The organism is Planctomycetaceae bacterium, from assembly GCA_041398825.1.
Taxonomy (GTDB): Bacteria; Planctomycetota; Planctomycetia; order Planctomycetales; family Planctomycetaceae; genus F1-80-MAGs062.
Genome location: JAWKTX010000011.1, coordinates 173014 through 268492 on the forward strand (window position 1 = coordinate 173014; position 95479 = coordinate 268492).

Annotated in this window: 64 protein-coding genes (1 of these 64 cut by a window edge); 40 read left to right on the forward strand and 24 right to left on the reverse strand. The window is 54.0% G+C overall.

The window, feature by feature from the left end; all coding sequences use genetic code 11:
* On the reverse strand, positions 1-814 hold the start of the coding sequence (locus R3C20_19555) for an FtsX-like permease family protein (protein ID MEZ6042700.1). The gene continues 2852 nt to the left of window position 1, outside the view; only the first 814 of its 3666 coding nucleotides appear in the window; the start codon lies at positions 812-814; its stop codon lies beyond the left edge, outside the window.
* A gap of 387 nt (positions 815-1201) precedes the next feature.
* Between R3C20_19555 and R3C20_19560 the strand changes: the two genes are divergently transcribed.
* Complete coding sequence (locus R3C20_19560) at positions 1202-2314, forward strand: alpha/beta hydrolase fold domain-containing protein (protein MEZ6042701.1); 1113 nt, start codon at positions 1202-1204, stop codon at positions 2312-2314.
* A gap of 21 nt (positions 2315-2335) precedes the next feature.
* Positions 2336-3811: a sulfatase gene (locus R3C20_19565; GenBank protein ID MEZ6042702.1), complete on the forward strand. Its 1476-nt coding sequence runs from the start codon at positions 2336-2338 to the stop codon at positions 3809-3811.
* 18 nt (positions 3812-3829) lie between these two features.
* Here the strand turns inward: R3C20_19565 and R3C20_19570 are convergent, their stop codons facing one another.
* On the reverse strand, positions 3830-5011 hold the full coding sequence (locus R3C20_19570; GenBank protein MEZ6042703.1) for a Gfo/Idh/MocA family oxidoreductase: 1182 nt from the start codon (positions 5009-5011) through the stop codon (positions 3830-3832).
* 280 nt (positions 5012-5291) lie between these two features.
* On the opposite strand from R3C20_19570, the gene R3C20_19575 reads away from it, so the two are divergent.
* The 3 genes from R3C20_19575 (at position 5292) to R3C20_19585 (ending at position 9408) form a co-directional block, all read left to right on the forward strand.
* Positions 5292-6611: a radical SAM protein gene (locus R3C20_19575; GenBank protein MEZ6042704.1), complete on the forward strand. Its 1320-nt coding sequence runs from the start codon at positions 5292-5294 to the stop codon at positions 6609-6611.
* 358 nt (positions 6612-6969) lie between these two features.
* A complete protein-coding gene (locus R3C20_19580) occupies positions 6970-8499 on the forward strand; it encodes a 2-isopropylmalate synthase (GenBank protein ID MEZ6042705.1) in 1530 nt (509 codons plus the stop codon).
* Positions 8500-8865: 366 nt separating this feature from the next.
* On the forward strand, positions 8866-9408 hold the full coding sequence (locus R3C20_19585) for a DUF4870 domain-containing protein (GenBank protein ID MEZ6042706.1): 543 nt from the start codon (positions 8866-8868) through the stop codon (positions 9406-9408).
* Positions 9409-9426: 18 nt separating this feature from the next.
* On the opposite strand, the gene R3C20_19590 is transcribed toward R3C20_19585, so the two are convergent.
* The 5 genes from R3C20_19590 to R3C20_19610 form a co-directional block, all read right to left on the reverse strand.
* Entirely contained in the window at positions 9427-10665 is a 1239-nt protein-coding gene (locus R3C20_19590) for a pitrilysin family protein (protein ID MEZ6042707.1), read from the reverse strand.
* 145 nt (positions 10666-10810) lie between these two features.
* Entirely contained in the window at positions 10811-12172 is a 1362-nt protein-coding gene (locus R3C20_19595; protein MEZ6042708.1) for an enolase C-terminal domain-like protein, read from the reverse strand.
* Positions 12173-12418: 246 nt separating this feature from the next.
* Positions 12419-12820, reverse strand: a complete 402-nt coding sequence (locus R3C20_19600; GenBank protein MEZ6042709.1) for a CbiX/SirB N-terminal domain-containing protein — start codon at positions 12818-12820, stop codon at positions 12419-12421.
* A gap of 43 nt (positions 12821-12863) precedes the next feature.
* Positions 12864-14768 carry an RDD family protein gene (locus R3C20_19605; GenBank protein ID MEZ6042710.1) on the reverse strand — a complete coding sequence of 635 codons (1905 nt, stop codon included), beginning with the start codon at positions 14766-14768 and terminating at the stop codon, positions 12864-12866.
* Between the two features lie 135 nt (positions 14769-14903).
* Positions 14904-15851, reverse strand: coding sequence for a hypothetical protein (locus R3C20_19610; protein ID MEZ6042711.1), 948 nt, complete (start codon positions 15849-15851; stop codon positions 14904-14906).
* A 370-nt stretch (positions 15852-16221) separates the two neighbouring features.
* On the opposite strand from R3C20_19610, the gene R3C20_19615 reads away from it, so the two are divergent.
* The 3 genes from R3C20_19615 (at position 16222) to R3C20_19625 (ending at position 19683) form a co-directional block, all read left to right on the forward strand.
* The gene (locus R3C20_19615) at positions 16222-17499 is read left to right on the forward strand and encodes a HEAT repeat domain-containing protein (protein ID MEZ6042712.1); all 1278 of its coding nucleotides are present in this window, start codon (positions 16222-16224) and stop codon (positions 17497-17499) included.
* Between the two features lie 194 nt (positions 17500-17693).
* Positions 17694-18209 carry a hypothetical protein gene (locus R3C20_19620; protein ID MEZ6042713.1) on the forward strand — a complete coding sequence of 172 codons (516 nt, stop codon included), beginning with the start codon at positions 17694-17696 and terminating at the stop codon, positions 18207-18209.
* Positions 18210-18324: 115 nt separating this feature from the next.
* Positions 18325-19683 (forward strand): polysaccharide biosynthesis/export family protein, encoded by a 1359-nt coding sequence (locus R3C20_19625; GenBank protein MEZ6042714.1) that lies wholly within the window; start codon positions 18325-18327, stop codon positions 19681-19683.
* A gap of 48 nt (positions 19684-19731) precedes the next feature.
* On the opposite strand, the gene R3C20_19630 is transcribed toward R3C20_19625, so the two are convergent.
* Together R3C20_19630 and R3C20_19635 are read right to left on the reverse strand one after the other, a co-directional pair.
* Positions 19732-20538 (reverse strand): N-formylglutamate amidohydrolase, encoded by an 807-nt coding sequence (locus R3C20_19630; GenBank protein ID MEZ6042715.1) that lies wholly within the window; start codon positions 20536-20538, stop codon positions 19732-19734.
* Positions 20528-21220, reverse strand: coding sequence for an NAD(P)H-hydrate epimerase (locus R3C20_19635; GenBank protein MEZ6042716.1), 693 nt, complete (start codon positions 21218-21220; stop codon positions 20528-20530). Before R3C20_19635 ends, R3C20_19630 begins: the two co-directional genes overlap by 11 nt.
* A gap of 214 nt (positions 21221-21434) precedes the next feature.
* On the opposite strand from R3C20_19635, the gene R3C20_19640 reads away from it, so the two are divergent.
* On the forward strand, positions 21435-25625 hold the full coding sequence (locus R3C20_19640) for an FtsK/SpoIIIE domain-containing protein (protein MEZ6042717.1): 4191 nt from the start codon (positions 21435-21437) through the stop codon (positions 25623-25625).
* A gap of 111 nt (positions 25626-25736) precedes the next feature.
* On the opposite strand, the gene R3C20_19645 is transcribed toward R3C20_19640, so the two are convergent.
* A complete protein-coding gene (locus tag R3C20_19645; protein MEZ6042718.1) occupies positions 25737-26735 on the reverse strand; it encodes a 2-hydroxyacid dehydrogenase in 999 nt (332 codons plus the stop codon).
* A 240-nt stretch (positions 26736-26975) separates the two neighbouring features.
* On the opposite strand from R3C20_19645, the gene R3C20_19650 reads away from it, so the two are divergent.
* From R3C20_19650 to R3C20_19665, 4 genes are all read left to right on the forward strand, one after another.
* On the forward strand, positions 26976-29600 hold the full coding sequence (locus R3C20_19650) for an AAA family ATPase (protein MEZ6042719.1): 2625 nt from the start codon (positions 26976-26978) through the stop codon (positions 29598-29600).
* Positions 29601-29771: 171 nt separating this feature from the next.
* Positions 29772-31712, forward strand: coding sequence for a 1,4-alpha-glucan branching protein GlgB (glgB, locus tag R3C20_19655; GenBank protein MEZ6042720.1), 1941 nt, complete (start codon positions 29772-29774; stop codon positions 31710-31712).
* A 356-nt stretch (positions 31713-32068) separates the two neighbouring features.
* Entirely contained in the window at positions 32069-32581 is a 513-nt protein-coding gene (gene tpx / locus R3C20_19660; protein MEZ6042721.1) for a thiol peroxidase, read from the forward strand.
* Between the two features lie 146 nt (positions 32582-32727).
* The gene (locus tag R3C20_19665) at positions 32728-33981 is read left to right on the forward strand and encodes an SO_0444 family Cu/Zn efflux transporter (GenBank protein ID MEZ6042722.1); all 1254 of its coding nucleotides are present in this window, start codon (positions 32728-32730) and stop codon (positions 33979-33981) included.
* Positions 33982-34002: 21 nt separating this feature from the next.
* On the opposite strand, the gene R3C20_19670 is transcribed toward R3C20_19665, so the two are convergent.
* The 3 genes from R3C20_19670 to coaD all read right to left on the reverse strand — a co-directional run bounded on the left by R3C20_19670 (position 34003) and on the right by coaD (position 36119).
* Positions 34003-34719, reverse strand: coding sequence for a pyridoxine 5'-phosphate synthase (locus R3C20_19670; GenBank protein ID MEZ6042723.1), 717 nt, complete (start codon positions 34717-34719; stop codon positions 34003-34005).
* A 126-nt stretch (positions 34720-34845) separates the two neighbouring features.
* Positions 34846-35436 (reverse strand): thioredoxin family protein, encoded by a 591-nt coding sequence (locus tag R3C20_19675; GenBank protein ID MEZ6042724.1) that lies wholly within the window; start codon positions 35434-35436, stop codon positions 34846-34848.
* A 155-nt stretch (positions 35437-35591) separates the two neighbouring features.
* Positions 35592-36119, reverse strand: coding sequence for a pantetheine-phosphate adenylyltransferase (gene coaD, locus R3C20_19680; GenBank protein ID MEZ6042725.1), 528 nt, complete (start codon positions 36117-36119; stop codon positions 35592-35594).
* Between the two features lie 378 nt (positions 36120-36497).
* Between coaD and R3C20_19685 the strand changes: the two genes are divergently transcribed.
* From R3C20_19685 to rsfS, 9 genes are all read left to right on the forward strand, one after another.
* Positions 36498-36938, forward strand: coding sequence for an Hsp20/alpha crystallin family protein (locus R3C20_19685; GenBank protein MEZ6042726.1), 441 nt, complete (start codon positions 36498-36500; stop codon positions 36936-36938).
* On the forward strand, positions 36935-37348 hold the full coding sequence (locus R3C20_19690) for an Hsp20/alpha crystallin family protein (protein ID MEZ6042727.1): 414 nt from the start codon (positions 36935-36937) through the stop codon (positions 37346-37348). Before R3C20_19685 ends, R3C20_19690 begins: the two co-directional genes overlap by 4 nt.
* Before the next feature lie 364 nt (positions 37349-37712).
* Complete coding sequence (locus tag R3C20_19695) at positions 37713-39515, forward strand: 30S ribosomal protein S1 (GenBank protein ID MEZ6042728.1); 1803 nt, start codon at positions 37713-37715, stop codon at positions 39513-39515.
* A gap of 394 nt (positions 39516-39909) precedes the next feature.
* Positions 39910-41148, forward strand: a complete 1239-nt coding sequence (locus tag R3C20_19700; GenBank protein ID MEZ6042729.1) for an HlyD family efflux transporter periplasmic adaptor subunit — start codon at positions 39910-39912, stop codon at positions 41146-41148.
* 344 nt (positions 41149-41492) lie between these two features.
* A complete protein-coding gene (locus tag R3C20_19705) occupies positions 41493-42545 on the forward strand; it encodes a response regulator (protein MEZ6042730.1) in 1053 nt (350 codons plus the stop codon).
* 55 nt (positions 42546-42600) lie between these two features.
* Positions 42601-43548: a GGDEF domain-containing protein gene (locus tag R3C20_19710; GenBank protein ID MEZ6042731.1), complete on the forward strand. Its 948-nt coding sequence runs from the start codon at positions 42601-42603 to the stop codon at positions 43546-43548.
* 213 nt (positions 43549-43761) lie between these two features.
* Positions 43762-44169: a glycosyltransferase gene (locus R3C20_19715; GenBank protein ID MEZ6042732.1), complete on the forward strand. Its 408-nt coding sequence runs from the start codon at positions 43762-43764 to the stop codon at positions 44167-44169.
* Positions 44100-45044 (forward strand): glycosyltransferase family 2 protein, encoded by a 945-nt coding sequence (locus tag R3C20_19720; GenBank protein MEZ6042733.1) that lies wholly within the window; start codon positions 44100-44102, stop codon positions 45042-45044. The genes R3C20_19715 and R3C20_19720 overlap by 70 nt, the downstream gene beginning before the upstream one ends.
* A gap of 258 nt (positions 45045-45302) precedes the next feature.
* Positions 45303-45830, forward strand: a complete 528-nt coding sequence (gene rsfS, locus R3C20_19725; GenBank protein MEZ6042734.1) for a ribosome silencing factor — start codon at positions 45303-45305, stop codon at positions 45828-45830.
* Positions 45831-45833: 3 nt separating this feature from the next.
* Here rsfS and R3C20_19730 read toward each other — a convergent pair whose 3' ends face one another.
* Complete coding sequence (locus tag R3C20_19730; protein MEZ6042735.1) at positions 45834-48728, reverse strand: serine hydrolase; 2895 nt, start codon at positions 48726-48728, stop codon at positions 45834-45836.
* Positions 48729-48896: 168 nt separating this feature from the next.
* On the opposite strand from R3C20_19730, the gene R3C20_19735 reads away from it, so the two are divergent.
* The 4 genes from R3C20_19735 to R3C20_19750 all read left to right on the forward strand — a co-directional run bounded on the left by R3C20_19735 (position 48897) and on the right by R3C20_19750 (position 53902).
* On the forward strand, positions 48897-50957 hold the full coding sequence (locus R3C20_19735; protein MEZ6042736.1) for a hypothetical protein: 2061 nt from the start codon (positions 48897-48899) through the stop codon (positions 50955-50957).
* The gene (locus R3C20_19740; GenBank protein ID MEZ6042737.1) at positions 50938-51948 is read left to right on the forward strand and encodes an NADPH:quinone reductase; all 1011 of its coding nucleotides are present in this window, start codon (positions 50938-50940) and stop codon (positions 51946-51948) included. Before R3C20_19735 ends, R3C20_19740 begins: the two co-directional genes overlap by 20 nt.
* A gap of 354 nt (positions 51949-52302) precedes the next feature.
* Positions 52303-52947: a peptidoglycan recognition family protein gene (locus R3C20_19745; protein MEZ6042738.1), complete on the forward strand. Its 645-nt coding sequence runs from the start codon at positions 52303-52305 to the stop codon at positions 52945-52947.
* A 148-nt stretch (positions 52948-53095) separates the two neighbouring features.
* Positions 53096-53902, forward strand: coding sequence for a hypothetical protein (locus tag R3C20_19750; protein ID MEZ6042739.1), 807 nt, complete (start codon positions 53096-53098; stop codon positions 53900-53902).
* A gap of 107 nt (positions 53903-54009) precedes the next feature.
* Here R3C20_19750 and R3C20_19755 read toward each other — a convergent pair whose 3' ends face one another.
* The gene (locus R3C20_19755) at positions 54010-54462 is read right to left on the reverse strand and encodes a SpoVG family protein (GenBank protein MEZ6042740.1); all 453 of its coding nucleotides are present in this window, start codon (positions 54460-54462) and stop codon (positions 54010-54012) included.
* A gap of 498 nt (positions 54463-54960) precedes the next feature.
* On the opposite strand from R3C20_19755, the gene R3C20_19760 reads away from it, so the two are divergent.
* The 5 genes from R3C20_19760 to R3C20_19780 all read left to right on the forward strand — a co-directional run bounded on the left by R3C20_19760 (position 54961) and on the right by R3C20_19780 (position 63375).
* Complete coding sequence (locus R3C20_19760) at positions 54961-55494, forward strand: DUF2760 domain-containing protein (protein ID MEZ6042741.1); 534 nt, start codon at positions 54961-54963, stop codon at positions 55492-55494.
* Positions 55495-55534: 40 nt separating this feature from the next.
* Positions 55535-57370, forward strand: a complete 1836-nt coding sequence (locus R3C20_19765; GenBank protein MEZ6042742.1) for an Hsp70 family protein — start codon at positions 55535-55537, stop codon at positions 57368-57370.
* Positions 57330-60272, forward strand: coding sequence for an Hsp70 family protein (locus R3C20_19770; protein MEZ6042743.1), 2943 nt, complete (start codon positions 57330-57332; stop codon positions 60270-60272). Before R3C20_19765 ends, R3C20_19770 begins: the two co-directional genes overlap by 41 nt.
* Positions 60273-60314: 42 nt before the next feature.
* The gene (locus R3C20_19775; GenBank protein MEZ6042744.1) at positions 60315-61322 is read left to right on the forward strand and encodes a hypothetical protein; all 1008 of its coding nucleotides are present in this window, start codon (positions 60315-60317) and stop codon (positions 61320-61322) included.
* Positions 61323-61458: 136 nt separating this feature from the next.
* Positions 61459-63375: an HAD-IIIC family phosphatase gene (locus R3C20_19780; protein MEZ6042745.1), complete on the forward strand. Its 1917-nt coding sequence runs from the start codon at positions 61459-61461 to the stop codon at positions 63373-63375.
* A 196-nt stretch (positions 63376-63571) separates the two neighbouring features.
* Here R3C20_19780 and topA read toward each other — a convergent pair whose 3' ends face one another.
* Positions 63572-66259, reverse strand: a complete 2688-nt coding sequence (gene topA, locus R3C20_19785; protein MEZ6042746.1) for a type I DNA topoisomerase — start codon at positions 66257-66259, stop codon at positions 63572-63574.
* Positions 66260-66727: 468 nt separating this feature from the next.
* Here topA and R3C20_19790 point away from each other — a divergent pair, with 468 nt between their 5' ends.
* Positions 66728-69517: a hypothetical protein gene (locus tag R3C20_19790; GenBank protein MEZ6042747.1), complete on the forward strand. Its 2790-nt coding sequence runs from the start codon at positions 66728-66730 to the stop codon at positions 69515-69517.
* 479 nt (positions 69518-69996) lie between these two features.
* Here R3C20_19790 and R3C20_19795 read toward each other — a convergent pair whose 3' ends face one another.
* Positions 69997-70689, reverse strand: coding sequence for a DUF3179 domain-containing (seleno)protein (locus tag R3C20_19795; GenBank protein ID MEZ6042748.1), 693 nt, complete (start codon positions 70687-70689; stop codon positions 69997-69999).
* A gap of 127 nt (positions 70690-70816) precedes the next feature.
* Here R3C20_19795 and R3C20_19800 point away from each other — a divergent pair, with 127 nt between their 5' ends.
* From R3C20_19800 to R3C20_19825, 6 genes are all read left to right on the forward strand, one after another.
* Positions 70817-71923 (forward strand): prenyltransferase/squalene oxidase repeat-containing protein, encoded by a 1107-nt coding sequence (locus tag R3C20_19800; GenBank protein MEZ6042749.1) that lies wholly within the window; start codon positions 70817-70819, stop codon positions 71921-71923.
* A gap of 157 nt (positions 71924-72080) precedes the next feature.
* Complete coding sequence (locus R3C20_19805) at positions 72081-72968, forward strand: hypothetical protein (protein MEZ6042750.1); 888 nt, start codon at positions 72081-72083, stop codon at positions 72966-72968.
* Complete coding sequence (locus tag R3C20_19810) at positions 72965-73696, forward strand: hypothetical protein (GenBank protein MEZ6042751.1); 732 nt, start codon at positions 72965-72967, stop codon at positions 73694-73696. Before R3C20_19805 ends, R3C20_19810 begins: the two co-directional genes overlap by 4 nt.
* A gap of 121 nt (positions 73697-73817) precedes the next feature.
* Positions 73818-74567, forward strand: coding sequence for a PspA/IM30 family protein (locus R3C20_19815; protein ID MEZ6042752.1), 750 nt, complete (start codon positions 73818-73820; stop codon positions 74565-74567).
* 144 nt (positions 74568-74711) lie between these two features.
* Positions 74712-76544: an AAA family ATPase gene (locus R3C20_19820; protein ID MEZ6042753.1), complete on the forward strand. Its 1833-nt coding sequence runs from the start codon at positions 74712-74714 to the stop codon at positions 76542-76544.
* A gap of 130 nt (positions 76545-76674) precedes the next feature.
* On the forward strand, positions 76675-76962 hold the full coding sequence (locus tag R3C20_19825) for a hypothetical protein (GenBank protein ID MEZ6042754.1): 288 nt from the start codon (positions 76675-76677) through the stop codon (positions 76960-76962).
* 85 nt (positions 76963-77047) lie between these two features.
* On the opposite strand, the gene R3C20_19830 is transcribed toward R3C20_19825, so the two are convergent.
* The 4 genes from R3C20_19830 to pilM all read right to left on the reverse strand — a co-directional run bounded on the left by R3C20_19830 (position 77048) and on the right by pilM (position 84983).
* The gene (locus R3C20_19830) at positions 77048-78235 is read right to left on the reverse strand and encodes a glycosyltransferase family 4 protein (protein ID MEZ6042755.1); all 1188 of its coding nucleotides are present in this window, start codon (positions 78233-78235) and stop codon (positions 77048-77050) included.
* An 83-nt stretch (positions 78236-78318) separates the two neighbouring features.
* Positions 78319-80676, reverse strand: coding sequence for a hypothetical protein (locus tag R3C20_19835; protein MEZ6042756.1), 2358 nt, complete (start codon positions 80674-80676; stop codon positions 78319-78321).
* Positions 80677-80750: 74 nt separating this feature from the next.
* Positions 80751-82538, reverse strand: coding sequence for a hypothetical protein (locus R3C20_19840; GenBank protein MEZ6042757.1), 1788 nt, complete (start codon positions 82536-82538; stop codon positions 80751-80753).
* A 99-nt stretch (positions 82539-82637) separates the two neighbouring features.
* Positions 82638-84983, reverse strand: coding sequence for a type IV pilus assembly protein PilM (gene pilM, locus R3C20_19845; protein MEZ6042758.1), 2346 nt, complete (start codon positions 84981-84983; stop codon positions 82638-82640).
* 308 nt (positions 84984-85291) lie between these two features.
* Between pilM and R3C20_19850 the strand changes: the two genes are divergently transcribed.
* Positions 85292-88459, forward strand: coding sequence for a hypothetical protein (locus R3C20_19850; protein MEZ6042759.1), 3168 nt, complete (start codon positions 85292-85294; stop codon positions 88457-88459).
* Between the two features lie 59 nt (positions 88460-88518).
* Positions 88519-89193 (forward strand): (d)CMP kinase, encoded by a 675-nt coding sequence (gene cmk, locus R3C20_19855; protein MEZ6042760.1) that lies wholly within the window; start codon positions 88519-88521, stop codon positions 89191-89193.
* Here the strand turns inward: cmk and R3C20_19860 are convergent.
* The 3 genes from R3C20_19860 to R3C20_19870 all read right to left on the reverse strand — a co-directional run.
* Positions 89138-92296: a DUF6493 family protein gene (locus R3C20_19860; protein MEZ6042761.1), complete on the reverse strand. Its 3159-nt coding sequence runs from the start codon at positions 92294-92296 to the stop codon at positions 89138-89140. The genes cmk and R3C20_19860 overlap by 56 nt on opposite strands.
* A 62-nt stretch (positions 92297-92358) precedes the next feature.
* Entirely contained in the window at positions 92359-93723 is a 1365-nt protein-coding gene (locus tag R3C20_19865; protein ID MEZ6042762.1) for an SWIM zinc finger family protein, read from the reverse strand.
* Between the two features lie 125 nt (positions 93724-93848).
* On the reverse strand, positions 93849-95479 hold a 1631-nt coding region (locus R3C20_19870; GenBank protein MEZ6042763.1), incomplete at its 5' end, for a sulfatase.

Sequence of the window (95479 nt, forward strand, 5' to 3'; positions counted from 1 at the left end):
CTGAGTGCACAGATTCAATAGACGTTTGTGACCCTCTGATTCGCTGCCCGGCGAACATTGCATTCACACGAGCAGGTCGCGCGACTGGATTCCGACGCGAAGCTTCTCGTTCGTCCAGTTCAAGCCGAGACTGCAATGCCGACAACGACAGGAAGGCATTGTAAGGCAACTGCTGTCCTGGATTCAGCGAGAATCGTGAGGCGCCGTCGTCCTCCGCCAGAATGCTTTCAACAGTCAGTACCAACTCCAGGTTGACATCCTCGCGTTCCCCCAGAAGGCTGTCTCGAGGAATTGCAGACGGACGTTCAATCCAAACTGAGACATCGTCTCCAACAGACGCATGCAGTTCTTTCGCCGTTCGCGCTCCCAGCACGATACCGCGATCCGTGGGAATAGCCGCGTCGCCATGCAGCAGCATCGACCACAAGTCATCTGTGACACCAAGAATGACGGCCGATCCCGCGCGACGGATGGATGTTTCGCTGGTAGGTATGGCGTTCTCACCCCGATACTCCACACTGCCGGTCAACAGCATTCCGGAGGTGACAACCATGCCATCTACTCCGAAACGGTCGGACTCCGCAAGTAAACGGCCGACACGTTGCACCTGCTCTTCGGTGAAGAACCGAGGAGAGTGAAGAACATGCGTCAGGCCGCCGAGTCGCTGCAGCGTCATCTGCTGCAGACTCGATCGAACCGAATCTCCGACAATGAGCGATCCACCAATAACAGCCGTCGAAATGGCAACAGCCAGCATGACGACAATATTCAGTCGGCGATAATGCCAGAGACCACGCAAAATGATCGAAAACATGATTCACGGCCCACAACACTGACGGTCCACAATGATCACGAAACAGATACTGGAAGGGATGTTAGCACATAACAGCGTTTTTTGTTGACCCAGCAAGTGGAGCGGACTCAGCAACTCCGGGTTTCTATTCCCGGATGCTTACCCTGAATTCCGAAATGGTCCCTTTCGATTCTCGCTTTCATCAGCATCTCACAGCTGCAGGAAACGAGAGTGGTTGTGGCCAGCAAATGGATGCGAAAACGACACGTGTCAAACAGGTAAGGTGAGCCGACACATAATTCTTTCAAGACAGGTGTGGTCAGGCCGCAATCCGATTAAACTACGCGGACGCACAGTTCATCCCACCCTCGAACATCTTGCCAACAGGAAACAGGAGCCGCCAGGATCGTGACCAACTCTCCCCAGCACTTCCGTCAATTCCCGGCTCTGATCGTTTTGCTTTCCATCATCCTGGTGCCGGCATACGGGCAGGAACCAGCAGGCACAGGGCTGAATTTCAACACCCTTCTGGAACGTGCCGACAGAGACAACAGCAACACCATATCGAAAGCTGAATTTCGCGGACGCCCAGAACATTTTGACCGGATCGACAGCGACGGCGATGGTCAATTAACACGCGAAGAGTTCGAATCAATGCAGGCACAACGAAAACGATCGCGTGTGGGAATCGCGAACGGCCGCTTCAGAACCCAGCGAGATGTCGTCTTTGGCAAGGGTGGCGAACGTGACCTTCTCCTGCACATCGTTCTGCCGGAGAAACCAGTCTCGAAACCTTCCCCCGTTTACGTCTGGATTCACGGTGGAGGCTGGCAGGGCGGTACTAAAGACGGTGGTCTCCAGCAGGTCGCGCCACTGGTCCAGGAAGGATTCATCGGCGCAACGATTGAATATCGACTAACGGGCGAAGCCTCCTTTCCGGCTCAGATTCAGGACTGCAAATGTGCCATCCGATTTCTTCGTGCTCATGCAGCGGAATACAACATCGATCCCGATCGTATCGCCGTTGGTGGCAGCTCTGCCGGAGGTCATCTTGCTGCGTTGATGGGGACATCCGGTGAAGTAGAGGACTTTGAAGGCACAGGAGGCTGGGCGGATCAATCCAGTTCCGTTCAGGCGGTGGTCGATCTTTACGGGCCAACGGATTTCAAGTTGTTTGTAACAGAACCCGGTTTTGAAGCTCACAATCGGGATGGTTCGCCAGAATCAAAATTGTTGGGGGGCGGCGAAGTTGCCAACAATGTTGAAGGCATCAAACGGGTCAACCCCATCACGTACGTCGACGAAAATGACCCGCCTTTCCTGATTATCCACGGCGCCAGTGATCGCACCGTGCCTGTCAATCAAAGTCAGGCCATACACGATGCACTCAAGGCACATCAGGTCCCGTCCACGCTGCACGTGATTGCGGACGCTGGCCACGGGGGAACGGAATTCTCTCAACCAGAAATCCGGAAGATGATTCGTGACTTCCTGGTAAGAACACTGAAACCGGTTCAATAAGATTCTGCAGGCTCCCCATCAATGAACACACTTCTCCTGAGAATGCTTGTGGTATTTCTGTCGGCTGCGAACTCGATGGTCATTGCCGCAGAAAAGCCAAACGTTCTGCTCATCATTACCGACGAGCACAATTTTCGTACGCTCGGATGCTACAGGGAAACACTTCCACGCGAACAGGCAGAAATGTGGGGACTCGGGGCCGTTGTAGAAACGCCGAACCTTGATTTGATTGCTCAAAACGGCGTGATCTGCACGCGGGCCTATGCAACCACGCCCGTCTGCTCTCCGTGTCGAGCTGCGATGATCACGGGCCGGTTTCCCCACGCTACCGGAGTACCAACGAACGATAAGACCCTGGATCGGTCGATCCCAACTCTCGCCGATCGTCTTGCCGATGCAGGCTACCGAACAGGCTTCGTTGGGAAGTGGCACCTGGGAGGGAACGGAAAACCAGAATGGTCCCCGAAGGTCAATGGTGGGTTTCAATTCAGCAAATACATGTTTAATCGCGGTCACTGGAAGAAATTTGCGATGGAAGACGGTGAACCCCGCGTTGCAGCGGAAAAGGGGGGGCGACCAACCTACGACGTCGACAACGCCGATTCCACATCGTTTTCAACAGACTGGCTGACCGATCGCGCCATTGAGTTCATCGAAGGCGAGGATCAGGCTCAACCCTTCTTCGCGGTCATCAGCTATCCCGATCCGCATGGTCCCAACACGGTCCGGGAGCCCTACGACCATCTGTTCGACAACCTGCCATTCACACCGCCAAGAACCTATCGTTCCGGAATTCCCTCCCCGAAGTGGCTCGCCGGAGGTAACAATCATCCGATATTCCGCGGACCGGAAATGTCACGTTACTTTGGAATGGTCAAATGTATTGACGACAATGTTGGACGGCTGTTGATTCGACTTTCGATGTCCGGGCAGTTGCAGAATACGCTCATCATGATGACCAGTGATCATGGCGACCTGTGTTACGAACACGATCGACTGAACAAGGGAAATCCTTACGAAGGATCTGCTCGCGTTCCGATGCTGGTGTCATTTCCCGGTCGGATAAAAGCGGGGCAGGCATACACCAAACCTATTGGAACTGTTGACGTCACGCCCACAATCATGGGACTGCTGAATCTGCCGGCAAATGCAGACGATCAGGGACGGAACCTTGCCTCTGACCTTCGCGATGCGAAAGGCACGGAAGACTCCGTTAAAAGCGAAACGACGATCTTAAGAAGCGCCACGGCCACGGCCCATTGGATTGCAGCAGTGGACCACCGTTACAAGCTCATACTCTCCACCGATGATGTCCCGTGGCTGTTTGATGCGGCGGAGGATCCGGACGAGCTAAAGAATTTTTACCGACAACCAGGAACCGAAGCGATTACAAAATCGCTCGCCAAAGCACTGAAAACATACCGCGACAACACAAGTGATCCACAGTTCGAAAACGAACACATCGCAGCGTCGCTCAAAGCATGTCTGAGCGAATAAATATCCCCGGGGTCACCATCACGGCAGTACGTCAACCCAACTGCGAGACTGATGGCTGCTGAGAATCGATTCGCAAAGGACGACGTTACGATGCCCATCCGCAAATGTCGGGAAGGGAGGAGGCGTCGTGCGATCGCCGATGGCAATGTATTCGTAGAAGCAATGAAACAGCTGCTTGAACGTATCCGGAAATCCTTCGTTATGACCACCGGGATAATTTGACACGCTGGCGCCAGACTCGCCCATCAGCGATGGATCGCGGACAAGCAATTGATTGGCCTGAGCACGATGTCCAATCCAAAGTTCGTTGGGGGTCTCACTGTTCCAGGCGAGCGAAGATTCTGACCCGGCCATTTCCAGCCGAAGGCAGTTTTTTCGTCCGGCCGTGACCTGCGAAACCCAGAGACAGCCGTTGGCTCCATTTTGAAATCGCAGCATGACGGCCCCACAATCTTCGGTCGTAATCCGGACGGCCTCTGTACTGCCCGGTTCTGTGCTGCATGGTGAATCACTCTGTCCCCGACGCGACACCCCGGAAAACGTTTCGATGTGGCCGGAAGGTCGCCGACGTGTGTCGTGAATTGTCCTTAAATCGGCGCAGACCGAGGTCACAGGTTGCCCTGCAATGAATTGGACAAGGTCCAGCCAGTGGCTGCCAATATCCGCAACAGCCCGCAGCTCACCACCGTCTTCAGAATGTAAGCGCCAATTGTAGTCGGTCTCGTACAACAACCAGTCCTGCACGTAAGAGCCGGTCGCGCTGAAGACTGTTCCGACAAGACCACTTCTGACACGATCTGCAGCTTCATGGCACAATGGATAGAACCGAACATTGTAGGCGACACCGGCTGCGCAACCCGATCTGGAAGCGATGTCCACCAGCGTCGACGACTGGCTACTGTTCATCGCCAATGGCTTTTCACAAATCACATGCTTGCCAGCCTGCAGCACCGCCTTCGCCTGTTCAAAATGGAACCGATTGGGTGTCGTCAGGTGCACGGAATCAATTTCAGGATCCGCAAGTACATCAGCAAATGTGCGATGCGGACCGTGAATTCCAAGCTTTTTTGCAGACAACCGGGACTTTTCCGGGGTGGATCCAATGCTGGCCACCACTTCAATACCAGCCCGACGCAATCCTTCGACATGTACGGGGCCAATGAAACCCGTCCCAATTACGGCCGCACGAAACTTCCGCATCCGCCATTCTCCGTTATTCAGAAAAACGCAACATCCGCTTGCTGCCAATTCGTAATACCCGTGTACCATACTGCATGCAGCGTAGCGGTTGTGTTTGCTGAGATTCGGGGCCGTCGTCTTTCGAACAATCGAGCATGGCGAATTCCATCCGGTCGGTTTGTTCCTTATGGCTTGCGGTCCGAATCACGCTGCATTGAGTCTTGTATCCAAAACGTCCTCCAGAATCACTTCTGACAGGATGAGCGATCAGTCTGAGGCCCTGCCTCATTGAACCCCCGCGATGGGCAGTAATATGTACACGCTTCGCATGGCAAAACGAGTTCTCTTTGAGACAAACAAGCGTCTTCTGTGGAAGCTTGTGTGGACGATGGGATTCAAAGCAACAAGATCTGTCATGCTCCACAAGCGGCGAATCAGGAAAGGGCAGTTCTTTCCGCCTTTTCTTTACGTATCCGTCATTAACAGCTGTAATCTTCGATGTCAGGGCTGCTGGGTTGACGTCGCACACAAACAGCAGACCATTGACCTGCCGGCGATGAACAAACTCATTGCAGAGGCAAAGACGCAGGGCAACGTGTTCTTCGGCATTGTGGGTGGCGAGCCCTTCATGCATCCGGAACTCTTTGAAATCTTCGAAGCGAATCCGGATTGCTATTTCCAGGTCTTCACCAACGGTCAGTTCATTACCGACGAAAAAGCGCAACGCTTGTTCAAGCTCGGTAACGTAACTCCGCTCATCAGCGTGGAAGGCAACGAAATCATCAGTGATGAACGCCGCGGCAGATCCGGCGTCTTCAGCAAAACAATGGCAGGCATTGAGAATTGCCTGAAGCACAATGTGATGACGGGGGTCTGCACCAGCCTGAGCCAGTCGAATATTGACGACCTGCTGACCGAGAAATGGATCGATCGCCTGATCGAAATGGGCGTTTTGTATACATGGTTCCACGTCTATCGCCCGATGGGTCCGGATGCATGCACAGACCTTTGTCTGACACCCGAACAACAGCGGAGAGCTCGACAGTTCGTGGTCGACATGCGAGCAAAAAAACCCATTATCATTATCGATGCCTACTACGATGGCGACGGAAAGGCATTGTGCCCGGCCGCAAATGGCATCAGTCACCATATCAATCCATGGGGCGATATCGAACCCTGCCCAATCGTTCAGTTCTCTCAGGAATCGATTCATTCAGAAACAGACCAGCGTTCGCTGTTCGACAAATTCACCCAATCGGAATTCCTCGCAGACTTTCGCAGGTTATCTCAGGAAACGACACGTGGCTGCATCGTTCTTGAACGTCCGGAGTTGCTTAAGCAACTCGTCGACAAACACGGCGCCAAAGATTCCACCGCGAGGCAAACTGCTGCTGCTGAACTGGAATCGATGATTCCCAGAACTTCTCAGTTCCATCCCGGTTACGAAATCCCGGAAAAGAACCTCTACTACCGCCTGGCAAAGAAATTTCTTTTCAACGATTTTGGCGTCTACGCTGGCCACGACCATACCCAGTCCGCCGCACCCTACCTCCGGGACATGAACAAAGAAACCGGCAAACTCGAGAAAACGGAGACGGAATCGCCAGCTCCAGCGAACTAGTCTGCCCGAAACCCTGTCGTTACACAGCGAGAGTCATCGGGGCACATTCCGGATGGTTCGTTCTTTTTGCCGACTGTTGACGCTTTCCAACTCCCCCGATATCCTGCTGACGCAAACAAAGTACAAGCGATGAGAATTATGAGCAATCACCTCCTCAACCTGAGCTTCCTGCTACTTCTGGACTGAAGGTCGCCTCGGGTACGCAAAGTGTGATTGCAATCGGATACACCCTGAGGCCCCTAAAGCCTCGGGGTTTTTTCTTTTACAGACCGTCAAATCAGCATTCAAATTTGTCCCTGTCCTCCCTGAAAAAAACCATGCATGTCAGAAATGGCATGCATCTAGATGGAGCCTTTCCATGTCCGGTGACCAGATCATCATCTTCGACACAACACTTCGCGACGGGGAGCAGTCACCTGGCTGCAGTATGAACACCCGCGAGAAACTGGAAGTGGCACGGGCTCTGGTCGAACTTGGTGTTGATGTCATCGAAGCCGGGTTCCCGATTGCCTCGCCGGGAGACTTTGAGGCAGTGCAGCAGATTGCCCAGCGGTTTGGTGACCGCACCACCATCTGTGCACTCGCACGAAGTCGCGAAGAAGATATCAGCCGTGCGAAAGCGGCGCTGGCTGACGCTGCGAAACGCAGAATTCACGTCTTTCTCGCGACCAGCGCGATTCATCGGGAATTCAAGCTCAAGATGGACAAATCTCAGATCATTGAGCGTGCAGTCACTTCAGTGAAGATGGCGAAAGAATTTACCGACGACATTGAATTCTCGCCCGAAGACGCCGTCCGCACAGAACTGGACTTTCTTTGTGAAGTCGTGGAAGCCACCATCGCAGCGGGAGCCACGACTGTCAATATCCCGGATACAGTCGGATATGCGACACCCAATCACTACTTCAAAGTGATCACTCATCTGAAGAAGAATGTACCAAACATCGAGAAGGCTGTTATCAGCACGCATTGCCACAATGATCTTGGCCTGGCGGTGGCAAACAGTCTCTCGGCAATTGAGGCCGGGGCCCGACAAGTCGAATGCACTATCAACGGACTTGGGGAACGTGCCGGAAATGCTGCACTTGAAGAAGTTGTGATGGCTATCCGAACGCGAGCCGATTTTTACGGCGTGCATACAAAAATCAATACTCAGAAACTGATCCCGACCAGTCAACTGGTGTCGTCAATCACGGGGATGAAAGTCCAGCGCAATAAGGCGATTGTCGGGCAGAATGCATTTGCTCACGAAGCCGGTATTCATCAACACGGTGTTCTGCAGGAACGGTCGACCTATGAGATCATGCGTCCGGAAGACGTCGGATATGTAGGGCAGAATCTGGTTCTCGGAAAACATAGTGGTCGTCATGCATTTCGCGATCGCGTTGTGCAGTTGGGATTCAACCTTGATGAATCCTCACTGCAGCAGGCATTCGATGATTTCATTGCGCTTGCCGACAAGAAGAAGGAAATCTACGACGCTGATATCGTCGCACTGATCGACAACCGCCTGACGGTTTCAGCGGACCGGTGGAAACTTATCAGCTTCCACACCTCAGCAGGATCGGCCGCCGTTCCGACGGCAACGATTCAGCTTCAGTGCGAAGAACAACCAGTACTGACCGACGCAGCAACCGGCGACGGACCAATCGACGCAGTCTTCAAAACGCTTGAACGCATCATCGGTCTGACGGCCCGTCTGGAGGATTTTGATGTCCGAAGTGTTTCTGAGGGAAAAGACGCAATGGGCGAAGTTCGAATTGCGATCAACGTTTCCGGTCGACACTATCAGGGAAAAGCCGTGAGCACGGACATTATCGAAGCGGCGGCGATGGCCTACCTGAAAGCACTGAACAAAGCCGATCAGGATCGGACCAGTCCGTCGTAGATCTTCGCACTCGGTGACGCTCGGTCGCATTTGAACATTCGACTAATTGAACGGTCGAACAATTTCGCCGAAGCCGTCAGCTGCTGACGGCTTTGTTTTTTCGAGGGCCAGCCAGTACAAAAGATGGTGGCAGCGTCGTGTGGGGGCCGGGTGTTTCAATTGACTGAATTGGAGAGTCGATTCACACCCGAACAGCCCATGCGTAGAGCCACCGGAATGTGCCTCGAAATCAAACAGATGATTTCAAATATATGGCAAATCCAAACGAATAACCAACGTGTGCATCAAAAACAGTCACGCGTTGCTCAGATTCAGTAATCCCAAAACCGGCACTCAGACTTTTCACCAACGACGAAGGATAAAACAATGGGTCTGGCTGATGAGATTGAGAGACTGGAAAAGTTGCGTCAATCGGGTGTGCTCAGTGAAACTGAGTTCTACCAGGCGAAGTCACAGCTTTTGTCAGGTCAGACAGACCCGTCTCAATCATCCGGCGGCTTCAGTTTTCCAATCGGTCGGTCGCTGGGTATGGATGAGAACAGTTGGTGTATGCTGATGCATCTGTCCCAGCTCCTGAATTACACCGGTGCGGGAATTCTGGTCCCGATTGTTCTTTGGCTTGTGAGTAAGGATCGTTCAGAGAAAGCCAATCTGCACGGGATTGAGATCATTAACTTCACGATCAGCTGGCTGATTTACGTTCTGGCTGCTTCGATCCTGACGATGGCGATCATTGGGATCCCCATTCTGATTCTGCTTGCGATCCTCGGAGTCGCGTTCCCTGTCATCGGCGGAATTCAGGCATACAGTGGAAAGCTCTGGCGTTATCCGATGACAATTTCATTCATCAAGCCAGTTGGCACCCAGCCCACCACCTCAGAATTCGATTCCGGTACTTTCGCAGGCTGATCTCCGAAAAGAAGACCATTAGGTGCAAGGCAGGCTCAGCGGCTTTGGTCCAAGAGTCACAAGCACTGTCGATTTGGGTGAGTAATCCAAAACGAACTGGCGTACGCGTTCAACTGTCAACTCGTTGATTCTGCGGCGGATTTCATCCAGCGTCACGACACGCCCCATGTGATAAATGTCTCGTGCCATTGATGAGGCACGAGACATCGTCGACTCCTGCTGCATGACAAGTGAACTCTTTGCACGAGCTTTGCAGCGATCGAGTTCTTCGTCAGTGATGCCTTCGTGAAGACGATGGACTTCAGACATCGTGACATCCAGAGTTTCCTGAGCCCGTTCGGTCGTCGTTCCCGCGTAGGCGAAGACACGACCTTCATCTTTCAATGTGCTGAGAGATGCAGAGATGGCATAACACAGCCCGCGTTTTTCCCGCACCTCGGTGAAGAGCCGGGAGCTCATACCCCCACTCAGCAAACTCACGGCAGCCCATGCTTCAAAGTAACGATCATGGTTGTACGGGACACTTTCCCAGGACAGGCCGATATGCGTCTGAGTGCTGTCGTGCGTGATGTGGAAAGGCGACTCCGGCCGTGCTCCCGCCACCACTTCGAATTCTTCACCAGGGCCCCAGCCGGAAAAGGACTCTTCCAGGACACGTCGAATTTGATCAGGCGAAACATTTCCGGCGATCCCAAGGATGGACTTGTTGGGACGAACGAATCTGGAGAAGTGCTCGCGAACATCCGAATTCGAAATGTTTGGAAGGTCTTCGCGTGTTCCTTCCGAGGGATTTCCCCAGGGAGCAGCGTAACTGTAGCGACGAAGTTCGCGACCGAGTTGCTGTCGCGGCTCATCCTCCATGGCCATCAGGCCCTGCTCAATCATGTCTCGTGCCGGATCGAATTCCGCGTCATCCAGATGCGGCGAACACACCATCTTCGCGACCTCAGGGATGGCATCGCAAAGACGGTCGGCTGTGGTGGCAGCAGAAATCGTCAGGTGACCTGTTCCGCCGGAAATGTTTCGCTGCAGACCAAGATTATCCAATTGGGAACAATATTCACGAGGAGACAGCCCCCCAGCGCCACGCGGAAGCATTTCCGCAAGGATGGCGGCTGTTCCCTGTTTCGAAACCTGATCGTAGACGCTGCCGGCAGGAATCATCAATGTCATCGCCGCGGACTGCAGATCGGGCATTCTTTCGACAACGACGGACAATCCTGAGGATAAACGAAACGACTCAATTTGTTGTGTCATGTGACTCTTCGGGAATGGGATGAATGCGTTGATAAACTGCAACCAAATCAACTGACCTCACCATTCGCAGATGATTCAGCCAGCACTGAACCCGGGACCGTCAGAATCGATCGGGGGAACAAAATGCATGAAACCAGGTTATGGGTTACTGGAAACCCAGTCCCTGCCCATTCAGACGGCTTGTATCTACAGTGCCGGACGTAATGTTGAACAATCCTGGAAATCGCTTTCCGAGTTTAACGTTTGCCCCCGGGCAATACTGGCGGGCATTGCCTTCAATTGCAGCAATCCCGGGGATACGAGCGGCCAAACTGCACGAATGCAGGAATGAAGCCCCCGGGCAGGTGAGATCCTGCACGCAAAGGAACATTCCAAATTTCTGAGCCGCCGCGGCCATCAGCAATGATTCGGTTTGTCCTTTGCAGGCTTTTAACGCAACACCGGAATAGCCAAGTTCTCTGGCTTTCAAAAGTGCTTCGTAAGAAACCAGTGCTTCATCGATCACCACAGGTTTGATCTTTGAAACGGCATGCATCTCCGGGGCGCCCTCTGCGTCCAGATCTCGACTCGTCGGTTGTTCGATGTACTGAATCCGGTCGAATGCGGCGGAAGACGCCGCCTTGATACGGTTCAGGAATTCAATCACATAATCGGCGGAGCTGCATTTCTCATTGAAGTCGCATGAGTAGACCCAGGAGCTGCAACCGCGGGCCGTTTGTGCATCTGTTGCGACGCGGTCGATAGCAAGCACACGCTCAACATCCCAGTCAAGATCGTCACCGTTTAGTTTGATCTTCAAGTGTGTAAGACCATCGGCAGCAATCCACTCCGGCAGCGTGACAGGAAGCCCGTCCTGCGGGCGTTCCGTGACATCAGCTTCCGTCAGAGGATCGATCGCGCCAATCAAATGATAGAGCGGCAGAGTCGCGACAGGCTCCCGCAACGTGTACTGATCCAGGTACTCACCAGCAAACTGGTCATCCAGATACTCACTGAGATCAACATTACAAAACTCAGACGACAAGACGTTAAAGCTGCTGGCCTTGTGCAGTCGCCCATACGCGTCATGCATTGCGGCATCAACCGGGCTGGCAGCAACCAGTTGTGCAAGCGGTGGCAGTGGCTCATCAAGCCCCAGAGAACGAGCGATGCGATGGGCCTGATGATCGTATTCAGCTGACACTTCAAATTCGATCTCAAGCGGATGGCCGGTCCCGGGATAAGAATCGAACAATTCCACAACTTCCTGGGCGAAGGCCTTCATCGCCCGGTCGGTATCGGCTGGGTCCACATTTCCGGACGGCCACGCCCAAACGTTTCCAACAGGGATACTACCGTGGCCGATGGCATATCGCCCGTTTTGCGTCTCAACGGTCATGGTTGCATTCATCAACCAGGCGTGATCAACAATTCTTCCGCCAAACTTCAGAGCGGAACGGTAAGGAACCGATTCGAACGCCACGCTGACCTCTTTGATACGAATGTCGCTGGCTTTGCCGTGACCCATTACAAATTACCTCTGCGAAATGCACGTTGAGGAAGTGTGACTCAGTGAATGACTGCCCGAACAGCAAAGTTGTCGTTGCAGGCGATTCGCCCTGTGTGAAATTCTTTCGGACGAAGAATACAGCGAAGTTGACACACCATTCAATCGAACCCGGAGGTCAACCTTCCTTCAATCGATACCTGGTGCAGAAATTCAATCTCTGCATCAGCACAGAAGACATCAGTGTCAATGCCATGGTCGCAACATTCACGAACCTGCCGTCGGCGGCCCCACGGTGAAGTCACAATCCATAATTCGGTCGGTCATGGCCTGCAGCAGGGCAGGGTGCAACCCGAATGGCTGGGCAACGCTCCATACAATGCCCGGATGTGCCCTGGCCGCCTCAGCAACCAGATCCGGGATGTCCGTCGTCGAATGCCGTCCCGGAGAAAGGAAATACGGAAACACAACAATTCGTGCTGCTCCCTGTTGGACGCACCGAGCAAAGGCGGTGGCGATATCTGGTTGGGCCAGTTCCATGTGCGCCGGCTCCACAATTCCAAACATCGCCTGATCCCGCCAGCAGTTCACCGCGTCGAGCAGCATTTGGTTGCTGGCCTCACGACGGGAACCGTGGTCCACGACAATGACACCCGTTGTCGTATTCATTTCGAATCCAGCTCAAAATGCGATTCTGCCGCCATGCGAATAATCATTCTGTCTCATCGGAACGCCAGATCACTTTTGATTTGCTCATCAGGTCGTGCATCGCCTTTCGATCCGATCGGAATGCGCACATGATGAAGCCGATGTAAAACGTGATCGATGTAACGAATGCAGACGCAACTCGCCCAAACGCCTGTTTCGGCGTCAACGGCTTACCGTCATCACGCAATACAATTAACCCAAGGCTCCATTTTCCCAAAGTGGCCCTCGCAGCTCCGGATTCTCCTTTGGCAAAATAAATGCCCCACAATGCCAGCGCTGAAATTGCGTAAACAACATTGTTCAGCTTCTGACCGAGTTCCGGATAGCCATAGTAGACAAACATCAGTGCCCCCAGATAACCCAGCACAGAGGCGGGAATCAGCAGGACAATCATGATGATGTAATCCACCAGGAACGCCAGGAAACGAGGCCCGAATCCAACAGGCGTATTGTCCGGGAATTCATTCACCAGCGAAAGATCCGGCTTGAAGTAGAGACCGTAAAGACCGATGACCCGCATCATGAACACGGCTGGAAAAGACACCAGGCTGCACAGCAGTGCGTAGATAATGAACAACGCCCCAAACGTCAGCGGCAGCTCGTAAAACAAGAACCGCATGGAACCGTCGCCCATATCCACAAGGTTTGACGCCAGCCAGCCCAGCACTTCGCTCTGGGCATTCAGTGCCGTCGCCAGCAACCGAGCCTGCAAGGCGATACCAACTCCTGCCAGAATGATGGGAACCAGCAGCACCAGCACGATATTCAGGCCAGCGATATACAGCGATGGGGCAATTGTCTTGCCAAAATCGCGCGCCATCCAGTTGATCAACCACGCTCGGTATCCGTACTTTTGCGTGGTGTGAACCACGGCAGCCGGCAGAAACAACAACATCGGAAGCAGGAAGAGCACGCTCGCCAGAATCCCGGCCCCGATCTGCCCATTTCGGCCACCAGTCACGGCCAGAAGTGGAATGATCCAGATGAGCGGGGCCATCAACACAACCGGCCAGAAATAGAATCGAAAGCCCATGGTCAACGTCGCAAAGAAATCAAACTGGAAGCGTTTAATCTTCTTCTGCCCTTCCATCGTCAACTGGGCAATTTTTACGGCGAGGATCCAGCCCCAGCCCCCAAAGCCGAGCTGAAATACAATGGTCATCCCCAGCCAGAAGATTGCCGGCGGATCGCGAAAGGGCTGAAGATAGGGTGAGGGCAGGCGAATTGTCTGAGCCTCGGATTTTGCGGTGTAACGTTTTCCGTCGTACGTTGTGTTTCCACCTTTTTCGATGTTGATGACCAGAGTGTCACCTTCGATCACCCCGTTTGCTTCTTTCATGCTTTCCAGTAGCTCGGCAGTCCGTCCCTTGATGTACCAGTTATACGCGTAGCTACAAGTGCCAGCCATCGAAAGAGTTATGGACCAGATGACCGCGGTCAGCACAGCATAATTCATATGCTTCTTCAGGAATTTTCCGCCGTCACTCCAGATCTTCGAATAGAACTCCGCCGGTGGTGGTCCCTTGCGTTCTTTAATCAGACGTTGCCGCTCGCTCAATACCCCCGTGGCAATCGTCACTTTGCACTTCGGGCATTCGACGTCGTTAATGTGCACCGGAGACGCACACGCGGGACAGACTTTGCGGCGCGAGTCTTCAGCTCGATTGAGATCGATTCCACCAAACAAATCACCGCCAAATGCGTTTGCATCCCCGCTGTCGGTCTCCTCAGCAGGAGGGCGACGACGACGACGCGGCTCACCGGCATTTCCACCAGTCGGCGCAGATCCGGCGGGAACGGGAACCTTGACCTTCCCGCCACAACTCTTGCAGAGCACGACGCGACCAGCTGCCTTTTCAGGCACATTCAAAACGGCCTCGCAGGCACGGCAGCGAACCTTGATCGGCATGATGTCCTCTTAAACGATCTCTTCAACCGAAACTTCGAACCCCGCAAAATGGGAGAGTGGGTTCAATTTAACCGATCAAACCCCCGCGGGCACAGCGATTTCGGCAGCTTCCAGGCTGTTGGCCCCATTTTCAGCTCACACTTCGCGACATTCGTCAGATTTGGAGACATAAGAATCACCCAGCAACTCTCGACGCCAGTTTTCGCCGCCAAATCGACTTAAAAGCCATTCCAGAATAGCAATGGGACGGTCCATCTGTTCGCTGCCGACAGCCAGATCAGGCTCGACAATGTCAAACCCATCCAGGGAAAGGTGAATTCCCCACCCCTCTCGAGCGGCAAAAACGTTCATTCGATCCATCACCCGTTTCGCCCACACAATGCCGAAAAAGTCCCGAAATACAAACCAGCACCGATTTCCGGCGGAAAGTGCATCGAGCGGCTTTCTTGATCGCAGTTCGGTAAGTCGGCGAAGCCACAAATAACCTGCGACTGGGGGGAAACCTGATGCGATCCACGGCAATAGCCCAGCGTTGTGCCATCCCGCGACCGGTCCGATTCGCGCCATGATGGCAGCCGTGTAAAGAACGGCAGCCGTGGTATTTGCCGTCCCGAAGTAGTTTCCAAATGCCATCAGCAATACCAGGAGAAATCCAAGGACGGCGGGCCCCCCAAGCTCGATGGGCGATTGCCCCTTCGACTGAAATGCTTCCGAAATTGCCGGCCACAATAGCACGAGAATCATTGGAGCGACCACGAAAACGGACCATGCCCGCCCCCCGGGCATTCTGGCTCCAAGGACGCTGACCATGGGAGCCAGCATGAAAACTCCGGCGACATACCCAGCCAGATGCCGCGCAGATATCCACGCGAATGAGTTTGGGATGTGAGAATCCAGTCCATCGATGCCAAGCAAAGTCGACAGACAACAGATGAACCAGGCCGCCAGCATCCAGTTCCACGCGGCCCGCAGCGAATTCCCACTGGCTGCCCTCCGCAATCGAATCAGAAGAAGCAGTTCCCAAAATCTCATCACACATTCGAAGGCTGTCACGGGCTCAAACTCAGGGGAAAAGGCGGGCATCGTTCGGCAATTGAGGAGCAAAGGATAAGCGAATTATCGGAAACCTGTCCGTTTAGACCCCTCCCTGATCTGATGATCTTCATTGTGGGGATTTTTGCAAATTCAACCAATGTGCCCTGCAATTCACTTCCGATGATAATGCGGGGAGTGCCTTCGACGACGCTTGTTTGCTCTGTGGGGGAAAGATTGGTCCCGCACAGGTGGTTCCGAGGGCCTCACCGAGAGATCAATGAAAGTGTGGCGCTAAATCAAATTTGAATCCGAAGATGTCGGACAGGCAGTCTAACGGGATGCCAGCTGACAGGTTCTCTCAAGTCGCATGAGGAATCTAAAGGATTTCGTCAGCATCTCGAAACGTGGGGGTTAAGAAATGAATTTACGTCGACCCTGGGTCATCCTGCTCGCAGGAGTCCTGTCAGCCTCCGGCAGTGGGTGCGCCGTTTACAATGCGGTCACATCCACGTCGCATTCTTCATCGGGCCCCAACGGGACTGCGGAGCGGTTCGTATCAATCGGAAGAACGTTTGAAAACCAGAGCCGATACGATCAAGCCGAAATGATGTATCGTAAAGCTCTGCGAATCCGCCCCAATGATGAAACCATCCAGAGTCACTTGACACAGCTTGCTGACCGGCGAGCTGGCAGAGATTTCGGTGCCGACTCCATCGATCGAGCCGTCGCGATGGCAGACGCAGTCAGCGGCCGGAAAACTTCCAGCTTCCTCGCTGCCGAAGCAAAGGCCGTTGCCGTTGAAGCAGCCCTCTCCGGGATACCTGAGCAGGCCGAAAAGCTGGTTCCTTCGAATTCAGGCACTGCTTCTTTGAATTCAGTAGAACTGGAAAACCTTCCCACGATTGCTCAGGCTGCCGGGACAATTGCTGTTGAGCAATCCGCTGTCTCGACCTCCGGACGAATGAGAATCTCTGAATGGTCTGAGGAAGAGACGGATCCTGCCGGACTTGTTCTGCTCAGCGAGTCATCCGCTGACGAGACCTGGGACGATGTGGCTCCGATTCCACCACAGATCGATGCATTTGTCGATGTCCCACTGCCAGCGCCATCGGATACCAATCTCGTTTCGATGGACCAGCTCTACGCAGCAACTGATGATATTGAAGCCAACGTGACCGTGATCATCCGTGCGTTGCAACATGGAGACAGCACGGACACCAAGACCCTGGCGGCAGCACTGCTGGGAGACTGCCAATCCAATGCGGCTGAATCATCGTCGGCACTGTCTGCGGCTCTGAAAACCGAATCCGATCAGGGACTGTTGCTGGCAATTGCTGATTCCCAAACTCAACGCGGCATCGCAGACGAGTCGACGGTTCAGACTCTGTTGAGCATCAGTCGCGACGCAACATCACCTCATCAGGTTCAGGCGGTTTCCAGCCTTAGATACTTCGCAGCGTCGCCTGCCGCTCGGCAGTGCGAGCAGCATTTGGCACACCTGGTCGACACAGGCAGCGAGAATGTCAGAGCGGCAGCCGTGCTGACCCTGGCAGACTTCGAGGAGTCAGCCATTACGCTGACTGCACTGGAAGAACTTGTCTCCGATGACAACGAAGAAAGAGTGCGAGAAGCCGCGCGAGCTGCCATCGAACGAAAAAAAGTACAGACCGCACCCGCAGGCAGGTCGTCTCTCTGAGGCCGGTCTGCGTCTGATTTTCAGCGTACGTTCAAGTTTCCGACAGTAAATCTGTACAGCACAACCAGCGACACTGACGTCGCAGGATGGAGTGTTCAGGGATGATCAAGATAAATCTAAGAACCCTACTAGCGCTGATGTTTTGTGCAACAGCCGGATGCTCTGCAATTCACGACACTGTTGTGGAACAAGAGATGAGCGTGCGTAACTTTGTGCTCGCTCAAAAAGCCTGGGGGGAATGGTCGTGGTGCTACGAAGACCTCGACTACCCATTGCATTTCGCAAAGGGCTTCAAAGACGGATACCGTAACATCCTTGAGGGTGGTAATGGCTGCCAGCCGACGCTGCCGCCAAAGTGTTACTGGAAGCCCCAGTTTCAGAGCCCTGAGGGTCGCTGCAAGACGACCGCATGGTTTGACGGGTTCTCACACGGCGCACTGGCTGCACAACAAGACGGCTACGGAAGTCTGCAGGAGATTCCGATCTCTCCGACAGCCCGCGCGAACCTGATGACTCGCTTGTCGACACCGGCTGCGTTTCCATTTCAGGGCATGAGTACTCCATCGGTTCCTGCCCCTGATTCAATGATTGAAGTCCCAAGGCAGATGCCTGATACACAACTGCAGCAGGCAATTCCTCTGCCAACGATGGGCGATGGAGAGTCATTAAACGGCCCTGCGGTTCCGCCTGTGCGGAGCTACGAAGAGTAATTCAACCACTCCCGAGAGTTGATCGTCTGGTATTTTTCTTGTTCTGTGAGTCACAGAATCGCTCATGGAGAGCGAAGCGACTGGATCATTCCGGCATCGCGTTGGAGATTGTTTCATGCATAATCAACATCAGCCATGTAGTTCTCAGTCACGCTTGACTGGCCAACCGCCAAGGCCGGGAATCATCCAGACATCCCTCTTCGCTCCGATCGCGCTGCTGCTGGGGGCTGTGGCAACTTTGTCCGGCTGCCAGACAATCGACGCGGTCCCGGTTTCACGGGTGCCCAGAGCTCTTCTTCAGGGCGACCTCAAGGACAAGTACGAAGACATTTCCCTGCTCCGTCTGCGACAGGATCCTCCGGATGTTTATCTTCTGGGGCCCGGCGATGTACTTGGGATTTCCATCGACAAGATCATCGGAAGCGCAGAATCACTGCCTCCGGTTCACTATCCGGAAGATTCAAATCTGCCTCCGGCAATCGGATATCCAGTACCTGTTCGAGAAGATGGAACCGTTGCACTGCCACTCGTTGACGCAGTCAAGGTCGGTGGAATGTCGCTTGTAGAAGCAACCGCCAAAATCCGAAACGCCTACATCTACCCGAAGGCGTACATCAAGGAAGGCCAGGACGACAAAGTTATCCTGACGCTTATTCGGAAGAGGACAACCCGAGTGCTGGTGATCCGGGAAGAGTCTGGTGGAGCAGCTGATATATCCAAGCGGGGTACAGGCCACATTGTCGACCTGCCCGCGTACGAAAATGACGTCCTGACCGCCCTGAGCAAGACCGGTGGGATGCCCGGTACGGATGCAAAGAATGAAGTTCTCATCTACCGGGGAATGTATTCTGACGCAGTCAGCTACGATTCGATCATGAACAATCTGTGCCTGGATGCCTGTCAGGATCCCTGCTTCTGCAACGAAGCTCCCGTTCCTGACCCACCCAATCTGACCCGCATCCCATTGCGATATAACCCTGCAAATCCTCCGGCATTCAATCAGAATGATGTGATCCTGAGCGAAGGCGACATCCTGATCATTCGAAGTCGGGACAAGGAAACATTCTTCACGGCAGGAGTTCTGGGAGGCGGAGAGCATCCACTACCTCGAGACAAAGATCTGGACATTATCGGAGCCATTGCTCTTGCAGGTGGTCCACTTGGAAATGCCGGCACCGGAGTCATGGCGATCGGAGGCCGTGGTGGAATGGGCGGAGGAGGACGAGGTGGCTCATCCGGAACAAATTGCCAGCCATCTGAAGCCATTATCATTCGTGAACTGCCATGCGGTGACCAGATCTCAATGAAGGTGAACCTCAATCGCGCCCTGCAATATCGCTCTGAGCGAGTGCTCATCCAGCCGGGAGATGTGATCGTGCTGCGATACACACTGGCGGAAGAAGTTGGTAACGCACTGCTGAACCTTGTCCAGTTCAACTTCCTGATGAACGGTTTCGGCGGCGGCCGGTTCTAAGAGCCCTTTGCAATCCAGACAATCGACGAGCTGAGGCACGAAAGTGTCTCAGCTTTTTTCGTTGTTCCAGTCCTGAAGCCTCATCGCTTCTGTGAGTGCGCTGCGTAACCCTTTTGCAATCTGTAGTCCATGCGCCTTTCGGTCGCCTGAACAAAGCCGTTGGTTGACTTCAACTTCAATTCCACAGTACACCGCAGCGCAGGAAAGATGCTCCGTCGTTTTTCGGAGTTGAGTCGTCAATCCATCCGCGGCACCTCGATATGGCTGATTGCAGTGCAAACGCCACCCGGGAAAGACCGCGCGAAGGTTTCGCTTCCATTCACGACACAGGTCTTTTTCTGTCTTACGACGCGGATCATAAAGCAACCCGATATCTGTGGTTCTGCAGACGCCATCGAATACAGGAGTAAATGAATGCATCGAAATATGCACGACATTGTTGCCCTGATCCAGCTGGCTGCAAATGAAGTCCGTCACCCTTTTGCGGTAGGGCCGGTAGTACTTCTCCAGAATGAGTTGCCTTTCTGAGCCGCTCAGACCAACGGTAAACTCAGAGAACAACTGTTTGTGCCACGTCGATCGATTCAGTTCGACGAGCAACCGAGATATGGTCGAAAAATACAATGGAGCCTTCAGGTCACTGGCGAACGTTCTGGCAATTCCCAACGCACCAGGATCCCATCCCCGATGCGACGAAAGAACTTTCGATGCATTGGCGAACAGAGGTTGGTAGTCGGCAGGAATATGGTTTCCACCATGCTCACAGGTCACGACAACCTGAGTTTGCTGGTGAGGGCTCTCAGCAATGTTCCCTGCCGAGTCCGCAGTGCGGACCGTCGTTTTCTTAGCTGGCATTGATGTGCTGACTCAGCCACTCCAGTGGTAATCCGATATGGCAGACATGGATCCTGCCCGTGAGCGAAGTAGCCGCTGGATGATCGAAGCCTCGTTTGCGGGCCACGAAACTCACCGTTTCGTCAGCTTTCACGCACGTCTCCAGTGCCTCCCCCGTGTCGCAGTTCATCCCCGACGGAAGATCTACTGAAAGTACCCGGGCCGAACATCGATTGATCGCATGGATCACGGATCGATACGGCTCACGCGGCGGGCCGGTTAATCCCGTACCCAACAGGGCATCGACGACCCAATCCGATTCGTTGAGCTGTCCCAGAACTAAGCCGAGCTGCTCCGGCGAAGTCCGATTTGGAAAAAGGCCCGCGTTCATCAGAATCCTTTCGTTAAGCTCCGCGTCACCTTGCAGCAACTTCCCGTCGTCAACGATCACTGTGCTGGCTGACCGGCCATTCGCAGACAGTAAGCGAGCCAGCGCCAAACCATCCCCTCCGTTATTCCCGGTGCCGCAGACAATCAGAACCCTGGGGTGCGGCTCGTCGTCCAGCTTCTCCATCAGGATGTCGCACAGTCCTCGAGCTGCGTTCTCCATCAGCAGTGCTCCCGGAATCCCAAGCTCCCTGATCGCGCACGCATCAATGTTCCGGACCTGATCCCGGCTCAATGAATGATTGAGTGAAGACATCGGAGCCCTGACGTGAATACAAATTGATCCCGATTTATGCAGCGTTTTCGACCTGACACAGCGCAACAGAATGGCTTTTGGGGGGATTATACAAACCAGACTAGTATTCTCCGTAGTGTCCGCTGCAGAATTCGTTTCACAAATTCGAACAAACTTTCGTTTCTGAAAGCCCGGTTATTCAGGCCGCCAAACTCGATCAGACAGAGTCACTAAGATGAATCAGGACCAAGCTCCACTGACAACACTGGTGCCGCTTCTCGAACGACTTCGCTCCAATTGCGAACAATATGATCAGATCAATCGGACGGTATCAGATCAGCTGTTCCAAATGGATGCCGCCGAAAATGAATCGCGAGAACAGATCCTCCAGCACCACCGCACTGCTTCCGAGACCGTTCTGCGTCAAATCGAAGACGAATTCACAAGCCGATGCAGAATCATCGAAGAGACAGCAGACAGCCAGCGATCAACAACACTCACCGAACGCCAAAATCAAATCAATGAACAGTCCACGGCATTTGAACAGGCGAAAACGGCCCACGTCCGTGCGCTCGAAAGTGAACTCTGGGTCCTGCAGTCGGTCTGCGACGAGAACGGCGAAGATACTCCCGTTTCACAATATCAAAAGGCCAGAAGCATCTTTCTCAACCGGCAAACAGACAATGAGCAGGCCCTCGAGAGCATTTCCTCGCGGATGAAGGACGCAAAGGCATTTCTCGCGCGATGCCACACAGGCATGGACGACACACCATTAACTCCCAACCTGAAACCCGCCAGAGCCGACGTTAATCTGGAACATGTCGTTGTCGAATCGAATACTGCCCACGCTGCAGTCGACAAACTCTTCGGTCTGAAGTCCACAGGACTACTTATCGGTCTGCGTCCATTCGTGATGGCAATTCTGATAACGCTGGCCGTTGCGATTCCCGTTACCACCCTGAAAGCCGATTTGAGGTCCTTCGTGAATCCTGAAATCACATCGCCTGACTGGGGCTGGCTGGGAGTCAGTTTCTTAATCGGCGGCGGTGCTGCTGCGCTACTTGTGGGAACACTCGTTCTGACAACGCAATCGAAACTTCGCAGTTTCTTCGAGCAGATCCAGCAATCGGCATCTAACGCTCAGCATGCAGCAGCCACATGGAAGACTCAGACCGAACGCGAACTTATCAAGATGCGAAAGTCCGCCAAACGATGGCAAAAAGAGATGACAAACCTGAGAGACAAACACACACAGGCTCTTCATGGGGGAGCTGACAGTCAACTCGAAGAAATGCGACGGCAGCTGAATCACAACACGAACATCATTGCTCAATACTACGACCAGCAGATTGTCGACATTGAGGCCCGGCGAGACCGAGATCAGCAGATGATGAATCAATGGAAACAGACAGAAACAGCTCGAATGACTGAGCATCTCAGGGGAGAATTGACGGCCGCACTTCAGAAACTCGAAAGCGACATCCAGCACCAATCCGAAACTCTGAAGACTCATCGGGAACAGGTACTTCAGCGATGGGAACACGAATCGAAAATGGCCATTGCAATTGCGAATGGCAGTACCGCAGCTGTCGGTGAATTAAACGAATGGCCGCACCTGCGAGACGGCACCTGGACCGCACCGGAATATCTGCCCGAAGCAATCCCGGCCGGCCGGATCGATTTCACAATATCGCTGCCGCCTCAGGACAACGCCACCCCGGTGAAGTCCTCGATCAGTCTGCCCGCCGTGCTTCGATTCCCTTCTGATACTTCCATTCTTGTCCAGCATGATGCCGCTTCTCGAGAGACCGCCCTGGAATTTGTACGTGCCATTCTTCTCAAACTGCTGACAACAATTACTCCCGGGCGCGTGCAGTTTACTCTGATTGACCCGGTTGGACTCGGACAGAGTTTTTCCGCGATGATGCATATGGCCGACTTTGACGAACTCTTAATTGGAAGTCGCATCTGGACCGACGCAACTCAGATCAGGGATCGCCTGCAAAAAGTGACTGAGCATATGGAGAATGTCTTCCAGACCTATTTGCGAAGCGAGTTCGAAACGATCGAACAATACAACGCCTCAGCAGGTGAAGTTGCAGAACCCTATCACTTTGTTGTCGTCGCAGGTTTCCCAACGGGGATTTCCGAGGAAGCCTCCAGACATCTTTCGAGCATACTGACAAGTGGTCCGCGATGTGGCGTTCATGCAATCATCACGCACGATCCTTCAATTCCGGCTCCTCGCTTATTTGATCTGAACGTTCTCAGGAATCAGTGTCTGACATTTCGCGCGGGAAAGGGTCAGGTCGAATTTCAGACAGAAGAACCGGTCCAGCTGAAGTTCACCGCGCTGAAGCCACCCGAATCAGGCCAGTACGTCGCGATCGTACGAGCTGTTGGCGAGAAATCGAAGAATGCTCGTCGTGTTGAAGTCTCCTTTTCCCGAATTGCCCCGTCCAATGACCAGATCTGGAGTCTCTCAACGGCGGACGGAATCGACCTCCCCATCGGACGGGCCGGGGCAGCAAGATTACAATACCTGCGACTGGGGCGTGGTACGAGCCAGCACATCATGATTGCGGGGAAAACCGGATCGGGCAAATCGACCCTGCTGCATATTCTCATCACCAATCTCGCCCTTCACTACAGTCCCAACGAAATCCAGTTCTTTCTGATCGACTTCAAGAAGGGGGTAGAATTTCGAACCTACGCAGCAAACCAATTGCCACATGCAAAGGTCATTGCAATTGAGAGCGACCGGGAATTCGGTTTAAGTGTCCTCGAGCGACTGGATGAAATTCTCCAGGAAAGGGGAGAACTGTTTCGCAGCCGTGGCGTTCAGGATGTTCCATCCTTCCGGGAGAAATTCCCGAATGAAACGATGCCTCGACTGCTCCTGCTGATCGATGAATTCCAGGAATTCTTCGTCGCGGAAGACCGTGTGTCATCTCGAGCATCATTACTTCTGGACCGACTGGTACGTCAGGGACGAGCCTTCGGGGTCCATGTCATCCTGGGTTCCCAGACACTCGGTGGCGCTTATTCGCTGGCGCGAAGTACGCTGGGGCAGGTCGCCGTTCGCATCGCGCTGCAATGCAGCGAAGGTGACGCACATCTGATCCTCAGTGAGGAAAATTCAGCCGCTCGGCTGCTCACACGTCCCGGTGAAGCCATCTACAACGATGCCAACGGAATGACGGAAGGCAACCACCCATTCCAGATTGCGTGGATGACAGAACGTCGCAGAGAACAGGCAATTCAGGACATGCTCCAGTATGACCGGAAACATGCTGGCATTCAGCCACTTCAGTCAGAAAGTCGCATGATTGTCTTCGAAGGAAACGTGGCCCCTTCGGCAGAACTTTGCGGGCCTCTGAACGCCTGGCTCGCGAGCGAAACGGATGCCACTCGCCGTGTCTCCGAATATCTGCCCATCTGGATCGGCGAACCCGTAGCGATTGCGTCCCCAGTTTGCGTCGAGCTCAGGAGGGCAAGCGGACAGAATCTATTGATTGTGGGACAGGATACTGACCTTGCAGATTCCATTTTGCTGATGTCGGCGCTGGCGTGCTTTCACCCCAATCACCAGGGACAGTTCATTCTGCTGCATGACCAGCGTGACCGGGAAGCCGTCACGCGGATGACAGAAATGCTTGCCGTACTGAACTCACCCGTCTACTCGATGCGAACGGTCACGGAAACGGACGCAGTCATTTCGGAGCTGCATCAAAAACTAATCCTGCGAGAGACCACTATCGCAGACGGAGAAAAGCCGGAGATTGTCTGCGCAATTCGCAACCTGGGCCAGTTCCGCACTCTGCGCAGAGATGATGATGAATACGGTTTCGGCGGTTTCGGTGAACGCAAGCCCGAGACAACGAGCAGCCTTCTCACAGACTTAATCAAGCGTGGCCCTTTGGTTGGAATCCACCTGATCATCTGGTCGGATACATACAGCAATGCCACCCGATGGCTCGCAAACTCGATGATGCGGGAGTTCGAATATCGAATCGCCTTCCGCATGAACCAAACAGACTCTGCCAGCCTGCTGGACACGCCAGTTGCCTCCTCACTGAGTCCGGGCCGCGCCATTCTTTACCGGGATCAAACCGGAACTGCCGACAAATTTCGACCGTTCGCCTGGCCGACAACAAAATGGCTGCGTAATCAAACGGGTGCTGACGAACAGAATCGCCTTGGGACAACAACAGACGAAGTCGTCTTACCCACCAGCGAACAAACCGGCGAAATCACCCTGTCAACGGCACCGAGCCAGAGTGCACCCGACATTCAGGAAACGGCCCCCGCTCCAGCGACCCACGCAAACACAACTCCTTCCGAACACTCAGAATCCGTAATCGATTCAGGCGACATGGACGACGATTTGGAAGCCTTTGATATCAACTCCATCACCATCGAATGACCGACAACAGAAGCAGAAGGTTCAGATTTCTGTGATGTTCGACCGAACTGCCCACCCGTGGCCTGGATTCCAATCGCGCGACGGAAATTGAACACTCAGCACCATGATCGTTTACGCCCGTACAACATTGGCCGCCACCCAATTTCCATCTCGAAATGACTGCGCGTTGGCGACAGTTGTCTCTGCAATTCGAGTCAGGGCTTCACTCGTGAAGAATCCCTGATGCCCGGTAATCAGCACGTTCGGGAATGTTAACAGTCGGGCAAAGACATCATCGGGGATCGCCTGTTCGGAATGATCTGTAAAGAACAGGCTTGCCTCTTCTTCGTAGACATCCAGCGCAACTCCCCGGACGTGTTGCGTCTTGAGGCCATGTATCAGTGATCTCGTGTCGATTAATCCACCACGACTGGTATTAACAATGATCCCCCCGGGCTGCATCAGGCTAATCGTATGACGGTTGATGAGGTGTGTTGTTTCGATCGTCAGCGGGCAGTGCAGAGTGACAATTCGTGACTGCTTCAGCAATTCCGGCATTTCAACATATTCTACTCCCGCATCCACCAGCTCCGGGTTGGGGTATTTGTCGCAGGCCAGAACGCGACAACCGAAGCCTCGGAAAATATTCACTACGCAAGTACCAATTCGCCCGGTGCCGATCACACCAACGGTCTTTTCGTGAATATCAAACCCCAGTAGTCCGCTCAGCCGAAAATCACCTTCCCGCACGCGGCTCCATGCCCGATGAATCTGGCGAATCAGGCAGAGCGTCAGGGCGACGGTATGCTCTGCAACAGCATGGGGCGAATACTCAGGCACTCGCATCACGACGATGTCGAATTCGGCTGCAGCCTGAAGGTCAACATTGTTGAATCCTGCACAACGCAGCAGCACCAGCCGAATGCCCAGACCGGCAAGGGCAGATAACACTTCCCGGTCGACCTGATCATTTACGAAACAGCAAATGGCATCGCAGCCCTGGGAAATAACGACACTGTCTCGCGTTAGTCCAGCCTCAAAGTGAACGAACTCGACGGCGTTGGCGTCAGAGGCAGCGCTGTCCAGAAATCGCCGATCGTATGGCTGGCTGGAAAAGACGGCAATTCTCATCAACAGAAACCCCCAAAGCGAGATCACGAAAGTCCGGTTCCGGGCAACTTCAGTTCAAGTCTGAATACTCATGCGGTGTGTGTCTACTGAAGCGCCACTGCCTTTCAACCGGCTGGCAACAATCCCTTTCGCTTGACGAGATGGCATTGTTTATCGCCGTAAACGGTTGTCCTAAAGAATCAGGTTATGCACGTTCGATGATGTGAAGGGGGGATCGCGCTGCGCAGGGATCGGCAATGAGTGCCGAAGCCTGCTGGCTGGACAACTCTTGTTCAGGCAAACACCAGCGATTGGATGGATCTTCCACGCCACGGACTGGGGCACAGCATGTACGAAAATCATTTTGGATTCCATCGTCAGCCTTTTCAGGTTTGTGATGGCGGAAACAGCTTCTTTTTTTCTGAATCTGTCGCCGAAATTCTGCCTCCACTTCTGCATGCTCTGCGGACAGACCTTGGCGTCGCAGTACTTACCGGACCGACCGGTTGTGGCAGAACCACGCTGTTGCGACATCTCAGAAATCTCCTGGCTGCCGGTGGACGCGCTGTGATGTGTCCTGCAGCAGGACTGGACACACCCGCGGATCTGCTTTCGACGCTTTATCATGCCGCCATGCAAACGGCCGGAGCGTTGAATTCGACAGTCGCACCCGCCTCAGCGCGGCTCACCCGATGGGATGTCAAAGACCGACTCCGGAAATCGAGTGAGCTCTGGGGGCCAGTGATCCTGCTGATCGACGACGCTCACCTGCTTTCATTTGGAGTGTTGAACGAATTAAGAGCGTTCACCGAAGAACTCATTGATGGGCGGCAGTCGGTCCGTTGTCTGATTTCAGGCCCAATGGCACTGGAAGAGGAATTGGCACGGCCGTCGCATTCGGATTTTGCTAGTCATACACGATGCCATGTCTTTCTTCAGCCCCTGACAATGCGAGAATCCGTCGGCTACCTCCACAAGCAGATTCAGTCTGTCGGTGGCGATGCCACGCAGTTGTTGACATACGACGCCGTCAACTACATCACCCAGGCGGCCGATGGTTCCCCCCGGGCAATCAACCTACTGGCCGATGAAAGCCTTGTTGTCGCAGCGCAGGAGGGTAAATCGAAGGTAGATCTGAATTGTGTGCGCAGCGCTTTCAGAAGACTGCAGCATCTGCCATGTTCCTGGGGCGTCTCGCTCGACGACGGCTCGGACGCTGAGGACGACGATTGCGACGACCAGGCAACCGACTCCGGCCAGTTACGCGGCAAACTTCCATCTGCAGGTGACTCTTCCAGCGTCATCGAATTTGGCAACGCTCACACCGAAGAACCAGCCAGCTCAAAAGTGGAGACATCACGACAGAACACCGGATATGAATTTTCGGCTCCGGGCGTCATTGAGATCGGCGCGCCCTCGCCGGTTGCACGGATTCAAAAGGAAAACCCAGGCGTTGCGACAAAAATAGAATCTGAATTGGAAGAACTCCGGCTCCAGCCGGCAATCGATTTCACCATCGAATTCGCGGAAGCCCCATCACTGCTGACGGAATTTGCCGTTGAGAATGACCTACCTCTGTCAAACGACGAAGAGCAAGAAACCGCAGAGTCCTGCACCATCGAAATCAGCGAAATCCTTACGCACTCGTCGCCAGAGAAGGAGTTCTCCGATTTCTCCTGCGAATGTGGCAGTGACTGCAGCAAATGCGAGGAAAGAGAACACGAAGACGTCATCCTTGCTGTGGCAGAAGTCCCCGGCATCGAAACGGACGCATCCGACCTGGAAGAAAGCCAGATATCAAAATCTGGTCAACGACATGGAACGTACATCCATCGAGGACTATCGAGCCGGGTTCCGGTGTTTGATCGCTATACCTGGCTGGAACTCGGTCGTGACGTTCCATTCGGACAGATGAACACGGTACCGCATTACCACCAGCTGGCTGTGCAGGAACTGAAGGGGTCAGCTTCTTCATTCATCCCAGAGCCAGGCTTTCCGGAAATTGTCACTACGCAGTGCACCGATGCAGAAATTAAGGCTCTGCTTTCGGGCTCAACAGAATGTACGTTCTCTGGAACATTTGTCCCGATGCAAGTGAGCGGGAAAAGTGCATCAACGATCGAGAATGACTCCAGCGACTCGCACCGACAGACCTGTTCAGATGAACGGCCTGCCATCGAAGACAATCAGTGGCAGGATGGAAAACTGGTCCGGCTATGCAAACCGACTGAGTCAACGGACCAGGAACCGGACGAGACTCGCTTGTCGCTGGCTGAAGGAGCCGACCACCACCAGATTGCCAGTGAGTCTCCTGACCCGACGACGATTCCAATTCGGCCGGAGTTGCTCGAATCGCAAATCAATGAATCACGGGTCGAACAAGACGAGTCAGTTTCAGCCGATCGTTCATCTGAACCTGTAAAAGAACGATTGCAGTTCTTTACGCTGGAGGCTTCAGTAGAAACCGTTGGATCAGGAGTGCGATTCACTGAGGACGAGGCTGTTCCACTTGCTGAGTCGATCGCCTGTCTTCAGGCCGAAATGCAACAGTTTCGGACGGATGGAGTTCCACATCCGGAAGGTCAGAACGAAGACGAACTCCAGCGTTTTATCACGGAACAAAGACGAAACGCTCAGGACCAGCGGTCAGGCACAATCCTCAGCGAGGCGACCGAGCGACTGGCGGCCGCACACAGGATCGAAACGCGGCAGCCTCAGGCAATTCCACGTTATCAAATGACACCGTCGACGCCGGCGGCGGTGGAAAATGATCAATTAAACACCGCCCCGGGCCCTGTCGAAACCGTTTCGGAATCTGCACCCAGATTTCGCCAACTCTTCACACGACTTCGAACGCTTCGATCAAATCGGCGACACATTGGCTAGAATTACAGCCTGGATGCCCTGTAATCATGCATTCGTCCACGGCTGAGCAGAATTGAATTGGCCATGATCTGGAATCTGCGGATTGAATGCGGGCCATGGCTCGAGCCTCACGAAGTGGATCACTATGGTCATAGTTGGCAATTGTATCTCGATCATCCGACTTAGATTGGAATGAATATGTCCGGGGCCATCATTCCTCGCAACAGCGGTACTTCAAGCACGTTCGATCAGGTTGCCGACGCTCACTCACTGTACCGGTACTGGGGCGCGCATTTGGTCCCGGGAGGCGTTCGATATGCAGTCTGGGCACCGAATGCGAAGGAAGTCTCGGTCATCAGCGATGGCAATGGCTGGACAGCTGGAAGAGACTGGCTGAATTCCAGCGACACGGGAGTTTGGTCGGGTGTCGTCAAGGGTGCCATTCCGGGGACGCGTTATAAATACGCCATCCGCACACAGACCGGCCAACTGCTCGAAAAGGCGGACCCTGTTGGTTTCTACAGTGAATTCCGGCCGCAAACGGCTTCAGTTGTATGGAGTCTGCGAGATTTCGAGTGGCATGACTCCGACTGGATGCGAAACCGGGCCAGGACGAACTGGCTTGAAGCTCCGGTGTCGATCTACGAAGTACATCCCGGTTCGTGGAAGCGTCCCACTGACGGTCGCACGTTCCTGAATTATCGGGAGCTGGCTCACAAATTAGCCGAGTACGTCGGAGAGATGGGCTACACGCATATCCAGCTGATGCCGATTACCGAACACCCTTTCGATGGTTCATGGGGATATCAAACCACCGGCTATTTCGCGACGACGTCGCGATTTGGCTCTCCACATGATTTCCAGTACTTCGTCGACTACATGCACCAACAGGGCATCGGAGTATTGCTGGACTGGGTGCCCGGTCATTTCCCAACTGATGGTCATGCCCTCGCCATGTTCGATGGTACCTGCCTGTACGAACATGCCGATCCACGGCTCGGCTACCACCCGGACTGGAACACGTTGATCTTCAATTATGGTCGGCGGGAAGTCAGCGAATTCCTGATCTCCAGTGCTCGATTCTGGTGCGACGTTTACCACATTGACGGCCTTCGCGTCGATGCTGTGGCATCGATGCTGTACCTCGACTATTCCCGAGATTCCGGACAGTGGATCCCAAACCAGTTTGGTGGCAGAGAAAACCTGGAGGCCATTCAGTTTCTGCGTGACATGAACACGATGCTACACGCCGACTTTCCTGGCATTCTCACCATCGCCGAAGAATCCACCGCCTGGCCGGGAGTTTCCCGCCCCGTGTTCACCGGCGGACTCGGATTCACAATGAAATGGGACATGGGCTGGATGAACGACACGCTTCGGTTCATGCGGCGGGATCCAATACACCGTCAACATCACCTTAATGACCTGACATTCCGCGGAGTCTACGCATTCTCTGAAAACTTCGTGCTGCCGTTGTCGCACGATGAAGTGGTGCATGGGAAACAATCACTGCTGAATCAGATGGCAGGTGATGAATGGCAGAAATTCGCAAATCTCCGGTTGCTTCTTTCGATGCAGTACGCAACGCCGGGGAAGAAGCTGCAGTTTATGGGAACAGAACTCGGTCAGTGGAATGAATGGAATCACGACGCTGAAGTCGACTGGGTGTTGCGGACATTCGACCGTCATGAGGGTATTCGCCGGATGCTGTGCGACCTCAATCGCATCTACCTTTCCGAGCCAGCGCTTCACGAGTGCGATGTCCTGCCGGAAGGATTTCAATGGATTATCGGCGACGATCGCAGCAACTGCGTGGTCGCGTTCCTGCGCAAATCCAGAGATAACGCAGAGACACTGGTCGTTGTCTGCAACCTGACGCCGGTTCCGCGAGGGGACTATCAGGTAGGCGTGCCCGCGGCTGGCTTCTATCGTGAGATCTTCAACAGCGACGCCCAATGGTACGACGGGACAGGTAGCGGAAATAAAGGTGGAGTTTACTCAAAGGAAAAGGAATCACACGGGATGGAAAACAGCATCCGTATTCTTGCTCCACCACTTGGTGTCTGCATCTTTAAAGCAATCACAGGTCCGCCACCGGATGAAACGTCCGCTTCCGGCCGACCACGCATTTAGCTTACCGGCCCGTTGAAAAACGGGGCTGGATCGAGCAGGAGACCTGAAACACGCCGGTTGACAGCCGTGCAGCGTGCCTGTACCGATTTTTCAACGGACAGTTAGCCGCGTCGTTCGATCGACACGTCGGATGCAACAGTTTCGGAACTGGCCCAATGGTCAGAAGCACCGCAAGTCCGATGTGCGACAATTTGAACTGAAGCCTCCGCGGTCTATCATCGCACCAGGCATGACGTCAAAGGACGATTCCAGGGGATGCGTGCGTTTCTGCGACGCCAGACATTGCAACAGCGCTGGCAGTCTTCATACTGCCAGCAGAACATAGTTCCGTGATTCACAAGAGAAAAGGTCAGGATATGAGTAACGTTCGCTCGGGTGCCGTCACCCTTAAAGGAAACCCTGTCGATCTGGCTGGAAGTGCCCTGAGTGCAGGGTCCGCTGCACCGGAGTTTTCACTTCAGGATAATGGCCTGTCAGAAGTCACTCTGGCACAGAGCGGTGGAAAGACACGCATCATTGCCACCGTGCCATCGCTCGATACGGCCGTGTGCCACGCGGAAACCAAGAAATTCAACGATCAGGCAGCAAGCCTTCCCAATGTCGAAGTGCTGGTGGTCAGCATGGACTTGCCGTTCGGCCAGAAGCGATGGTGCGGTGCTGAAGGCGTATCCAACATCAAGACCCTGTCGGCCCACCGCTGCACAAAGTTTGGCGAAGACTACGGGGTACTCATCAAAGGTGGCCCGCTCGACAGATGCCTCGCTCGTGCTATTTTTGTAATCGATGCTGACGGCAATCTTAAGCACGTCGAATACGTCAGCGAAATTGCTGAACATCCGAATTATGATGCCGCTCTGGCAGCCTGCTGAAAAGCAATTGCCGTTAAAGTCGCATCCCTGTACGTGAAAAAATACAGCCCGATCTCAGCCTGAGATCGGGCTGATTTTTGAAATGGCGGAAACTCACGCGAACAGCGAGCATGCTGGAATTCGCATTGAGGAAAGGACCTCTGTCGATGTCCGAAACACTCTACAGAATCGCCTCTTCTGCCTGGGGAACGTGGCTGGAGCTCGCGCCCTGGCTGTGCGTTGGATTGATCTTTGCCGGGCTGATGAAAGCCCTGTTTCCGAACCACCTTGTGCGAAGGTGGCTTGGGGGTTCAGGCATCGTGACGACGATTAAGGCCGCATTGATCGGGACACCACTCCCACTCTGTTCCTGCAGCGTGCTGCCAGCTGCCATCCAGCTCCATCGATCCGGCGCATCAAAAAGTTCCACCATCGCCTTCCTGATCGCTACACCGGAGAACGGAGCCGACTCACTTTCCATGTCGTGGGGACTGCTGGGACCGGCGATGACACTGGTCCGACTCGCGAGTGCACTGATCAGCTCCGTCACTGCCGGACTACTCTGCAGTATCCTGGACAAGAGCGAATCATCAGAGGTATCAGCGTCTGAGCTGTCAGGACAATCAAATCAGGAGGTGCCAGAGGCTGGAGCGTGCTGTCATTCGGAACTCCCGACAGACAAAACTCAGGAAAAGGTACTGCAACCGACTTCCATTCCCGGCACCGGTTTACTGGCGATCATTGAACCTCCGGCAATCCCGAACAGGGTTCTCCATGCGAACGAATCCCAACTCACCGCGACAGATCACACCGCAGCCCCGGTCAGTAAGTCCTGCTGTGCTACCCAACCCGTGGAAGACCACAGTGGGGTTCTGTCCGCCACGCTTGCCGGAATTCGGTACGCCTTCGATCGCCTTCTTTCGGACATCGCCCACTGGGTATTCATTGGCGTGCTGACTGCAGCCATTGTTCAGGAACTGGTTCCTGCGAATGCATTTTCAACCTGGGGCAGTGGTCCATGGACAATGCTTGCCGTGCTTGCCATCAGCGTTCCCACTTATGTCTGTGCAACGGCTTCTACTCCGATCGGTGCTGCCATGCTGGGCGCAGGGTTGAGCCCCGGAACCGTTCTTGTTTTCCTGCTGGCTGGTCCGGCAAGTAATTTTTCAAGTGCGGGAATCGTTCGGCGGGAACTCGGTCAACGATCCATGCTGGCCTACCTGTTCGGTGTGATCGGTATCACGCTGGCACTTGGACTGACCGTCGACTGGGCATTCCCCGGGCTTGGCAATCAGGCTCGGCAGCATGTCCACACTCACGAATCATTTATCCCGCACTGGATCGCTGTTCCCATCGCGGCCGTACTGGGCATGCGAATGATCTGGGCAATTGTGATTCGTCAATTTCGTTCCATGGGATGAATCGCGGATCTGCAATCCCCCTCAGACAGTCAGTAACTTTTTCATTTCACGAACGGCTCTTTCGAGACCGACCATCATGGCATGCGACACAATGGAATGCCCGATGTTCAGTTCATGAAGGCCGTTGATTTCGGCAATTCTCCGTACATTGCGATACGTCAAACCGTGCCCCATGTTCAGCAATAGCCCCTGCGCCAGAGCGAATTGCCCCGCTTCCACCAGTTTGTCAAACTCATCATCCTGCTCTGCAATCGTCCTTGCTTCGGCATAGGCACCGGTATGCAGCTCCACGGCACGCACGCCCAGTTGAGCGGCGAGTTCCACCTGAGTGACATCCGGATCGATGAACAAACTGGTTTCAATCCCGGCATCATGCAATCGTAGAATGCAGTTCTCGATTCGAACACGATTCGCGCGAACGTCGAGGCCGCCCTCCGTCGTAATCTCCTCGCGTTTTTCCGGCACCAGCGTCGCCTGCTCTGGCCGAACCTCCACTGCAATATCTGTAATTTCCTCAGACACAGCCATTTCCAGATTCAGCTTCACACGAAGCATCTGGCGAATGACGCGTACATCACGATCCTGGATATGTCTGCGGTCTTCCCTTAAATGAAGCGTGATCCCGTCCGCGCCTCCCATTTCTGCCAGCACTGCCGCATGAACGGGATCCGGTTCGTTGGTTCTCCGGGCCTGCCGGACAGTCGCAACGTGATCAATGTTAACGCCAAGTAATGGCATAGTAGTCCATACTCCAATGTCGAGCTTTCGCTCGGATGCAACAACTGGCAAGGGCGATCGTCAAAGCGAACCGTTCAGAAGTTCGCGAGTGCGTCAACCCATGCGGGACGGAAACCGACTCACCGGCTATCCGGCAGAAACACCGGTGAAGTAATCGGGCTCCTGGCCCGCAATCCATTTGATGTTACATCCGATACTCGGCATTTGATCATACGACACTCTCCCCCCGGACAGAACTGCCTCACAAGCTGCCCGGAGATCAGCGCCATCGACGGGAAGACCATTGCCAGGCCGGCTGGAATCGAATTGACCGCGATAAACGAGCGCATGGTCGCTATCAAACAGAAAAAAGTCCGGCGTACATGCCGCTCGGTAAGCCTTCGCGGCAGCTTGATCCCCATCAAACAGGTAAGGGAATGTGTAGCCGGCCTGCGCGGCCTCTTCCTTCATCTTCTCCGGGCCATCCTGCGGATAAGCTGCGACATCGTTGCTGCTTATTCCGACAACGGCGAGCCCTCGAGCCAGAAACTCGTCGGTGAACGTTTTCAGGGCGGAGCGAAGGTGGACAACGAAAGGACAGTGGTTGCACATAAAGATTACGAGCAATGGCTTCCCGACAAACTGGGAACGAGTGACTGTTGCGCCATCAACGTTTATCAGAGAAAAGTCTGGAGCAATCGTCCCCAGTGGAAGCATTGTTGAAGCGGTTTTGACCATAGCTGCAATTCCCTTATTCCAAATATCATTCGAATCGACATCAAATCAGAGTCCTGACGACTCCCTGATCATCCCCGGTCTTTTCAAGGCAGGGGCGGAGCATCTGGTGGACCTTTCGTATGCCCCCTGCAGGCTCAATCGCACCCAGCCCCAAACTACACTGGTCTCGCGGCCTGAATCTTGTTGATGAGTGGAGTGATGATCTCGGGAGGAACAAAATCCTGCAACCGCTGCCGAGCCTGGGATCCCGCCATTCCTGCAATCTGCTTGATCAGTGAACTTGAAATGTGGGCGAATCGATCACCGGACATCAGAAAGACGGATTCAATACCCTCATCGAGAACCCGATTCGTCAGCGACATCGTGAATTCGGCGTCGATATCCGTCAGGGTCCGCACGCCCCGTAGCAGAATCCGACTACCACACTGCCGCACAAACTCCACCGCAAGGCCATCGAATGTACTCACCTCAACATTCGAAAAGTCCGCCAGTGCGGCCTGACAGAGGTCCACTCGCTCCAGAGGAGTAAACAAGGTCCTTTTGTCCGGATTCGTTCCAATCCCAACGGTGACTCTTTCGAAAACACTTGCGGCCCGTCTGACGATATCGAGGTGCCCCAGCGTCAGGGGGTCAAAACTTCCGACATACACAGCGTGCGATGCGTTCCCCTGAGTTGCAGACATTCTCAGTTCCCCTGTATCTCAGCTCGGATGAATGAATTCAGAAAGCTCACATGCCATCAGTACATCTTTCTGATGGCTTATGCCAGCGCGCACTTTAACCGGGCGCTCGTGGAAAGTGCAGCCAGTCATGTGCAGCCCCTTTCTGCCATTCCTGCAGCCAGACCAGATGACGCAGCAATTGCCGCCATCTTCACATCCAACACAACCTGTTCTGTCAAAAGACGTTACAGCCAGAACTGAAACACATTCAGGCCCAATCAAAACCTACGGATCATTGGAACATCATGTGCAGGCGGTTGATTCATCCATTGATAATTGACAACAAACGCAAGAGTTCATCCAAAGATATTCGCTCACCTGCACGCAGGACACAGATTGATGGCCGTGTTTCGCTGGGGACACAATTGGGATCCATTCCGGGATCTCGAACGAGAAATGGACCGACTCCTTCAGGGCGTGAGCCTGACGCTGCACGGCGTCCGTTTCGGGCGAAGGTTTCCGCAGCTGAATCTGATGGATGTCGGTGACTCCTACATTGTGACAGCTGAAATTCCAGGCGTTGACCCTCAGGATCTGGACATTACCACCGCATCAGGAGTGCTGACGATCCGTGGGACCCGAGTCCCGCCGGAAGAGGCCAGAGAGGAATCCTTTCGTCGGCAGGAGAGATTTCAGGGGCCGTGGCAACGTGCCATCCAGCTGCCTGAGCGAGTTGACGAAGATCAGATGGCGGCAGAATACTCTGCCGGCATTCTCCGGATAACCCTTCCCAAAGCGCCATCCGCAATGCCTCGCCAAATCAAGGTCACTGAAGAATGAGCGAGTTTCTACCAATTCCTTCAGATTCCAGTCTTCCGGATCAGGAGCAGTCAGGGCAACCTGAGTCGAACGAACGCCCCCAACTGCTCTTTAATCCTCCGATCGACATCTACGAAACCGCTGACGGACTCGTTCTTTATGCTGACCTGCCCGGGGTGACCGCCGACGATCTCGAACTTCAGGTGCAGGACAACCGGTTGACTCTGTTCGGCCGCGTGAAGCGAAAAAATCCGGACAATGCAGTCCTGCTGCATCAGGAGTACGAAATTGGCGATTTCGTCCGATCCTTCATCCTGAGCGACCATGTTGATCACGAACGCATTCATGCCAAACTGAACCATGGCGTGCTCCGCGTCGAGCTTCCCCGTGCCGAAAGAGCGCGGCCACGAAAGATCGAAGTGTCTTCCTGAGAAGCAGTTACGGCGACTATCGACACAAAACACATCCTTGTTTTGGCCTTCCGGCAAAACGACTGTCACGGGGCTCCTGGGGCACTTTCCCATTCGCACACACGCGAAATGTTCCCGAATGCAACGGATTGTAACGATTCAACGCAAGCAGTTTGCCGACAACGCGTTATGAAGATCGGGACTGACGGACGTTCGATTCCGGTCGGCTGGACTTTGACAAAGCTGTCAAATAACATGCCCTGTTCTGTCGGGATTCGCAAAGGATCGTCATCAAGGTGCTGACGAACGAGCCCGCGTACTCTGTTTTTTGGGTAACCAGCACTGGCAATAGCCAGAGTTTGGATACATTCAGGCGGTTTCCAGAATGGTCGATCGACATCTCCTCCGAGAATTTTCCGTTGAAGACAGCGAACTCGACGCGCTGATGGCAGCGTCGTTCCCCGAACTTTCTACCGATGAAGACGCAATTCATGGCGTCTACGATGACAAGGCTCAGGCCTACGGCATTAACGAAATCCTGACGGGAACCATCGTTCGCGTCGATAACGAAGAAGTCGTCGTTGACATCGGTTACAAGAGTGAAGGTGTCGTTCAGCGCGAAGAATGGGAAGAGGAAGATCCCGAGCCAGTCGTCGGCGAGCAAATTGAAGTTCTGCTGGAAGAATTTGAAGACTCGATCGGCCTGATCGTCCTGTCCATGCGGAAAGCCAAGCGCATCCGCGAATGGGAAACAATCATCCAGACGCATGCCGAAGGCGACATCGTCAAAGGCACGGTCATTCGCAAGATCAAGGGTGGTCTTCTCATCAATATCGGCGTCAATGTCTTCCTGCCAGCAAGCCAGGTTGACATTCGTCGCCCATCCGATATCGCTGACTACATTGGTCAGGAAATCGAATGCATGATTCTGAAGATCGACGAAGCTCGTCGAAATATTGTCGTTTCTCGCCGTCGCCTGATCGAAGAAGAACGCGAGAAAATGAAGAAGGCCCTCCTGTCCGATCTGGAGGTCGGTCAGACTCGCACGGGTACCGTCAAGAACATCGCCGACTTTGGTGCATTCGTCGATCTCGGCGGTATTGACGGGCTGTTGCACATTACCGACATGAGTTGGGGACGAATTAGCCACCCAACGGAAATGGTCAAGATCGATGACGAAATCGAAGTCATGGTCCTGAACATTGATTATGAAAAAGAAAAGATCGCACTGGGGCTGAAGCAAAAATCTGCAAGCCCATGGGCAAACATTGGCGACAAATATCCTGTCAACACCAAGGTATCTGGCGAAGTCGTCAACGTGCTTTCCTACGGTGCCTTCGTGAAACTGGAAGATGGCATTGAGGGTCTTGTTCACATCAGCGAAATGTCATGGACACGCCGTGTGAACCATCCAAGTGAGCTGGTTGCCATCGGTGACAAAGTGGAAGTCATGGTCCTGGGGATCAATCAGGACAAGCAGGAAATCTCGCTGGGTATGAAGCAAACCCAGCCAAACCCATGGGACGAAGTTGCCGCAAAGTACCCACCAGGCAGCCTGGTCAAAGGCACCGTTCGCAACCTCACCAACTACGGTGCGTTTGTTGAACTGCAGGAAGGCGTCGACGGACTTCTGCACATCAGCGACATGTCCTGGACCCGCAAGGTGTCGCATGCCAATGAGATGCTGAAGAAAGGCGACGTGCTGGAGTGTCAGATTCTTTCGGTCGATGAAGATCGGCGACGTATCGCTCTCGGACTGAAGCAACTGACAGAAGACCCATGGGAAACACGCATTCCCGAAAAATACGCCCCCGGCAGCCTTGTCACGGGCAAAGTCACGAAGATTACCAACTTCGGAGTCTTTGTTCAGCTGGAAGATGAACTCGAAGGCCTGCTCCACGTTTCCGAACTCGCCGATCACAAGGTCGACCATCCGGAAAACCTGGTCAGTGTCGGCGAAGATATCGAAGTGCGTATCCTGCGAGTAGATACAGCTGACCGTAAGATTGGGCTGAGCCGACGATCTGAAGCAGAAAAGGCTGAAGACGATGCCACCGGAACTGGCGAAGACGCTTCATCGGAAACAGCCGGTGGTGCAGCTAAGCCGCGTGAAGAACTGAAGGGGGGCATGGGTTCCTCTTCAGGACCACTGTTCAGCCTGGGCGGCGGGCAGCCTGAAGAAGAATAGGTTTCACGTCAGCTGACGGAAAACCATTGGTTTCGCAAGAGCCTTTACCCTCCACGGGGTAAAGGCTTTTTTATTTGATTCGAGCGAAAAAACGTCACTATTCGACGGATGTCCAGCACTGATACCTGCCACCAATTGACAGCCGAACAGTCACTACCGACTTCGCAACCGTCACAATCCATTCCTACCACCCTTACTGGTTTCTCCTTGGGAGAAGTTGCCAAGGGTAATCACCTGCAGCTTTGCAAATCAGCAGTTGCGACACATGTTTCCTTTGCACACCGAGTGAGCTCGATCGTCTGCGATTCGCGGCAACATCGGTATTCAAAAGTGAACACCTCCAATGAAGCAACACTGTTCGCGTCTTGCTTCATTTCCAAGCAATGGATCGATCATGAACGGCCCGTCCAATTCAACCGCATTCAATCATGAATACGCAGGACAAGTCGGAGCAGCGGAACGTGCCGCGTTTCGCTTCCACCATCGTACCGACTCACCTCAGGCAGCCACCAACCAGGTCGAAGGTTCCGGCCGTCCCCCCGAAGAGTCCGAATCTGCGGCCCTCAAACCAACACTGCAACGCCCGCGAGGTCGAATGCTAATCGCCATTCTTATGCTCGCGGCCTGTGCATCGGGTGTCCTGACAGTCTGGGACAATCTCTTTCGCTACAAGGCCTACGGTGTTGTCACCGGAAGAATCATTGACGTCGCGACTCCCATCGATGGTATTCTTGAATCTGTCCATGTGCGAGAGGGACAGGTCGTCCACCAGAATACATTGCTGGCAAAAGTCTCAGACCTTGAATACGAACAGAAACTCGAACGCATTGCTGATGAACTCAGAATCGTCGAAGCCACTCTGACGGCCGAGATGGCTCGAATCAAATGGCAGTCTCATGTCGACGAAACCGAAATGACTCGCGCCATTGCGGAGTTTCATGAAGCAACAGGCACGATCCACAAGGAACATGGCACCCTTGAGATTCTGCGTGATCAGCTCGAACGGACACGGATCGAACGAGAACAGCGTGCCACAACGGCTTCGGACTTGATCGAAAAAACAATTGAAGAGCGATCGCACGCCGAGAAACTCGAATCACTCCACGAATCACTCACGGTGCTGAAGGAACGAGCACAACGTGCGGAAGAGACGCCACGTCTTGGTACGGAGCAAATTGAACCAATTTCTGCCAAAGCAGATTCATTGCTCAATGAAATCGATCGGATCAGAGAGTGGATGGCGCAGGGAATGCTCAAGGCACCGGTCAATGGCATAGTACTTCGTCGCCATCATCCAGCCGGTGAATGTATCAAATCTCATGAGCAAATCTTCTCCGTGCTCGAAGAGGGCACGGTCGAGATCGAACTCTTCGTACATCAGGACATTTCCGACACATTCGAAGTCGGAGATCGAGTCAACCTGAACATCGAACCCTTCAAGTCCCCGGTGGAGTGCGAAGTCATTGCGATCGGAAGCGAACATCGGCGTCCACCAGAACACATTGAGATCTTCTATCGATCAAACGTCCGGCTGCTGCCCGTGAAACTCAGACCAACGGGTCCTGAAGCAAACGACGCGAGACTCCGTATCGGTGCAGTCGCAAGACTTCCTCATATCGGAGCACGCGGCTAGCAGCCTGTTGAAAAACGGGACGGGCTCGACCAGGAGACCTTAGAACACGATGGTTCCCAGTCGTCCTGCGTGTCTGTCCCGGTTTTTCAACGGACAGCTAGCCCTCTGATAAACGACCAAACACAGACTCGTCACGGTACTGCGAGCGTGACGCGAAACACTCCACGATCGCCGGCAATGGTAACCTAACGGTCCATTGCCGGTAACAACACGAATCAGTCTGTGGGGATGTACCCGAAATTCCCCGACTGTAAAAAACTCAAACCATGCATGGGCCAGGAGTTGGCATGGGCTGAGGCATTTCGCAGGGAATAAACTCCACCAAGTAGAAATTCTTCAGGGACATGAAACATTTCACATCAAACGCAACGTCGATACTTATCATCGAAACCGATCCCGTAAAGAGGGAGATGATCCAGAGAACGCTGGCCGAATCAGAAGCATCAATTGCCATTGCTTCAAGCACAACTGATGCTGTTGCCATTGCAGAATCGAGCAGCAGCCTTCGCCTGATTATCTGTCGCATGCACGGCGTAAACATCGATGGCCTGGAGCTTACAAGGTACCTGCGAGCACAGCCCCGCGACAACAAATTAACGATCCTGATTGTCGTTCCCGAGGAGTTGCTGAATCAGGCCGGCGAGGCCATCGAGGCCGGTGCCGATGATGTGCTCATAGAGCCATTTGAAGCTCGCGAATTGAGAATGCTGACGGACTTTTTTCCATCCCGAAGACACCGCCGTATCGATGCTGCCCACGCCGCGAACAACGGATGCCCGGAACCTGCGAAAGATTCTTTGAATGCAGCCCATTCTCCGGCGACAACGTCTTTCGTCCGTCCGTTTTTTGATACGCAGTCAATGAGGTACACCTTCCAGGCTTCGCCTGACCAGATTGAAGCATGGCTGACCGATGAACGTGTCACGCAAGTCACGCTCGACCGTATCATGACCTGTCCCGAATGCAATGCCGCACCAACATTTCGCTTCGGATGCAGCCATTGTGGTAGTGCAATGGTGACTCAGGACAATCTGATTCATCACTATGCCTGCGGACATGTCGGTCCGGAATCTCAGTTTGTGCATGGTCACTCTGACATTTCCTGTCCGAAATGTCGCCACAGCGGATTGGTTGCCGGTTCAGATTTTGAACTGACTGCTGGCGTCTTCAGATGCAATGACTGCACTCGCACGGTGAATGCGCTTTCTCTGATCGGACACTGTGTCTGCTGCAACCACAGATTTGATGCAAAGACAGCAACGATCGTTGATGTTCAGGGATTCTACGTCCACGGGATCCGCCCGATTCATCTGCGTACCGACTCCTCACCGGAGACCCGTCAAAACTGTGAGTCTGGAAAGGCTCAAACAACTTCACCACGTCGGGTCACGGTTTGATTGCCGGGATCGAAATCTGATTCCATCAAAGCAATCCCAGGAAGTACAAAGTCCCATGCAATACAACGAAGCAAAATTAACGGTTGGCCTCGAATCGGCCGGACGCAACTGTGTTGTCACCGCCCAGACTCGTCTCGCGGAGATTATGGAAGCAGCGCCGGATCTGGAGGACTACCTCCTCGTGGAAGATGAATGTGGCAATCCCATTGGAATTGTCGCACAGGAAGATCTCCGGTCACGATTGAAGTCTGCCACACCTTTAGAGAGACGGCGGTGGCTGGACATGCCCGTCGAATCAACTCTGAGCAACCGAATGCACATGCCGATTCCGGCAGGGTTCATCACGGGAACATCAAAAACGTCATCGCCGAACGAACTGAACCACGAATGCACGGCTATCATGCATGACAGGAAGCTTGTCGGGCTGGCAACCGATGAAGACTTCTTTATCAGCTGGCGTTCAGTGGAGGCATCGCTCAAACATGCAATGGATGACGCTATCACTCGCCTGCCGAACAGGGCGGCTTTTGATCGTCATCTTGTACTGGAATGTCGCAGAGCTAGGCAAACGGGCCATTCCGTTGCAGTGATCCTGTTTGACGTTGACCATTTCAAGGAAGTCAACGACCGATTCGGGCATGCAGCCGGAGACGCAATTCTGCGGGCGATCGCTGAAGCACTGAGATCGTCTCTGCGATCATACGATTTGGTCGCTCGATTCGGCGGAGATGAATTTGCCGCGATTTGCAGCGGATGTCGCCCCGGTGAAATTGATGAGACGCTCAAACGAATTGGCAGGAAACTGCAGGATCTACGATCAAACATCTCCTTGCCTTGCCCGTCACCCACCCTGTCGATTGGAGCATGTGTGGCTCACGACGAAAACGCACTCTCCGCTCCTGACCGCCTGCCAGAGGAAGCAGACAAGTGTTTGTATCTGGCAAAGCGAAATGGTCGCAATCAGGCTTACGCCACAGAACTGGGTGTAGAGTTCTCCTGTTAGCTGTCCGTTGAAAAACCGGGACAGGCACGCAGGACGACTGGAGACCGTCGTGTTTTAAGGTTTCCTGCCAGAGCCAGTCCCGTTTTTCAACAGGCTGTTAGATGGGGTATCCGGACATCAGGCGATGTTCTCAGAGCGTCATACATTCTTCAGCGCGGGTTGTCTCTCAGCGTTGGCATCAGAACGACCTTCAGGTTAATCGGGCTGTATCAAATGTTGATCGAATGGGCAAATTGGGTTCGCAGCTTGCGGCCGGACGAACTCGTTGTCGTTCTCGGCGTACTTCTGCTGGTCGATGCGCCACGGTATGCCTACAGTGCTGTCCTGATGGCGGTATGGGACTTGCTGAAAGGCATTTGGCGGCTCGACGTTCCGTACCATCGCTCGGAGAGTTTTGACTATTGCCCTGACGTTTGCGTCATTATTGCCGGCTACAACGAAGGGGAGACGATTGCGAAGACGATGATGTCCGTTTGGAACCGTTACCCAAAAATTGAGCTGGTGGTCATTGACGATGGCTCCACGGACAACATGTACGAAGAAGCAAGAAAATGCGCCGCAGGTCGAGATGGCATTACGGTGGTCCGGCGGGAAGAGAGAGGAGGAAATCGTCTGCGCTGAATCTGGGACTGCATTATGCCACCGCCGAAATCGTTGTCACAGTCGATGCCGACTCAATGCTTTCTGAGACGGCAATTTACGAATTACTTCAACCTCTGAAAGATCCAAAGGTCGCTGCCGTTTCCGCAACCGTTCTCGCCTGGAATCCCTTTGACAATTTGTGCTCGCTTCTACAGGCCTACGAGTATCGGCAAACAATCTTCATCAGCCGTATGGCGCGCGGAAGAATGGGGATGCTGGCAATCGTCTCGGGAGCATTCGGAGCATTTCGCACAAGCGTCCTCAAACAACTGGGTGGATGGGACGTTGGCCCCGGGGAAGATGGCGACCTGACACTTCGCATCCGGAAAGCGGGATACGAAGTTGGTGTCGCCCCCTACGCAAACTGTTTCACGAATGTGCCGACATCCTGGATTCGGTTGTTCTGGCAGCGTTGCCGATGGGATCGCACCGTCATCACATTTGAGTGCCGCAAACATGAAGACATGGGATATCCATGGCGCAATAACTTTCGATGGTCGAACTGCCTGATGATGATGGAACGGTGGTTCTTTAACGTCATCTGCGTGTACACATTCTGGTTGTACGGCGTTTGGTTATTACTGGCCTACCCCGGAAGCTGCATGAAACTGATTCCATTGCTCTACTGCTGTGGAATCTGCATCGAACTCATTCAGATGATGGTTCTCCTGTATTACTCCGACCGTCTGAAGCAGGATCTGTTGCTGGCAGCCGTATTGCCCTTCTACCCGCTCTATCAGGTCTTCATGAAAGCGGTGAACGTTTTCGCACTCACGCGGGAAATTTTTATCCGGGACTCAGGACGAAATAATTTCGTTCCTGTTCGCGTCCGCAATGCCACCTGGCGATGGTAGCCTGAAATATGCGGCCTCCTCGCCATACGGGCATGACCACGTCAAAACGGAGGTGAATCGCCCCTGATGGAGGTATGAATTGACTTCAACGGTCCGTTGGACAGTGAAAATCGCGTCAGTCTCAAAAATCGAACCTCCTGAACGCGACAGTGTCCCGCCAGATGCAGTAACCTGCTCAGTGAGAACAGAAGTTCGGATGCAGCCGCCGACTTACGGCGACCAAACTTCAAGAATTCAACGCAACTAGCCAGAATTGCCATGACGACCGATCCGGAAACACACCCTGAGGGAACTGACGAAGCGAGTCCACTCGATAACTCGCCCAACGCAGCCGCCAACGACTTCGTCGATGCAGAATCTGTACGCCAGGAAGCGGCGTCGCGGCCCAAAGAGTTGTACGAAGCCAGCCTGGCCAACGCCTGTGCCGCCGGACGGATAGCTGATGAGTTGCGAGGTCAGAATATTCTGGTACTTGATATGACAAAGTTGACATCTATCGTCGACTTCTTTGTCATTGCAACCGCCACGAGCAAGCGCCAGATGCACGCCATCGCGGATGAGGTCAATCGTAAACTGAAGCGCGAAGACGGTAACACACGCATCAGTATCGAGGGTTACCGGACCGAAGGAAACTGGGTACTGGCGGACTACGGCGATGTTGTCCTGCACGTCTTCACACCAGAAGGACGGTTGCTCTATCGTCTTGAGCAATTGTGGGCCGACGCCGTCCCCATTGACTGGCAGACAGGTAAACCAACTCAGGCCTCGTCCGAATCGGATTCATGACAATCAGTCAACAGGCCACCGAATTTCATTCGCTGCGCGATGCAAAGTTGCGTCAATTTCGCGCCCGAGATGGCCAGCCTTTGGGCTGACGCGTGTGTTCATCAACGCAACTAGTGTCAGACCATCATGCCGCCGAATCACGATCGTGGCCGTACCAGACAGTGATCCCGTGTGCCAATGATTAACTTTGTCTGTTCCCACCACACGGTTCTGCCACCCCATTGAATAGTAAACGTCTGCCGGCTTGCCATCCTTGTCAAATCCGGCAAGTCCATCAGGTCTTGAATACATCGTACGGATGCTGTCTTCTCCGAGAATTGGACACGCTTCGACGTTATCAAACGACGAAGCAAAGGCCGCCACATCTGACGCAGACGCAATCCATCCGCCATGTGAATCCATCGCTTCAAGAAACCATGCCCCATACGGCCAGGGAGTCTCCTGATCGAGATCAGCTGCAAACACAGACTTTCCAGTGCCAGGCTGATAATAACGCACCTCGTTTGCGGCCCGGTCACGGAGTCTGGTTGCCCCGATTCTCATGGAGGTCACGCCAATCGGTTTCAATACGTGCTCTTTCACATATTCTTCATAGGTCAGCCCGGTCCTGACTTCAATCACACGCCCCAGTAAACAGTAGCCGAAGTTCGAATACGCATATCGCTCACCAGGATCAAAATCGAGTGGATACGAAAACATCGCCTTGATAACGGCGGCCTGGTCGGCAGGAGGTGCAACGCCGGTCTGTTTCGCGAATTCAACCGACTTAAACATGGCATCGAATGACTGGCCACGATCCCATCCTCCACGATGCTGCAGCAAGTGCCTGATTGTGATGTCTCTCAGACGGCGATCGAACGCACTTCCCGCAGAAGTAATGTCAGACTCGTAGTCCAATACTTCAAAGACTTTGTCCTCCAGAGCCAGCTTTCCCTGCTCCACTAACTGCAGCACGGCGACGGCAGTGACTGGCTTCGAAATGCTGGCAATTCGAAACAAACTCTTCGTTGTCACCGGTTCTTTCGTTGCAACGTCAGCGAATCCGTAGCCACGCGCAAACTCAATTTTCCCGTGACGAGCGACAGCGACGGACACGCCGGGAACGCGGTGTTCTTCAATAAATGAATCGATGTGCTGGTCAAAGCCCGCAAACTGGAGATTAGAACGCGTATCGTTTCGATGAAGAGCCAGGTCCTTCATCTGATAGCCAGGCCCTCGCAAAACTCTGCCTGGCCGGGCATCCGTCTGCACACCATCTTTCAGGACAGCCTCACCATTCACGATGACATGCCGAATACCTGTCGAAAGCGCCTGCGGATTCACGAAATCAGCATGATCCCTGAGTCCGGAATAGTCAAAAACAACGACGTCAGCCGCAAGACCCGTCGCAATTCGGCCTCGGTCGAACGCAAGAATATTGTTGGCCGCCGCGGCACTTGCCTGAGCAATCGCGCGTTCCAAAGGGATCGCACCCAGGTCTCGAACATACTTGCTCAGCATCCTTGGAAACGACCCGAAGGCTCTCGGATGTGAGGCAATCCGATTTCCTCCTGCAGGTCCGACGTCGGTGCAGAATGAAACGAACGGTTGCTGCATGGCAGCAATTTTATTCGCATCCGTCATGGTTTCCGGCAGTGCGAACGCCCCAGCGCGAACGAGACTGAAGAACGTATCCCAGGGATCTTCGCCTTTAGCCGATGCGATCTCACTGACACTTAATCCATCCAGACCATCGTACTCAGCCGCATTTGTGCGACCAATGACAATCCTGGCCCAGTCCTTTCCAGCATGTCGAAACCAGTTTTCCCATCCGTCTGTTGTTTCCATTTCGTTGCGGATGGCAGCTCTCAACTCCGCATCTCCAAGTCGATTTCGCAGCGTATCATGACCTTCAGAAAAGTGGCGAGGGTGAATCAGGGCCGCTATGCCCAGCCCGTTATTCACATAAGGGTAGATGTCAGCGGTGACTTGCTGCCCGGCAGCGCGTGCCGCATTGATGCGGGCAATCGCCAGCGGCATCTTGCCCCAGTTCTGACGACCAGCAGCTTTCAGATGGAAAATATGGACGGCAGCATTACCAACCTCACCGATTTCCAGAGCTTCATCAATCGCCTCCAGCAGCTGATCCCCTTCATTCCGCATGTGGGTGTAGTAGCGCCCTCCAAACTCACCGGCAACAGACACCAACGCAGCAATCTCTTCCGTCTCCGCATAAACCGCGGGCGGGTAAATCAATGCTGTAGAAAGGCCGATCGCCCCCGCCTCCATCCCTTCCCGGACCAAAGCTTTCATCTGACTCAATTCATCGTCCGTTGGACGACGTTCGACATCGCCCAGAACAATTCGCCGCACCTGAGTATGGCCAACCGTTTGCACAACATTCACGGGCAGTCCTGCTGACTCAATCAGTCCAAAGTACTCCGCCATCGTGGAATACCCTTTTCTTGCCGCCTCAACTTCACCTAAAGGGGCAGCAGATGAACCTTCCCCGGCGTTAATTGTTGTTATTCCCTGCGACAACAGATTGATTGCCGATTTGGAATCTTCCATCATCGGCGACGCGGTCTGCCCCATCATGTCAATGAAGCCCGGTGCCACGACAAGCCCGCTTGCTTCAATGACCTCCGTTGCATCTTCCCGATTAATGCGCCCGATCTTTACGATCTTCCCGCCTCGAATTCCAACATCGGCGCGGTACCAGGGTGCTCCGGTCCCGTCAACGACCTGCCCGCCCAGAATGGCCAGATCCAGTTTCTCCGCCGATGCAGATTCAAAAGCGGATACCAGAATACCACAGAAGATGGCGTTCCAAACGACCTGACGGAAGGACGAATGAGCAACCGCCGCACACTTTTTGATCAGGCAAATGCACAGCTTTTCAAATTCACAGTCGCCCATTTGACGCTTCCCTTACTGTTCAATTCTTCAACGGACCCACGACGTATATCGCATCACAGAGAAATTGCTCATGAAAGCATGATGGTAGGATACGCTCGCTTTCGCAAGCACGTCACCATCGTGTATCGTTGCGGAATGAGTCATCCCAACTCCCGAACAACTGAAACGGTGACTGCACAACAATGGATGGTTGCAATCGTTGTCGGTTGCGCGCTCGCCGGTGGCGTCTGGAATACGCTGCTGATGGGAGGCGGGCTTGTCGGGGGCGACACCTATCCCTATTTCTTTCCTCAGAAACAGATGATGGCCGACGCCTTTCATCGTGGCGAGATACCCCTTTGGCATGATCGAACCGGCCTTGGATACCCACTGCATGCAGAAAGCCAGGCGGGCATATTCTATCCAACGAATCAGATCCTGTATCGCGTCTTCGATGTTAATCGCGCCTACAGCCTGAGTGTGATTCTTCACTATGCAGCCGCGTTTACTCTCGCGTGGAGATTCGCTCGCACCCAGACTTTGTCGAATTCGACAGCTCACCTCGCAGCCTTGATTTATGTCTACGGATGGTTTCCCGCGCGAGTTTCACTGGAATGGAGCATCATAGGCGGAGTCTGGTTTCCGGCAGCACTCTGGATGACGGACCGTTGCCTGCGTCTGAGAAACCGCCGATCCCTAATCTCACTTGCCGTTGTGCTGGCCATTCATTTACTTGCCGGGCACTTCGCACTTGCATTCGTGACCCAATTGACCTGCTGCGTTTACGCCCTGATCCGAACAATATCAACCCCAACGCCTCATCCCGGAAAGCGATTGCCCTCAGCTGCAGGATCCGTCGCAGGCGTGGTCACGGCCATCTTGCTGGCGCTGCTGATTTCCTCAGTACAGCTGCTACCGACAATAGAGCTCAAACGCATGAGCCAGCGCGAAGGAACAAACGAGGCTTTTGATCCGGCCTATGGCCATATGCCGCCCCTTTATATGACCCAACTCTTCGCATCGTGGTGGTACTGGCACACGCCTGAAATGGTGTTGAGTCGCGCGATTACGAATAACAGTCCGCTGAGCATTTCTTCTGCCACAAATCAGGTAGAAGCTCATCTGTATTTCGGGTTAATTCCATTTAGTCTGCTTTTGTGCCTGATTAACCCCGCAATTCGAGCGAGAGTTCCTCGAAATCAAATACTGACCTGGTGTGCATTACTTTTCTTGTCGCTGATCTACTCCACCGGATGGCTGGTCATTCTGACGAAATATCTGCCGGGGTTTGGATTCTTCATGGGCCCCGCAAGATACTCAATCGTTGCCGCGCTCGCAGGCGGCATCCTGTCCGCATCGGTGCTCGACACACTGGTCAGGAGAAGATCACCGGCCGCACGTCTTGCAGTCATCTCCATCATCGGAGCGGTGACGCTGGCTGACGTTTTGAAATCATCAGAAGCACCTGTGCGAGATGCTGTTCAGATTGAGGATGCCCCGTACAACTCAATTGAACAAAGCTGGATTCGCGATTTCATTGCGTCCAATGGCGAAGCATACGTTCGGCTGCTGGCCCCCGGGCCGAACGTTGCAAATCTGTTCGGGACAAGCTGCATCCCACAATACCTGGGAATTGGTCCCGCTGATTACTACACCGACGAAAAGACCTATCGCACCCAACCTGAATCGGGGACGTCTGCCGTCTTTCCAACCGACGAAGAACTGTCACGTCTCGAACTTCGCGGCGTAACGCATATCCTCACGACAGAATCAATCGCAGTACCGCACAGCGGCATCGAACTGCTGAACGCCGCGCCAGATGCTTTTCTGAATCGCGTCTGGGGACGAGGAATGGCGCCAGTTTACCTTTACAGGATCCGCCGCCAACCGAGTCGAATTACGACAGATCCACCTGAATCCTCCGTCGAACACAAGTGGATCAGCAGAACCCCGCAGAAAGCAGTTTTCGAATGCCGGGTTAATCAGTCATGCAGTGTCCAGTTGCTTGAATTGATGTATCCTGGCTGGAAGGTTTACGTTGACGACATCAAAGCGGAAGCTGACCAACCAAATGGATTTCGTCGGTCGGTTCGCATTGAACCAGGCACTCACAGGATTGAATGGCGGTTCGAATCAGCATCATTCACCACCGGCTGCCTGTTGAGTACTTTGGGATTGATGATCGCCATCGCAATGGGGTACCGGGATCACCAGAACACAGGAGTTTCTCTTGAAAGCCGCATACATTAATCAAACTGGACCGGCCTCTGTCATCCGGATTGGAGACTTACCAGAACCCCGGATTCAGGCAGGACAGGTATTGGTCCGCGTTGAAAGTGTCTCTGTCAATCCAATCGATATTTACATTCGAAGCGGAGCAGTCAAAGCAGAATTGCCCGATCCATATATCATCGGATGCGATCTTTGCGGCGTCATCGAAGCCGTCGGCGAAGGGACTTCCCGGTTCAAAGTGGGTGATCGAGTCTGGGGCAGCAATCAGGGATTATCCGGCCGACAAGGAACATCCGCCGAATTCTGCGCGGTGGAAGAAAAATGGCTGTATCCCCTGCCCACAAATGTGAATGCAGCCACCGCAGCAGCCGGTGCGCTGGTCGGAATTACTGCACATTTGGGACTGTTTCTTCATGCCGGTTTGACAAGCGGTGAAGTCCTTTTTGTCAACGGCGGAACCGGGGGAGTCGGATCATCGGTCGTGCAGTTTGCCAAAGCTGCAGGTGCAACGGTAATTACCACCGCGGGTTCCGCTCATAAAGCTGAGGAGTGTCTGTCCATCGGCGCCGACCACGTGATTCAGTATCAAACAGAGAATGTCGCTGCGCGGCTGGCGGATATCACGCAGACAACGGGACCAATCAACGTTTGGTTCGAAACACTAAGGAACCCATCGCTGGATCTGGCCGTCTCATGCATGGCCAAAAGAGGACGCATCATTCTGATGGCCGGACGCGATGCCCGACCGGAATTCCCCGTCGGCCCGTTCTATGTCAAAGACCTGAGAATGATGGGGTTCGCCATGTTTAATGCGTCACCCGAAGAACAGCAACTGGCCGCCATGGAGATCAATCAATGGATGTCCGCAGGCAAATTTATTCCGCGAATCAGTCGAATCCTGAGCCTCAGTCGCGCGGCAGACGCGCATGAGTTGCAGGAAGCGAATACGCTGCACGGCGCGGGCACGCTCGCTGGCAAAATCGTTCTGAACATTACAGACGAACAATGACTCACTCAGCCGGCAAACGCTCTCCACACCCGGTCGTCCATTGCGCTGGAAAACCGGAGCATTTCTGACGGATGACTCCCGGAAAACGCCAAAGTCACTGAGATTGTGACGATTGGGAGGACCGGGGTGAATGCGTACGGCATTCATGCTCAGAGAGTGCCGTCAAAGTCAGCGCAAACCGCGCCGTCTCAATCGGATTCGGGTTGCCACTATGTCGCCGGAATGCCTCAAAAGAACAGGACGTTGACACGTTTTCGAAGCACAGGTAGAGTCGATGCACAGCCGTTTCAGTTGTGTGCCAGACTGAATGAATGGTGGCTGAAACTGAAGTGCAGACAAAGTGTGAACGGAACCATGACAACCAAAAATCAGGGCGTCGCAATCCCTTCATATTCTATCTGCCCTGAGGGTTTCATTCACAGCCGCAGTTGGACGGCCCTCAAATGGACGGCCGTACTTCTGCTCACGACGCTGGCCGGAATTCAGGCTGTGTCCGCTTCAGACGGTGGGACGGAAGCGGACTGGAAACCATCTGTTAGCTCGGCCCAATGGAATTACATTGTCATTCATCATTCTGCAACGACGTCAGGTTCAGTGGAGTCCATTCATGAAAACCACCGACGCCGCAGGGACGCGATGGGAAACCCATGGCTCGGCATCGGGTACCACTTTGTCATCGGAAACGGAAATGGAATGCCGGATGGCCACATCGCTCCCACGTTTCGCTGGCAGGAACAGATACACGGAGCCCATTCGGGAAATGCAGAATTCAACATGCGTGGAATCGGAATTTGCCTGATTGGTCACTTTGAGGAAAACCAGCCAACCGCTCTGCAGCTTTCGTCAGCAAAGCGGCTGATTAAGACATTGAGTATCCGCTACAACATCGGCGGATCACAGATCGTTGGACACTCCGCAGTCCGAGCAACCTCCTGTCCGGGGAAACTATTTCCGATGCAGGAAATGCGAGAATCTGCGGCCAGGAAGAATCACGGATGATGGAGTCTGACTCCAGGATTGTTTTGGAAAAATCGTTTCGTTCCTCCCCTCACAGAACGCCGTCGTTTGAATTCTGAACCGGATTATCCGGGCGAACCTGCCAGCGTTCCTGAACTCGCAAACCGTCAATTCACGGAAGTCACAAGTTATGTTTAATCGCGTCCGCAGCTTCTCACACGCAACCACGGATTCGTCGTTGTATGGTCCCGAGTTTGACGCCGCGCAGCTACCAGTTGAATTGCGCGAGATGTACGAGAACTGGGCGCAGTCAGAAGATGCCGGCGCGTTTATGAATGACGCTGTGGCAGAATCGGACTGGCCAATCACAATCTTCGTTCCCCAGCGTTATGAAGAATGTTACGCCTACCCATTGATCATCTGGCTCCACAGCGACGATACAGACGAAGATCAGCTTGAAGACGTCATGGAAGCCATCAGCCCGCAGAATTACGTCGGCTTGTCACTGCGTGGAAATCATTTCGAACGGCGAACCGGTGGTTATCGCTGGAATATGGAATCAGCCCATTTTGGAAATGTGCCACTTCCTGAACTGCTGCATGTCACGACGTGTCGAATGCGAAAGGCATTTCATATCCACAGCGAACGAATCTTTCTGGCAGGCTCCGGCAGTGGTGCTGATGCCGCGCTTCAATTGCTGGTGCACAAGTCCGAATGGTTTGCGGGAGCGATCCTTCTGGACCCTATCGGAAAGCCGGATTCAATTCGCGGCGAACGATTGACCGGGATTTGCAGCAAGGCCATCCTTCAAACACAGTCCCGCGCAGCGAACCCGGAACAACTTGCAAGGAACCTCGAGGCTGTTCGGTTGCTCCGATCCGCGGGCGCTCGTGTCAAAGTCGAACTGACCGATACTGCCATCGACCCAACGGGCGACAATATGCGGTTCCTGGACCACTGGATCATGAATCAATTGAACGGAACTGCGCTGGTCTGAACACTCGCAGCATTTCGCAGGAGACAGCGGGGACGTGACAATGTCGCGTCCCCGTTTCGTTCCATTCAGGTTTGGTTCCATTCAGCATCGCACCATCGTGCGGAGACTCAATTTACCTTTGAGTTTTGATGGGCACCGCGGACGGAATCATCAAAATCATCGTAGCGACAAACATAGCCTGGCCTGGCCGCCAGTTCTCTTTCTTCTTCGAAGGCGGCCAGCACTGCTGTTTCAATTCGATCGCGGCATTGAGCGTTGATCGGATGGGCGATGTCAGCAAAAAGACGAGGCTTTGCGCCGTCCTGCCTGTGGTGACTTGTTTCGGGGAGGCGCGTCCCACAGTGGGAACAATGACGTGCCTTCACGTCGTTCTTTGCTGAACAACGGTTACATTTCTCCATCAACTTCCGGCTTGGCATCGCCACAAAATGCCCGCGCTGCCCCTCAATGATTTTGAGGTCGCGAACCACGAATTCTGAGTCGAAGGTCACGGAGCAGAATGCACGCAAACGATCGTCGAGATCAGTGACCAGCTTTATGCGTACCTCAGTAATTTCCACTTCAATCCCCTACCTGCACTGCAACAACGACTCTTACGTGTAACCAGCCTCAGTGAACCATTACACATGATCGACCAATACAGCCTGAATTTGAGGTGCTTTCCATTGGAAAACTCGCCCCTCACACCAGGCACATCCCAAACACCGTAATGGCCCACTTAAACATCCGCCAAAGCCACGACGGTTTCGATGAGGCTCATCACCCCAACTCCGAAATCCCGAGAGCATCGCAGTTTCTACAACATCTCCCACTCTTTCGAATGTTGATAATGCGTAAGGGCGGGAAATCCCCACCATGTTAGCCAATCACATCTCAATTCTGCGACTTGACTTTGTTGCATTGCCATCACCTTCCTGGAAGCAACAACAATACCCATCTCTGGAATGGGCGACTTCGCACACTATCAATTCTTTCACAGACATGATTCTGATGATATTCCGCAGTATAATCCCCGTCTAATCTCGATCACCAGCTTCAAAATTCAGGTCTCGAACTCCATGGGTAGATTCTCACTTGCATGGCGCATCCTTACAAATGCGGCCTTTTCTGATAACGTAACACAGCTGCTCTCAGCAGCTCCGACAACGAAACCGACCGCTGAAATACCAGAAAAACCAGCGATTCCGGTGCCTCCGAAACCCGCTCGCAGTGAAGCAATCTCGCTTTTGGCTGCGTTACAGCGAGAAGGCCGATTCCTGGATTTCCTGCAGGAACCACTCGAACAGTATACTGACGCGCAGGTAGGCGCAGCTGTTCGTGACATTCATCGAGACTGCAAGGCAGTTCTCGAACGTCAGTTCGCTCTGCGACCAGTTGTTCAGGAAAATGAGGGTGAAAAAGTTGATCTCGGAGCAAACCCTGATCCCGGTATGTACAAATTGAGTGGATCCATCAGCGAACAGGGTGTGACAAGAGGAACGCTTGTCCATCATGGTTGGGTTGCCACAAGATGTGAAGTGCCCGTCTGGAATGGCTCTCCGGAAACATCCAGCATTGTTGCCCCCGCCGAAATCGAACTCGATCGCGTCTAACTGTCTATGGCTGTCAAGTCAGCAGAAACCCGGCCTTCAAATGACCAGTGAATTTGCAATTGGAATTGACCTTGGAACCACGAATTGTGTGCTCGCCTATACACCTCTGGATTCAGAGGACTCCGGCACTCGTTTGCTTCCGTTTCCGCAAGTGACAGCACCGCAAACGACTGAAGCGAGGACGTCGTTGCCTTCGTTTCTTTATCTCGCGACACAGCCAGAAGCGGAACACAAGGCATTTTCGTTGCCATGGTCTGACTCCTCGACCTTCGCAGTGGGAGCGGTTGCCAGGGATCTATCGGCGCAGTTTCCTGATCGCACCGTAGCGGCAGCAAAGTCGTGGCTATGCCACAGCAAGGTAGACCGGCATCAGGCGTTGCTTCCGTGGAACGCACCTGCTGACGTTCCCAAAATCTCACCGGTGGTGGCTGCCCAGCGTTATCTCGAACATATTGTCTCGTCCTGGAACCAGCAGTTTCCCGGGCAACGGCTGGCAGCCCAGAAGGTTGTCCTGACTGTTCCGGCATCTTTCGATGCCAGTGCAAGAGAATTAACTCGCGAAGCAGCCGTCGCGGCCGGGCTCCCTAAAGACCTGGTTCTGCTCGAAGAACCACAGGCAGCCATGTACGCATGGCTGAATTCTGTTGGGGACAAGTGGAGGAAGCAGGTTTCTCTGGGAGACCGTATCCTTGTCTGCGATATCGGTGGAGGCACAACGGACCTGACACTGGTTGAAGTAGCGGAAGAAGAAGGGGATCTTCAGCTCAGGAGGATTGCCGTCGGGAGCCACCTGCTTGTTGGTGGCGACAACATGGATCTCGCACTTGCGTTCCGGGTCGCAGCATTGTTTGCCGAGAAGGGAGTCAACCTTGACCCATGGCAGTCCATTTCACTCTGGCACTCATGCCGAAATGCCAAGGAAGCACTTCTTGCATCAGATGGCCCGGAGACCCACACGATATCGATTCCCGGGCGAAGCAGCCGACTCATCGGGGGCCTGGTTTCTGTTGAGGTCTCTCGAAAAGAAGCAGCAGAACTGCTGCTGGCCGGCTTTTTTCCGTCGTGCCAGATGACGGATAAGCCTGTCCGACAACGGACATCAGGATTCCAGGAGATCGGACTGCCTTACGAATCAGACACGGCCGTCACGCGCCACATGGCTGCGTTTCTGCAACAACACTGTGCTGACAGTCCCGTCACGCACATCATCTTCAACGGTGGCGTTTTCAAGTCAGAACAACTTCGATCCGCGATCGTTAATCAACTGCATTCCTGGTTTCCCAAACGACCGCCGCACGTCATTGAAGGATCAGAGGACCTTGACAACGCAGTCAGTCGTGGAGCCTGTTTTTTTGGGTGGAGCCGGGCGAACGGTGGTATTCGAATCCGCGGTGGGACGGCTCGCTCCTACTACGTTGGTATTGAGACGGCAGGACTCGCGATCCCCGGAGCACCACGACCGCTGAAAGCCCTCTGCGTCGTCCCCCACGGAATGGAAGAGGGAACGGAAATTGATGTTCCATCGGGGGCCATTGGATTGATCGTGGGCGAACCAGCTCGGTTCCGTTTTTTCAGTTCGGCCACCCGATGTGCGGATGCACCGGGCAATCAGCTGGATCGATGGAACGCGGATGAAATGACAGAGACCGACTCCATGGAAGCTACCCTGCCAGCCGACCCGGATTCGCCGGATGAGTATATCCCCGTCCGTTTTCAGTCGAGGATTACCGAACTGGGTATCCTTGAACTCTGGTGCGTGAATGACGAAACAGGCCGGCAATGGAAACTGGAATTCAGCGTGCGAGACGACGCAGAATCCACTACGGCCTCATCCGGTGAACTCACGGAAGTATCTCGATCATCCAACGGTTCGTGAGGGCGCAGGCACGTTGACCACGGCTTTAAACGATACAGATCTCGTGACCCCGAATGCCGCAATGGACGATGAGCAATCACCGCCGCGTTACGTTGTTGGAATCGATCTGGGAACGACAAACTCAGCCATGTGCTGTATTGACACCCACCGGGATGACTGGCAGATCGAGTGTTTTGCCGTCACGCAGGCCATTGCACAGGGTGAATCGGAGAAACGGGAGACTCTCCCGTCATTTCATTACGAACCAACGGCCGATGAGTTAAAGGCCGGTACCTGCGAACTGCCCTGGCAACAGGAACACTCGTATTGCGTCGGCGTATTTGCGCGAGATAACGGCCGCAGCACTCCCGGCCGCATGGTGGAATCAGCCAAGTCATGGTTGTGCCATGCGGGTGTCGATCGGCGGGCAGCATTGCTTCCCTGGCATCCTGCTGAAGACGTCGAACGACTCTCACCAGTGCAGGTAAGCAGCCGTTTTCTGCGGCATTTGCGCGAAGCGTGGGATCACTCACATCCGCAATACCCTCTTTCAAAGCAGGATGTCGTCCTCACAATTCCAGCCTCGTTTGACGAAGTCGCCAGAGAACTGACTGTTACAGCTGCTCGGGAGGCCGGACTGCCTCGAATTTTCCTGATCGAAGAGCCGCAAGCCGCCTTCTACTCCTGGGTTGACGCCCATCGCGAAACGTGGGAACAGATTGTCTCACCCGGTCAAAAGATTCTTGTCTGTGATATCGGAGGAGGGACCAGCGACTTCAGCCTCATTCATGTTCGTTCGGGTGAAAACGGTAAGCTGCAATTCCATCGCGTCGCAGTGGGTGACCATTTGCTGCTTGGCGGAGACAACCTTGATCTCGCACTGGCGCATTACATCGAACAAAAACTGGCAGACGAAGGAAAACTGGGCGGTGAAAATAAACTCAGTCCGCGCCAGTGGAGTACTCTGATCTCCGCGTGCCGTCATGCCAAAGAAACGCTGCTGGATTTTCAGGCTCCGGAATCCTACACGGTGGTTCTGCCAGGTAGCGGATCGAAACTGATTGGAGGCAGCCTTCAAACCGATGTCACCCAGCAGGAACTGCACAATCTGTTTGTCGAAGGATTTCTGCCGGAAGTCGAGCTGACCGACAAGCCTGCAAAAAGACAGTCGGGCTTTCAGGAGTTTGGACTTCCCTACGCTCCAGATCCGGCGATGACAAAGTACCTGGCACACTTTCTGAACTCGCATCACCAAACGTCCGGATCCAGTTCGATTGACGAGGATCCACTGATAGCCGCACGACCTGACGTTGTGCTGTTCAATGGTGGATTCTTCGCGTCTCCCATTTTGCGAAGCCGATTGATCAACTGCCTGCAACGCTGGTTTGCCAACACTTCAGTATCGGACAAACCGTGGTCGCCTTTGGTTCTCAAGAATGATCGACTGGATCTGGCCGTTGCTCGGGGAGCGGCTTACTTTGGCATGGTCCGTCGCGGAATCGGTATTCGGATCGTCGCCGGGCTCGCGCGCAGTTACTACATCGGAGTCGAAAAAGCCGATGGTTCACCAGCGGCCATGTGCCTGATTGCAGCCGGCACGGAACCCGGGGCCGAGCCAACTGTCCTGGATCAGCATTTTCGAGTGCGTACGTCGGAACCCGTGGAATTCCCGATTTACGTCTCCGGAACCCGGCTGACGGATCAACCCGGACAATTGCTGGCAATTGATCCCGAACAGTTGACCCCGCTTCCTCCAATCCGGACCGTCCTGACGAGCAGAAGCTCCGAAGACAATACAATTGACGCTCGTGTATCGGTTCGACTCAACGAAATCGGCACTCTGGAAATGTGGTGTCAGCAGGTCGACAGCACGCGACGCTGGCAACTTCAGTTCGATGTTCGATCGGCGACGGAGACCGACCGCGAAGCACATACGGGAATTGCAGAGCGAACCGGAATCGTTGACGATTCCATCATCCGAACCGCAGAAGCATTGATTGAATCGACCTTCGCAGACGAATCCACTGCGTCACCGGATCGGATTGCAAAACAAATCGCGGCTGAACTTCAAATCAGCCGAAACGACTGGCCACCATCTCTTCTGCGGGGAATGTGGCCCGCACTGATGGCATCAGAATCTGCTCGTCGCAGGAGCCCCAAACATGAATGTCGCTGGCTGAATCTAACAGGATTCTGCTTGCGGCCCGGTTTTGGGATGGCCGCGGATGACTGGCGCGTCGAGGAAACCTGGAAAACACTGCGGGGAAAGCTTGCTCACTCCGGATCAGCAAATCTGACGGAATGGCGGATCCTTTGCCGACGCGTGGCTGGCGGTCTGAACGCAGGACGACAGAACCAACTCGCCGCACCGTTGCTGTCTGCGATCCGGCAAAAACATCGGCAAATGATGACAGGACGCGGTAAAGCGACTGATTACGCATCCAGTACGCATGAAGCAGCCGAGATTTGGCGTCTACTGGGTTCACTGGAACGAATCAGCAGCTCTGTACGAGCGGAACTCGGTGGCATCATCATCGATCTTTTGCCGCGGGCGGTCGTTCAGCCGATTAGGCCATCGATGTTGTGGGCACTCGGCCGACTGGGAGCACGCATCCCCATTTACGGCCCACTGAACCTTGTCCTGCCAGCTCAAACAATAGTTCCCTGGATCGAGCATCTCCTGCGCAATGAAGATCTGACGGATTCAGTCACACAGCTGGCCCTCATGCAGCTGGGCCGAAGAACCGATGACCGATACCGAGATATCAGTGCCGCCATGCGAGATCGGGTCGTCGCTGCGCTCAGTCAGGCTGGTGCAAAGCCGCACATCATTGAACTCGTGACAAATGTCGGCCAGCTCGAACAGGAAGAAGCGAACCAGATCTTCGGCGAATCACTGCCTGCCGGACTTCGAATCGGATAGGACTCAGACACGCATGCTCCGTTCAGGCCAAAGGAATTCGTCATGAATTGGTTTGAAACGCTGACCGGTGTTCGTGAAGAATCGCCCGAACAAGTCCGACGCAGTTTTCGGATTGAAGGCAATCGTTTGACGTCTCTTGCGAATGGCCAGTCATGGCAATTTGGCAACCTTGAAACGCCTTCACTGGAAGAACTGCGTACCCGGGCTGCGTCTATTGCCTCTGCGGGAAACCTGTCGCTGCGCGAAATTGTGGCCGACGTGCAACAGCTGCACTGTCAACCCAGGAATAGCGGTGCATTGTTTCAGGTCGCATCGCAATTCAATTTACTGGAAATGGTTTCTCCGGAAAACACTCCGGAAATGGGGATCGGCATCTACGAACGTGATTTTACACAAGGCCCCGCCTGTGCGATGGCCGCGGGAGCCGGCACGATCTATCGCAACTACTTCGTTCGCGTGAACGACCAGACGGGGCAGTCAGCAAACCTCCAGATCGATTGTGTTGCCGACCTTGGGCGGGCTTTGGGAAATACGGGCCACTCTCTCTGGAAGATGAAGAATGGCTACCTGCTTCCCACCAAAGAGGGCCTGCAGTTGATTTCGGAAAGACTTTCCAAAGCAGACGAAGAAGAACGGCGGCAGCTGCGGGGGTACTTACGAATCGGCGTGCAGTGGTCAACCGAAGTGACCCAAACTTTGCAGTCTCCATCGGAGCCTCAAATTGTCACCCAGGCCTACTGCTCAGCCCTGCCGGTCGCCTACTCTTCTCTTCGGGCCCAACAATGGGAACCATTTGCAAGACTCATCCTGGAAGCGGCTTATGAGGCCACATTGGCGGCCGCGATCCTTAACCAAAATCAAACGGGCAATTCCAGCGTCTACCTGACATTGTTGGGTGGAGGAGCATTCGGAAACGAACAGTCCTGGATTTCCGACGCCATTCTGCGAGCCGTACGCATGTACTGTCGAAATGACCTGGACATCGCTATCGTGAGTTATGGCAGCCCCAACCCAGCTGCCCAACGATTGCTGCGCGACGCAACCGATTAAGTCACAGACCGGCCAGAAAAGGGGTTTCCCTCAGAGGGATCAGGACAGGATCTGAATTGGACTCAAGTCTTCTTGATCAACCAGCCGCAACCTCCTATTCTCCCTGCTGCCAACGACTTAGAACGGATTCTTAAGCATGTATCAATTGGCCTGGAACAACGTCGCCGTCTGGAAGAAACGCTGCGGTGACGAAACCATCCCCGCTCCGCCTGCCGATCTCCACGTCACCCGGGCAGCCGTGCTGTTCTGGGAAGAACACTGTGTCGAATGCTCCGCCCCCCAGTGCTACTCCGCCTGCACTCTGTTCGAGGCGCGAAGAGATGGCCGTTGTCGACGTTTTCAATATGGGATCATGCCAAACAAGCAGGTGAGTGGGCTGTTTAGTTTCGGCGCGGACATCAGCTTCAAACGCTGGGCAAAACTGGAAACAAAATGGCCAGCTCATCCAGCCATGCGGCCGATTGGCAGCGTGCGTCTGCATGAACGATGGATGAACGCGCTGGAACAAGCTGGCAGCCGAATCGTTCCGTTTCTGCAGCAGATATTTCCGTCGCGGCGATTCAACGGCATGTGTACCCACGTCCGCCGAAATGTCATCCGAAAACTTTCATCGAGTCACCAACTGCCAGTCGCACAAAAAAAAGGACGCACCGCTGCTGATCTTGCGGGCAGCGTTCCCGATGCATTTTACGTGAAGTGTTTTTCACCCGAATCCATCGATTTCCGGATCGTAATTGAACTCGTCACCGACGCGCCCGTCTTTCGTACCAGTTTGCAGATCACCCCTGGCTGGAACGAGCACCTGATCGACGCCGCAGAGCTGTTTGAACGCGCCGATGGAAAAGCCGGACGCATTCAGGTTTCGATTGAAAACGATCAGGAGGTGCGTCTGATATTCTCCTGGCTCGATCTGGTCCACCTGAAGAACGCTTCTGCGCTGCTCCCGAAGAGCCAGGCACCAGCTTCAGACCATGAACAACCAGCGGAGAAAATCAAGTGCGTTGCCTGGGATCTGGATAATACGCTCTGGCACGGCGTCATCGGAGATGCCGGGCCGGATGGAGTGACTGTCAATGAACAGATGGTCCACCTGGTCCGTGAATTTGATAGGCGAGGCATTCTGCAAACGATTGCCAGCAAGAACAATTACGAGACAGCATGGCCCAAAATCGAGTCCATGGGTCTCGCTGATTACTTTCTTTATCCCGCCATCAACTGGAGCCCCAAGAGCCAGAATCTGAAGCAGATCGCCAGTGAACTGAACATCAACATCGATACCTTTGCATTCGTGGATGATTCCGAATTTGAACGACACGAAGTCTCTTCGGTGCTGCCACAGGTTCGTGTCTTTGATCCATTACAGGGGCCGGAATTTGCAAATCATCCGGAATTTGATCTGCCGGTTTCATCAGAATCATCATCGCGTCGACTGAGCTACCTCGCAGAATCAAAGCGGCGTCAGATCAGCCAGAGTTTTCGTGGAGACTATGATCGATTCCTGAAAAGCTGCGGTATGTCCATGACAATTCGCAAGCCAGGCCGACAGGAGCAGCCACGATGCCTGGAATTAATTCAGCGCAGCAATCAATTCAATCTCAGCGGCAGACGCCATACCGAAGAGCAGTTTGAAGCGCTCCTTCGATCCGACGACCATGACTGCTACTGCTTTGGCGTCTCCGACAACTTTGGGGCCTATGGGATCGTTGGATTTGCAGCATTCCGCAGAAGCTCAGAGGGACCATCTCTGGTTGAATTCGTGCTTTCGTGCCGCGTCGCCCAGAAAATGGTCGAAACGACATTTTTCCTCTGGTACGCCCGGCGTCAACAGCAACAGGGATGGAACCACCTGAACGCTGAGCTGATCGTCACCCCCAAAAATGCACCGTTGAGAAGTGTCCTTGAAGCACTCGAATTCCAATGCCTGCAGAAAGACGGTGACCAGCAGATCCTTCGCCGCACTTTCAACGAGACAATTGAAGTCCCCGATGTGATTGCGATCCTGGAGCCTGGACGGCAGGACGATTCGACAGAACCAAAGCAACGGGTCGCATAGCGGCGGCGTTTGTAAGCCCCGCGTACTCTGCAGCCTGACGTGGCGGTCGCTTACTCAATGAATGCCGAGCAAGTCCGCCCCGATCAGGTTCAGGGGGACTGAAGTTTCCGGGAGCCGCAAAATCCGTGAGAACCGCGAAGGCTTTCGGAGTCCTCACGAATACTACTTTCTGTCCGGAATAGCCGACGGCGAACTATTACTCGGCCGTCTTCTTCCTGGCAGCCTTCTTCTTCGTTGAGGTTTTCTTTGCAGCCTTCGTGCCTGTTGCTGCGGATTTCTTCACTGCCTTTTTGGCGCTGCCACGTGCCGGGGCCTTGCCGGTTTTGCTTGCTTTGGCATCGAGCCATTCAATGGCCTGTTCCTGAGTGACCGTGTTGATGTCGGTGTCTTTCGGGATCGTGGCATTGATCTTTCCATGCTTCACGTAAGGCCCGAATCGGCCCTCGTAAATCCCAATTGGCTTTTCATCGGCCGGATGATTCCCCAGCTCACGAAGTGCCGTCGGGGCTGCACGCTTCTTGGTGTTACGGAGCATCTCCACGGCCGCATCCATGGTGACAGTCAACACGTTGTAAACTTCGCCGTTGAACTCATACGTGTGCGTCTTGCGATCAAAGCTGGCGAAGACCTTATCGTGGGTGACATAGGGTCCAAATCGTCCCACACCTGAATTCACCACTTTATCTGTCAGTGGATGCTTACCAATTCGCCGGGGAAGAGAGAGCAATGCCAGCGCTGTTTCAAGATCCATATTCAGCACATCGAAGCAATTGGGAACACCACATCGCTTTGGCTTTGGTCCGTCTTCTGTGACTTCGCCAAGCTGAAGATAGGGACCGAACGGACCATTCAGCAGGTAAACCGGCAAACCCTCTTCCGGGTGCATTCCCAGCGCCTGCGGGCCACGAAGCTTCTCTTCAATCAGTCGCTCAGCCACTTCGTTCGTAATGTCTGCCGGAGCAATACCATCGGGGATGGAAGCGGTGACTTTTTCTTCACCATCGATCCGCTCGAAGAATGGTCCGAACTTTCCGATGCGCACAGCAGCACTCAGCCCGTCAATTTCCAGGGTGCATGCTGTCCTTGGGTCAATGTCGCCCTCCCGCTGCTTGACCTGCTCATCCAACCCGGACGGTCCGCTGTAAAATTCGCGAAGGTACGGCAATCGATCTGCCGTTCCGGTCGCGATGTCATCCAGCGTCTGCTCCATCCCGGCCGTAAAACCAAGATTGACGAGATTTGGAAAGTGGTTTTCGAGCAGCTTGGTGACGGCCATGGCCGTGAAGGTTGGGACCAGCTGAGTTCCATTCTTACGAACATACCCGCGATCCTGAATGGTGCTGATAATGCTCGCGTAGGTACTTGGCCGACCAATACCTTCTGATTCCAGGGTCCTGACAAGCGTCGCCTCTGTGTAACGAGCCGGAGGTTTCGTCTCGTGTGGAAGTGCTTCCAGCTGCTCGCATTGCAGAACATCCGCTTCCTTCATCGCAGGCAGCGTCGAATCCTGATCCTCGAGCGCTGCCTCGGGGTCATCGGATCCTTCGACGTATGCCCGAAAGAAGCCAGCAAACTCTACGGTTCGGCCGGATGCACGAAATTCGGCATCTCCTGACTGAATGGTGACCGTGTCGAAGCGGAGCAGGGCATCCGCCATCTGCGTCGCCATCGTTCGCTTCCAGATCATCTGATACAAGCGAAATTCCGGGCCGCCCAGACCCAGCTCTTCCGCCGTCTTCATTTCATGACCGGCTGGCCGAATCGCTTCGTGAGCTTCCTGGGCCCCCTTGGTCTTATTTGTAAACTGCCTTGGTGCAGGACTCAGGAAATCTTCACCATAAAGCTTATCGACACGCTTTCGCGCCGCCTGCACAGCCTCATTGCTCAGGCTGACACTGTCGGTACGCATGTAAGTGATATGACCATCTTCATACAATCTTTGAGCGACCTGCATCGTTTGCCGCGCTGACATCCCCAACTTGCGGTTGGATTCCTGCTGCAGTGTGCTTGTCGTGAACGGCGGGTAAGGCTTCCGCGTCTGCTTTTTCTCGTCGATCTTCAAGACGGTCCATGGTTCGCTGGAGAGGCGATCCTGAAGCGCCTTTGCTGCAACTTCCTCCAGAAGCAGAACATCCGACCCTTCCTTCAGACGCCCTGTGTTCTCATCAAAGTCTCTGCCACTGGCAACACGGCGGCCTCCGACCGTCTGCAGCATCGCTTCAAATGTGGCCCCGGCAGCAACTTTCAACTGAGCCTTTAAGTCCCAGAATGAACCGCTGCGAAATTTCATTCGTTCCACTTCACGCTCAACGAGAACGCGGACAGCAACGCTTTGGACTCGGCCGGCAGAAAGCTTGGGGGCAATCTTTTTCCACAGCAGCGGGCTCAGTGTGTAACCGTAAAGCCGGTCAACGACTCGACGAGTCTCCTGGGCCTGAACCAGGTTATCATCCAGCTGGCGTGTATTCGCAATCGCCTCCAGGATGGCTTCCTTCGTGATTTCTGAGAAAGTCATACGGCTGACCGGAACCTGAGGTTTGAGAACCTGCGCCAGGTGCCATCCAATACTTTCTCCTTCGCGGTCTTCGTCAGTCGCCAGAATGAGCTCGTCAACCTGCTTGAGAGCATCTTTCAGCTCGTTCACCGTCTTCTTTTTATCAGAAGGCACGACGTACAGAGGGTCGAAATCTGATTCAACGTTCACCCCCAGATTCGACCAACTTTCTTTTTTGACAGCGGCCGGAATCTCCACAGCCTTCGCGGGCAGATCGCGTACATGTCCCATACTGGCGCGGACAATGTAATCATCCCCCAAAAAGCCTGCGATTTTCTTAGCTTTCGCTGGTGATTCCACGATCACCAATGCCTTCTTCTTCCGTGCCATTAATATCGTTTCTCTGCGAATTTCGATCTGTTTTGCGTGTGCAAAGTCCGCCAACGGGTTGAGCCATTCATTATTTGCAGATTTTGTCCCGGTATGCCACCGTCCAGGGGCGACTGTTTTCAGATCCCGAGCCCGAGACAGCCTGAACTGAATGCTTTGGTGTTGTAGAAGCATTCATCGTATGACTCAAACGCAATTCTGAATTGCCCGCAGCTCACGCCGAACAAGGACCTGCGTTTCGATGCACGCGGAGAGAAAGATCATGCCGACCTAAAGTCAATCCGCAGTTGACCTTGCCTGAATTTGCCCGACGGCTAGAATCCGGCCTCCTGACCGCACCGGGTCTGATAATTCACCGATTCAATCGAGGAATCATCGCGAGGGTGCGGTTATTGAATTTCCGGGTTTTGCCTGGAAGCTCACTGATCAGAAAATTGCCCCATTCATTTTGCCCCACGAGCATGGTTCATGGCCTCACCCTTTACATTCTTCCGCAAGAACCAGCAGTCCATGATGGTCGCGCTGGTCATACTCGCAATGATGGCTTTCACGCTGGACTCTGTGTTCGCGTCGAGAGACAGCCAATTCACGATGCTTGGCGTTATGCTGGGTGCCGCTATCTGCGGAATCGCCGGAATCGGTCAGGGCAAGTGGATCCAGTACGGCATTGGGGGTGCAATTCTGGGTGGTCTTTGCGGCTGGATCATGCCCAGGTACCTTCGAAGCCCTGCCGACGGTGAGCCCATCATCGCAACCTCTCTGGGAGTCTTCGACAACAAGCGGATCTACGATCTTCAGATTCAGCGGGGGATTGCAGATCAATTTATGGCTCGGGCTTTCGAGTCGTCCTTCGGAGAAGGCACGGCTCAATTCGCGACCCGGTTTGGTTTTGGCCATCAGAATCAACGGGAAGACCTGATCTTCGGCGAAATCATGCGAAGTGAAGCTGACAAGCTTGGCATCGTTGTGACAGATGACATGGTTTCCAGCTACATCAACAGCCAGACTTCTAACAAGCTGACCGGCGAGGCATTCGCGAAGATTCGCACAAGCCTCTCCATTGAAGGCCAGAAAATCAGCGAAGACAGGCTGTTTGATATCCTGAGATCCGAAATCAAGGGCATGATGGCCTATCGGGCAACGCAGCCTCAGGTGAGCGTTATGCCGCCACCACCCGAACTCTACTACAATCTCTACAAGCGTCTAAACGTCAGCCAGCGGTTGAACACCGCGATGATTGATGTTGACGCTTTTCTCGATGCCGTTCCCGAGCCGGAAGAAGCTCAGATTGTTGACCTGTTCTCAAACGCTCGGCTCTATTACCCCAATGAAAAAGGCCCCGGAGAAGCTGGGTTCCGTCAGCCCCGAAAAGTGAAACTCGCCTATCTGGAAGTCGATTATAAGACGATTGAATCACAGACTCCGGCCGTAACTGATGCCGATGCTGAAGCCTACTACAACGAAAACAAGGAAACTCTCTACAAGCGGCCCGTAACCCCGAAACCACCGGAAGTTCCGGCTACGCCAGCTGGCGAGGATGCCAATCCGGATTCAGAAAAAGCGTCGACCGAAGCGGTTGAAAAAACGTCCACCGGCGAAAAACCGGCTGAAGTCCCGGCCACGCCCGTAACTGAGGACACCACGCCGGATTCAGAAAAAGCGTCAACCGAAGCGGTTGAGAAAACAGCCACCGAAGAAAAACCGGCTGAGGCGTCAGAGGAAGCGGCAAAAACTGACGCGGCTGCTTCAGAAAGTGCCGAAGACACTCCGGCAGAAACTGAAGAAACAGGCACCGAATGTGGCCCGACTGATGAAGCAGCCGCAAGTGATGAAGCTGCTACCAGTGATGAAGCAGCTACCATTGGTGACGCAGCAGCCGGTGGTGACGCAGCCACCAATGATGAAGCAAAACAGGCCACCCAGACCGACGCCTCAGGTACAACGGAAACAGCAGTGACCGAGGAGAAAAAGGAGGCAACCACGGAGTCCGGAGCCGAGGCTTCAACGTCCGCTGCCACAGACGAAACCTCCTCCACCCCGCTCGCTATCCCTTCAACCGGCGAAGCGGAAGCAGCCGAAGAGGCATTCCCGGAACCCGCATTCGAGTATCGTCCACTGGACGATGAGCTCAAGGCGGAAATCAAAGAACAGCTGCTGGCGAGCCGGGTCAGAGACGCACTCGCGGCCCAGGCATCCGAACTGCATGCCAAAATGCAGGCGCAGCATTCCGAACGCAGAAATAAACGTTTCGAGATTAAGAAGGAAAATCAGTCCATTACCGACGAAGAACTGGCCGAGCAAATGAAGGAATATTCCAAAGGAATCACCGAGTTTGCTCGCAGCCTCGACGACGACAAATCCACTTACGTGGAAACTCCTTTCGTCAGTTACGCAGAATTGACAGATGACGAAGATTATCCCGTGGGAGCAGCAACTCCGCCGGGCGGCAATCCTTTCGCTCCGTCCGGTGCCAGCGTCGCAGACACGACGTTTTCACTTCCTGGCGATGATCTTCAGTTCTTTAATCCTCGTCACTCCGTTCGCACTTCATTTGACCTGGATGGCGGGGAATCACACTACGTTTGGTGGATCGTAGACAACGTTGACTCGCATGTGCCAACGCTTGAGGAGCCCGGCATTCGCGATGAAGTTATCCTGACACTGAAGCGTCAAAGTGCCCGGGAACTTGCCAGGAAGCGTGCTGAAGCCCTTGCGAAGACTGTCACTGACGGACTCGCTCTTTCGGATGACGAAAAGAAGCCCATGGCAACAACTCTGGAAGACGTGACAGTCACGGGGAGTGACGAATCCGCAAAGGTTGCAGTTCGCCAGACACTCACATTCACGTGGATGCGTCAGCAAATGATGAATCAGCAAATGGCGATGTTCCAGCGACCACAGGCAGTCCTTTCACAGATTCAATTCGCGGATGCTTCCGGTGATTCGATCGAATTGGCATTCGACGACTTCATGAAGGTGGTCTTCGAAGATCTGGATAATGAGGAAGTCGGAGTCGCACCGAACGCTGACATCAGCAAGTTCTACGTTGTTCAGGTCGTTGACCGAGTGCCAACAGCAGAGGTGGGGGAAGACTCACTGCGAGAACGATTCCTGAACGAAGGCAAGCAGTTTGGTTTTAGTCAGAGCCCGCTTTTTGCGATGATGCAGCAAACCGTCGGAAACCCGACAGCAATCGAATGGGAAAAGAATCTCTGGCGAAAATACGACGTTGATCCGGACGCTCCTCGCGAAGAGTAGTCTTTGTCAGGTGTTTCCAAATAACACGACGAGCCCGGGATTCGTAATGAATGCCGGGCTCGCTCCGTTTGGGTAGAAGAACATCCTCAACCGCAGAATCCCTTTCGGATAACAGTCGATCTGAAGCGGCATGCCGATTGGCACCAACAGGGTTCGAACGCTGCTGAATGACATCCGACGAAACGAAACTTCGGGCTGCCTCTCTATCCGACCGCATGCCCCAATTCTGAAGACATCACGCGTAGTTCAACAGCTTGGTGGCACACGGGCAGGCCGCACGCATCCAGTTTGACTCTGCGTCTTTTGTCTCCATTGCAAATGCCGGAACACGGCAGGACGACACGGAGAGAGAATCAATTCACCTGCATCAACTGTAACGCCACAGGCGAATCTGAGCCGCAACGTTCACGCAGTGCCCGGGCCGAACTTCAACAAATTCTCCAGAGCCCTGAGCTGAGAGGATGCGGCATCAACAGAGTTCAGGGGGCTTGAACACCCTGATACACAACAGTCTCGGGATGTTCCACTTTCCAGGCGATCCATACAGTGCGAACATAGTCAACATCTGTAAGCGGAAGATCAGTCGCATTATGGTCGTAAATGATGCCGTCGAGATTTACCTTTAATGATCCATCCACGACGCCATTTGAGGTCATGCCAATCGTCTTTGCGAGGGATTCCGTCGAAAATACACGAACAACGTCTGATTCAGAACAATAGGCGATGGTCACAGGTGTCTCATCGACGAGGCAATTCACCACAGCACTGTTCGGCTGCTTCATCGCATCCATCAGAAATGCGACAGATTTACCATCCACAATGCAGCCGACAATCATCGCCTCTTCGGGAAGATCAGCATCCGCGGCTGCCGTCATAGGAGGATTATGAACGGCGTTATCGTTTGCCGAGATCGGCGTAGAGGCTGGGTTGGATACCGGCTCCATTGTGGCAGGAGCTGCGACCTCGCTGTTCTTCAGGACGTCGGATTCCCCGGTTTTGATTTCGCCATTCCCTTCAGAGACCGTCGTCTGAGCCGTGTCAGTCACGACGACGTCAATTGATTCATGACCTGCGTCTGCAGGTCCGGCAGGCGAATCTGAACCACCACATCCCGTTAAAAGCACAAACCCAAGAATGGCCGAAGGCACCGGACGCAGCCGTAAAGTACGCATTGTATTTGGGGCGAGGGCAAACATTTGCTAAAAGTCCCGAACTGGGTCGTCGAATCAGCAGTAGGCTTGGTCTACCCGTGAATGATACCATCAACCAAAAAATCAGAAAACCGGGGTCTGCGCAACAATGAGTCTAAACTCCGTAAGAACCGGATATTCCCCCCCGCATCGTAAGTCCGGTGCACGTCACGTTGGCATTCGGTACTTTCTGATCGTTGCGGCCGTGATCATTTGTGGTCCGCACGCAAAGGTTCCGGGCAACTCGACGGCATCTGCATCCGTCATTGATGCTGACGTCGACGCAACCGTCGAGCGCGGACTGGACTATCTGGTCTCTCTGCAAAAACGACAGGGGTACTGGGAGGCAAATCAGGGACAATACCGTGTCGCAATGACAGCCTTGTGCGGGGTCGCAATGCTCGCTGAAGGCTCCACAACCACAACCGGTAAGTATGCACAATCCATTCGACTTGCCGTGGACTATCTGCTCTCGATGAGTCGCCCCAATGGCTTGATTGGGTACCGTGAAGACTACCACTACACCTATGGGCATGGATTTTCGATGCTTTTCCTGAGCCAGGTGTACGGTGAAGAAGAAGATGCGAAACGGCGTGAAGAGATCCGTGACGTACTGATTCGCGCCGTTCAGTTTTGTGCTGATGCACAGACGAGTCGAGGTGGCTGGGGTTATGTTTCGGCCAAAGAAGGAAACGACTTCGACGAAGGGTCAACCTGCATCACTCAGGTTCAGGGGCTCAGAGCCTGTCGGAATGCAGGCATACCGGTCTCAAAAGAGATCATCGAGAATGCAAAGACCTATATCGCGGAATGCACAACAGAGCAGGGGGGCGTGCAGTACAGTATTCGCGGTGGCGGCGCCAGGCCTCCCATCACCGCCGCTGCCCTCGCCGCTTTATTCAACGCTGGCGAGTACGAGACCGACTTAACAAAACGGATGCGGAACTACTGCTCCCGAACGATCTGGCCGGATAAGTCACTGACCTCAAGCAACGGTCACTGGCACTACATGCATTTCTATTTTTCGCAGGTCGTTTACAGAACCGGCGGCGACGATTGGGAGAAATACAGAACTGAGCTGAATCAGAAGCTGATGCAGGACGCGTTGCCTACCGGAGGCTGGGCCGATCAACAGGTTGGAAACGTGTACACAACAGCTCTGAATTGCATCATGTTGCAGCTCGAAAAAGGATTCCTGCCGATCTATCAGCGTTAGATTCACCCGTCCTGATCGAATGATTTCGACAGAGGAAACTTGCATGCCTCATTTCAGTTACCCAGGTCCGATACTTCTCAGTTGCATCCTCACGGTCGCCGCGGGATGCAGTGGCGAATCTTCCCAGCAGCCTGCAGGCAGTACGCCCGCAACAGAAATGAAGTCGAGCGTTCAGAATGATGAGCGAAACACTTCAACATCGGAATCCACTCCGGACAGCAATGCTGTTGATGATAACAAAGTTGTCGACCAGGAAGTGACATTTGAACCTCTGTCCCTGAACGCACTCGGTGGTGGTTCGGTGAATGCCACCGGGGCATCGGAGACAAACGCAGAAGCCAGCATTCGGAGTATCATGCAACACCTGAAACCGCTTCAGGTCATGTTGGGAGGATGGCGAGGAACTACGCGACGCGAATATGAGGGCTTCAAGGCAGTCGACAATCACGAATGGATCTGGGATCTGCGCACAAACCCCTCCCAACCTGCATTAATCATTGAATCCGATAAGAGCCCCTATCTGCGAAAGGGACGTATCACGTGGGACGAGTCCCGGGGCCAGTTCGCACTGCAGGCGACTGATGGAGAGGGTATCACAAGGGACTTCTACGGCCGTTTTACAGAACCGGTGCAGGAAGTTGTGGGAAGCGATGACAAGCTTCACAGAGTATTCCGACTCCAATTCGATCAAGATGCAGAAACGGATGTGGATGGCAGCCAACCGAACGATTTCTGGCAAATCGCGTTTGCTCAACAAGACAACAACCGGTACCTGCTTGAAGTGGCCCACCGTCGCGCAAAAACAGATTTCCGTCGATATGACACCGTGTCGACTCAACGAGAAGGCACATCCTTTGCCATCAATGATTCCGACTACGGCGAGAAAACCTGCATCATCTCAGAGGGGCTCGGGACAATTCAGGTCAGCTACAAGGGTCGCGACTACTGGGTCTGCTGCACAGGCTGCAAGGCTGCATTTGACGAAGACCCTGAAAAGTGGATAGCCCGAGCGGCTGAACGAGACAAGGAAAAGAAGAAACAATGAAAAATGAACTGCTTTCTCCGGGCGGACTCAGAACTCGCGTGATCGACGATCTTGGAGACTCCGCGCCAAAGCTGATGGTGATCCTCTGTCACGGATTCGGAGCCTCCGGGGACGATCTTGTCCCGGTTGCTGAATGGCTGATTGATAGCAGCGATCTGATTGCATCAACATGCCAGTTTGCCTGTCCGGAAGCTCCTGTCGACTTAACAAAAATGGGTATGCCTGGCGCACGTGCCTGGTGGCCCATCAATATGGCGTTACTGGCCGAAATCAATCAGACTCGAAACTACCAACAGCTAACGGAGCTGACGCCTGACGGAATGCTGACGGCCACCGAACAGCTCAATCAGTCGATCAAAGAGCTGCTCACCGATAGAAGCCTGAGTCAGAATCAGGTGGTCCTGGGCGGCTTCTCTCAGGGAGCGATGTGTTCGACCGATGTCGTCCTGCGGCACGGATTTTCACCGGCAATGCTCGCGTTATTCTCCGGCACCATGCTTTGTCGGGAAGACTGGACAAATCTTGCAAAGGCACATCCGGGCTGTCAGGTATTCCAGTCCCATGGGCAACAGGACATGGTTCTGCCATTTCGGCCCGCTGTGGAACTCAGCCAAATGCTGTTTGACGCCGATTTCAGGACCGAATTTCATGAATTTCAGGGAGGCCACACCATACCTGCGTCGGTCCTTCATGAGTTTTCAGAGTCCCTCAGTAGTTTGCTTGGTTGAGTGAGTTGAGAAACGCAATTACTATCCCATCCTTGGTTTGTGTTTGGGCGACATACCGCCGCCGGAATTAGCATCCAATTACCGAAACAGTCGCGTCAGTTGTTGAAACAGGACCTTAGACATGATCGTTGGAAAGATCTGGAGTGCCTTCAAGGCTCAGATGAACAAACTGGCCAACTTCTTCTGGACTGCCGATCCCATAGCGCAGATGCAATATGAATACGATCAGGCTGTTGAGCAACTGAAAGGTGGAAAAGACGGACTCGCTCAGTATCGAGCCCTCGTGGAACGCGTCAGCCAGCAGGTTGCCAATGACAAACGCCACGTGGCTAAACTTGAAGGCCAGGTGAAAGCGTACCTGCAGGCGGGTGACCGACAAACGGCAGCAAAGTTTGCGCTGGAGATGCAGAAGGCAAAAGACCAGCTCGCAGAAAACATTTCCCAGCTGGAAATGCACGAGAAAGCTTACGAAAACAACCTGCTGAAAATTAAGAATGCCACGAAGAAAGTCGGCGAGATCAAAGAGAAGATGCACAAGTACGATGCGGAATTGAAGATGAGCCGGGCGGAAGCAGAGCTGTCCGAAATTGCAGGCTCCTTCAACTTCGATGTCACGACGGATCTGGGACAAATTGAAAACGTACTGCAGGACCAAATCAACAAGAACAGGGCAAAGGCTCGTGTCGCCTCCGACCTGTCGGAACAAGGCATCGAACAAATCGAGCGAGAAACCGCTGCGGAAGCTGCCATGGCTGAGGATGCCCTGAAACAGTTCGAACTGGAACTCGGCATGATTTCACCACAGACCGTTAATATCGGACAGGAGGAAAAAGACCTGGGACCTTCGCAGAAGACAACGGAGCTCAACTAAGCTCTTCCGAAAACGGCAGGAAAAGCCCGGCAGACACTGTCGGGCTTTTTTCACATGCATGTCGTTCGTCATCCAATCAGATCACGACAGAAGGTCCAGAAAGAAGGCGACGGAATTCTGCCGACCCATGCGAAAGCGCGAATCATGTCTGACGTCATTGAGAATGCATCCCCAACTGTAACTGAACTGGCTCTGCCGGAATGGTACCCATCGTGGGCCGTCCGACTTTCACAAGCCTATTTTGCGGGGACGTCCTGCTTCTTCGTTCTTCATGGAAACATCCACGACCTCGTCCCGTGCGAACGTGATGGAAACACCGAATTCCTGAGTGTTTCCGAGTTCCTTGGAGAGTTCATCTTTGGCCGCTGGGATTTGGTGCTGAAACACAACCTGAGTACGGGACTTCAGGCACTCTCCGGTTCAGATAACGCACGTCACCAGGAAATGATGCGAGAACTGACGGCACTATTCGGCCCGTACAGAAACTGGTCGCGCGACCCAGACAATATTCTCCTGACTCTGGACCAGATGATTGAGCGATACCTGGTAGAAAGTGACCCACGCAAACGCAAACGAATGGCAGTCCTCTTCGACTTTGGACAATACCTCGTCCCGCCAGGTGACCCGGTGCAAATCTCAGGGCGAATTGCCTCCAGAGTCGTTCGATTCGTTGACTGGGCTCGCAACCCATACATCCGCAGAGTGAACATGGCTTTCTGCCTGATCGCCGAAAGTCTGTCCGAGGTCAATGAGCGACTGACGGCCAGCCCGTATGTCGCTGCGATTGAAATCCCGATGCCTGACCGAACGGCCCGCGACAGATTTGTCAGACACAGACTCTCAAATCCATCTGAGACAAAGTCGGACTCCCCGGCGCTCCTTCCATCTGCTCCCGACCCGACCAGACCACAAGAGGAGCCATTGGACGCCACGCAGTTGATTGCAGGGTCAAATGGCCTGAGCCTGCTGAGTCTCGAACATCTGCTGGCAGATTCAGCCCGCGCTGGAGGTGTTTCCGCGAAACAGTTTCGCGAAATGAAAAAGACAGCGATCGAGCGACAATGTGGTGGGTACCTCGAGTTCGTGGAACCTCGACATACTCTGGACCTGGTCGTTGGCCATGAAGCAGCCTGTCGTCGGCTCAGAGAAGATGCAGAGTTGATCTCAAACGGCTACGCCGAAGCATCCCCCATGGGATACTTGTTCTGTGGAGCAGTGGGCACGGGAAAGACGTTCCTTGCGGAATGCTATGCTGGCTCAATTGGAATCCCGTGTGTGAAACTGAAGAACTTCCGGTCGAAGTACGTGGGCGAGACGGAAGGGAACCTCCAGAGAGTGCTGACTGTACTCAGAAGTCTGGGACCGGTCGTCGTCATTATCGATGAAGCTGATGCGTCGCTTGGCGACAGAAACCAGAATGGCGACTCAGGCACAGGGAGCCGCGTATTCTCAATGATTGCCCAGCAGATGGGAGACACACGCTATCGTGGCCGCATCATCTGGATGCTGCTGACATGTCGTCCGGATCTTTTGCCCATCGACCTGAAACGTCAGGGACGAGCAGAAGTGCATATCCCTCTCTTCTATCCGGACAATGACGAAGAAATCCGGGAAATGTTTCGGGTGATGTGTCGCAAGAACAACATCTCCATCGACCCCTCGGCACTGACATTTCCTCAGAAACATGGTCAGCTAAGTGGTGCAGATATCGAAAGCATCGTCCTGACTGCAAAAAGAAAGGCACTCCTCGCCCGTCGTGATATCGTGACTGCCCAGGACATACTGGATACTGTGGCTGAATTTATCCCCTCCGCTCAGGGTATGGAGAAAGAAATGCAGGAGCTGGCTGCTGTTCTGGAATGCACGCAGCTCGACTTTCTGAATGACTCATGGAGAGAATCGATCGAGTCTCAGGATGGACGATCACGGATGCAGCAAAGAATGACGCACCTGCGAAATCTGATTGAGAGTATGTAGCAAATGACCTACCCCCGGGCGGAATCAAATTCCTGATTTCAAAGCGATTCACGTGCAGAGCACGTGCAACACAGATAACATCCACCTCTACAACTCCACGTAGAAAACTTCTCATTAAGGTTCTTGAACAATGGCACGAAAAAGCTGGGTCGATCCGGACACAAATGAACCATTGATCGACGACTATGCAAAGAAGCTTCAGACTTTCGCGACGGCGTTTTCGGACGGCGTCATTTCAGAACAGGAAATCAGCGATCAGGAGGCCAGACTTGTTGACCTGATGAAGGAAATCGAACCACTGCTGGATGACCAAACGCACGCCAAAGTCACGCGTTTGCTCTGCGAACTCACCGCCTATGACATCATGCAGTTCGTTTTTGAGATGCAACAAACGAGAGCCGCGGCATTTCGCGGATAACGTCGCTGTACCACTGTCGCACTCCCGCACAACGGGAGTGCGAGAGCACCAACGCGGACCGCCCGTTTATCTGACAGTGCCGCGTTTATCTGACAGCGCTGCGTAGTACCTCTTCGTAGACCAGGCGTATCTGCTCGGTCATGTGCCGATGGCAGAATCGAGTGCTGCAGTGCGTTCTGCCGTTTTGCCCAAGGCGAATTCTTAGCGCGGGGTCTGAGGCTAACCGAATGACAGCCTCTTCCAGTTTTTTTGTATTTCGAACGGGAACCAGAAGACCCGTCTGCTCGTGAATACAAACTTCAGGCGCTCCATCGTTATCGAAACTGATGATCGGTTTGCCCGCAAGCGATCCCTGCGGCAACACCCTCGCAAGCCCCTCCCAGACACTGGTATGCACAACCATATCAGAGGCATGGATGTAGCTGCCAACGTCTTCAGGGGAAATCAGTCCCGTGAAAATGAAGTGCTGATCCAACCCCATTCCCCGAATTCTTTGCTGAAACTCGTCCCGCAGTACTCCATCTCCAACCAGTACAAATCGGACATTCGGGACAGCGTTCACAATGGCCGGGGCAGCGTCAAGCAGGTATTCGTGCCCTTTCAGGTGAAAGAGTCGAGCCACTTTGGTGACGACGACATGTTCCGGATGCAAACCCAGTTCCCGGCGAAACTCCAACGGATCTCGCGTTGAATTAAGAAAATTCTGTGTCTCCATTCCACTGTAGATCGTCGTGAATTTGTCAGCGCTCGCAATACCCGCCTGCACATACTGATTCGACATCGCATCGCAAACACTGATGAATCGCTGGCACCAGCGCGCCGCCATCCGCTCAGCCTGTCGATAACACCAATGCAGGACGGCCGGTTGTCCGTAATGAAAAGACGCACCATGAATCGTATGCACCGCAGGAATTCCAAGTCGGTGAGCCGCATAGCGTCCAAGAATTCCCGCCTTCGAACTGTGCGTGTGGACCACATCCGGCGCGAATTCTTTCAACTGCCGGATGATCGCCCGAAGAGCTCTCATATCTTTTGCAGGAGACAGAGACCGATGAAGGTCTTGCAGGACTCGCACGTCCAATTCCCTGGCCATTGCGCGAGGTATCAGAGTTCCCTCCGGCCCCAACCCCGGGCCCGTGATCAGGCAAACCTGATCACCGTGAAGGTGGTGCTGGTCGTCCACGCTGTAAAGCGTGTTCTCCTGAGCGCCTCCGAGAATCAGGCGGGTAATAATATGGGCCACACGCATCAAATAACGCTCATCGATATTCATGAAAAAAGCGAGCTGCAGCTTTCTGGGCTACGGCTCGCTAAGAAATCAAACCAGAGAATTCACGAAGCGAAGTCAGAGCAAGTCTATTCGCCCCCGGACATGCCACCCATACCTCCGCTGCGGCCACCACGCCCTCGGCCTCGGCGATTGTCTCGGCGACTGCCACCACTGAGTGGATCACCATATCCCATTCCGCCGTCGTAGCCTCCGCTTCCCATTTCGCCACCATAATCGCCAAATGGATCGTTACCGGGATCCGGCATGTCACTCTTTCGCCAGCCGATTTTCTCGTACTCCTTGATCAGGAATTCGATATCCCCTTTGTCCTCATTGCGTTCCCGGTCAGCATCTCCCACGGACCGAGTCGCGAGTGAACCATTCGGCGTCAGAACGGTGATTTGATCAGCCATTCTGTATGAACTTCGACCGAGAAATGCTTTCAGGTCCGGATGCTCACTGCCATTCAAAACTCCCCCTTCGCTCACGCCGCACAGGATATCGCGAGATTTAACTTCGACAGGCACTCGATCCAGAACGCTCTTCGAAAGGTCGACAGCATCTGTTTCTTTGTGACCACCAATTCTCACGCCAACCGGTACCTGAAGATCGACCATCACTGGCGTACCCAGTGATTGCGCTTCGTAGTAAACAGATACGTCCGCTCTTTCACCAGTTTGCCCTGCGACCTTATTCACGTAATAGCGATACTCAGACGGCACAAACACAGGAGCAGTTGGCACACTCCATTCCGACATAATCGTCTTCTGTGAAGAAAGCTCTGGCTGTTCGAGTTGATCAACGGGGACGTTGAAGTTTGGATTATTCAGTTCTAATCGAATGCGATAGATGTACTGTTGACCGCGTTCGACAGTGAAGTCCATGAACCGCACAAGCAGCAGTCGACCAGCCGGCGTCTCGAACAGTTTCCGCCGCATTTCTTTGAGTTTTTCCTCGTCGACCTTCCCACCCTTGCCGGGTTGGATGCCAGGTGCTGAGCCCATCATCCCTGCGCCCATCATATCTGACCCGTACTCGCCCATCACATCGTTGTAGAAATCTTCGCCGCCGCCGTTTCCATAGAGATCCCCAAACAATTCGTTCGCGTTCCCTTTGTAGCCGGAGAAACCCTTCTTTTCAGCTCGGGCTGGAGGCATCTTCGCCTTACGCTCAGCGGCTTCCTGAGCCAGTTTCTCATCACGTTTACGGACGAGCTCCTTCTCTTCCTCACTCAGTTCAAAGTCCGAAATCAGTTTGTGGGAAGCCTGTGAATTACTCCAGCGGCCCTGAGCAAGTCGAGGCAGTGGCATCGTAATTACCGGGCGGGTGACCCGCGGATCGACAATCTCCAGGTCAAATCCCAGCGATTCCTCCAGAATTTCTGCCAGGTCCTCAACCAATACTGGTTCCCATTCGCCCGCCCATGGATCCAATGATGCCAGGGCCTGCTTCCGCTCGACATGAATTTCCACAAAATCTTCTGCGTATCGGGCAGCACGAGGGTCTGACGCAGGAATGTGCAGGGCGTCTGCTATTTTCTTGGTTTGCTCTCGCAGATCAAAAACGTACCGGACCGAAACGCCTGCAGCAAATCGGATGCGTTTTTCCTTGATGTTCGTCCCGAGCATTCCTCCATACATGCCGCCTTCACCGTACATGTCTCCATACATTTCACCACCACCATAACCGTCTCCGTACATGTCGCCACCGGAGCCTGGGTCTCCCATGCCCATGCCAGGACCACCCATGCCCATACCCGGTCCGCCAAGTCCTGGTCCGCCAAGGCCTGGACCGCCTAATCCGGCACCACCCAATCCGGGTCCACCGCCAAGCCCAAGTCCCGGGCCACCCAGACCGCTGCCGTATTCTGAGCCCATTCCTGCACCGCCAGTGCCTGTTCCTGCCAGCGCACCGAAACGTTCTCTGCGGCGTTTATCTTCGTCACTTTCTTCGTCAACGGGTTTTCCATCCGAGCCTTCCGGATCTGCTGGATTATCCAGAGCTTCTTCCTCGTCTTCGTCCACGTCAACCAGAGCGATCGGCTGGGAAATAGCGGTCTGTTCAGGACTCACCGGTGACAGAACCAGGACCGCACCTCGCTTCTCTCTGACCGGGTTCAACGGCGGATTGAAAGCAATGGACGGTGCAAACTGATCCACGTCTTTGTTGGGGGCAGACATACGAGCCACCAGTTCAGAGACGTTCGGCGTCTGATTAAACGATTCCTGGTCTGTCTCTGGCCAGGTATTCTGGGGACTTTCCATCGCCCGCTTCGTGTCATCGGCAATTTTCTGCATCTCACCAACGGTTCGATCTGCCCCGAACCAACTGGCCGATGCCAGCCCCATGAGCGACAGCAGTGCAATTAAGCCCGCGCCAAGTTTTTCACCATGATTCAGGAAGAAAACCTTGGCATCGAAGCCTTTTCCTTTGGACTTTTTCATCTTCTCGTTCCCATCACCTTTGAGGCCGCCAGATTTCGTATACCTGATTTGCAATCACTCTGATCCAGATGCCGCTATTGGTTTCCGTCTACTGCGTCGCCGGGCGTGGACTCCACCGATCCGTCAGATGGCGAACCAGCATCGGCCGCATTTCCTGGATCAGTTGAACTTCCGGAATTCTCTGTCGCTGCATCAGGCAAGGTCTCTGCCGGTGGGCTCGAATCACCCGTTCCATCTGAAGATTCCGAACCATCGGTCACTTCAGGAACGGCGGTATTGCCGCCAGCTTCCATCGACTCCTCACCCGCAGCAGCTTCTGTTTCCGATTGAGCTTCGCGTTCTTCCGGAGTTTCATAGATGGTCATCAACCCCCCAACCCGCAATTCCACAAGAGCGGGATCCTGCATCGCCGCCGACAACACCTGCTGGCCAGTCTTTGCTTCCGCACCGCCTGCGAATCCGGCACCGTAGCCATCACTGCCGTAGCCTTCTCCGCCAAAGCCATCACTTCCAAAGCCAGGATCTTCGCCGAACTGGCCAGCTCCGGGAACACCACCGAGTGGATCACCCATTTCACCAGCGTACCCGCTGCCGTACATATCCGACCCCATGCCGGATCCCATATCGGAACCCATATCAGGTCCGCCGAGCCCTTCCATACCACCACCACCGCCGAAACCACCACCACTCATCGCGGGGCCCGTGGTCGTTTTCAGATCAACACGTACGATTTCGACGGGAAAGTCAGAAGTCGTCAATTCTGCCAGAAGTCGCGCGATCTGGTCTTCCCGAATCTTGACGTGCAAAAAGAACGCCCGTGTTTTGTATCCAAGATTCTCAGCATCATGCACGTACCTTTTCTCTTCCGCCTTGGCTCCGCCGATGCCACCGCTTCCTCCGAACCCACCGCCGCCGTACATGTCGGAGTTCATTTCACCGAGCCCCATTTCCATACCGCCCATGCCACCCATGCCGGCTCCCGCACCACCACTTGAATCCGGTCCGAATTCTTCGGACAGGAAATCCATTCCGAAACTGCCTTCGAAAGCAGCCCAGGGGCCTGATCCTGTACGAGCAGATCCGTACATGTCACCCTCGCCACCTTCGCCACCACCAGTGGAGAGGCCAAATCCTCCGCTGGATCCGCCGAAGCCGCCAGGCATTCCCATACCGCCTGCGGCACCACCGACAGGAGCAGGAGAGGCCTCAGGGTCGCCACCACGCAATCGCAATGCCACGATTTGGCGAAGGGATGATTCTGTGATTCGATTGGCGCCACTATTGACGCGGGACAGCGAAGACAGCAGCGACTTCAACAGCCACAGGTCTTCCTGATTCTTCCAGATCTCATCAGACAACGGTTTCTTATTTCGCCAGGTGTTGTACGGCTTGTGAGTGATCGCCTGCTTATTGACCAGCACCAGCCCGCTACCATCCTTCATGTCAAACGGATCAACGATCTCCAGCAGTTCATCAAACTGCTTTCCGTAACCGACTCCCCACTTACCGCGAGTGACCACATTGGGGATCTTCTCGCCGAACGCGATTCCCTTCATGTCGGCCGCGATCGTTTCCGGCCACACACGAACCTCCTTCTGTCGTTGCCAAAGACTGCGAGACGATTTTTCGTACGCAGTCACGTCCTGATCATTCTTTGCCTTCGCGGCTTCAATCCACTTCTGATTCGGCGCATTCGCGCCTTCTTTTGCTTTCGTGAATGAAGCCTCAATGGAAGATTTCCGGGCCGTTGTCGCTTCGGCAAGACTCCCGCTCGCCATCCACCAGCCGACGACCACAAAAATGACAGACAATACAAAGCAAATCCAGTAATGGTGCTTTATGAGTGGCTTGAGTTGGTCCATGTTCACATTTCCTGAAGAAGGCCACGTCAGTTCTGGCCAAAACGAGGAGAAACCTCGAGAGAAACAATATGCGAGAGCGGCAACCTGAATCCTGGCAGACTAACCGGCACTCGTCGCAGCAGACTCGTCTCCGGATGGGTCCGCCGGAGACTCTACACCACCCTCTTCGGACGCTGTTTCGCCGGAAACCGCCGGATCCGAATCGACTCGGTCACGTTCCACCGTTGGTTTCCAGACGAACTGAAGAATGAAATCTGTTCGTTCGAGCTGTTGCAGATCTTCCTTCGACTTCTCTTCAAACACGACATTGCCGCCACCCGCAGCCCCTTGCCCGCCATACATGTTTGAACCCATGCCAGGCCCGCCCATTCCCGGGCCACCCAAACCGGGTCCTCCGAGACCAAGTCCGCCCATTGCCGGGCCCCCCAGACCAGGACCGCCTAAATCCGACCCACCAAAACCTCCCAGAGCACCCGGGGTTTCACCGCCTGTTTCTCCATACATATCACCACTACCACCCGGATAGCCGCCTCCCATTCCTGGATAGCCCCCTCCCATCCCGGGACCGCCCGTCATGGCACCATTTTCGCCAAAGCGAGCATTCGGGTCGTAGATAAACTTGTTATCGATACTGCTGACCACAATTGGATGTGAGATACCAAGCTTGGCCACCGGCACTTCCCAGCCACCCCGATCAATGGTCCACTTCGAGAGATTATCGTTCAAAGTTGACAGGACAAAGTACTCGCCTTTTTCCTCAAACTTCAACGACTCATTGTTGTAGAAGTGATAGCCACGCAGCGTCACGATGTACCCCGCTCCTTCCGGAGCCGGAAGTTCGCTGGCCGAAGCTTCAGCACCATCAGCAGCATCACCATCGTCGCTATCAATCACCCGACCGTCTTTCAAAGCCTGGTACCAGGCACCAACGTCTTCCACCTTCTTGGAGGTAATCGTGTCGAGGTGAATCCGTCGCTGCAGCGATATATCAGACTGATCCAGTGCGTTTCCTTCATCACGCGGCAGGCACTCATTGACCGCCTTCAGCAATTCAGCCCACAGGACCCGCTTCTCCAGCGGAGCCACCAATTGGTTAATGCTGGTGATTCGTTCTTCGTGCCGGGTTTTCTCTGCTGAATAAGCATTCTGATTGGCACTCACCGCAGACTGCAGTGCGGTAACGGCATCCTGTGCAGGCTTCCATTTTTCTTCGCCATACGTGCCGAGAACATGGGCACTTGCCATGGTGCCAATGCCCATAGCCAGCATCAGCCCGGCGGCAGCGGCCACTGCGACCGGCTTCTTGCTGCGAATCTTTCGCTCGACAGCAATTTCGGGCGGAAGAAGTGAAGTGCGAATTCGAGTCTGACCCACGGCCTGAAGCGCGAGCCCGTAGGGAACGGCAAACGTCATGATGTTGTCGACAAACAGCGGATCAGCCAGGACGGAGTCACCAGTCGCACCGCTCAGATGCTCGAGACGCTCCACGTCGTATTGCAGATTCTGTTGGAGAAACTTCTGGAGCCCCGCAAGACGGAATCCATTTCCAACGCCAATCACCTTCTTAATTTTCGCCCCGCGATTGACGCTGCCGAAGAAGCCAATCGACTTTTGAATTTCAGAGACATAGTCGTTGAAGACAGGCCGCATCGCCTGAAACACCGACTTGGGATCCGGACTCTTTGTCGCATTAATCTTGAGATGCTCTGCCTTGGCAAAGGTCAGTTTCATTTCGCGAGTCAACGACCGTGTGAAATGGTTCCCACCGATCGGCACGTTTCGAATCCAGATACTGCGACCGTTCGACACCAGCAATGTGGTGTTGTCCGCCCCCATATCCAGCATCACGTAGTATTCGTCAGTCGAAGGAGGTTCGGGCGTATCAGCAGTCTTGCGAAATCCCAGAACGTCGTACGACAGGTAGTTGTAGACCGCCAAAGGCGCGAGTTGAATGATTTCGACTTCTTTACCATTCGACATGAATGGCCGCATCGCTTCGTAAACCAGGTCGCGTTTCATCGCGAACAGGCCCACCTCGGCCTCCAGCATGAAACCGCTCTCTTCTTCTCCACCGCCAATTGGCTGGTAATCCCAAATCACTTCATTCAGATCAAACGGAATCTGCTGGCGGGCTTCGTACTTGACGATTTCCGCCACCTTGCTGGGCTCAACCGGTGGCAACTTGATGAACTTCGCCAGCGAACTCTGGCCTGGCACGCTGATCGCAATCAGATCACCATCGACGCTGTTCCGTTCCAGAAATGTCGTCATCGACTGACGAATCAGCTCTTCAGGAATGGCATCCGGCTGGCTCAGAATCTTCGCATGAGGAATAAAATCAAATGCGGTGGCGGCAACTTTGTCACTGCCGGTCGCACGAAGACGAATTGCCTTCAAGCCTGCCTGGCCAATTTCAATGCCCCATGCACTGCTGGAATCTGCCATTATCCTGCCTCAATAATTCGCGAATCAGGGTCTGAAAACGACCAAAGCGAGCCGATTACCGGAATACGCAAGTCAAAGGTATCAGCCAATTTCCGGTCTCGTCAACCAATTTCGGAGAATGCTCACGATTGCAGCCCGTCTACCCGGCATTTTCAGGATGTTGTACCGGCTGCAACCATCGATTCGACGTTAATTTCGATCTCGATGTTCCGGAAAACTCGGATTTCCGCCCTCAAGCAGCAAAAATAGAGCACCGGACCCTCTGTCTGGATTCTGCCGCCCACGTCCCCCTTCGTGAAAAGAACAGTATGTCGGAGTTTACCGATTCTCCTGAAGTGTTGTTTGATGAAATCAGCATTATCGTTCCCTGTTATTCAATCGAAGACCTCCCCACCGATCTCGAAGAAGACGCCGCGGAAGGGCTGCTGAACGCATTTCTCATTGGCTGGCACCCGAATGCCCTGCTGGCTTCACACGGTATACCCACAGTTCGACAGGCAGATGCCGTCCGGCATTTCACCGGACGTCATCTGATTATCATTCCCAAAGCCACCGAAGACTGGATGCCCCACGACTGGCAAAATGACACCGCCCAGTACCTGCACGCGGCTATTGCGGACTGCCAGACCCGTGAATCGTACCTGAAACAACTCACAGAAACGCTGAACGAAGCAACACCCGATTCGTCTTCCACTTCCGATGCTGCGGCACCCGCATTGCCAGACGAACTATCCGCGCCATTTCTGGCATTCGGGCTGACATGGCTGATGACCGTCCTCACCGCTCGCAGAATGCACCACTTTGTCGATCCCGATGCACACGTCATCGGCTCCGAAATTCGACTGGCAGCCGAGGCCGCCATCGCGAACCAACCGGAAACCGCGAGAACACATCTGAATCGTTGCTACGAACAACTGCTCGAAACCCGTGAACGCTTCTACCCAACACCCATGTGGCTTGTCGACATCTGCATCCCTCCTCGGGACACAGATGCCGACCAACTGACCGAAACCATCCAGACGTCCGGCCCATTGAACATCGTCGCTGCCGCCAATGAGATTGCGGCATGGCTGAAGTCTTCTGAAAAACTGAGAACCACCCTGGCATCGAAAACGCCGGAACAGATTCAGCTACTGACTGGTCATGCATCCGAAATTCGCCCCTCACTTGGACCATTGACAGCAACGCTGGCCGACATCGATCAGGGACGTCTCATTCTGAACGCGCTAACGAAACTTCCTGTTGAACACTGGGCTCGTAAACGTTTTGGATTAATCTCATCGCTGCCGATGCTGCTGGCACATACGGGATTCAGGACCGCAGCGCATGTTGCACTGGACGACGGTCTTTACCCGGATAAGGAACGATCGCAGTTTGAATGGCAGGCCCCCTCGGGAGACAACATCACGGCAACGTCCCGCATTCCACTCGCGATCGACAGCGCTGCCTCCATTCTGCGGATGCCGGATCGCCTGCAGGAATGCATGCAGGATGACCACATGGCGGTTCTGTACCTGGCGAGACTGCCCATGCTGAATACACCGTGGCTTGGGGACCTGCGTCTGGCCGCAACATTCGCACCTGTCCTCGGCGAATTCACAACCCCTTCCAAACTTGCCGAATTCACCGAAGGCCAGCGCGATCGACTGAAATTCGACCATGCCGAATACCTGAGCCCAACGCTCATTCAGTCGGCTGTCCTCAAGACGGAACCACCCATCAGTGGTCCCGCCACGATATCAAAACTCTGGGCTGCTATTGAAACCTCCCGAACCCTCGACGCACTCTGCACGATGCTGGGACTGCAAAATCCCGGGCAAGTCGGCTCTTCCGAAAGCCAGTCCCCCAATCTTTCTCCGAACGCCCGCAGCGCAAAACTCCTGCCGCCACTTCCTGGACAGGCACTTCAAATACAAGCTGCCGCTGCACAACTGCTGGACATCGAAAACGATCACGCAGAAATCCATCGAAAGGATGGACTGTCATCCAGTGATGCACGCGTGATGCAAACGTCTGCTGAATCGAGGCTGAAGAAACGCGTCGAACAAATGATTCGGGAGTCCGCAGCAAAACTCGCAGAAAAAACCGGAAGCCCTTCGAAGGATGTTGGTCGAGCCCGATCGATCCTGCTGATCAACAGTCTTCCATTTGCACGCACCCGCATGGTGCCATGGCCCCGCGACTGGAATTTGCCGAAAACGCAACGCAACCTGGTTGCAATCTCCAACCACTCACCGGTCGATTCCGCATTGTGGGCAGAAGAGCAGGACGCCACTGATCCTTCACGAGCATGTGTCGTCGAATTGCCCCCCGGTGGCTTCGTTTGGCTTTCGGAAGCGACCGACAGCCAGAGTTCAGCAACTATCTTTCAGGGAGAGAAACGCGAAGCCCCACTCGCCGAATCCCTGACGCTCCGGAATCGACACTTCGAAGTCACGCTCAGTGAACGGCACGGTGGAATCGAATCAGTCATCTTCCATGGCACCCGGTCAAATCGGTTGAGCCAGCATGTCACGTGGCGATACGAACGCGAGCAACGCATTGAAACGCCGGATGGATTTCAAAGCACATGGTATGCGCACGCTCGCAGAACAGACCAGCGAATTGTCACGTGCGATCCCGTGCAGGCCGCTCTCGAAACAACAATCGACATTCTTTCTCCGATCGACGGAAGTCCGCTGCTGACCTGTAAACAGACAGTCGCCATCGATCGCTTTCGCCCCCAATTGACAATCACAGTCTCAATCGAACAGATCGACCGACCGCTGAAAGGCAATCCGTGGATGGAGTATCTGGCCAGCCGCTTTGCATGGGAAAATGAATCAGCCTCCATTACACGAGGAGTCTGGGGACAGGCCGCTGGATTTAAAAACGAACGCTTTGAATCCCCCGACTACATCGAAGTCGCCGACCAGGATCACCGACTGACGATCATCCCTCATGGTCGGCCCTACCATCGACGAAGCGGTCCACGAATGATTGACAGTCTGATACTGTGCGAAGGAGAAACACAACGCTCGTTTCAATTCACAGTTGTTTTCGATCAGCCATTTCCAATGCGCCAATGCCTCGATGCCACTGTCCCACCCGCCAGAGTTCAGCCTTCGCCCGGATTTGCCGGCAAAGCGGAAGCAGCGTGGCTGTGGGGCTTGTCCGCAAAGAATGTGATGGCAGTCCGTGTTGGAACGTCCAGCCCCTGCAGTCACAATTCGAATGGAGATTTGGACGAGGATGTCTGCGCGAGCGATTCGCAGCCATCATCTGCCGAAACGTCCGCTCCCTTATCAGTTCGCCTCCTCCTGATTGAAACAGAAGGCATGATCTGCGAGTGCACTATTCGAACAGCCGTCTTACCGCGAACCGCGGCATTGATTCGGCATGACGGTAGCATCACCGAATCTCTTCCCATCAGCGATCAGGGCGTACTTGTTCGGTTTGCCCCCTTTGAACTGCGGGAAGTTGAGCTACAGTTCTGATCTTTTCACCTCCCCCCAAAGCGTTTTGAGCTTCACGTTCAGTCCCAATCAGGTTTCCAATGATCATTACAATTGATGGACCGGCAGGCTCAGGCAAAAGCACTGTCGCCAAACTTCTCGCGAAGGATCTGAACGTTCGCTTTCTCGACACAGGTGCGATGTACAGAGCTGTTGCATTTGCGGTTCTGCAGGCCGGCATCGACGAATCCAGAACAGAAGAGGTCGCTTCGGTCGCCGAAGGTGTTCAGATCGCCTTCCAGGATTCCAGGTTATTGCTCAACAACAAAGATGTCACCACCCAAATTCGAATGCCGGACGTGACGGCCGTTTCGTCCATCATTGCATCAAATCCGCGCGTGCGTGCCCGCATGGTGGAATTGCAGCGAATGATTGGGCAACAGGGCAGTCTCGTGACCGAAGGACGAGATCAGGGCACCGTTGTATTCCCTCACGCAGAATTTAAGTTCTTTCTCACTGCCAGCCTGGACGCCCGCGCCTGGCGTCGTCATCAGGAACTCCATGCAAAGGGCTCGCAACTTCCATTGCACATCGTGCGGGATCAGTTGCGTCAAAGAGACGACCGGGACGAAAACCGAATCCATGCCCCGATGAAACCGGCAGAAGATGCCATCACCATCGATACATCGGATCACACAATTGCCGAAGTGGTTGAAATACTCATTCGGCGGATACAGACACCCACCGATCAAGGTGCTCCACCCGCCCGCGAATAGCAGACTCCAGCACCTCGGACACATCAAATTCGTTGTCGAATTCGGCCAACTGTTTCGCTGACTTCGCCACTTTTCCGGAACCGGTAATGGACTGCAGGAAGGTCCGGCAGGCAGCAAGGGTGATCCCGCAACCGAGCCGTGCGGCAATCTCCACCAGCATCTCGAAAATATCGCCCATGCCGCGAGGCGTATCCGGTAATTGACTGCTGGCCTTCAAAGACGCACTCGCCACGCCACTCTGGTTCCGTGAAACGCACTCGGCAATTGCGCGCTCCCAGGATCGAAACACGACCCAGGAATGCAGATCGGACGCTGCAGCAATGTCCCCAAAGCGTTTGGCCAGTCGACTGAAATTGAAGGCCTGCCACGGCAGATGCTCTGCCAACGCTTCTCCCAGGCAATCCGTTCCCACACGTCCATCGGAAATGGCCTGAATCAGGATGTCGACCGCCAGACCATGTTCACCAGGTTCCTTTGCAGCCAGACCGCACAGCAACATAAACAACCCAATGGCACGCGGCGGCGTGCCCGGATCCAGCAGCGGTTCCATGAAACATTTGTTGCCCCATTCCGCTTCCCACCAGTCGAGATTGCTGAACAGGAGTTGAGCCCCTCCAGCAAAGAACATTTCGCAACACCCCGGCCAAAGCGTCTTCAGCCAATGGACTGAGTTCTCATCCGCATAGAGCGCGATTGAATTATCATCTCCATTCAGATTGACTTGCGTTATCAGCGTCGGCAGCATGACATCACCGACTTTCGGCATGACTTCAGGCGTTGAAATGCAGGCACTGTATTCCAGCTTTCGGGCATGCTTATTCACCCGATAGGTAACAACAAATTCTGCTGCTGTCGCACAACCAGTGCCCAGTTGCGGGAATGCCTTCTGCACAAACGCATCGTCATCAAAAGGTGCTCTCGACCTTGCCGCCGCTGCCCACAAATGTGGAGAACTTCCGGCGCGTCGAACCCGTCCGCCGAGTGCATGTCTGACCGCATCCAGCCACTCGCCCCTGACTGCTGGCTTCAATCTCTTCAATGCGGTGCCCCGGTTTTCAGGAGCAAGTCGAAGCATCGCCAGAATCACATCACACTCGTCCGGGTCTGTCCGAAGTTCATTGATGCGATCCACAAATTCCACGGGATCGATCCATCCACCTTTATGCGTCGGCGCACTGAGCAAGATCCAGGGTTCTGAATTCAGCCGATCCGCAATTTCCAGAGATCGCTTCGACAGGAACTGCATCTGCACGCAGTTTTCGTTGTCCCAGGTTTCAAACGGTTCGTCCATCAGGCCATGGATGATAAGGCGACCACCACTGAATCGGGACGCCGGCTTCTTCCGCTCAAGACGAACCTTGCCACCGTATGACCACGCCAGAATGAGACCTGTCAGGTCACCTCTTAAACTGTAGCCGCTGAATGGAACGACCGTTCGTTTCAGGAGTCCCCTGGCACGCTTCACAAGCGGCCCAACCAATGCCTGAAAGTCATCAGGTTTATCATTCGATAAACGGGCCAGACCGGCCAGAGCGCGTTCCCCTTCATCGACCAGCGTTGCGTCTTCAATGGCAAGGCCAAGGACTTCCAGAAGTTCCTCCAAATCCGCGACAGGCTCGATTCGCTGGCCCGGGTCAAGACGAGGAATCTCAGTGCCGTTAAAGATCGTCGCCGGAATATCCACACCCTCACCAGCCGACTGACGATCCTCCCGAAGCGACTGAACCAGATCAGGGATACGCAGAAGAGACAACTGCTGCGTCGAGTAACCCGAGAGCTGCCGTGCATCAAAAGTCACTCGCTTCGTCCCTGTTTTTTTCTTCGGTGCAACCAACGCGGCGTTACGAACTGCCGAGGACGAATTTGCTGCATCGACGCCTGACGATGCAAGCCATGCGGAAATCTGCTTCCGTACAACAGCCGAAGCGACTCCCTGATAATTCTGTATACTGGCCAGCAATCGATCGTCAGAAGGATCACCAATCGATTGAATCAACTGGAACGCATGCTTCTGGACCTCTGCCTTTTCATGTGCAAGCGCTTCCACCACCGTCAGGCAAACTTCGCTGCGCTGTTTCGGAAACCCGTTCGACAGTTCTTCCAGAAACTTCACAGCATTCAAAGCAGCCCCTTTCGTCCGTGCTAAAAGCAACGGGGCAACCGTTGAACATAAGGCGGGAACATCACTGACAACGCCTTGCTCCACAAATCGTCGACAATGCTCAAAAGCCCATTCGGCAACATTCAGCGCTGGTGCCGATACAAGACTCAGAATTGTCTCCGAGTGTTTTCTGAGTTCTGCTGCCGTAGGTTCCATAAAGTCGAAGAACTGCACAAACCATTTTGCGTGATGGGCAGAGAAACCGGACATCAAAGCCGACAATGTCGACTGCAGTAGCCTCGGGCGAGAAAGCTTTCCCTTCCTGGAAAGAGTCTTCAGCGCATCAGCCCAATTGCCTTTCGTAAACGATCCGTTTTTCTGACGATCAACATTGACCAGGGTACAGAGTTCTTCGCCCTCATATTCGAATAATTTCCACACGTCATCCTTCAGCAGCTCCGGATCATTGTTCAGCGCTCGCAGAACGGTATGCGTGGCGTCCCCTCGATCAAAGCTCAGGCCAACGATCATTCCGACATAGTAGCGCGGGTGCTCCGGCCTGGTGCAGAGCTTCTCCCGGACCAGCTGACGAACCACCTTCCAGTTGCCAGCCGCAAAATTCTGATCTGCCAGCATCGCGTTCACCTGATCATCAATCCAGGCAGGCCTGCGAACACGAAGAATGTCCAGCACCGTTTCAGAATCCGGCCGCGCGGTCCAGCCCGCCTTCCTGATCTCAGAGAAACTACAGACCCAGAATACCGCGTGCCCGGCCACCAGAACCAGGGGGTTGATGCCGAAAGTGCCGGGAGGATCTTCGATGAAACGCCGACGTTTCTCCTGCCCGTGTCGTTTGATGCACAGGGACGCAAATTCACGCCGCTCCGGCTCGCTCAGAGGACGCAGCAGATTGCTGATCTGCTCTTCCGATTCCGGAACTTCCAACAGCTTCGCGAGCTCTGTTCGAATATTGTCCAAACCGGCACTTCGCTTCTTCGCCATGGTATCCCCCGAACAGAACACAGAATCTTGCACAAGGAAAACTATTCAGGACGCAGGGTGAGTCATTCCGCCTGATTCTCCAGCATAAGTTGACCCGCGAGAACATGTTTACACGGCCCTCGCGTCTCCTGATGCTTGTTGTACCAGGGACACGTGCACTTGAATGATTCATCCGAACGAATCTCGACACGATGTTCAACCCCCGAACTGTCCACTCGAATCTCTGCCAGAGCGGGCGTCATTCGAGTGATTCGTACGCTGCCCGACTCCATCAGTTTTCGTGCGGCCAGCAGTCGCGGCTGCTGCTTTTCCACCTGCGAAATATCAAACGGCATTTCGCGATGAAAATACGCTCTCTCACTCAGATCATAGCCGACGTTTCCGCGAGTCCCCAAAGTCTGAAGCACCGCGCGGATCACGGGAGCCTGCAATTTCAGGGATCGGGCTAACTTCACTTCGTCAACGACGGATTGCCACTTCAACCTGACCTTCACCTTCGGAAGGACGGTGCGATCAACCGAAGCCAGGGACGTCAGAGCCTGACCTTCGCCCGAGAATCCGCGCCAAACTTCCGGGCTCAGAACCAAATGAAATCTGCTGTCCCCAAAATCCAGCACCCAGCCTGAGGCAGCTGTCGCGTTGTCAGCAAATACCTTTAGCGACTCAGCATCTTTTGCAATGGTTTCCAGAACCCGAAGTCTTTCCAGGCCACCAACTCGCACACCGTTTGCCGAATCCGTCTGAGACAAACGCAGTCCCGACCCGGCACTGGTGACGAATGTCGCACGACGATGCGTCTGCATGCGAGGTAATGAGCGAAAGAACTTCAGCGAATGCAGCCCCGAAAGCTCATGAACCAGTTCCATCCGGCTCTGCACCGTCTGCACTTCAACAAAGCCTTTCATCCATCGAATTGGTAGTCGAACCTTTTTCTCAACGACATCTCCGGATTCCTTCTTCAGAACCAACTGGTCATTTCCAATCGCCAGACCAATCTGATCCCCGCGACGCACCTTTGCCAGCGCCGAAAGCATCGGAGCGTTGAAATCCACATTGGTGGTCCCGCGACCTTTAATCTCTCCCTGGAATGATGGCTTCAGAAAATCCGCGCGAACGTAAACCCCGCAACAAGCGGAAAAACCTTCGAATCTCAAGCGATCATCATTCGCTGTGACTACCGGATCCGACTCTGCCACAATGCGCGACAACATCGCTGCAGGCATATGAAACCGCGACTTCACAATTTGGGTTACCGCACGAAGTAGCCCTGCGGCACGCTGGGGATTTGTGAGCTGCCCTTCAAAGAACCAGCCACTGGCGTCTTTGCCCTCCCGAAACGTTGCGAGTCGCAATGTCCGCAAGCTGCCTTTTGTTGTCAGGCCTGAGGCAAACGGATATCGAAACGTATACTGTGATGCAACGGTCATGACAGTCTCGATTCCCTACTTCCCAATGCTTCAGATCCGCTGCTAATGCTGTAGAGCCAGCCAGTGTAACCGCAACGGCCATCGTGCGCAACGGACATCGCCTGCAAAGATCATCCACCGGACAATCAACGAATGGGGTCCACAACGCGGTATGAACCATCGTGGTGAATCCACGGTTCAGGATTATCAACACGCCCAAGGTCACGGCATCCCGGACCAATTGTGGTGACACCCAGATCCGTTTCCGTTGCGCTGATCAGAGCTTCGATCTCTGCGACAACCCCGGGATGATCAGAATAAACGTTGTTCGATTCCGCGATATCTGCTGCCAGATCGTACAGACAGCGTTCTGCAGGCGGAGCGGCAGAATTCCGATTCACCGCCTTTCGCTTTCCTTCACTCGCGGAACGCCCCGTGCCGAGATGAAGTTTCCATTTCCCCATTCGAACCGCTTCCAGCTGAAAGCCGCGATAATAGTAGAAGGTCTCATGCCCCGCAGCGTCTGGATCACCCGCAAGAAGTGGCCAGATATTCTTTCCATCAAGTTTCCGATCATCTGCAATTGCAGCACCCGCCACGTGCGACAGCGTCGGAAGCAGGTCAATCATGCCGGTAACGGCGTCCGTTGATGTGTTGGCGGGAATCTTTCCCGGCCACCATGCAATTGTTGGAACGCGCATGCCACCCTCCCAGGTGGAAGCCTTAAATCCTCGAAGCGGGTAATTCGACCCCCGCGAAGTTCCTCCGTTGTCTGAGGTGAAAATTACCAGAGTATTCTGGTCCAGTTTCAACTCCCGAAGTGTGTCCAGTATCTGTCCAACACTCCAGTCGACCTCTTCAACCCAGTCGCTGTAATAACCATGAGGCGATTTGCCCGCCCAGGTTTTCCCCGGATAGATCGGAAAATGAACAGCACTCTGTGGCAGGTACAGGAAGAAGGGCTTGTCCTGATGTGCTCGAATGAATTTCACGGCCGCCGTTGTGTAGGTTTCAACGATAGCCTGCTGCTCATCCTGCCTGACTCGGGCGACCACCTTCAGGTCTTCCACAAGCGGTAGCGGTGGCTGCTGATTCCCCTTCAACCCCGTTTCATTCGCACCATGATTCGCAATCAGCGCCGGGCTCGGAGGCTTCACATCGGGAATTGGCTTTCCCAGATCGCTCTTGGATCCATCTGCCGCCGTACCCATATCATTGGAATAGGGAATTCCAAGGTAAGAATCAAAACCCTGACTCGTCGGCATGAATTCCGGCTGGTCACCCAGATGCCACTTTCCAATGCAGGCCGTGGCATAGCCAGCATCGTGAAGTACATCAGCAATCGTTACTTCTTCAGGATGAAGCCCGACCGCACCAGAAGGGAACAATACACCAGGAATCGGCAGCACGCGCTTGGAGTAGCAACCCGTCATCAGACTGGCTCGCGACGGAGAACAAACAGGGGCAGCATAAAAGCTTGTCAGCTTCCGGCCTTCTGCTGCCATTCGATCCAGATGAGGCGTTCGATTCTTCTCGGATCCGAATGGTCCGATATCAGCGTAGCCCAGATCATCAATCGAGATGACAACCACGTTCGGCTTGTCTGCGAATGTGGAATTGCATGTGGCTCCCGCCAGCCATAATGCGGCGAAGCTGACACCGAACAGTAGTCTGTGCACGATTTCAAACCTGTCAAAGAGAGGAACACTGGCATCGCGTCCGGCCGACACATTCTTCGGAATGGCCCGAGCGCGACTGACGCGGAGACAAACGATAT

Excerpts from the sequence above, each read along its gene's own strand:
- R3C20_19780 (MEZ6042745.1), top strand. The coding sequence starts at position 61,459 with ATGTATCAATTGGCCTGGAACAACGTCGCCGTCTGGAAGAAACGCTGC.
- tpx (MEZ6042721.1), top strand. The coding sequence starts at position 32,069 with ATGAGTAACGTTCGCTCGGGTGCCGTCACCCTTAAAGGAAACCCTGTC.
- R3C20_19595 (MEZ6042708.1), bottom strand. The coding sequence starts at position 12,172 with ATGGGTCACGGCAAAGCCAGCGACATTCGTATCAAAGAGGTCAGCGTG.
- coaD (MEZ6042725.1), bottom strand. The coding sequence starts at position 36,119 with ATGTCTGCAACTCAGGGGAACGCATCGCACGCTGTGTATGTCGGAAGT.
- R3C20_19675 (MEZ6042724.1), bottom strand. The coding sequence starts at position 35,436 with ATGGTCAAAACCGCTTCAACAATGCTTCCACTGGGGACGATTGCTCCA.
- R3C20_19630 (MEZ6042715.1), bottom strand. The coding sequence starts at position 20,538 with ATGCCAGCTAAGAAAACGACGGTCCGCACTGCGGACTCGGCAGGGAAC.
- R3C20_19745 (MEZ6042738.1), top strand. The coding sequence starts at position 52,303 with ATGACAACCAAAAATCAGGGCGTCGCAATCCCTTCATATTCTATCTGC.
- R3C20_19635 (MEZ6042716.1), bottom strand. The coding sequence starts at position 21,220 with ATGTCTTCACTCAATCATTCATTGAGCCGGGATCAGGTCCGGAACATT.
- R3C20_19790 (MEZ6042747.1), top strand. The coding sequence starts at position 66,728 with ATGGCCTCACCCTTTACATTCTTCCGCAAGAACCAGCAGTCCATGATG.
- R3C20_19575 (MEZ6042704.1), top strand. The coding sequence starts at position 5,292 with ATGGGCAGTAATATGTACACGCTTCGCATGGCAAAACGAGTTCTCTTT.
- R3C20_19570 (MEZ6042703.1), bottom strand. The coding sequence starts at position 5,011 with ATGCGGAAGTTTCGTGCGGCCGTAATTGGGACGGGTTTCATTGGCCCC.
- R3C20_19695 (MEZ6042728.1), top strand. The coding sequence starts at position 37,713 with ATGGTCGATCGACATCTCCTCCGAGAATTTTCCGTTGAAGACAGCGAA.
- R3C20_19775 (MEZ6042744.1), top strand. The coding sequence starts at position 60,315 with ATGAATTGGTTTGAAACGCTGACCGGTGTTCGTGAAGAATCGCCCGAA.
- R3C20_19645 (MEZ6042718.1), bottom strand. The coding sequence starts at position 26,735 with ATGAGAATTGCCGTCTTTTCCAGCCAGCCATACGATCGGCGATTTCTG.
- cmk (MEZ6042760.1), top strand. The coding sequence starts at position 88,519 with ATGATCATTACAATTGATGGACCGGCAGGCTCAGGCAAAAGCACTGTC.
- R3C20_19605 (MEZ6042710.1), bottom strand. The coding sequence starts at position 14,768 with ATGCCGATCAAGGTTCGCTGCCGTGCCTGCGAGGCCGTTTTGAATGTG.
- R3C20_19800 (MEZ6042749.1), top strand. The coding sequence starts at position 70,817 with ATGAGTCTAAACTCCGTAAGAACCGGATATTCCCCCCCGCATCGTAAG.
- R3C20_19670 (MEZ6042723.1), bottom strand. The coding sequence starts at position 34,719 with ATGCCATTACTTGGCGTTAACATTGATCACGTTGCGACTGTCCGGCAG.
- R3C20_19830 (MEZ6042755.1), bottom strand. The coding sequence starts at position 78,235 with ATGAATATCGATGAGCGTTATTTGATGCGTGTGGCCCATATTATTACC.
- R3C20_19580 (MEZ6042705.1), top strand. The coding sequence starts at position 6,970 with ATGTCCGGTGACCAGATCATCATCTTCGACACAACACTTCGCGACGGG.
- R3C20_19565 (MEZ6042702.1), top strand. The coding sequence starts at position 2,336 with ATGAACACACTTCTCCTGAGAATGCTTGTGGTATTTCTGTCGGCTGCG.
- topA (MEZ6042746.1), bottom strand. The coding sequence starts at position 66,259 with ATGGCACGGAAGAAGAAGGCATTGGTGATCGTGGAATCACCAGCGAAA.
- glgB (MEZ6042720.1), top strand. The coding sequence starts at position 29,772 with ATGAATATGTCCGGGGCCATCATTCCTCGCAACAGCGGTACTTCAAGC.
- R3C20_19685 (MEZ6042726.1), top strand. The coding sequence starts at position 36,498 with ATGGCCGTGTTTCGCTGGGGACACAATTGGGATCCATTCCGGGATCTC.
- R3C20_19730 (MEZ6042735.1), bottom strand. The coding sequence starts at position 48,728 with ATGGGCGACTGTGAATTTGAAAAGCTGTGCATTTGCCTGATCAAAAAG.
- R3C20_19665 (MEZ6042722.1), top strand. The coding sequence starts at position 32,728 with ATGTCCGAAACACTCTACAGAATCGCCTCTTCTGCCTGGGGAACGTGG.
- R3C20_19620 (MEZ6042713.1), top strand. The coding sequence starts at position 17,694 with ATGAGCGTGCGTAACTTTGTGCTCGCTCAAAAAGCCTGGGGGGAATGG.
- R3C20_19825 (MEZ6042754.1), top strand. The coding sequence starts at position 76,675 with ATGGCACGAAAAAGCTGGGTCGATCCGGACACAAATGAACCATTGATC.
- R3C20_19760 (MEZ6042741.1), top strand. The coding sequence starts at position 54,961 with ATGGGTAGATTCTCACTTGCATGGCGCATCCTTACAAATGCGGCCTTT.
- rsfS (MEZ6042734.1), top strand. The coding sequence starts at position 45,303 with ATGACGACCGATCCGGAAACACACCCTGAGGGAACTGACGAAGCGAGT.
- R3C20_19860 (MEZ6042761.1), bottom strand. The coding sequence starts at position 92,296 with ATGGCGAAGAAGCGAAGTGCCGGTTTGGACAATATTCGAACAGAGCTC.
- R3C20_19765 (MEZ6042742.1), top strand. The coding sequence starts at position 55,535 with ATGACCAGTGAATTTGCAATTGGAATTGACCTTGGAACCACGAATTGT.
- R3C20_19805 (MEZ6042750.1), top strand. The coding sequence starts at position 72,081 with ATGAAGTCGAGCGTTCAGAATGATGAGCGAAACACTTCAACATCGGAA.
- R3C20_19820 (MEZ6042753.1), top strand. The coding sequence starts at position 74,712 with ATGTCTGACGTCATTGAGAATGCATCCCCAACTGTAACTGAACTGGCT.
- R3C20_19850 (MEZ6042759.1), top strand. The coding sequence starts at position 85,292 with ATGTCGGAGTTTACCGATTCTCCTGAAGTGTTGTTTGATGAAATCAGC.
- R3C20_19700 (MEZ6042729.1), top strand. The coding sequence starts at position 39,910 with ATGAACGGCCCGTCCAATTCAACCGCATTCAATCATGAATACGCAGGA.
- R3C20_19710 (MEZ6042731.1), top strand. The coding sequence starts at position 42,601 with ATGCAATACAACGAAGCAAAATTAACGGTTGGCCTCGAATCGGCCGGA.
- R3C20_19610 (MEZ6042711.1), bottom strand. The coding sequence starts at position 15,851 with ATGCCCGCCTTTTCCCCTGAGTTTGAGCCCGTGACAGCCTTCGAATGT.
- R3C20_19625 (MEZ6042714.1), top strand. The coding sequence starts at position 18,325 with ATGCATAATCAACATCAGCCATGTAGTTCTCAGTCACGCTTGACTGGC.
- R3C20_19840 (MEZ6042757.1), bottom strand. The coding sequence starts at position 82,538 with ATGGACCAACTCAAGCCACTCATAAAGCACCATTACTGGATTTGCTTT.
- R3C20_19810 (MEZ6042751.1), top strand. The coding sequence starts at position 72,965 with ATGAAAAATGAACTGCTTTCTCCGGGCGGACTCAGAACTCGCGTGATC.
- R3C20_19835 (MEZ6042756.1), bottom strand. The coding sequence starts at position 80,676 with ATGAAAAAGTCCAAAGGAAAAGGCTTCGATGCCAAGGTTTTCTTCCTG.
- R3C20_19720 (MEZ6042733.1), top strand. The coding sequence starts at position 44,100 with ATGCGCCGCAGGTCGAGATGGCATTACGGTGGTCCGGCGGGAAGAGAG.
- R3C20_19815 (MEZ6042752.1), top strand. The coding sequence starts at position 73,818 with ATGATCGTTGGAAAGATCTGGAGTGCCTTCAAGGCTCAGATGAACAAA.
- R3C20_19590 (MEZ6042707.1), bottom strand. The coding sequence starts at position 10,665 with ATGACACAACAAATTGAGTCGTTTCGTTTATCCTCAGGATTGTCCGTC.
- R3C20_19715 (MEZ6042732.1), top strand. The coding sequence starts at position 43,762 with ATGTTGATCGAATGGGCAAATTGGGTTCGCAGCTTGCGGCCGGACGAA.
- R3C20_19705 (MEZ6042730.1), top strand. The coding sequence starts at position 41,493 with ATGAAACATTTCACATCAAACGCAACGTCGATACTTATCATCGAAACC.
- R3C20_19600 (MEZ6042709.1), bottom strand. The coding sequence starts at position 12,820 with ATGAATACGACAACGGGTGTCATTGTCGTGGACCACGGTTCCCGTCGT.
- R3C20_19585 (MEZ6042706.1), top strand. The coding sequence starts at position 8,866 with ATGGGTCTGGCTGATGAGATTGAGAGACTGGAAAAGTTGCGTCAATCG.
- R3C20_19865 (MEZ6042762.1), bottom strand. The coding sequence starts at position 93,723 with ATGACCGTTGCATCACAGTATACGTTTCGATATCCGTTTGCCTCAGGC.
- R3C20_19615 (MEZ6042712.1), top strand. The coding sequence starts at position 16,222 with ATGAATTTACGTCGACCCTGGGTCATCCTGCTCGCAGGAGTCCTGTCA.
- pilM (MEZ6042758.1), bottom strand. The coding sequence starts at position 84,983 with ATGGCAGATTCCAGCAGTGCATGGGGCATTGAAATTGGCCAGGCAGGC.
- R3C20_19750 (MEZ6042739.1), top strand. The coding sequence starts at position 53,096 with ATGTTTAATCGCGTCCGCAGCTTCTCACACGCAACCACGGATTCGTCG.
- R3C20_19795 (MEZ6042748.1), bottom strand. The coding sequence starts at position 70,689 with ATGCGTACTTTACGGCTGCGTCCGGTGCCTTCGGCCATTCTTGGGTTT.
- R3C20_19690 (MEZ6042727.1), top strand. The coding sequence starts at position 36,935 with ATGAGCGAGTTTCTACCAATTCCTTCAGATTCCAGTCTTCCGGATCAG.
- R3C20_19640 (MEZ6042717.1), top strand. The coding sequence starts at position 21,435 with ATGAATCAGGACCAAGCTCCACTGACAACACTGGTGCCGCTTCTCGAA.